Consider the following 115343-nt stretch of genomic DNA (forward strand, 5'->3'; position numbering starts at 1 on the left):
CGCGCGAGCTCTCCGGCGGCCAGCGCCAGCGTGTTGCCCTGGCACGGGCGCTGGTCATCAAGCCGCCGGTACTGCTGCTGGATGAGCCGTTGTCCAACCTGGACGCCAAGCTGCGTGAAGAGATGCAGTTCGAGCTGCGCGAAATCCAGCGCAAGGTGGGTACGACCACCATCATGGTCACGCACGATCAGGCCGAGGCCATGTCGATCAGCGACCGCGTGGTCGTCATGGAGGCCGGACGCATCACGCAAGTGGATACACCGCTCACGGTATATGAGCATCCGCGCAATGCGTTCATCTCCACCTTTGTCGGCAAGGCCAATCTGCTGCATGCCTCGGTGGTATCGGGCAACAATGGTGAGATGCACGCCGCCGTGGGGTCGGTACAGGTGGCGCTGCCGCCGGGCACCCTGACCGGCAATTCGGGCAACTCGGTCGTACTGGCGCTGCGCCCCGAAAAGATGACCTGTACCGCCGACGGCACCGGCCGATGCGAAGGCCGCGTGACCGAACGCTTCTTCCTCGGCAATCAGTGGATGTACACCGTCGACACGCCGCTGGGTGCGTTGCTGGTGTCGGCCGTCAACGATGGCGATGCGCCGTGCGATGTCGGCCAGACCGTGGGCGTGGATTGGCAGGACCGCTATGTTCGCGTGATTGGCGCGGAGGTCGCAGTATGACCCGTCGATTCAATTGGGTGCCATGGAGCATGACGGGCCCTGCGCTGGCGCTGTTCACCGTGATGCTGTTGGTACCGCTGGCGTTGAGCGCGGTGCTGTCCTTCAACGCCTTTGATGCCGATAAGGGGCCTATCGCGGGCACCTTCACGTTTGCGCATTACCTGCACGTGGTGCAGGACCCGTACTACTACGAAATCTTCTGGCGCACGCTGCGCATCTCCGCACTGGTGACGGTGGTGTGCATTCTGGTCGGCGCGCCAGAGGCCTACATCCTGAGCCGGATGGGCAAACCCTGGCGCTCGATCTTTCTGCTCGTCATCCTGGCGCCGCTGCTGATTTCGGTAGTAGTGCGTGCGTTCGGCTGGAGCATGCTGCTCGGCCCTGAAGGACTGATCAACAGCTTGCTCAAGGCTATCGGTATCGGCCCGGTCAAGCTGCTGTACAACGAGACAGCCATCGTGATTGCGCTGGTGCACGTGATGTTGCCCTTCATGGTGATCCCCGTGTGGACGTCGCTGCAGAAGCTCGACCCGTGGGTGGAGAACGCCGCGCTCTCGCTGTCCGCATCGCACTTCACCACCTTGCGCCGTGTGGTGCTGCCTCAGGTCATGCCGGGCATTCTCTCGGGCAGCCTGATCGTGTTTGGTCTGTCGGCCAGTTCATTCGCCATTCCGGGTCTGCTGGGTGGGCGCCGCGTGAAGATGGTGGCCACACTCATCTATGACGAGTACCTGAACGAGCTCAACTGGCCGCTGGGTGCGGCCATTGCGCTGATTCTGCTGGCGGCCAATCTGATCATCATGCTGGGGTGGAACCGCATGATCGAAAGCCGCTACAAGAAAACGCTGGGCTGAGGGGGCGCACATGCAAAAGAACGGACCCCTCGCGCTCGCTTTCAACGCGCTCGTCATCACCTTCATGCTGGCGCCGCTGGTGATCGTGTGCATCGTCGCCTTCACCCCGGAAGAAACGCTCACGCTGCCGACCAGCCATGTCTCGCTGCGCTGGTTTGACCAGGTGCTGCATCACCCAGATTTTGTGCAGTCGTTCTGGAACAGCCTGTGGCTGGGTGTGGCGGCTGCCACCCTCTCCACTGCGTTGGCGGTGCCGGCGGCCATGGCCATCGTCCGCTCGCGGGCGCCGGGGCTGCAGTTTCTGCAGGGGTTGTTTTTGTCGCCGCTGATCATTCCGCACCTCGTGCTGGGCGTGGCGCTGCTGCGGATGTTTTCGCTGGTGGGCGGGCAAGGCAGCTTCGGCTGGCTGATCTTCGCGCACGCACTCATCGTCACGCCTTACACAATGCGGCTGGTGATGGCCGCGCTCGTGGGCTTCGATCACTCGGTGGAACATGCGGCCTACTCACTGGGCGCCAGCGGCTTTACGGTGTTCCGCCGCATGACGCTGCCGATGATCCTGCCGGGCATCACCGGTGGGTGGCTGCTGGCGTTCATCAACAGCTTTGATGAACTGACGATGTCCATCTTTGTGGTGTCGCCCGCCACCGTCACGCTGCCGGTACGCATGTACATGTACGCCACCGAATCGCTCGACCCGATGATGGCCGCCGTCTCGGCGCTGATCGTCTTCCTCACGCTGGCGCTGATGTTGCTGCTGGATAGGGTCTACGGCCTGGACCGCATCCTGATCGGCAAGCATTGAGACAGAGACCGCAATGAATGCTCCTGCAAGCCCGATAGCAGTTGCGCAACTCCAGCGCCTCAAGGAACGCAACCGCCCCACGGTGGCTTTCGTGCTGGATGGTCAGCCCGCTGAAGCACTGGCCGGCGACACCGTACTGACGGCGGTGCTCACGCAAACACGCCAATTGCGCATCAACGAATTCAGCCAGCAACCGCGTGCCGGCTTCTGTCTGATGGGCGCCTGCCAGGACTGCTGGGTGCGCCTGGCCGATGGCCGATCACTGCGCGCCTGCCAGACCATGATCGAGCCGGGCATGCATATCTGCACGCAGTTGGCCGCCAGCGAGGGAACTGCGCAATGGTGACGATGACTGTGCCCGTTGCGCCCACGTTGCAGCGTCAGAGCCAGCACGATTTGCCGCCCGTCATCATCGGTGCCGGGCCCGCAGGCGTGCGCGCGGCCGAAACCTTGCTGGCGCACGGCCTCAAACCCATCGTGCTGGACGAAGCGCCACGCGCGGGCGGCCAGATCTACCGTCGCCAACCCGATGGCTTTGGCCGCTCTGCTGCGGAGCTGTACGGCACCGAGGCCGCGCGGGCGCAGGCCGTGCATGCAACCTTCGACCGACTCCGCACGCAGATCGACTATCGCCCGCAGACCTTGGTGTGGAATGCACAGCCCGATCTGCTCGACCTGCTGCACGTACCCACGCGCGGCATCAGCAGCCTCGCCTGGCGCGACGTGATCGTGGCCACCGGCGCCACCGATCGCGTACTGCCCATCCCGGGTTGGACGCTGCCGGGGGTCTACACGCTGGGCGGCGCACAGGTCGCGCTCAAGTATCAAGGCTGCGCGATTGGCGATGCCGTGGTGTTTGCCGGCACCGGCCCCCTGCTGTACCTGGTGGCCAGCCAATACGCCAAGGCAGGGGCGAACGTGGTGGCGGTGCTCGACACGGCACCGGCTGCCGCGCGCTACAAGGCCGCGCCGGCCATGCTGGGCCAGCCTGCCGTCATGGCCAAGGGCATGGCGCTGGTCGCCTGGCTCAAGCTGCACGGCATTCCCATGCGCCACGGGGTGCGGTTGCTGCGTGCCGAGGGCGATGCGGCGGTTGAACATTTGGTGTGGCAAGACAGCGCCGGCCGCGAACAGCGCACCGCGTGTTCCGCCGTGGGCATGGGTTACGCCTTGCGCCCCGAAACCCAACTGGCTGATCTGCTGGGCTGCGCGTTCGAGTTCTCCACGCTGCACCGCTGTCATGTGCCCCGCATCGATGCGATGCGGCGCAGCTCGGTGACGGGCGTGTACCTGGCGGGCGATGGCGCCGGCATCATGGGCGCCGATGCCGCCGAGTCCTCAGGCGAGCTGGCGGCGCTCGCGCTACTGCAGGATCGACAGATCTCGATCGATACCGACCGCGTACGCCGCCTGCGTGCGCACCTGCAGAAAATCGAGCGATTCCGCCACGCGCTGGAAACGGCGTTTCCGTTTCCAGACGCGTGGGCTGCGCACGCCAGCGACGATCTGGTCGTATGCCGCTGCGAGAACGTCACCGCTGGCACGCTGCGCCAGACGGCCACCGAGTGTGGAGCACACGAACTGAACCGCCTCAAGGCGCTATGCCGCGTGGGCATGGGCCGTTGCCAAGGCCGTATGTGTGGTGCTGCGGCAGCAGAGATTCTGGCGCACGTACGCTCCGTACCGCTGGCACAGGTGGGCCGCCTGCGCGGTCAGGCGCCAATCAAACCGCTACCGCTGGATGTCACCGCCGGGGAGGACGAGCATGCATGAGCAACTGGCATGCGACGTAGCCATCATCGGTGGCGGCATCATGGGCAGCGCCACTGCCCTGTTCCTGCGCCAGCGTGGGCTGACGGTCGCACTGCTGGAGCGTGACCTGTGCGGCTCGCGCTCCAGCGGCGTCAACTTCGGCGGCGTGCGGCGCCAGGGCCGCGCCGTCGAGCAGTTGCCGCTCGCGCAGCGCTCACACCAGATCTGGGGGCGTCTCACCGAGCTGATCGGCACCGAGGCGGAGTACGAGCGCAGCGGGCACTTCAAGATCGCCCGCTGCGTCGCTGATATGGAATCGCTGGCCGGCTATGCCGAGCGCAGCGCGGGTTTCGGCCTAGGCCTGCAGTTGATCGAGGGCCGCGCCGCGCTGCAAAAATACTTCCCGATGGGGGGCGATCAGATTGTCGGCGGCTCGCTGTGCCCGGAGGACGGGCAGGCCAATCCGCGCCTGCTGTCTCCCGCATTTGCCCGCGCCGCGCAGGCTGCCGGCGCCGATGTGCGCGAGCATGCGCCGGTGCTGTCGGTCGAGCACAACGGCACACGCTTCGTCGTACATGCGCGGCAGCATGATCGGGACCTGGAGATCAAGGCCCCCGTTCTGGTCAACTGTGCCGGCGCCTGGGCAGCACAGTTTGCTGCGCAGTGGGGCGAGCCGGTACCCATGTTCACCATCCCGCCCACGATGGGCGTGACCGAGCCCTTACCCTTCTTCCTACCGTGGAGCCTCGGCGTGGAAGGCGGTGGCATCTACTGCCGCCAGGTGCGGCGCGGCAACGTGGTGTTCGGTGGCGGGCGCGGCTACCTGCTGGACGATCAACGCGCACGGTCATCGCACGTGGCGATCCTGCGCCAGTTGCCGCAACTGGCCACGCTGCTGCCACAGCTCAAGGACGCGCACATCATCCGCACCTGGAGTGGCACGGAAGGCAACCTACCGGATGACCAACCCGTGATCGGCGCCAGCGCCCGTCGCCCTGGTCTGTTCCATGCCTTTGGCTTTGCCGGTGCCGGCTTCCAGCTCGGCCCCGGTGTGGGCGATGTCATGGCCGAGTTGATTGCCGAAGGCCACACCACCACGCCGATCGAGCCCTTTTCCATCCACCGTTTTCTGCCACCCGCCGCTTGATGAAGTTGAAGCACTTGATGCCCCTGGAGACCACCATGCTTGTGAAACACGCACACACGTCAATCACGTCCATCATTGCCGCGGCGGCCGGTGCTGCCCTGCTCGCCGCCGGCGCTGCCCATGCCGAAACCAAGACGCTGTACATCGGCATGAATGGCGGCAACATGGAGCGCACCTACACGCAGTTCGTGTTCCCGCCGTTCGAGAAGGCCAACAACGTCAAGGTGGTCGTCGTGCCCGGCACCTCGACCGACATCCTCGCCAAGGCCCAGGCCACCAAGGGCAAAGCGCAGATGCACGTGATGACGCTGGATGACGGCGTCATGTTCCGCGCGATCGGCATGGGGCTGTGCGAGAAGCTCAAGCCCTCGGCCAACCTGTCAGCCGTGCCCGCCATTGCCCACCTCAAGGGCGATTACGCAGTGGGCCTATCGATGGGCCTGACGGGTCTCGCCTACAGCACCAAGATCTTTGCCGACAAGGGCTGGACCCCGCCCACCTCGTGGGGCGACCTGGCTGACCCGAAATACAAGGGCAAGGTGGTCGTGCAGTCCATGCCGGCATCGTCGTTTGGGCTGGACGCTTTCCTGATGTTCAACCGGCTCAAGGGCGGCACGGAAAAGAACGTCGACCCGGCATTCAAGGCATGGCCCACCACCATCGGCCCGAACGTGATCGAGTACATCCCCAACTCGTCGAAAGTGGTGGAGATGATGCAGGCAGGCGATGCGGCGCTGTTCCCCTACACGCTCACGCAGGTTGAGCTGATGAAGTCCAAGGGCATTCCGATGGAGTTCGTCGCGCCCAAGGAAGGCGCCGTCGTTCTGCTGACTGCGCAGTGCGTGCTGGCCAACAACCCGGATGCCGATCTCGCACAGAAGCTGGCGGACTACCTGATCAGCCCCGAGGCGCAGGCCCTCGCCATGGAAAACGGTTCCTACAACCCAGTCAATCCGAAGGCACCGCTCAAGGGCAAGGCTGCGGAAGAGCAAAACAAGATGAACGGCATTCTCAAGACCGCCGTGGCCTTGGACTGGGACGTCATCAACGCTGAGCGCCCAGAGTGGAGCAAGCGCTGGAACCGCGTGGTCGAGCGTTGATCGCCCGGCAAGCGCACACTGATCAGTTGAACACGAAAGAACAGTAAGGATGGATGTATGGCAGATTCCCGCACACGATTGCAAACAGTACTGAACGCCCTGGGCCTGGACTTGAAGACCTACGAAGGCACGGACTGGACGAGCCGCGCCCCACGTGACGGTTCCGTATTGGCCGGCGTCAAGTCGCACACCGCCGAGCAGGCGCAGACCGCCATCCAGAGCGCACACACGGCGTATCTGACGTGGCGTGCCGTACCCGCTCCGGTGCGCGGTGAGCTGGTGCGCCGCCTGGGCGAGGCGCTTCGCACGCACAAGGCAGCCCTGGGCGAACTCGTATCACTGGAGGCAGGCAAGATCGCCTCCGAAGGCCTGGGCGAAGTACAGGAGATGATCGACATCTGCGATTTCGCGGTCGGCCTGTCGCGGCAACTGCACGGCTTGACCATCGCCAGCGAGCGGCCCGGGCACCGCATGATGGAGACCTGGCACCCGATGGGCGTGGTGGGCATCATCTCGGCGTTCAACTTCCCGGTGGCGGTGTGGTCGTGGAACGCGGCGCTCGCCCTGGTATGCGGCAATGCCATCGTCTGGAAACCGTCAGAGAAGACACCGCTGACCGCCATTGCGTGCCAGCACCTGATGCAACAGGTGGTGGATGCGTTCAATCAGGAGAAACCAGACGCCATTCCTGCAGGGCTGAGCCAGTTGCTGATCGGCGGGCGCGACGTGGGCGAGGCGCTGGTGGCCAGCCACCTTGTGCCGGTGGTCAGCGCCACGGGCTCGACCCGCATGGGCCGTCAAGTTGGCGTGAAGGTGGCGGAGCGCTTTGGTCGTTCGATTCTGGAGCTGGGCGGCAACAACGCGATGATCGTCACGCCCTCGGCCGATCTGGAACTGGCGGCCCGCGCGATCACCTTTGCCGCCGTGGGCACGGCAGGCCAGCGCTGCACCTCATTGCGCCGCCTGATCGTGCACCGCTCGGTGGCCGACACGCTGCTGGCACGCCTGGAAAAGATCTACCAGAGCATTGCCATTGGCGACCCGCTGGCCAACGGCACGCTGGTTGGCCCGCTGATCGACCAGGCCGCTTTCGATGGCATGCAACAGGCATTGGCACAGGCACGCACCGAAGGTGGCACAGTGCTCGGCGGCGAACGCGTGCGTGAAGAACTCGGTGCCGATGCCTGGTACGTGCGCCCCGCGCTGGTCAAAATGCCCAAGCCGACCAACGTGATGCAAAGCGAGACCTTCGCGCCCATCCTGTACGTGGTGGTGTACGACGGCGACACCGACGAGGCCATCGCGATCCAGAACGGTGTGCCGCAAGGCCTGTCGTCGGCCATCTTCACGGGCAGCCTGACCGATGCCGAGCGCTTCATGTCGTCGGCAGGCAGCGACTGCGGCATAGCCAACGTCAACATTGGCACTTCGGGCGCCGAGATCGGCAGCGCGTTTGGCGGCGAGAAGGAAACCGGCGGCGGCCGTGAGTCCGGCTCGGACGCGTGGAAGGGCTACATGCGCCGCGCCACCAACACCATCAACTACAGCGGCGCGCTGCCGCTGGCGCAGGGCGTCCGGTTCGACGTGTGACGACCAGGCGGCGACGAGGTCGGCTGTCGAACCTCGTCGTCTTCTTGCCGCTCAGCGCAGGGGGACGTGTCTGGAAGCGTTCCATGAAACCGCTGGCATGCTCTCCAGGTGTGGGCGCAAGATCGCGTCTTCAGCCCCATGACGGTGTGGATGGCACCGACAGCGCAGGCAATGCGCCCCCCCACTCCGGTGACAAGCCGGTCGCAATCGCTTTCCTGTGCTTCAATGCAGTTCGACTGCAACACTGCACCCACATGAAGCGCTTCGACGACCTGTACCTCTTCACGCGCGTGGTGGAGGCCGGTGGCTTTTCCGCCGCCGAGCGCGCCACGGGCATCCCCAAGTCACGCCTGAGCCGGCGCATTGCCGAACTGGAAACGCAGCTGGGCACGCGGCTGCTGCAGCGTTCCAGCCATCGCGTATCGGTCACGCCGGTGGGCGAGGCGGTGTATCGGCATGCACGCGACATGGCTGATGCATCTGCTGCCATCGAAGCACTGGCGGGCGCAGCGCGCAGCGAACCTGCCGGGGTGTTGCGCGTGGGCACGTCGCCGCTGCTGGCCGAGACCTTGCTCGCCGGCTGGCTGGCCGAGTTTGCCGATGCCCACCCAAAGCTGCGCATCGAACTGGACCTCTCCAACACCTATGTCGACCTGATCGAACAACGCATCGACGTTGCCATTCGCGCGGCCACCGGGCCACTGCCGTCGCGCGACGTGGTGGCACGCCATCTGGCGGCCTCGCCGCGTGTGCTGGTGGGCAGTCCCACGTTGCTTGCCCGCGTGGAAGCGCCAAGCACGCCAGCGGATCTCGACAACCTGCCGTGCCTTGGTCAGGGCACACTTGCGCGCAGCCGTGACTGGGTTCTGCAGGATACGCGCGGCCATCGGCTGGCACTGCCCATCCGGCCGCGCTTTGCCGCCGACAACATCATCACGTTGCGCGAAGCGGCCATCGCCGGACTGGGCCTTGCCATCTTGCCTCAGCACTGCTGCTATGAGGCGCTTGTTGATGGCCGCTTGCAGACTGTGCTGCCGAGCTGGACGCCTGAGCCGGCCGACCTGCATGCGCTGTACCCATCGCGCGCGGGTGTGCCGCCTTCGGTGAAGGCGCTGGTGGCATTCCTGCGGGAGCGCTTTGCCAAGGAAGCCACCATGCAACCGATCAACTGAGGCCGGCCACTTACCTCACCACCCTGCCGAAAAAGTCGAGCATGCGCGCACCGATTTCCTCGTAGTGCGTCTCCAGCGCAAAGTGGCCGCTGTCGACAAAGTGCACTTCCGCATCCGGCAGGTCGCGCTTGAACGCCTCCGCGCCGGGCGGAATGAAGATGGCGTCATTGCGGCCCCATACCGCCAGCAACGGCGGACGATGCGAGCGGAAGTACGCGTGCAGCGCTGGATACAACGCCACGTTACTTGCGTAGTCCAGGAACAAGTCCATCTGGATGTCGCGCTGGCCCGCGCGGCCCAGGAAGTACTGATCCAGCAGATAGCCATCCGGTGCTAAGCGCGTCGGATCGGGCACGCCGTTCAGGTATTGCCATTGCGTCATCTCATCGGAGACCAGCGCGTGCAGCTCCCGGCGATGCGCTTCGTCCGGATTGGCCCAGTAGGCCTTGATTGGCGCCCATGGGCCCTCACCCAGGCCTTCTTCGTAGCCGTTGCCGTTTTGCGTGACGATGGCCGTGATGCGTTCCGGATGTGCCATCGCCAGGCGCCAGCCAGTCGGCGCACCGTAGTCGAACACGTAGATCGCATAGCGCGACAAGCCAAGCGCTTGCGTGAAGCCATCCACCACGTGCGCAAGGTTGTCGAAGGTATAGCGGAAACCCTCCGGCACCTGCGTCAAACCAAAGCCCGGCAGATCCGGTGCAACCACGTGATAGCGCTCGGCCAATTGCGGAATCAGGTCTCGGAACATGTGCGAGGCACTCGGGAAGCCGTGCAACAACAGCACGGTGGGCGCATCGGCCGGGCCGGCCTCGCGATAGAACACGTGCACACCCGCAACGTCTGCCGTGCGATGGCGGACGGCGGTGGGGGCATAGGCATCAGCAACGAGATCGGCCGGGTGGACTGGGGCGTTCATGACAGGGCTCCTGGTGAGATTTTGAGGAACAGCACCGAAGCCAATGTAACCAGTGAAATTATATTTTTCAAGTTACATGAAATTTTCCCATTGGTCGCATTCCGATCTGTGATGCAAAACAAAACGGGCACGCCGTATGGCGTGCCCGCGTGGGGAGTCCTGCAGCAGGAAAACTCAGGTGAGCCGCTCAAGTGCCTGGGTGGCGATGCGGCGTGTGATGACCTCGGCGGAGTCTTCCGTGGCCAGTTGAGCGCCCTGGCCCGACCACAGGTTGATGAAGTCGCCCGAGCCGATCGGCTCGGTTTTGGCGCGCAGCGGTGCCAACGAGCCACCGGCCGTCGGGAAGGCCGGCGCAAACGCACTCATCGGACCAATCTCACGCATCAACCGGTTAACGATGCCGCGCGCCGGGCGACCAGTGAACAGGTTGGTGAGTGCAGTATCCGCATCCGTCGCTCGCTTGAGTGCGGCGCGATGGATGGCCGACGTCTTCGCCTCGGGCGAGAGCATGTAAGCCGTGCCGATCTGTGCCGCCGACGCCCCCAGGGCAAACGCCGCCACCACGCCCCGCGCATCGCCAATGCCGCCCGCCGCGATCACCGGCACGCGCACCGCATCAACCACCTGTGGCACCAGCGCAAACGTGCCAACCTGCGATTCGATGGCCGTCGTGAGAAACATGCCGCGGTGCCCACCGGCCTCGTTGCCCATGGCGATAATGGCGTCCACACCGCGGGCTTCCAGCCAGCGTGCTTCTTCCACCGTCGTGGCGGCAGCCATGACCTTCGCGCCGGTGGCCTTCACGCGCGCCTGCAGTTCGGGCGCCGGCAGGCCGAAGTGGAAACTCACGACTTCGGGCTGGATCTCTTCAACCAGCGCACAGGTCGCTTCGTCAAACGGTGCACGGTTCACGGCCGGCGCCTGCGTGTTCAGGTCGATGCCGAACTCCGCGTAGTACGGCGCCAGATGCGCACGCCACTTGGCCTCACGCTCCGGGTCAGGCTGCGGCGGCGTGTGGCAAAAGAAATTCAGGTTGATCGGGCCGCGCACGGCCGCACGAAACTGCTCGACCTGCTGACGGATCTGGTCTGCGCTCAGCATCGCGCAGGCGATTGAACCGAGCCCTCCCGCGCGCGACACGGCAATCGCCAGCTCGGCGCCCCCCACGCCAGCCATCGGTCCAAGCACGATCGGCACATCGATGTTGAACAACGCCAGCACGCGGGCATCAGGCCATGCGCTCATGATCTTCTCCAGCAAGGGTCTTGGATGGAGACATGGTAATGCGGCTGCCTTTGTGCGCGATTCCGGTCGCGGAGGCCCATTCCACGATGTAACTGGAATAATTTACATATACGGTTACAATTGCGACATTGAAGCCGAAGCTCATTCCATGCCCCAGCCCGCCGCCGCATCGCCTGACTCACCCATGCTGATCGCCGACCACCCGGTGCTCGACATGCTCAACACCGTCGCCAACGTCGATGGGCAGCGGCGCGACTTCTGGCAAACCGATGAGGATGTCTCTGACTGGCTTGTGCGTGCCGGCTGGTTGACGGAACCACTGGCCGGCGGCTACCCGCCCGGCGTGCTGCTTGCCGTGGCGCGGCATCTGCGTGAGGTGATCCGTACGCTGGTGGAGGCGCGCAAGGCCGGTCAGCCTGCCAGCGCGGATGCGCTCAACGTCTTCCTGCGACAGGCACCCAGCCACCCTGTGCTGGTATGGGATGGCGACATCCCACGGGTAGACCGTCTGCGCCCAACCGATTCCGTCGAACAGCGCCTCGCCCCGCTGGCCGAAGCCGCCGCCCACCTGCTGGCGGAAGGCGACTTCCAGCTCGTGCGCATGTGCGAACACCCGGAATGCACGCTGTGGTTCTACGACCGCACCAAGTCGCACAAGCGCCGCTGGTGCAGCATGGCGGTCTGCGGCAACCGGCACAAAGTGGCGGAGTACCGCAAGCGCCAGCAAGGCTGACTCACGCCACCCGGTCGTTCCAACGCTGGAACGCCGCGTCGCCGCCACGCTGGCTGCGCGCGGGTCGGCAGCTTCGTAATCTGTTCTCCCGAAACATTGCCCTCTTTCAGGAGAACACCATGTCGCAAACCCAATCCCCCTCCGCACCGCGCCTGGCCGGCCGCACGGCCATCGTCACCGGCGGTTCGCGCGGTATCGGCGCAGCCGTTGCACGTCGACTGGCCGCCGATGGCGCACGCGTGGCCGTGGTCTATCGCAGCAACAGCAACGAAGCCAATGCGGTCGTCGAGTCCATCCGCAAGACGGGCGCAGAAGCCATCGCAGTACAGGCCGATGTAGCCGATGCAGCCTCCGTCAACACGATGGTCACCACAGTGCGCGAAGCCTTTGGCGCCATCGACATCCTCATCAACAATGCAGGCATCCTGGAGGGCCAGCCGGTGGGCGAGATCGATCAGACGTCGTTCGACGCGCAGTTCCGCACCAACGCCTTCTCGGTCATCCTTGTCACCCAGGCGGTGCTTCCACACGTGCCGGCACGCGGTGGGCACATCGTGAACGTGTCGTCGAGCCTGGTGTATCGACCGCGGGCGGGGCTGGCGGTGTATGCCGCAAGCAAGGCGGCTGTCGACGGACTCACGCATGCCTTTGCCGTCGAGCTGGGGCCGCGCAACATCACCGTCAACGCGGTGGCACCGGCGCTCACACGCACCGACATGACCGCGCCAATTCCCGACGAAGTGAAAGACCGCATGCGCGAATCGACCCCGCTGGGCCGCCTGGCCGAGCCCGAGGACATTGCAGACGCCATCGCCTTCCTCGCCTCAGACGACGCACGCTGGGTCACCGGCCGCACACTCAAGACGGACGGCGGCTTCATCTAAGAAGCCCACTGAAACGGCCATGCCTCTGGCACGTGCACCCAGACGGTTTGGCCGTACCCTGCCCTATGCGGCGCCTTGAATTTTTGTGAGCGGGCGGAAAAAAGAAGGAGGCTGTCTGAGCGCAGCGAGTTTGCCTCCTTCTCCGCCCGGTCACGGAAATTCAAGGAGTGGGTCGCCGCATCGGGCGCGCCTTTCTTTGCTTACTTTCTTTGGCAAGACAAAGAAAGTGAGTCGGCCCCGGCAGGGGACGAAACCGCTGCGCACCACCACCGCCAGTAAGCCTCAATCCGCGCCCACAAAACGCAGGCGCGGCACCCGCATTTACTCAGCCAGTTGCTTAACCAGGCGGTAGAGGAACTCCCGCCCGTCATACAACCGCGCGATCTCAATACGCTCATCCAGACCGTGCGTACGCAGGTCAGCCGGCTCAGTGAACAAACCCGACACGCCATACATCGGAATACCAGCATTGCGCATGAAGCGGCTATCGGTAGCGCCCGTGCTCATCGCCGGGATGACCGGCACATTCCACATCTGCTGCGTAAGCGTATCGACCGTCTTCACCAGATCGCCGTTGAGCGGCGACGCCGGGCTCGCGAGCGGCTTGTTGATGTAGCGCACGGCAATCTTGTCGTTACCGATCACCTGTTTGAGCTGACGATCAATGTCGGCCGGATCATCATGCGGCAGGATGCGGCAATTGACGGTTGCCTTGGCCGACTGCGGCAGCGCATTCTCGGCATGCCCGGCGTTGACCATGGTGGCAACACACGTGGTGCGCAACTGCGCGTTGTAGAACGGGATAGCCGACAAGCGATCAATCGCCGCCTGATCCGGCTTGCCCGTACCGACCGAGCGCATGTCGTCCGCCAGTTGCCCCGTGGCCAACGGCGCGCTGCGCGCGAAGTAAGTCTGCGTCACGTCCGCCAGCTTGACGGGAAACTGATACGCCCCCAGCCGGTCCAGCGCCGCCGACAGCGCGTACACCGGATTCGTCTTGGTCGGCACCGAGCTGTGGCCGCCCACGTCACGCACCTCCAGTTCGTAGGTGGTGTACATCTTTTCTGCCACCTGAATGCGGTGGAGCACCGGTTTGCCGCCGCGCAACTCGCCACCGCCGCCTTCGTTGATGCCGAATTCGGCCTTCACCAGCTCGGGCTTGTTATTGACGATCCAGTACGCGCCGTTGCTCGGCACATCGCCACGTTCTTCGTCGGTGGTCAGCGCGAGGATGATGTCGCGCGAGGGCTTGAAGCCCTCCTGCTTGAGCTGCCCCAGCACAGAGACAAACGCAGACGCCATCGCCTTGTCGTCAATCGAACCGCGCGCAGTGAAGTAGCCGTCGGTCTCCTGCAGCTTGAACGGATCGGTCTTCCAATCCTCACGCTTGGCTTCCACCACGTCGATATGGGCCAGCAGCAGAATCGGCTGCTTCGCACCGGTGCCCTTGTAGCGCAGCACCAGGTTGCCCTTCTTCGGGAAGGGCTCGATCACTTGCATGTCAGAAGCAGCAAAGCCCGCGTCGGCCAGGCGCTTTTCCATGGCACGTGCGGCCTTGGTGGTGTCACCCACCGAATGCGTCGTGTTGATCTCGACCAGCTCTTTGTAGATGTCGTGATAGCGCTGCTGCTCGGGCGTGAGCGTGGTGGGCGCAGGCTTGCTGGCGGGGATGGTCTGGGCGATCGCCCCGGCGCTGCATGCCAGTACGGCGGCAGACACAAGGGCACGAACAGAAACACGACGACACTGGAAACGCATGACACCTCCGAATAATCGTTATGAGTGCACCGCATAAAAAAAGCGGGGCCGACCCGAAGGTCGACCCCGCAGTGTAGCGCCGCAGCAGCCAGATTGCTGCCGGGGCAAACCATCGGGAAATGGTGTGTTACATCGCCACGCGGAACACCGCCACCGCACGGCGCAGCTCGTCAGCCTGCTCTTCCAGAGCCTGTGCGGCAGCGGCAGCTTGCTCGACCAATGCAGCGTTCTGCTGCGTCACGTCGTCCATCTGCGTGACGGCTTCGTTGATCTGCTCAATGCCACTGCTCTGCTCGGCCGAGCCCGCACTGATCTCACCCATGATGTCGGTCACGCGCTTCACCGCCACGACGATCTCTTCCATCGTCTTGCCAGCACGTGCCACCAGGTTCGAACCCGAATCCACACGCGTGGCGGAATCCTCGATCAGCGATTTGATTTCCTTGGCAGCACCCGCACTGCGCTGTGCCAGCGTGCGAACTTCACCAGCCACCACGGCAAAGCCGCGGCCTTGTTCACCCGCACGTGCAGCTTCCACTGCGGCATTCAGCGCCAGGATGTTGGTCTGGAAGGCGATGCCTTCAATCACCGCGATGATGTCGGTGATCTTGCGCGACGATTCGCTGATCTCGCCCATCGTTGCCACCACGTCCTGCACCACGGCACCGCCCTGCACAGCGATCTCGGAGGCACTCACCGCCAGCGCGCTGGCCTGACGGGCGTTGTCGGCGTTCTGCTTTACGATGCTGGTCAGCTCTTCCATGCTGGAAGCGGTTTCTTCCAGCGAGCTGGCCTGCTCTTCCGTACGTTGCGACAGGTTGGTGTTGCCGGCGGCAATCTGCTGCGTGGCCGAAGCAATCGACTCGCTGCCACGGCGCACCGTGACCACGGTCTCCTTCAGCTTGCCCTGCATCTGCTGCAGACCTTCCATCAGCACGCCCATCTCGTCACGCGAGTGAATGCGCACCTCGGTCGTCAAATTGCCGGCGGCAATCTCGCGGAAGTGCACCAGCATCTCTTCCAGCGGGCGCGAGATGGCTCGCGAGAGCACGACATAGCAGCCGATTGCCAGCGCCACACCCAGCCCGATCACGATCAGGAATTCCCACACCAACTGGGTGAAGAAGGACTGCGCATCCTTGTACGCCGCAGCCGAGACCTCGGTCTGGATGGCATCGAGGCGTTCCAGCTTGGTCAGGTACGGTGTGGAGAGTTCAAAGAGCTTGTCCAGCACGAGCGGCTTGGCGGCCTCCAGGTCATGACGCTTGAAGGCCTCGAACGTCGGCTCCATGCCTTGCTTCATGAACGCCTCGAGCGCAACCTTCGCCTCGCCGGCGGTGCGCTCTTCTTCAGCCGTGGCGAACGGCAGATCGTTGTAGGCCTTCCAGGCTGCCAAGCCTTCCTTGTAACGATCCTGGGCGGCACTCACCAGCGGTGCAATCTTGGCGTCGTCCGTTTCATAGATGGCACGATCGAGTGCGGTGCGTGCCTGCCCCACTCGCGCAATGGCCTGGCTCACCGCCCGCGCCGATGCGAGCTGATTGCCATAGGTTTCCTTGAGCGCCGCATTGGAGCGCAGATTGCCGTACAAACCGAGCGCACCGACGCCCGCCAGGAATACAGCCAGAACAAACAGCACCAGCGCCAGCCGGGCTTTGATGGAGAGCGTCTTCATATCTGCGGTCGATTGCTTGGGGAGAATGCTTTTGTGGGGTGCCTCGGGCTGCACCGACTTCAACCAAGCTAACGACAGATACTCAGCGATCTTTAATCACTGTAAGACGCGGTCACAACATCAGCGCGACGCAAAGCTTTGCACGCGTTCAATGTAATGAAAGCGCAAATCAGAACTGCATCCGGATCATCAATGCATTGGCCAGCGGCACACCGCGCACCATGACGGTCTGGCGTGCCATCACCGCAAACCCGTTGCGGGCAAAGAAGGCTTCGGCGCACAAACTCACGTGGGCCTGCACGCGCGGCTGGCGACGCTGCGCGGCCAGATTAAGAATGTGATTCATCAGGCGCTGCCCCACACCTTGCCGTGCGTGCGCCGCCGCCACGAAGAAGTGGTCGATGTAGCCGTTCACCTGTAGATCGGCGTAGCCCACGGGTTGCCCATCGATCTCGGCCACGAAGGGCTCGATACGGCGGATGCGTTCGGCCCACTGCGCGGTGTCGTAGTCAACGGGGGCCCAGGCTTCGATTTGCTCCGGGCTGTAGCGCCCGGCGGCGATTTCATGCACGGCAGAGTGGAAGATGGCGTGCAGGGCGAGCTCGTCGCCGGGTTCAAAGGCGCGGATCAGCGTGGGGCGATGCTGCAACGGTGTGTTCATGCTCATTGACCTGCATACGGCAAATCCATCGACGCTAACACGTCCTTGATGTGCTGCGCCGCCTGCTGAGCATTCTGGGCAGCCGGCACGGGTGGTTGCTGATCGGTCGACAGATTGCGCACGTGATCATCAATGCTGATGCCCGTGCCCAGCGGCGCCAACATCGCTGCCGATTCGTGCATGGCCCACTGGAAATCGTTGAGTGGTGCATTGCGCGCAGCCTGCAGGCCGACCGGGTCAGCAACCATGGTGCGGGCGACGATCGGGTCCCGGTTGTCATCCGGTGCGGTCAACTCCAGCACTTGAGCGAGGTCCGGCGCGCTCGCATCGCGGGCGGTGAGCGGTGTCTGGATGTTGTAGCGGTTGCGCAGCGTCTTGATGATGGCGGTGTGGTCGTACGGCTGCGCCACAGTCGAGCGAAAGACGGTGCCCCTGGGAATCCACGGCGACACCACCACCGCCGGCACGCGCACACCCAGCCGGTCAAACGCGAAGAGCTGCCCCGGCTGCGGCGGGCTGGGCGGCACGGCAGACGGCGGCGGCACGTGGTCATAGCAGCCGCCATGTTCGTCAAAGGTGACGACAAGCAGGGTCTGGTGCCACTGTGGCGAGTTGCGCAGCGCGTTATACACCTGGGCGACCAGCGCGTCGCCATAGCCGACATCGTGCGGCGGGTGCATGTCATTCGGCCAATCGAGATCGGCAAAGTAGCGCGGCTCGATAAAGCTGTAAGAGGGCAGCCTGCCGTTGGAGGCATCGTCCAGAAAATCGTCGAACAGGTGGAAGTGGTCTAGATGCATCCACAAGCGCGTGAGCGTGAGCGACTGCGCAAAGTCGTGGTAATAGACGCCCCAATCGTCCGGCACCACGCCGTCAAGCGCGTTGAACAGCGTCGGCATCAGATACGGAAAGTGCACCGGCGAGTTGTTCGGATAACCGTGCGCCGTGCCGGTGTGCACGAAGAAGCGGTTGGGCCACGTCTGGCACGGCGCGGCGGCAAACCACGCGTCACTCACGGCGTAGTTGCGTGCCAGCGTGGACAGTGCCGGCACCTGGTCCGACGTGAAGAAATGCATGATGTCGCGCGGGTCACCGCCGTTCTTGGCGTAGTTGGTGGTGAAACCCTGCATGGTGGGCGTCTGCCCCAGCGGAGTCTGCGCGCCAAAGAGTTGCTGGTTGATGTCGGTGAACAGCTCGCCCGGGTCGGGGCTGGGCAGCGTCATCACGTTGGGTGGCGCCGGCGTGGTCCACACGCGGATGGGTTCACCGCTGCCGTCGGGGTTGGTCTCGGTGCCGGAGAGCCCGTCAAACTCGGCGCTCTTGGGGTAGAGCGTGCCGAACAGGTTGTCGAATGACCGGTTCTCCAGCATCAGCACGACCACGTGCTGAATGACGCTCAAGCCTGGCATGATGGCCCCCTCGTCTCGTTGTGCAGTGGCCGCCATATCAAGGCCAGGGCGACCTGCGGCTCACTATAGGAAGAAACGAAGGGGACTGGCGCCGCGCTAGAGCCTACTTCTGTACCGCTGGCAGCACGCGCAACGCAATCAGCGCACTGCCCGCCGTCACCAGCCACACCACTGGCCACGACGACCACGCCAGGACATGCGGCAGGCACAGCGACGTCACCCCGAGCGCGGTAAAGGCGCCAGTATTGCCCAGGCCCAATGCCGTGCCGGCGCGCTGCACGCCAGCCATCGTCGCCATCTCGGTAAAACCCACCCCATGCCATGCCGACACGCTGATGCCGGCAACGACGATGGCCGCCACCAGTGCCGCACGCATGATCGACAGATCGATCGGCAGCGCAGCCGTCGCCCAGGCGACGCCAGCCAACACGACAAACAACACCACACTCAGCCGGGCACAGGCCAGCAGGTAAGCGCGGCGATTGCCGTGGCGATCCGTCCAGCGGCCGCTCCACACGCGCATGACTGCTGCACCGCCCTGCACCGCAGCCATCGTCAGGCTGAGCGTCAGCACGTTAGCGTGCGCAAAGTCACGCAGGAAAACGGTCGCGAAGGCAACAACCGCACCTTGCGGCACGCAGAGCAGGCCGATGGCCAGCGCCATGCGCCAGAGCATTGGATCGCGGAGTGGGCCACGTCCGGCGTCGGCGGCGGTCTTGGCGATGGTGGTCACGACGTCCGGCGCCTCATGCACCCACAACCACGTCAGCACCGCCGTCAACATGCAGGCCGCCGCCAGCACGCCATACACCACGGCAAACCCGGCGTGTGCAGCCAGGCTCGGCAACACCAGCGCCCCAATGCCGCCGCCCAGCGGCACAGCGGTCTGACGGATGCTCATGGCAAGGCCGCGCTCGCCCTCACGGAACCAGCCCATGACCGCGCGGCCGCTGGACCCATTCACGCTGCCACCCAGCAGACCCACGCTCAGCATGCCGGCCGCCAGCCACGTCAGCGGCGGCACACTGCCATGCATGGGCGCCACGAAGCACGCCATCACCAGCAACGCCAGCGCCGTCGCCCCAAGGCCCGCCAGCAGGACGGCACGGTCGCCCCAGCGGTCGGTCAGCAGGCCCCACGGCAGCTCACTGATGGCGATGCCCAACCCCAGCAGCCCAAGCGCGATGCCCAGCTCGGCATTGCCCAGGTGGTAAGCCGAGCGGATGAACACCGCCGTGGTCGGGATGCCCGAAAACGCGGCAGAAAAACTGGCATTGGCGGCCACGCCCACTCCCAGCACCTTCCAGCGGTGATGGCGTGAAGCGTGGGCGAAACCAGCGTGCGAAAGTGCGACGGCAGTCATGATCGACTCTCCAGCAGTGCATTTGACAGGTGCAGTCTGGCGGAGGAAGATCAGGCCTAAATGACGTTATTCCCTCATTTCAAGACATCATGCGCAGAATCGGCTTTCTGGTATTTCCGGGCTGCAGCCTGCTCGATTTCACAGGCCCGCTGACGGCCTTTGACGTGGCCAACCGCCTGGCGCCCCAGCCGGCCTACCGGATTGACGTGCTATCCGAAAACGGCGCACAGGTGCAGAGCGCGCCAGGCCTGGTCATGCAGACGCAGAAGCTGGACGACCCGGCCTTCGACACGCTCGTCATTTCGGGCGGCAACGGCCCGCGTGAGGACACGTTTTCCGCCGCGCTGATCGCCTTCGTGCAGGAAGCCGCGCAGCATTCGCGGCGTATGACGAGTGTGTGCTCCGGCGCGTTTGCGCTGGCTGCCGCAGGGTTGCTGGACGGCCGCCGCGCCACCACGCACTGGCGCATGGCCGCGCAGTTGCAGCGGCGCTATCCGCACGTTCAGGTGCAAAGCGATCACATCTTCATCCACGACGGCCCGGTGTGGACATCTGCCGGCATCTCGTCGGGCATTGACCTGGCGCTCGCGCTCATCGAAGAAGACCTGGGCGTTGATGTTTCCCGCGCGGTGGCTCGTGAACTGGTGGTGTATCACCGGCGGCCGGGTGGGCAGTCCCAGTTTTCAGCGCTGCTGGAGCTGGACCCGGCATCGAGCCGCATCGCACGTGCGTTGAGCTATGCGCGCGAGCACCTGCACGAAGCGCTCGATGTGGATCGCCTGGCGGAAGTGGCGCACCTGAGCCGCCGGCAGTTCGATCGCGCCTTCGCGGCCGAGACCGGCCAGACGCCCGCCAAAGCTGTCGAGAGACTGCGTGCGGAAGCCGCCCGCCCTCGCGTGGAATCTGGTGATGAATCCTTGGAGCAAGTGGCCCGCGCCGTTGGCTTTGCCGATCCGGAGCGCATGCGGCGTGCGTTCATCCGTGTGTTCGGGCAACCTCCGCAATCCGTGCGGCGTGGTGGCCGCTCGGACCGGTCACGACTGGCCGCGTAAAACGTGTCGACCACGACAAACCCGTTACCCTAGCGCGCTCAGCATCAACGCCTCTTGCTTGCCCCTATGTCCACCGACCACGCCCTGCCCTTGCTCTACAGCTACCGCCGCTGCCCGTACGCCATGCGTGCGCGCCTGGCGATGCTGCAGGCCAACCGGCGCTTCCAGACGTTTGAAATCGTGATGCGCGACAAGCCCGCCGCGCTGCTCGCGCTGTCGCCCAAGGGGACGGTGCCGGTGCTGCATCTGCCCGATGGCGGCGTGCTGGAAGAGAGCCTGGACATCATGCGCTGGGCGCTCGAATCGCCCGACCCCCAAGGCTGGTGGAGCCGCGCCCAGACTGACGACAACCTGAACCTGCTGCGCACCAACGATGGCGACTTCAAACGCCTGCTCGACCGCTACAAATACCCCGACCGCTATCCGGAAGATGGGCAATCGCGCGAGGCCGTGCGCGCGCAGGCGGTGACCACACTGCTGACCCCACTCGAAACAAGGCTACAGGCACAGCGGTATCTTGGCGGCGCAACGCCGTGCGCGACGGATCTGGCGATCTTTCCGTTCGTGCGGCAATTTGCGGCGGTGGAGCCGGACTGGTTTGCAGCGCAGCCCATGCCCGCGCTGCAGGCATGGCTGGCGGGTTGGTTGAGCAGCCGCCTGTTCGAGGTCTGCATGACCAAACAGCCTGTGCAAGCCGTTGCCGTGTTTCCCGAGTTTCAACCGGTCACCTGATACACCAACGCGGAGGCATTCATGAGCACGCACAACATGCAGGATCTGGCACCTGACAGCACCGCAGCACGCGTCGCCTTGTGGCGTGCCCTGCATGTTGAAGTCGACGCGCCACCGCATGTGCTGGAAGACAACGTCGGCTTGAAGCTGCTCGCGCCCGAGCCCGGCTGGCAGCAGCGCGGCGACATGCATCCGCAGTTCACGCGCCCCTTTCGCGCCTCCATCGTGGCGCGTGCACGCTTCATTGAAGACCTGGTCGTGGAGCAGGCGGCGCGGGGGCTGAGCCAGTACGTCATCCTCGGGGCGGGGCTCGACAGCTTTGCGCAACGCAGGCCGGACGTTGCGTCGCACCTCAAGGTGTTCGAGGTTGACCAGCCCAACCCGCAGGCATGGAAACGCCAGCGCCTGATCGAACTTGGCTTTGGCGTGCCCGATTGGCTGCGCTTTGTGCCGGTTGATTTCGAAGCGGGCGGGTCCTGGCAGGCGGGTCTTGCGGCAGCGGGCTTTGATGCGAACAAGCCAGCCGTCGTGGTGTCCACGGGTGTGAGCATGTATCTCACCAAAGAGGCGAATGCGGCCACGCTGCGCGAAGTGGCGACGCTGGCGCCGGGGTCGATGTTGGCGATGACGTTCCTGCTCCCGCTCGAAATGGCAGACCCCGACGTGCGCCCCGGGCTGGAAATGGCCGAGAAAGGCGCACGCGCCAGCGGCACGCCCTTCATCAGCTTCTTCACGCCAGCGCAGATCCTTGCGCTGGCCCGAGAAGCCGGTTTCAGCAAGGCGCAACACATCTCCGCCGCCGAACTGACTGAGCGCTACTTTGCCAACCGAACCGACGGCTTTCGCCCACCGAACAATGCCGAGGAACTGCTGGTCGCTACGGTCTAACGAGTCATACAGTCATCGCTCTCGAACAGGCCCAGGCAACGCTTTCAGCCCGATCCACAGCACACCAATGACGACATTGATGGGCACGCTAAGCACGCTTGGCACATAGAACAGCGCAGACAAGCCGGGCGTCTTGAGCCCCAGTTCAATCAGCCCGCCCATGGCATAGCAGAGCAGCCCGCACCAGATCCATCGTCGCATGTAGGCGAGCAACCAGTGCGCGTGCGCCTTGTTGAAACGCCACGCTGCGGAGCGTTCGAACAGGTTGCCGTGGCTGGCATCCTTGAACAGCCAGCCGAAGAAGAAGTAGCGATACAGCAGGGTGCAAAAAGCCAGCTCTTGCATGATGACTCCTTCACCTCCTCCAACTGCACGGAACCGATTCAATCCAGCGTATCAAGGAATCAGCGTATTTGAAGCCGATTCAACATCCTGCTCCATTACGGTGCAGCAAGGCGCTGCCGTATCAACTGCTCGACTATCGGGCGCAGCGCTTGCGCCACAACGCCATACCCCTTGGGCGTCAGGTGCTGGCCGTCGACCTGGTATTCCTCTAGCGGGGCAAGGTGGCTGAGTTCATCCACGGTCGGTACACCTAGCGGCGCGACCGCCTGCTGCTTGGCAGCATTGCCGCTCACGATCACACCGATCTTGCGTGCCTGCAGCCGTTGAACAACGGCAACGATGTTGTCTTCCGTATTGCCGCGGCTGGCCAGCGGACGCCGCGCGTTGTAGCGCGTGTCATTGCCGCCCGGTTGAAAGATCACGATGTCGGTGCCCTCCGGCACGGCAGCATCCACGCGTGACAGCGCTTCGGCCGTGGTCTGGCCGTTGGTGCCCTCGTTCCTGACTTCCACATCAAAGCCATCGCTGCGGAGCAATCTTTCCAGCTGCGCCGGATACGCGTCGCCGCGCGGCAGGTTCTTGCCATACGTGTTGCTGCCGCCAAAGGCCACGATATGGATGACACGCCCCACCTGGGCGTCACACGGTTTCGCATCCGCCCCAGCCTGACAAGGAGAAGGCGTTGTCTGCGCCCAACCCTCGCTCGCACACAGCAGGGCCACCACCAGCATCCAGCCACGCATCAGGTTCATCACGCCTCCAGCCTCTACGTATGCCACCACGATCTGCGGAGCATACGGATCGTATACCCGGCGTCGACCAGATTGCCTGCTTCGAAATGACGAAGTGCCGGCTCGCACCACGGCGGTGCGAACGCTCTCCATGCCGCTTCCCTGCCACTTCGCACGGTTTTTGTATGCGTTTGTATCTGTCACCCACCTCGATACGTGCCCTGACAGAAAGGGGGCCCGGGCGCTACGTGCGTGATACGTCCGCCGTCTTAAATGCGTCTCGTGGCCCGGCGCCGAACGCAAGCAAAGCGATCTCCGGCCGCGCAATCCCAACGCAAACCCTCTCTCCAAGGAACACGATCATGACCCGCATCGAGAACGTGCTGTACACCGCCAACGTCCACGTCACGGGTGGCCGCGACGGCCAAGCCCAGAGCAATGACGACCGCCTGAACCTGAAGCTCTCGCCCCCGGGCAGCAGCGGCCGCGGCACAAACCCCGAACAGTTGTTTGCTGCAGGGTGGTCAGCCTGCTTCATCGGCGCGATGGGCCGTGCTGCCAGCCAGATGAAGATCAGGCTGCCGGCAGACCTGGCACTGGATACCGAAGTGGACCTGGGCACCACCGACGATGCGTACTTCTTGCAGGCCCGCCTGAACGTCAGCCTGCCGGGTCTGGACCGCGAGGTCGCGCAAGCCGTGGTGGAAGCTGCCCACCAGCTCTGCCCGTACTCGAAGGCCATGCGCGGCAACATCCATGTCGAACTGAATCTGGTCTGACGCCACTCACAGCCAGCCTGGTTTGATTGGGCTGGCGCCCCCCTCAACTTTCTACAGGCTAGAGATCATGCGCATCGACTTACGCGCCGTCCTGGTGGCGATTGCCATTGGTGCGGCCTACTTTGCCACCACCGGCGCACGCGCCTACAGCCCATTCAGCGCACCTGCGGCCAGCGGAAGTGCTGCCCCAGAGTTCACCGGCATCGGCCAATGGCTGAATTCCCCACCGCTCACCATGAGCAGCCTGCGCGGCAAGGTGGTGCTGGTCGATTTCTGGACGTACTCGTGCATCAACTGCATCAACACGCTGCCGTACGTGAAGCAGTTGCACGAGAAGCACAAGGATCAAGGGCTCGTTGTGGTGGGCGTACACACGCCCGAGTACCCGTTCGAGAAGTCGACCGCGAATGTACAGGCCGCGCTCAAGCGCTTCGACATCCGCTATCCGGTGGCGCAGGACAACAGCTACGCCACGTGGACGGCCTTCCACAACCAGTACTGGCCCGCCCAGTACCTGATCGACGCCGATGGCCGCATCGTCTATCAGCACTTTGGCGAAGGGCGCTATGCAGAAACGGAAGCCGCCATCCAGAAGCTGCTGGCAGAACGCAAGCCGGCACAACCCACGCGTTGACGCCATCACCCCAAGGGGGATGACGCCTTGGGGTGTGGCGGAACGCGCCACCACGTGAGCACCACTGCCAGCAGAAACACGGCATAGCTCACGGCAAACACCCACAGCGGCAAGTCGTAGTAGAGCAGCGCGCTCACCCAGCGCTGGATGAAGCCGCTTGAACCGGCCGAACCGGTGCGCAGCCAATCCTCCAGCACCGTCAGCGGGCACGGCACATCAAGCACCGCCAGCCCGGCAACGATGCTGATGGCCGCGAGATGGACAAAGCGGAAAACGCGATCGCGCGCCCAACTGCGCCTGAGCGCGGCGCCTACCCAAACTGCGACCAGCCCGCCCACGATAAACAGGACGAGCACCGCATGCAGCACGAGCACGGCATCGGCCAAAGCAGCCATGGCGTCTGGGTACGCTCGATATTCGAAGATGCCTAGTTTCGCCCCAAAACCAGTATGGCGCTACGGTGCGGGGCTCAACTCGCCAGCTTCTTGAACGTCTCCAGCACAGCCTCCCCCTTGAAGGGTTTGACGATCCAGCCCTTCACACCAGCCGCCTTGCCGCGGTCCTTCATGGCCGGGCTGCTTTCCGTGGTGAGCATGATGACGTTGACTGTCTTGTTGCCCAGCTCGCCGCGCACCTTCTCAACCATCGTCAGGCCGTCCATGTTGGGCATGTTCACGTCGCTGATGACCAGTTTGAGGCCCGGGTTGGCCTTGATCTTTGCCAGGCCGTCCTTGCCATCCACGGCGGTATCCACCGCCAGGCCGTTCTTCTTCAGGAAGCCGGCCACCTCGTCGCGTACCGTGCTCGAATCGTCGACCACCAGAATCTTGCTCATGGGGTTTTCCTCTTTCTCAATCTGAATCAAAACAATTCCAGTTCACCGCTGGACTCGACTTCGTCACGCACGTCGGCCACGAAGTTCAGCGGTGCATGGGTGCACACACACACCGTGGCGGCCGCCCGCACGGCGTCATTGATCGTGACCGTATAGGCGGCCATGTACCCCGGCTTGAGCGCATCCAGGTACGCCAGGCAGCGCGCGCTCACCATATAGGGCGTCGACATGCCCAGGTCCGGAAACACTTGCAGCAGTTCCTGATTCACCGCCCCGCAGCACAGGTTGCCGATCTCCAGCAGCGCTTCCTCAAACGAACGGCCCGCGCCTTCTCCGGTGAAGTACGCACGCGTCGCCTCGTCTTCATCAAAGCGCAGCACCAGCAACAGACGGAATGCGATGGACGAGATGGTCAGGATCATGGCCTGCTCACCGCCAACGGCATCGCCCTGCGCTGCGGTGGCCACATCGCAGGTATCTTCCGCATGCAGTGCGAGCCTGGAGCGCGCGGCCTTGCGGAAGATGCGGTCGAAGCTGTCTTGCGCGTTACTGCTGATCACGTCGTATCTGCCTAGTGAAGCTGGGTTTGAAACTGGTTGGCCAGCGCCTCAACGCTCGACAACGACGCCGTGATCATCTTCCCGCCTGCCTGAATGTCCTGGAACGTGGCGGTGGTGGTCAGATCATTGAGGTGCAGGCTGTTGCGATAGCTCTTGGACAACTCTTCCGACCGCGCTGCAAGCGAACGCACCTCGCTGGCGACCACGGCAAAGCCACGCCCCGCGGTACCTGCACGCGCTGCCTCAATGGATGCATTGAGCGAAACGATCACCACATGGCGCACGATCGACTGCAACTCCTGGTTCTTGGCGTGCATGTCGTGGTTCTGTTCCATGAGCGAGATCATCTGCTCGTGCCAGCGCTCAAAAGTCAGTGCCAGGCCACGCAGGCGTGCAGCCTCGTCAGTAATCTGCCGGGCGCGGCTGGCCCATTGTTCCTTGGCCTCCGCAGCCGACTGCAGCTCGGTGCGCAACTGCTCGACAAGTTCTGCCTGGTCGGATGCAGCGCTCTGCATCTGCGCGACGGTGGCTTCCAGCCTCTGCACATCACGCGTGCCGGCCTCCACTTGCCCGGCTTGTTTCGCCAAGTCACTCGACAGTGCGGCGATGCGGTGTTCGGCGTCCCCCAGCATGCGGGCAACCGCGTTCACGCGGCGCTGCTGCGCCAGCCATACCATCACACCCAGCACCAAGCCGCCGGCCAGCGCGGCCAGAACAATCGATCCCATCACGACGCTTCCTTGTCCATATCCAGATGCATATCCGGCTGGCCACCGAGTGCCGCATTCACGCTGTCCACCGCAAAGCGCTCGGGCAGGCAGACCACGGTCTGGAACTGGCGAAACGCGGCGCCCTTGTGGTCATCGGTAAAACGCAGCTCGATGCGCCCCTGCTCGCGCTTGAGGAACTCCAGCACGGCATCCATGCCAACGCCCCGGCCAGACACTTCCGTCACGGTCTCGGCGGTTGAAAAACCCGGTCGGAAGATGAACTGCGCGATGTCCTCATCGCTCGGGCGCTCTTGCGCGCCAATCCAGCCGCGCTCCACAGCGATGTTGCGGATACGGTCGAGCGCCAGGCCGCGTCCGTCATCGCACAGCGTGATCTGCAACATGCCTTGGTCGACACCAACCTCAAGGTCGATCGTGCCGGCAGCCGATTTGCCCTGCGCCGTGCGCACATCAGCTGTTTCGATGCCGTGGTCGATGGAGTTGCGCAGCAGATGCGTGAATACGTTCTGCAGGATGCCGCCGGCCTCCGTGCGCACGCGGTAGCCGTTGTCGTCGATGCGCACTGCGGCCGGCTCCTTGCCCAGCTCGCGCGCCAGCGACGGCAGCGATTGCAGCACGCCCGACAACATCTCATCCACCGTTTCGCTGCCCAGCAGGCGCAGCAGGTGATAAACGGAATCGCGCATCGAGACCAGCTCGTACAGGCTGCCGGGGTTGGCCGACTCCAGCAGGCGCAGGCTTTCCTGAATACGCGCCATGGCGTCCGGCACCACCTGCACCGCACTGCCCTGGGCTGCACCACCCTTGCGGCCCAGCTTGTTTTCGTTGATGCGCGCGTAGTTCTCGATGGCCTCGCGCACGCGGGTCAGCTCTTGCATCAGCCAGTCCTGGTCCCACGTGTGCTCGCTGCCGGGCTCGCGCAGGGCATGGTAGGTCTGCTCGGTCTCATGCACCACGTTGGTCAAGTGCTGCAGGTTGTATGTACGCGCATTGCCTTTGATGGTGTGCATGTTGCGGAACAATGCCGCAATGGCCGCACTGTCGGCCTGCGAGTACTGGCGGATGATGCGTTCGTTCTCGTGCACGAAGCTGGTGGAGCTGTCGATGAAGTGCTGGAATTTCTCCTGGCTCACTGCCAGGATCTCGCCAATCATCTCCAGGTTGCGACGCTGCTCGCTGGCTTCAGCCGCCAGCTTGCGCAGCTCGGTCACATCACGCACACACAGCATCAGGCGCAGGATGGTGTCGCTCTCATCCGTAATGGCCGACCACGACAGGTCCAGCGTCTTCACGCGGCCATCCGGCATGCGCTTTTCCACTTCGCTCGCCAGCAAGTGCTGGTTGAAGGCGAAATTGATGACGTCCTGCCCCAGGCATGCATCCACCGCTGCGTCCACCTGCGACAGCGCATCGGCGCCCAGGCTGGTATCGGCAAAGATCAGGTCCATCAGCTTGCGGCCTGCAATCTCCTGCGTCTCGAAAATCGACTCCAGGTAGATCGAGTACTCCTCGTGCACCACCCCGCCATCGACCACCGTCAGAATGCCCTGCTGCATGTTCTGCAGCATCGCCTGAATGTCGGCCGTCTTCTGTTTGAGTAGCGCCTGGTTCTCCTGGATTTTCTCGATCATCTGGTTGAACGCCACTACCGAATGACCGATCTCGTCCATGCGGCCGACCGGCACGCGGCGCGTGAAATCCTGGCTGGTGGCGATTTCGCTCATTTCGCCCTGCATGCGCGTCAGCGGCCGGGTGATCTGGCGATACAACAGCATGCCGATGGCGGTCAGCAGCACGATGGCCACACCGCTCACCACACCAATGGTGGTGGCCGTGCTGGCGAGCTTGCCGTTGAGGCCGGCGATGGCGTCGTCCTTCTCGCGGTTCTTCTCAATGCGCAGCGTCTCAACAATCTTCTCCAGCACATCGCGATAGCTGGCCACATTGGCAAACAGGAAGGCCTGCGCAAGCTCGTTCTTGCCTTGCACCTTCATGTCGGTGGTCTGCTGGATGGCCTCAAAATAGCTGTCGACGGTTTCCTTGGCCTGCGTAACCAGCCCCTCCTGCGCGTGACTGTTGGCGCGCTTGGCCTGCACGTCCAGCGCGGCACGCAGCGCGGCTTCCTTGGTCTTCAGGTCTTCCTTGGCCTGGCTGACGATGTTGTCGTCGGGCGCATACACCAACACCATTGTCGCCAGTTGCACATCCTTGACGAGCGACACCAGGTCGGCCGACGCCAGCGCGCTCGGCACTACGCCCTCTGTCACCTGCTTGACCTCGGACGCACTGCTGCGAGTCTGGTAGACCGCATAACCGCCAATGGCCGCCAAGGCGACAAACATCAGCACGATCAGCAAAGTAATACGATGACGAATAGTCATTTGAAATTCTCTCGGTCCAATCGACACCCCCTTCAAAAGTGGGGGGCATCCTTATGCGTTACCGAACTTCGGAGGCGCAATTATTGGAGTCGAAAGATGACCAATCGATGACTGCCACAGCAGAAATCAGGGCATTGCAACATCGCGCCGCTGCGTGCGAGCATCGGACTGCACACCCGCATCCCGCTTGGGTTCTGGCTGAAATGGCCGCGCACCCTACTCAAGTGGGGAATTAACGGAAAAGGCTCAAGTTCTGAGTAATCTCGCCGTTAAATGAACGCCGCTTTATTATCTTTTTATTTTCAGATTCATTTTTCCAAAATCAACCCGGATTTCGGAAAAAAGGCGTTTCTAAGCTTTCCACTGAATATCTGCGGCCATACCCGCACAGCGTTGCCGATTGGCGACCGCCCCGCGTTCCTGCCAGAATGATCTGCTGATCCCACCAGGAGGCAGACCCCATGAAGAAAAGCGCACCGGAGAACGCGGCACCTGCATCTGAACTGATCGACGCGAAGATCGCTGAGCTGGATGATTGGCGCGGCGAGATGCTCGCCAAGCTGCGCGCGCTGATCCTGGCCGCCGACCCTGAGGTGGTTGAAGAATGGAAGTGGAGCGTGCCTGTCTGGTCGCACGACGGCATCCTCTGCACTGGCGAGACCTACAAGCAGACGGTAAAGATGACGTTTGCCAGGGGCGCTGCCGTACCGGACCCTGCAGGCCTCTTCAACTCAAGCCTGGATGGCAACACCCGGCGCGCGATTGATTTTCGCGAAGGCGACAAAGTAAACGAGAAAGCGCTGAAGGCACTCATCCGGGCCGCTGCTGCGCTGAACACGTCCACCGCACGGCGCTGAGGTTCGCGGTTCACGTTGGCTGTGCCAGAGCAGTTAACATACGGCCCCATCCAGGGCCGAACCCTGGCCAACCAACGGAGCATTCCCTGTGATTCAGCCAAGCAACGTATTCAAGGACAACCTCACCCAACTGCCCGCCATTGACGGCATTGAGCGCATCGACCTAGTCGATGGCAAGGGCGCCGTGGTGGCCGACATCGAGAACAAGCCCGGCAAGCAAGGCTCGCTGGCGGTGTATCACTATCTGCAGCAGGCCTTCGGCCAGCTCGACGCCAAGGCTGCCGAGCATGGCCTGGCCGTGTTTGCCGAGCACACGGTGGATGCACGCAACCGCCCCGGCGCCCACCCAAATGTTGATCGCCTGCTCGCCATCGCCGCCGGCGGTGAGGCGCTGCAGATCAACATCATCGCCCGCGCCTGACGGCTTCTCTCGCGCTGCGTGCTCAGGCTTGCAGCGCGAGCGACAGCATAGGATCGGTCAACTGATCGATCCCCTGGTGTGCGACGCGCTCAAGGCGATAGCCCACGTTGTAGACCGCGCGCAGCCGCACACCATTCTCTTCATGCAACCCGAGCTTGAGCCGCAAGCGTGAGATATGCGTATCGATCGTGCGCGTCATCTGCAGCGTCGTGCGCCCCCAAACCAGCGCGAAGATGTGGTTGCGCGACAGCGTGCGGTCCATGTTGGTGAACAGCAGCAGCACCAGGCGGGTTTCCGTATCCGTCAGGTCAGCCTGCTCGCCACAAACCTCGACGACGCGCCGGAACGGGCTGATCTCAAAGTTGCCGATGGTGAAGCTGGTCTGCTGAAAGCTCGCCGGATACACGCGCCGCAGAAGCGCGGTCACGCGCGCTGCAAACACCGCCGCCCCGGTGGGAATATCCACGTAGTCATCCGCGCCGCCGTTGAGCAGCTTGGCAATCTCGCCGGAGTCGAGCGTGCTGCCATACACCAGCAAAGGCACGCTGTGCTGCTGCCGGGCGCGCAACACTGCAAGCGCGTCCAGGCTATGTGCGCGGCTCAAACCGTTGTGCAGCACGACCAGATCGTATGAGGTCTGGTGAACGGTGCGCAGCAGCGCATCCAGGCTGAAAAAACGAACCACGTCGTGCCTGAGCTGCCCCAACGCGCATTCCACCCAGTCCCCTTCGATCGTGCCGGAATGAACAAGTGCGACATGCATGGCGATCCCTCTATCGTCTGAACTTAAGGCGCCCTCGGGGGGCGTCATCGTTACAGACTTTAAAGACCCGAAACCCAGCCGGATATTGGACGCGTACGAAATTGAGTCTGCCGCCGCCTCAGTTCGTGAGGTCAACCGGTGCACGCTGCTCGAACATATGCTCAGCATGCTCGGCCAACGCATCCAACTGCCGCAGGATTTCGTTGCCGGCCCCGCCTCGCAGCAGCAGGCCTTCCAGCTGTTGTGATGCCTCCACCAGTGCCACCTCACGCACCACAGCAAAACCGCCCTTGATGAAGTGCATGGACTTGGCCGCCTTGTGGAAGTCGGATTCCACCACGGCGGTACGCGCCTCGTGCATTGATGTGCGGAACGATGTGGTCAGCGCTGACCAGATCTCGTGCGACAGCGGGCCGCCGTTCTCCAGGCTGCTCACATTGGCCTGCGCCTTGTTCAGATGCTGCGCGACTTGGCTCTTGCGCTCGGCAATGGGCTGCAGCGCCTGCACCAGGGCGTCAATCGAAAGCGGCTTGACCAACATGTCCGTCATGCCGGCGGCCTCACACGCGGCACGCTCTTCCACGCTGGCATGCGCGGTCACGGCCAGAACAGGTAACGTCGCCCCCTGGTTGCGCAGGGCGCGGCACAGCGCAAAACCATCCATGCCAGGCATGCTCAGATCAGTCAGCACCACGTCGTACTGGCTTGCATTGAAGTGCTCCAGTGCTTCGCTGCCGCCCGCGGCGAGCGTGACATCGTGGCCAAGCAGCGTCAGCTGATCACGCAGCAGCAAGCGGTTCACCGGGTTGTCTTCTGCCACCAGCACACGCAGCACAGCCCCGTGCGCCTGCGCTGGACCCGGCACATCGTTCTGTGTGGGTACAGCAAACTCGCGGGCGCCGCCCAGCAACTGCATCAAGCTGCGCAAGCTGTAGCTGGAGATGACCATGCGTCCGGCATGGCGGGTTGGCTTGCGCGGCCCGTCGTCGATCACGTCGATGACACGTCGGGCGCGTGCCACCAATGCGTCCTCCTCCGCCAGCGGCCAGTTGCGTGAGCTGCCATGCACCAGCAGCACATCGCACCCGGTGGGCAACGCCGCCGGGGATGCACTCACCTGCACACGTGCACCGCGCGACTGCAGATGTGGCACCAGCGCCTGCGCCCAGACCTCGTCGCCGCACAGGAACGCGATGGCGACGCTCTGCAACGGCTGGGATGGCTGGGACACAGCATCAGCCCCGCTCGCCACTCCCAGCACCAGCTCAACAGTAAACGTCGAACCACGCCCCGGTGTGCTTTGCACCCGCACAGCCCCATGCATCAATTCGGCCAACCGACGGCACAGCGCGAGGCCCAGTCCGGTACCACCAAACTTGCGCGTGATGGAAGTGTCGGCCTGCGTGAAGGCTTGGAACAACGCGCTCTGCTTGTCTTCGGCAATACCGATGCCCGTGTCCGCCACCTTGAACGCCAGCCGCGCCTGCTCGCCGTGCCCGCTGAGCGGCTCTACCGCAATGCATACGCTACCCGCCTGTGTGAACTTGATGGCGTTGCTCAGCAGGTTGTTGAGAATCTGCCGCAAGCGTGTCGGATCGCCCAGGTAGCGTTGCGCGAGGGTGGGCGCAATTCGGTAATGCAGCGTCAGGTCCTTGGCCTCAGCCACTGGCAGGAAGACGGCGATGACCGACTCCACCACCTCCACCACATCAAACGGGATCGACTCCAGGTGCATCTGGCCGGCTTCGATCTTGGAGAAATCGAGAATATCGTCGATCAGTGCAACCAGCGTATGCGACGAGGTAGAGACCACTTCCAGCCGATCGCGCTCCACACCGTGCAGCGTTTGCGCGTGCTGGATGAGCTCGAGATTACCGAGAATGGCATTCAACGGCGTGCGAATCTCATGACTCATCGTGGCGAGAAACGAGGACTTGGCGCGGTTGGCCTCTTCCGCAGCAGTGCGGGCGTCGTTGAGCGCGCGCTCGGTCTGCTTGCGTGATGTGATGTCGATAAAGCTGCAGAGCAGCGCGTCTTCGCCCTGATACTTGGTGGGGACAAGATCGACATGCAGTTCGGCGATTCGCCCGCCCGGCCCATCGACTTCGATCTCGCGGCTGACTGCGGCGCCTGGTGCGTGGTGGTCTTCACGATACGCGCCCAGCAGCCTCCGGTGCAGTGGGTGGCCCTGGGTGTGGTAGTGGCCAGCCACCTCGTTCTGCAGCAGTAGTTCGCCCGACCCAAACGCAATCAGGCTCAGACCCACAGGCGCCGTCCCGATAATGGTGCGGCTCAGGTTCTCGCTTTCGTACACTCGCAGCGACTGAAGGTATGCAGGCCGGAACACGCGATAGTGGAACAGCAGTACAAAGGTCCAGATCAGGACCAACATGACCAGTACTGCGGCCACATACGCCCACAGAGAATCCTGCAGTGCGCTCAGGATCGTTCGCCACGAATAGGTGTAGACCAGCACCCAACCGGTTTCGGAAAGGGGCTCGCTGATCGTGAACACGCCGTCGTGATAGCTGCTGTCGGTTTGCGTGAGCCCGCGCTTCCACATGCCGTCCTGCACCACCTTCATCGTCAGCGCGTGAGCACGCTCTGGCGACGTCTCCTGACTGCCGAAACCTTCGAGCAGCACATCACCGCTCTTGGACAGCAGCAGCATGTTGCCGTCATACGGCGCCTGATCGAGCCGATTGGAAAGCACCCGGACCGGCAGATCGCTCACAAACACGATGAACGGCTTGTCACCGTCAAACGCCGGCTGCACGAGCTTGAACACGTTGTCGCCCGTAAACGGATCGGTATGCGGCGGTATCCACATGACCTTGCGGCTCTCCAGCAGCTTGCGGTCAACCTCAGGGTCATTCAGATCTCCAATATCCTTGGCCAACGCATGGATGAGCTCGGCCAGTGAATGCGCTTTCACGGCCTGCAGCGGATCGCCCGTTCTTGGCGGCGGCATGATCGATACGAACTTCTCGTCGGGCGAGTAGTAATAGCCGGTCAGCAGTTGACCCCGTTGGCGGGCACTGGCACTGGCGGTAAAGGCCTGTTCCTCGCTGAATGCAAGGTAATTGGAATAGGCCTCCGGCGCTTTGGCTCCCAGGTCTCCCAATGCAAGCTGGGGTTCAAGGCTGGGGTTGGCCCGAAGGTAAGCACGCCCCCCCTGCATCTTGAAATCACGCAGCAGGGCAGCGCGGGCGGGGCGATGTTCACCCCAGAGGAATTCCGCATTGATGACTCCGCGCTGAAGCGCGGCCTGCTTGGTCTCTACATCAATCAGCAGCAACGCCTTGTGGGTAATGAAGGTTTCTCGCCCGTCGGCAATGTAGTTCGAGATCTTTACGTAGGCCCCGATTCCAGCCACAACGAGAACCACCAGCGACAGCACGGCCGCACCGCCAAACAGCATGCCGCGTTGCATCTTGCCGAAGGCGCCCAGCTCCTTGAATCCGGGCACACGGCGCAGCCAATGCGGGGGTTGGGTCAACATGGTGTTCTTGGTGAATTTGACAAAGCGCTACTGTATTGCGCCGTTGCGGCCCTGTGCGTCTGCGCCGTGCTTTTTCGTACTTGTACGACGCATCTTGAGCCTTTCGATCTTGTCCTATTATGCGAACGGGCCGGGAGACCGACAATGCACTGCGCAATATTGTGCGTTCACTGTCCGAATATGCCAGTCAGATCGGTTACGCCTACGTCGTTGATTGGGCGATCACACCCCTGTCAACACAGACCCTTCTGGAGCCCGGGCGCCTTTCAGCGGCAAAGAAAAGCGCTCTATACTGCATTTGAATATGGTCTTACGTGTCCCCCTCCAGGATCGACGGGAATCCATCCTGTAAGGACGAAACGGGCTGGCAGAGCACCAGTAAGTACATCGCTGCGCGACAACAACAATCGCACCATCGCGTCAAACCGGGGAATCACATCACCATGAAGGATCCTGTTCGGCTGCTGCTGGCGGACGATCATCCAGCCATCATTGCAGGGGTGAAATTTGCTGTCGGCAATGCAGAAGGCATCGAGATCATCGGGACGTCACCAAGCTCGACCGAGATGGTCGCGTTCCTGGATCGAAACCCGTGCGACGTGCTGGTGACCGACTACGCCATGCCTGGCGGCAACTATGGCGACGGTATCCCGCTGCTTTCCTTCATCCTGCGCCGCTACCCCGGGGTGCGCGTGCTCGTGCTAACCATGATGGACAACCCCGCCGTGCTCTCGGCGATTGCCGCGACGGGTGTGCAGGGTGTTCTGAGCAAATCCGACGACCTCACGCACATCGTGCCGGCCGTGCATGCCGCCATGCTGGGGCAGTCGTACTTCTCGCCAACGGCACGGACCATTCTGGATACGTCCAAAGAGACACAAGGCCCGGGCACACAAACCCTGACGCGCCGCGAAAGCGAGGTGGTGCGACTGTTCGTGTCGGGGCTGTCGGTTGGGGAGATTGCCGAGCGGCTGCACCGCAGCAAGCAGACCGTCAGCACACAGAAGAACTCCGCCATGCGCAAGCTGGGCCTGGAACGTGAAGCCGACCTGTTCCGCTATGCGATTGAGACCGGCCTGGTTTCTGCCGCAACAACCACGCAGCCCGACGCCAAGATTTGAAGTTCACGTGGCTTTGCCGGCGCCCGCAACAAGCGGCTCCAGGCTGGCGCATTCTGCATGCTCCCATTCGTGCATTTGCGATCGCCGTTGATGCGGCGACGCAAGCATGAACTGATTCAGTTGAGTAAGAAATGCCCTCTGCTCCGCAGCAGAAAGCCGGGCAAAGCCAAGAAGAAGGTGTGCGAGAGGCAGGGAAGTCAGGGGCATCGTCTAAGCATCTTGAGGGCCGATCAAACATCGTTGCCTGATGGGATCGATTGTCGGATGAACCCCGCCCGCCCGTAATCGGACGACAACGAAATGCATTGCGCATCTCTACACACAGAGTTCGGCCCTGGTGAATACCGCTCGCCGCTGCAGCGCCTGTACTGAGGCACGATCCTCCTCGGCTGCGCCCAACCCCTCCCCCCGCTTCGTACGAGTACGAAATCAAGACGACTCAGTACGAGGTGCAGTCGTTTTAGTACTCGTCAGATAGTTTAAGAATCGTCTGAAAAATACAGTGACTCCCGTCAGATCAATCCATCTCAGGAGTCACCATGAACAAGACCTATCGCAGCATCTTCAACACGGCCACCGGCACCTGGGTGGCCGCCTCGGAAACCGCCAAGAGCCGCAGGAAGTCCGGTGGTCAGCGCACGCTGGCACGCGTTTCGGTTGTACTCGCCGCCGTAACGCTGAGCCTTGGCGCTACGCAGTCCTTCGCTTACGTTGCCGGTACGGGCGCGCAACAGGGCAATGCCAACAACACCGTCATTGGCGATAACGCCAACGGTAGCGCAGCAGGCTGCAACAGCACCTACCTGCCCGGCTCTGCATGCAGCACGATCATCGGTAACAGCGCCTCTTCAACGGCTGGAGCGACCACGGTCATCGGTGACCACGCCTCCGCAACGGGTTCCAACTCCACCGCGATCGGCGCGTACGCCAGTGCTGCACAATGGTCCCAAGCCATTGGAGCTGGCGCGGCAGCCACGGGTGGCTGGGCCACGGCCATTGGCCAAAGCGCTCAGGCGACCGCCACCAACACAACCGCAATCGGCACCAACTCCACGGCGCTCGGCAACGGCGCGACGGCGCTTGGCAGCGGCGCGCACGCCACGCAGCAAGATAGCTTTGCGATGGGTTGGAATGCCAATGCCACCGCGCAGGGTTCCATGGCTTTTGGCACAAGCGTAACGTCCGCTGGCGTCAACGCCGTGGCGCTGGGGATGGGAGCAAAAACAACTGCCAATGACTCCGTCGCCTTGGGCTCCGCCAGCGTGGCCGACCGTGCCAATACCATCTCGGTCGGCGCGCAAGGCAGCGAACGCCAAGTGGTGAACATGGCCGCCGGTGTTGCCGATACCGACGCGGTGAACGTCTCCCAGCTCAAGCCGGTGCTTACCGGACTGGGTGGCGGCGCATCCATTGACCCGGCCACCGGCGTGGTGACGGGCCCAACCTACAAGGTGCAGGGCGGTACGCAAGACAACGTTGGGGCAGCGCTCGACGCATTGAATGACGGTGTCAACGACCGCGTTGCTTACGACAAGAATGGCGACGGCAGTACCAACTACAACAGTGTGACGCTGGGCAATGGCCTTGCGTCTGGCCCGGTGGCACTACACAACGTGGCGCCAGGTGTCGCTGATCTGGACGCGGTGAACATGTCGCAGCTCAACGCGACCAACGCGCAGGTCGCACAAAACACCACGGCCATCGAGAACATGGCGAACGGCAGCCGATTCATTGCCGCGTTCCAGAACACGGGTACGGCGGCATCTGCGCCTGTAGGACCGAACTCGCTCGCCGTGGGACAAAGCGCAGTGGCCAGTGGAAACGCCGCCAACGCGTTCGGTTCCAGCGCCAGAGCAACCAACAACGGTGCCACCGCTGTTGGCAATAGCGCATCAGCAGGCGGAAACAACGCAACAGCAATCGGCTATGGCTCCAACGCATCCGGCGGAAACGCCTTTGCCATCGGTACGAGCTCCGCCGCGGCAGCGCAGGGTAGCGTTGCAATGGGTGCCAATGCCAAAGTAAACGCGAGCGCAAGCAGTTCAACCGCGCTGGGCTACGGTGCCACCGTGGCAGCAAACGTGACATCTGCTGTTGCGCTGGGCGCGAGCAGCACCAATACGCGCAGCAACACCGTTTCAATGGGCTCGACCGGAAACGAGCGCCAAGTCACCAACGTCGCTGCAGGCACGGCTGATACCGACGCAGTCAACGTCAACCAGCTCAGCGCGGCAACCACCCAGCTTGGCGATCAAATCACGACGGTGAACAACAACCTGACCACGCTCGGGGATCAGATCACCGCCGGCCAAATCGGGCTGGTGCTGCAGGCAGCTGCCGGTGCGGACCTCACGGTAGGTGCCGGCACGGACGGCACACGCGTGAACTTCGCCGACAAGGATGGCAACACCCGCACACTGGCCAACGTCAGCGATGGTATTGCCGACACCGACGCCGTGAACGTTGGCCAACTCAACACGACGGCCACGCAGCTTGGCGACCAGATCACGACCGTGAACAACAATGTGACCAAGCTGGGCGACCAGATCTCGTCCGGTCAAGTAGGCCTGGTACAGCAAGCTGCAGCCGGCGCTGACCTGACCGTCGGCGCCGGCACCGACGGCGCACGCGTGAACTTTGCCGACAGGAGCGGCGCAACCCGAACGCTGGCGAACGTCAGCGCGGGCACTGCCGCCACCGATGCGGTGAACGTTCAGCAACTGCGTACTGAACTGGCCAACGCCAGCGCAAGCGACATGGCCTACTTCCAGGCAGACGGCTGGAGCAACAAGGCAGACGTTGCCAAGGTTGCCGCTGGCTCCCGGGGCGTGGCGATTGGCGCCAATGCCAATGCAACCGGCGAGAACTCCGTTGCCCTGGGTGCGGACTCCGTTGCCGATCGTGACAACGTGGTCTCGGTGGGCTGGGGCATGGGCGGCAACGGCACGCGCCAGATCATCAACGTGGCCAATGGCAACGAGAACACCGACGCAGTGAATGTGCAGCAACTCAAGCCGGTCATTGCAGGCCTTGGCGGCGGCGCCAAGATTGACGCGAACACGGGCGTCGTCACCGGCCCGACGTACAACGTGCAGGGTGGCACGCAGAACGACGTTGGCACGGCACTTGACGCACTCGACACCGGACTGACGACTGCGCAAGGAGACATCGTCAATCTGGATGGCCGTGTCACGAACAACGAAACCAATATCACCAACCTGCAGAAGCAGATTGGCGACGGTTCGGTGGGCCTGGTGCAACAAGACGCGACCACCCGCAACATCACGGTGGCGGCTGGCACCGATGGGGGCGTGGTGGACTTCACCGGCACGGCAGGTGCACGCCAACTGACCGGCGTGGCCGACGGCACGGTGACCGACGGCAGCACCGACGCGGTGAATGGCTCGCAGCTGTACGCAACCAACCAGCAAGTGGCCAAGAACACGGGAGACATCACCACGATCAACTCCAACGTAACCGCCCTTGATGGCCGCGTGACGACCAACGAAACCAACATCACCAACCTGCAGAAGCAGATTGGCGATGGTTCGGTGGGCCTGGTGCAACAAGACACGACCACCCGCAACATCACCGTGGCCGCTGGCACCGACGGAAGCGTGGTGGATTTGACCGGCACGGCGGGCGCACGCAAGCTGACGGGGGTGGCGAACGGCTCGGACGATCACGATGCAGTGAATGTGAGCCAGCTCAAGCAGAGCGGTTTGATCGACAACAACGGCAATGCGCTGGCAGCCGTGACGTATGACGTGAACACAGACGGTTCGGTCAACTACAGCAGCGTGACGCTTGGCGGCCAGAATGCAGCAGGCCCGGTGCAGCTCCATAACGTCGCAGATGGCACGGCAGAAACCGACGCCGTGAACCTGCGCCAACTCAAGCAAGCCGGCCTGGTCGACAACAACGGCAACACGCTGGACGCCGTGACCTACGACGCAGGTTCAAACCGCACGCAGGTCACCTTCGGCAATGCGGGGGCACCGGTGCTGCTGTCGAACGTGCAAGCCGGCATGGCGGATACGGACGCGGCCAATGTCGGCCAGTTGCGTGGCCTGGCCAGCGGGCTGGGCGGCGGAGCCGGGATCGGTGCAGACGGTGCATACATCGCGCCGAGCTATACCTTCAACGACGTGACCTACAACAACGTGGGTGATGCCTTGAGCGGGTTGGCAACGCAGATTGGCCAGACCGGCGACCGCATCACCACGGTTGAGAAAGTGATCTCCACGGGTGAGTCCAACGCACACGTTGCCACCAGCGGCGATCAAGCCAACGCGGCCTCGGCAACCGGCGGCGACGCGGTGGCAATTGGTGCCGGCGCCTCGGCATCGAACACGAACAGCGTGGCGCTGGGCGCGGGCTCGACCACAGATCGTGACAACACGGTCTCGGTCGGCTCGGCCGGCAGCGAGCGCGCCATCACCAACGTGGCAGATGCCGTGATGAGCACCGATGCCGTCAACAAGCGCACGATGGATACAGCAGTGGCAGGCGCCAAGAGCTACACCGACCAGCAGATCGGCATGGTGCAGCAAGCACTGGGAGATGTCTCGCGCAAGGCCTACTCCGGCATTGCCGGTGCCACGGCGCTCACCATGATCCCGGATGTGGATCAGGGCAAGACGATTGCGGTGGGCGTAGGCGTGGGCTCGTATCAGGGCTATGCAGCATCTGCCATCGGGGTGAGCGCGCGCCTGAACGATCGCATCAAGGTCAAGATGGGCGCGAGTGTGAGCGGTGCAGGCACCACCTACGGCGCAGGCGCGTCGTATCAGTGGTAACGCAGTCAATCAATCGATCGATCGGCACAGAACGGCCCCCGTCTTTGGGGGCCGTTTTCTCGCCACCGATCCGGACGTGTGTTGAATCCAATGAAAACTCCCATTCGACTGTTGCTGGCTGACGATCACCCCGCCGTCATCGCCGGCGTGCGCGCGGCGATCGAGCCAATCAGCGACATCAGCATCATCGATACGGCCTGTAGCTCCACCGAGGTGGTCGCACTCCTGGATCGCCAGCCGTGCGACGTGCTGCTGACCGACTACGCCATGCCCGGCGGGGATTACGGCGACGGTGTTCCGTTGCTCTCATTCCTCATGCGTCGCTACCCGGCCTTGCCCATTGTCGTGCTGACGATGCTGGACAACCCGGCAATCCTGTCGGGAATCATCGCCACAGGTGTACAGGGCGTGCTGAGCAAATCCGACGATGTCGAACACATCGTGCTTGGGGTGCGCTCCGCGATGGGGGGGAAGACGTACTTCTCGCCAACCATGCAAGCGATCTTCAACACAACGCGCGAGTTGCAAGGCCCCGGCATGCGCCCCCTGAGCCGCCGAGAGACCGAGGTTGTCCGCCTGTTCGTGTCGGGCTTGTCGATTGGTGAGATCGCGCAGCGCCTGCAAAGAGGCAAGCAGACCGTCAGCACGCAGAAGATGATGGCCATGCGAAAGCTCGGCATTGAGCGCGAAGCAGACCTGTTCCGCTATGCCATCGAGGTGGGATTGGTCTCTTCATCGGCAGCACTGCCGGATGCCCATCCGCGGTCCTGACACGCACGTCCTCCCGGTTTCGTTGTCAGCGTGCACCTCGCAGTGCATTTCGAACGCGTCCGATTTCGGACTGACGGCGTACTGCCAATAATCGCATCGCGTGCACAAACACCGCATCGCATCTAACAACTTCTTTGAACTGAAATCCCATGAAAAAAGCTCTCGCAGCCGCTGCACTTGCAGCCCTGTCCGCATCCGCCCTTGCTGCCGGCACCGGCAACCCGGGCACCATCACGTTCAACGGTGAAATCGTTGCAGGCGCCTGCGGCATCAGCGGCGACACGCTGGACCAGACCGTCTCGCTGGGCCAGGTTCCGGCCAACACGTTCGCCAAGCTGGGGGACCGTTCGCAAGCCACGCCGTTCAACATCCAGCTGACCGACTGCGACACGACCACCGCCAAGAACGCGTTCTTCACGTTCACCGGCACGGCCGACACGGTCACCCCGGGCCTGTTCGCCACCACCGGCAGCGCCAGCAACGTGGGTGTGCGCCTGCAAAGTGCCGCCGGCGAATACCTGGACAACGGCACCGAACAGAAGGCCCCGGTTGTGCTGTCCAACGGCAACAACACCGTTCAGTTCGCTGCCATGTACGAAGCGACCGCCGCAACGGTCACGCCGGGCCTGGCCAACTCGGTGGCCAACTTCACCGTGCGTTACCAGTAAAGACAGTGCTACGTGCGCCCGACACATCGGGTGCACTTTTGGGGGGCGCGAGCCCCCTTTTTTCTTCCTTTTCTCCGCCTCGCCTGCCGGAAGTGCCCCCCCGGCCTCATCGACGTGAACCTCAAGCTACGCGTGCTCTGCGCCAGCCTTGCCGCCCTCGGTCTAGCAGCACATGCTCGGGCGACCGAATTCAATTCATCGTTCCTCAGCATCGATGGGGCAAACGACGTGGACCTCTCGCAGTTCGCGCGCGCAGACTACACACCACCGGGCACCTACCTGCTGGACGTGGTACTCAACGGTCAGCTGCTGCAACGCGAGAGCATCGTGTTCGTGCCGTCATCGTCAGATCCCGGCATCAGCCAAGCCTGCCTGCCGGCAGCCCTGGTGGATCAGTTTGGCTTGAAAGCAGCCATTCGAAACGCATTGCCCACTACGCAGGAGAGCAACTGTGTCGACCTCGGCACCATTGAAGGCGCCTCTGTCCGGCACAACAAGGGCAAGGGGCAGCTCCAGATCACAGTGCCGCAGGTGGCACTGGAATATGCAGACCCGAACTACATTCCGCCGCAGCGTTGGAGTGATGGCATTCCGGGCGCGATGCTCGACTATCGCGTCATCGGCACCACACAGAATGCACCCGGCGGAACCACCAATACGCTGCAAGCCTACGGCACAGTCGGCGCAAATGCGGGCGGCTGGCGCCTGCGGGGCGACTATCAAGCGCAGACATCCTCTGGCTCGGCGGCCAACTTTGGCGGCTCAAGCAGCGCGTTCCAGTTCAATCGCCTGTACGCCTATCGCGCGCTGCCCAGCATTCAGTCGACGATCTCGCTCGGGCAGACGTACCTGAGCTCCGACATCTTTGACACGTTCGCACTGGACGGTGCAGCCATCCAGAGCGACGACCGCATGTTGCCGCCCGGCATGCGCGGATACGCCGCGCCAATCACCGGCGTGGCACGCACATACGCCATGGTGACGGTATCGCAGCAGGGGCGCGTGCTGTATGCCACGCGCGTGCCCCCCGGTGCGTTTGCGTTGCAGGATTTTTCCGCCAACGTGCAAGGCACGCTGGACGTCACCGTGCAGGAAGAAGATGGGTCGGAGCAGCACTTCACCGTCACCACCGCTGCGGTGCCTTTCCTCGCACGCGAGGGAGAATTGCGCTACAAGGCCGCCGCGGGCCAGCCGCGCTTGTTTGGTGGGAATGGCATCTCGCCCACCTTCGGTTTTGTTGAAGCCGCTTATGGCCTTCCTCACGAGCTGACGGTCTACGGCGGTGCCATCGGGGCAGACGGCTATGCATCGGTAGCGTCTGGCATGGGTAAGAACCTGGGCAAACTGGGCGCTATCTCTGCAGACGTGACCTTCGCCCGTGCCCGCCTATGGTGGAACGGCGATACGCAAACGGGCCGCTCGTATCGCTTCAACTACGCCAAGCATTTCGACACGCTCGATTCGGACCTGCGCTTTTTCGGTTACCGCTTTTCTGATCGCACCTACACCAGCTTCCCGCAATTCTTTGGCGACCCGACCGCTGCCGGCCTGGCTGGCAGCCGCCAACGGGTTTCCTTGTCATTGGCCAAACGACTGGGCGATGTCTCAGCCTTCTTGTCGTTGGACCACACCAGCTATTGGAACCGCTCGCCGGATGATCGCCTTGGGTTGACGCTGACGCGCACGGTGTCGATCGGCTCGGTACGCAACATCTCGCTCAACGTGTCGGCGTACCGCACGCGCGGCGTGACGGGCAACGGCAATCAGGTCTTCCTGGCGATGACGATTCCGCTGGGCAACCGCCAAGTGGTGTCGACCAGCGTCACATCCTCCAGCACGGGCGGCACCAACATCAGCACGGGCTACTCCGGCGGTGACGACCATGGACTGAGCTATGCCGCCTACGCCGGCACCAACGACGGTCGTGCATCGTTCAGCGCCAACGTGCGCAAGCAGACCAGCGCGGTGCAAGTCAATGCGCAGGCCTCGGCCACCGGCAATGCCTACAGCGCAGCCTCGCTTGAGTTGGATGGCTCCTTGGTGGCAACGCAATACGGGATCGAGCCGCACGCGGTCGGCACCAATGGTGATACGCGTCTCCTTGTTTCGTCTGACGGCGTGCCGGATGTGGCCTTCTCCGGCTCGCAGGCCAGGACGGACGCCCGCGGCTATGCCGTGATCGGCTCGGTGGCGCCGTTCAACCCGTATGACGCTCGCGTCAATACCAACGCCATGTCACTGGAGACCACGGTGGCCAATCCTGTACAGCGCGTCGTCCTGACGGATGGCGCCATCGGCTTCCTGCGCTTTGACGCCACGCACGGAAGCAACGCCTTGGTGGCACTGACACTGCCATCGGGCAAAGAAGTGCCGTTTGGGGCTTCCGTCATCGACCTGACCAGCGGCAAGGAGTTGGGCATCGTTGGCGAACATGGCGTCGTGTATCTCGCAGGCGTTCGAGCGGACACCGTGCTGTCCGTCCGGCAGGCGGACCATGCCGTCTGTGAAGTCGGCCCCGTCAAGCAAACGCTCCACCTGACGCCAGACCCCATCCCGATGTCCTGCGTGGCGTCGGCCCCCCCCACTCCGACACCCTCATCATGAAGCGACGCTTTCCTACCCATTTCTACCGGCTAGCCGGTATTGCCCTCACGCTGCAACTGTGTGCCGCAGCCGCTCAGGCTGCCGTGGTGCCGGATCGCACCCGAGTCATCTATAACGCCGATGCGCAATCGGAAAGCCTGACCATCGCCAACAAGAGCACGACCTACCCCTACGTCGTGCAGTCATGGATTGAAGACAGCGCTGGCAAACGCATCACATCGCCATTCATGGTGCTGCCGCCACTGCAGCGCATCGAGCCAAACGAGCGCAACGTCCTGCGTATCGTGAAACTGCCGGGCGATGCGCTGCCCACCGACCGCGAATCGGTGTTCTACCTGAACGTACGCGAGATCCCACCCAAGACCGACGCGCAGAACGCGATCCAGATCGCCCTGCACTCCAAGATCAAGCTGTTCTATCGGCCCAAGGGTGTACAGCCCAAGCAGGATGAAGATGTGTCTCTGGCGATGACGCTGCGGCTGGATGCTGCACATCACAAGCTGGTGTTCGATAACCCGACGCCTTATCACGTCACCGTGGTTGAGTTGGCCGCCGGTGAAGAGAAGAAGACGCTCAAGTTCGACGCTGTGATGATCGAGCCCAAGGCCAATGCCGAAGTGGACTTCACCGGCACGTTGCCCAGCACGCTCTATGTGTCGCACATGAACGATTGGGGCGGGCAGAACGCTGTCAAGTATGCGTGTGACGCCACCCTTTGCCGGAGCGTGCAGCCATGACAACGCATTGCGGCTTCTTGCGGCGGGCGGTACTGCAAGCACTGCTTGGCCTGGCTTTTCTCTTGGGCTCGCATTCGGCACTGGCAGTGCGCTGCCTCACCTCGGGCGGTGCTGATCAATTCATCGAACCCATCGGCTCGGTCCAAACCTATCCGGTCAACGCTCCCGATGGTTACGTCATCTGGATCTCGCCCACCCGCACTACCACGGGTGTCTGCTACAAGGATCTGGGCGGCGGGTCCTTGACCTACGACGATCCGATCTCCTTCTATGCCAACCCGGCCAAGATGGACCCAGCTGCATGGGGGCTGGAAATCGGTATCCGTTACAACGGCGTCGACTACTTTGGTGCGGGCAATCTGCCCGGCACGGGCGTGCCAACAGGCTATGTGGTGCCGCCCTGCTCAAGCAGCGACTATTCTGCGGGCCTCTGCCCGAAGGTTCCGGTCAGCATCAGCTATCAGGTGGTGGTACGCAAGCGTGGTACCTGGGTGGGTGTGCCGCAAGACACCTATCCAGCATTCCAGTTCGATGGTCTGAATGGCATCAACTGCTGCAACACGAGTTTCCGGTACATCCTGAGCGGGCTGGACAACCTGAAACCCACGCCGTGCATCGTTGATGTAACCGTCACACCTGAGCCCGGCATTGTCGACTTCGGGCAAGTGCAGGCCACACCCACGGGGTTCTCACCGACCGCCCCCGCCAAGCCGTTCAGTCTGGCGCTGAACAAGACGCAGTGCACAACAGGGGTCAACATCAACGGCTACTTTGAAACCGCCAATCCGGTGCAGAACAACCTGATCCTGCCCACGGCCGACAGCAACTTCGGCATCAGCATCCAGGATCAGCACGGACAGCAGTTGCCGATCGGCGAGCCGTTTCCGCTGGCGAATTTTGGTGCCACCGACACTCACATCGACGTGCCCATGAGCGCCACGCTCAAACCGCTCGGCGCGCCGAAGATCGGGCCATTCACAGCCGTGGTGACAGTGCAGATCCTGTACGACTGACAGGGCGGCGGCACCGCTCAGGCAGCGCGGATACCTGATAATGTTCGCCACCGCCTACCTCTCGACCGCCAACTCATGAAGCCCACCCGGATCCTGCTGGCCGCCAGTGCCGCCCTGTTGGTCGCACTGCCCGCTGTGGCGCTTGCCTTCGTCAAGCCGCTGCGGGTTGTTGCTCCATCGCTCATGCCGGGGGTGTCCTGCCCGTTGCCCAACATCTGCACCGACAACGTTGCCAGCCTGAGCGAAGCACAACAGCTGTACCAGGATGGCTACACCCACGCCGCGAACGCTGTCGGGCCGTTTCAGCGGGCGCCGCGCATGGTGTTCTGCACGACATCGACTTGCGCCGATACGTTCGGCATTGGGCGCCGTGCGGCAGAAGCCGTGGGCAACCTGGGCCTGGTCATTGCGCCACGCGGGTGGAAAACCTATTACGTGACACACGAGTTGATCCATTTCCGGCAAGCAGAAGTGCTGGGCAACTATGCGGTGGCCACCCGCCCCGGATGGCTGATCGAGGGCATGGCCTATGCGTTGAGCGACGACCCCAGGCACCCGCTGGGCGAGCCCTTTGAGCAATGGCGATCCCGCTTTGAAGCCTGGCATGCAACCCTCGGCACACGCGACCTGTGGGACGCGGCAAAAGACATCCGTTAACCCTCACGCAGCGCGCCATGGATACCAACATGGATGCATCACGGCCCGCACAGGCAACCAATGCGCTGGGCGTGCTTGCCGTCTTCCTCAAGCTGGGGCTGACGTCGTTTGGCGGCCCGGTGGCACACATCGGGTACTTCCGCCGTGAGTTTGTCGAGCGGCGGCGCTGGCTTGACGACGCAACGTTCACCGATCTGGTTGGTTTGTGTCAGTTCCTGCCGGGGCCGGCCAGCAGTCAGGTAGGCTTTTCGATCGGTTTGCTGCGCGCCGGGTGGCTTGGCGGCCTGGCAGCGTGGTGCGGGTTCACGCTGCCGTCCGTCGTGCTGCTGATTGCCTTTGCCATGCTGGCGCCAACGCTCGGCGGCCCCTTTGGCGACGGATTGATCCACGGGTTGAAGCTGGTGGCCGTTGCCGTGGTTGCGCAAGCCGTGTGGGACATGGCGCGGCGCTTGTGCCCCGATTTGCGTCGGGCCGGCATCGCGCTGGCAGCCATCGTGCTACTAAGCCTGACGGCTTCCGTCTATGCGCAGCTCATCGCCATTGCGCTCGGCGCAGTACTTGGCCTTGCGCTGTGCAGAGGCACATCCGCGACCGGCGTCATCGCTGCGCCCGGGCAACACACGGGGTTCCGCATTTCCCGCAGCGCTGGCGCCATTGCGCTGGCGCTCTTTGGTGTGTTGTTGCTCGGGTTGCCGGCGCTATCGCAAGCCGGCGCAGGCGATGCTGTGCGTGTGTTCGACGCGTTCTACCGCTCGGGCGCGCTGGTGTTTGGCGGCGGCCACGTCGTGCTTCCGTTGCTGCAAGAGCAGACGGTCGCCACGGGGTGGGTGACGTCCAGCGATTTTCTTGCCGGATACGGTGCCGCGCAGGCCGTACCGGGGCCACTGTTTACGTTCGCCGCGTTTCTCGGCTGGATGATGCGCGGCGTGCCCAATCACCTGGGCGGTGCCGTGCTCGCCACGGTGGGCATCTTCCTGCCAGGGCTGCTGCTGGTTGTTGCCGCGTTGCCGTACTGGCAGGCATTGCGTGCGCGCGAGTCCATGGCGGCGCTGTTGGCAGGGGTGAATGCCGCCGTGGTTGGCGTGCTGGCCGCCGCGCTGTACTCGCCGGTTTGGACCAGCGCGGTGCATGCCCCGCTGGATTTTGCGATTGCCGCCGTCGGGTTCTGCCTGCTGACGCGGTGGAAGCTGCCGCCGCTTGCCGTGGTGGCCCTCTGCGCAGTTGCGGGCATTGCCCAAGCCACCCTCCTGCACTAGCGCCCACGTCAACGGTCAATGTAAGGCGCGCTGCGCCGTCCAGCGCTTGTACCGCCGTGTCTGGCAGGCATTAGCCAGCTGCTGCACCACCAGTGCCCTGAACGGCGAAACACGCGGGTTCGTCCCGCGCCCCTGGCTCAGCCGTTGCAGCTGGAATTTGACCACGGCCATGTTGGCCAGTGAGCCGAGCACCTTGTTCTTCCAGGTAATCGGGCGCAGCACCGGTGCAGTGTTCTTGCCCGCCCGCCAATCGCGCGGCAGGTTCGGATCAATCGACAGCGCGGTCGCAATGCCAACCATGGCGATACCGCTGTTGACCACCTGTTCTGCCACCGCACGGCGGCGGATACCGCCCGTGACCATCAACGGCATCTGCGCAATGCCAACGATGTCGCGCGCGAATTCCAGAAAGTAGGCCTCGCGGGCAAGCGTGCGGCCGTCGCGGGCTTGCCCTTGCATGGCCGGTGCTTCGTAGCTGCCGCCGGACAGCTCCACCAGATCAACGCCCAGCGGGTTGAGCAGTTCGACCACACGCTTGGCATCGTCCGGGCTGAAGCCGCCGCGCTGGAAGTCCGCCGAGTTCAGCTTGACCGCCACCACAAACTGCGGCGACACCGCGCCGCGCACCGAACGCACGATGTCGAGGAGCAGGCGCGCGCGGTTCTCGATCGGGCCGCCCCATTGGTCCTGCCGTTTGTTCGTGATCGGGGAAAGAAACTGGCTCAGCAGATAGCCATGCGCCGCGTGAATCTGCACGCCTGTAAAGCCACTCTGCTCGGCCAGCACCGCTGCGTGCGTGAAGCGTTGCTGCACGTCCGCAATGTCGGCGGCGTTCATCTCCCGAGGCACCGGAAACTGCTTGGACAGCGCACCCAGGTCCATCGCCACGGCAGACGGCGCCAGCGTGGTCTGGCCAAGTGCAGCAGGCATCTGGCGGCCCGGGTGGTTGATCTGCATCCAGACATGCGCGCCGTGGGCGCGTGCGGTTTGCGCCCAGCGCCGGAAGCGGTCGAGGTGGGCATCGTCTTCCAGCACCACGCCGTTGGGCCCGGTCATGGCGCGGTGGTCCACCATGACGTTGCCCGTGAGCATCAGGCCAACGTTGCCTTCGGCCCAGGCTTTATACAGGCGTACCAATGCATCGGATGGCGCGTGGTCCGCATCAGCCATGTTCTCTTCCATGGCGGCCTTGGCAAGGCGGTTGGTAATCACCGCGCCATTGGGCAACGTGAGGGGCGTGAACAGCTTCATGAGGGGCATCCCGGTTTGACGACGCCCTAACCTTAAGCTTAAAGTTGACTTTAATGTCAAGCCCCGGAGCATGCGTATGAAAATCGGCGAACTGGCGGAGCAGAGTGGCGTAGCCGCCTCGCGCATCCGCTTTTACGAAGCCAGCGGCCTGCTGCAGCCCGCACAGCGGCAGGCCAACGGTTACCGCGAGTACACGCCCGACACGCTGACCCGGCTGGAGATCATCCTGTGTGCGCAGGGGGCGGGGTTCTCGCTGGAGGAAATCCGCGCCATCCTGCCGCCCGATCTCGACAAGTGGCCGCATCAGGAACTGCTGGAAGCGCTGCACCGCAAAATCAGCGAGATCGAATTGCTGGAGCAGCGCCTGGCACAGAGCAAGCACCACCTGCTCGCGCTCGTGAGCGACATCAACAACCGCACTGAAAACGAGAGCTGCGCAGGGCGGACCAAGCGCGTGCTGGACAAGATCACGCAAGGCGCCGCAAAGGCACCGTCGGCCGATCTACAGACGCGCCGCACAAAAAGGCGCGCCTGACCCACGCCCCCTTTTCAGTTGACACGGGTTGCACGTTGCGGCCCAAGGGCACGCGGCGTAGCATGGAAAAGCTGTTTTTCCGCGCTTTTCGGGAGATCGCCCATGTCTGCCCAGCACGAAGAAAAAGTCCGTCAGCACATGGCGGATGCAGTGGCCCTTGCACGCGGACGAGCGCCAGAGATCGCCGCACTGTTCGAGCCATTCATGCGGCACTACTACGGACTGGCCGACCCCGAAGACGTCGTCTTGCGCAGCGTGGCCGATCTCTACGGAGCGGCAATGGCCCATTGGCAGCTTGGCCAGAAGTTCGTGTCAGGGCAGCCACGCGTACGGGTCTACAACCCAAGCCTTGAGCAGCACGGCTGGTACAGCGGCCATACGGTGGTCGAGATCGTCAACGACGACATGCCGTTCCTGTTCGACTCCGTGACGATGGAGATCAACCGGCAGGGTCTCGCGCTGCATTCTGCTTGCCACCCGGTCTATCGCATGCGGCGCGATGCGGCCGGCACCCGTCTGGCAGTGGAAGCTGGCGGCGTGCTGCGGCCGGCGGCACTCGCGGGCGACACCCCCGCCGATGCCGATGACGAGACCCCCGGCGAAAGCGACAAGAACGGCGAAAGCGCCCGCTACGAGTCCTACATCCACATCGAGGTCGATCGTTTCTCAGAGCCACAGCGGATACAGGCACTGCATGACGGCCTGGTGCGCGTGCTGCGTGACGTGCGCGCAGCCGTGGAAGACTGGAAGCCGATGCAGGCCGCAGCCCAATCCGCCATCGACGCGTTGAGCGCCCGCGCCGCGCAACCCTCTGCCGATGAGACAGAGCGCGCGGAAATTGCCGAGGCACAGGCCTTCCTCGACTGGATGCTGGCGCGGCACTTCACCTTCCTTGGGTATCGAGACTACGAGCTCGTCGTCAAGGAAGACGGCCATTACCTGCAAGGTTTGCCGGGAACGGGCCTTGGCGTGCTGCGCGAGGCGTTGCGCGATGCCGGCCGCTCGGATCTGTCGCGGCTCGCTCCCGGCGCGGTGAAGATCATCAATGCGCCCGCGCCCATTTTCATCACGAAAGCCAACTCGCGCGCCACCGTGCACCGGCCTGGCTATCTCGACTACGTGGGCGTCAAGCGCTTCGATGCCAACGGGCACGCATGCGGCGAGCGACGTTTCCTGGGGCTCTACACCTCCACCGTCTACATGGTGCCGGCGGAGAGCATTCCGCTGGCGCGGCGCAAGGTTGCCAGCGTCATTGCGCGCACCGGTTTCCTGCCGAACGGGCATCTTGCCAAGACCCTCATCACGATTCTTGAGCAGTATCCGCGCGATGAGCTCTTTCAGATCGAGGGGGAAGAGCTGCACGACATCGCGCTCGGCATCCTGCGACTGCAAGAGCGGCAACGCACACGGCTGTTCGTACGGCGTGACCGCTTTGATCGCTTCGTGTCGTGCCTTGTATTCGTGCCGCGCGAGAAGTTCAACACAGACTTGCGCGTGCGCATTCAAAAGCTGCTGCAAGACGCCTATCACGGTACGGGGGTTGAGTTCACACCGCTGCTGTCGGAATCGATGCTCGCGCGCATCCACATCACTGTGCGCACACAGCCGGGCAACGTGCCCGAGGTGGATGTGGCTGAACTGGAAGAGCGCATCGTGCAGGCCGCACGGCGCTGGCAAGACGACCTGGCCGATGCCTTGCTCGAACGCGGTGGTGAGGAGCGCGGCAACCGCCTGCTGCGCCGCTATGGGGATGCCTTCCCCGCCGGCTTTCGGGAGGACTACCCCGCCCGGCTTGCCGTGCGCGACATCGAGCTGATGGAGCCATTGCTGGCGGGCGCACCATCGGCACCGCAAGCCGCTGCCGCCGGCACGCTCACGATGCAGCTCTACCGGCCACTGGAAGCCCCCACCGGCGCACTGCGCTTCAAGATCTACCGTGCAGGCGAGCCGACCTCGCTGTCGCGCAGCCTGCCGATGCTTGAGCACCTTGGCGTGCGCGTCAACGAAGAGCGCCCCTACTGTGTCGAACCCGCCGATACTGCCCCCATCTGGATGCACGACTTCGGCATGGAGACCATCGACGGCAGCGAGGTCGACCTGGACGAAGCACGTGGGCGCTTTGAAGACACTTTCGCACGCATCTGGACGGGCGAGGTCGAGAACGACGATCTGAACCGTCTCGTGCTGCAGGCTGGCCTGACCTGGCGCGAGGTACGCATCCTGCGAGCGTATGCACGCTACATCCGTCAGATCGGCTCGACCTTCAGCAACGCCTACATGGAAAGCGCGCTGACGGGCAATCCGTCCATTGCCCGGGCATTGGTCCGCCTGTTCCTGGTGCGCTTTGATCCGTCACTCAACGAGGCCGAACGCACCCGCGATGCCGACAAGCTGCGCGCACAGATTGCCGAAGCGTTGGAGGAGGTGCCGAACCTGGATGAAGACCGCATCCTGCGTCAATTCCTGGGCGTGCTGGAGGCCACGCTGCGCACCAATTACTTCCAGCGTGCGGCAGACGATGGGCAGGCTGCGCAATCCAAACCCTACCTGTCGTTCAAGTTCGACCCCGCACGCGTGCCGGGCCTGCCCGAGCCCAAACCGATGTTCGAGATCTGGGTGTATTCGCCGCGTGTCGAGGGCGTGCACCTGCGTGGCGGCAAGGTTGCGCGCGGTGGGCTGCGCTGGTCTGACCGGCGCGAAGATTTCCGCACCGAGGTGCTGGGGCTGGTCAAGGCGCAGATGGTCAAGAACACCGTCATCGTGCCGGTGGGCTCCAAAGGCGGCTTCATCGTCAAGCAACCGCCACCGGCCAGTGATCGTGACGCATATCTGGCAGAAGGCGTGGCGTGCTATCAGACCTTCCTGCGCGGCCTGCTCGACCTGACTGACAACTACGTCGACGGCCACCTCGTGCCACCGCGTGACGTGGTGCGCTACGACGAGGACGACCCCTACCTGGTGGTGGCCGCCGACAAGGGCACGGCCACCTTCTCGGACTACGCCAACGCCATCTCTGCCGAATACGGCTTCTGGCTGGGCGACGCGTTTGCCTCAGGCGGCTCGGTGGGTTATGACCACAAAAAGATGGCCATCACCGCACGCGGCGCGTGGGAATCGGTCAAGCGGCACTTCAGCGAGATGGGTGTCGATACGCAATCGCAGGACTTCACCGTGGTGGGTGTGGGCGACATGTCAGGCGACGTGTTTGGCAATGGCATGCTGCTCTCGCGCCATATCCGTTTGCTGGCGGCGTTCGATCATCGCCATGTCTTTCTCGATCCGTCACCCGATGCGGCCGCCAGCTTTGCCGAGCGCGAACGCATGTTCAACCTGCCGCGCTCAAGCTGGGCTGACTATGACAAGACGCTGATCAGCCCGGGGGGCGGCATCTTCCCGCGCACGGCCAAGGCAATTCCGCTATCGCCCGAAGTGCGCGCCATGCTGGATGTCACTGCAACCGAGATGACGCCAAATGATCTGCTGCACGCCATCCTCAAGGCGCCAGTGGACCTGCTCTACAACGGGGGCATCGGCACCTACGTCAAGGCCAGCAGCGAAACGCATGCCCAGGTGGGTGACCGCGCCAACGACGGGCTGCGCGTGAATGGGGCGGAGCTACGCTGCAAGGTCGTGGCCGAGGGCGGCAACCTGGGCTGCACGCAACTCGGCCGCATCGAATATGCATTACACGGCGGGCGCATCAATACCGATGCCATCGACAATTCAGCCGGTGTCGATTGCTCCGACCACGAGGTCAACATCAAGATCCTGCTCGGCTTGGTAGTGGCCGAAGGCGAGATGACGCTCAAGCAGCGCAACACGCTGCTCGCCGAGATGACCGACGAGGTGGGCGAGCTGGTGCTGCGCGACAACTACTTCCAGACGCAAGCGCTCTCTCTAGCACGCACGCGCACGGCACAGTGGCTGGATGCCGAAGCACGGCTGATGCGTTATCTGGAACGCACCGGGCGCTTGAACCGGGTCATTGAATTTCTGCCGCCGGATGAGGAAATCGATGCCCGGCGGGCTGCCGGCGGTGGCCTCACGACACCGGAACGCGCGGTGCTGATGGCCTACAGCAAGATGTGGCTGTACGACGCGCTGCTGGCCAGTGACTTGCCCGACCAGCCCTTCGTGGCCGATGGCCTGCCCGGCTACTTTCCGCACCCGCTGCAGGCACGTTGCGGCCCGACCATGCCGCGGCACCCGCTGCGGCGCGAGATCCTGGCGACCATGCACGCCAATGCACTCATCAACCGCGCGGGTGTGACGTTCGTGCACCGCCTTGCCGAAGAAACTGGCGCAGAACCGCGGGCCGTCGTGTGGGCCAGCCTGGTGGCGCGCGCGGTCTATCGGATGGACCCGCTCTGGGCGCAAGTCGACGGGCTCGATGCGCAGGTGCCGCACGAAACGCAGACGGCGCTGTTCACCGCATTTGCACAGCTGCACGAGCGCGCCGCGCTGTGGTTCCTGCGGCGGCGCATGTCGGATGTGCCTGCCACGGTGGAGCGCTTTCGTGATGCGGTGGATGTGCTGGCGCCACAAGTGGATGGCTTGCAGACGGAAGACTCCGCGCGCGCGTCGGCACAACAGCAGCAGGCGTTGGCTGACGAGGGCGTACCCGAAGCGCTGGCACGCATTGCGGCAGGTGTGCCGGCACGGGTGTCGCTGCTCGATATTGCCGAAGTGGCCACCGCCAGCGGTTGCGACGCCAAGCTCGCCGCGCGGGTGTACTTTGCACTCGACCAGCCGCTTGGTTATGGCTGGCTGCAAAGCGGCATCCTCAACCTGCCCACGCAAACCCACTGGCAGATGTTGGCACGTGCAACGCTGCTCGAAGAGCTGGGGCAACTGCGCCGCAGGCTGACCGGCTCGGTGCTGCGTGATGCGCCCGCCGGTGCGGGAGCAGAAGCGCTGGTCGATGCATGGAAAGCCGCCCGGCAGGAAGCACTGGCACGCTACAACCGCGTGATTGCCGATCAGGTGGCCGCGGGGCAGGCCGATCTGGCCATGTTGTCGGTGGGGCTCAAGGCGCTGGCGGAAGTGGAGGCTTAAGACCGCCTCCGCGCGATGGACACCGACTGCTGCATTGTTGCACCGATACGGTCGCCATCCCAACCCACATTCGCCCACCTCAGCACAGCAAAAAGGCCCATGCAGATGCATCGCATGGGCCGCTTGGGGTTGTCATCGCGTTAGTGGATTTATGCTCCATGTGCTCATGCATTTCTCGTTCACGCGCCTCACGTTCACGGCGCTCGCGCAGTTCGCGTACGTGGCCTATGAACGATGGTGATCCGCGCACCGCGCATGAGAGAAGCTGAAAACGTCAACCGTCACGAGCGGACGCAGCGATGTCTGCACATCAGGAATGAGGAAACGTTCGTGCGCGGAGCTCTACCCTCAATGCGCAGTTGCGGTGGCCAACCTTCGTCCGCTGGCGCGAACATGGCCTGAGGCCTTGAGAAAGACATAGCCCTGGAGAGTCACCCGAGCGTAGCAACGGTCGGGGCCACGATGCTCCAGCGTGACGAGTTGCCGCTCGATCAGCGCTTCGACATCGGCGCGATCCAGTTCATTGGACTCGGCGCCATCGTTGACGAGAAGCAGAACGGCAAATTCATGGGGACTCAGCACAGTCGACTCCATCGTGGTTGTCGGTCACGGACGGGCCGCCGTGACGATATTGATCTACGGACACCATGAGCACTGCAAGCGCCGATGACAATGAGAGAGTGTGCTGGCCGGCCTGCAGGAGAACCAAGCATAGGCGTGCGCGATTGACCAAGCAAGGCGCCTGCTCGCCACGTCTGCGTGATGCGCTGCACGATCGTTCACACGTTTACGCGCCTTGCTGGGCGACATACGTTTGCCCTCAAAATTCGCGACCGGGTGACAACGATTGCGCTGGCTTGATGTGTGCGCCCTAGTCTTTTTGCGCTAGGGCATCTGAAGGTGGATCTGTGCCTTGTTGCTGCTGCAGCAATCAACCGTCGACCGGTTGCTCAGGCATTTGCAGATTCAGTTGATAGAACGCGGCATCCAGCCAGCGGCCGAACTTGAAGCCGGCCTCTTTGACGGTGCCCGCGTGCACGAACCCCAGGCGGGTGTGCAGGCCGATGCTCGCCCCGTTGGCCGCATCAATGCAGCCCACCAGCACGTGCACCTGCTTCTCTTTTGCGCGGCGAATTAGCTCGCGCAGCAACTGCTCGCCAAGCTTGCGGCCACGGTATGCGTGGTGCACGTACACGCTGTGCTCCACCGTGTACTTGTAGGCGGGAAATGCGCGGAACGTGCCCCAGCTCGCAAAGCCCAGCAGCTTGCCCGAGGCATCGACCGCACCCACCACCGGAAAGCCGCCGGCGCGCTTGGCGGCAAACCAGGTCTCCATGGCCTGCGGCGGGCGCGGCACGTAGTCGTACAGCGCTGTGGAATTGACGATGGCCTCGTTCAGGATTTCAAGAATGGCAGACGCATGCTCGGCCTCGGTGCAGTCGATCAGGCGGATATCGTCATGGAGTGCGGGGGAAGACATTCAAGCTCCGGTGCAGCGGTTCGATGATTTCCATCATACTGGATTTTCATTCCATTAAACTGGAATACCCGAAGTAGGCGACGCAATAGGCCACGCCCTGTTTTCGTGCCCGATCACGCGTTCTATGCTGAAACAACAACGGGAGAGAACGCCCATGCCGCAGTCCACCTTTACCTACGTCATCTATATCCGCACCACGCCTGAGAAGCTGTGGCATGCCCTGACCAATGCCGACGCCATGAAGCAGTACTGGTTCGGCATGCGCTGCGAAAGCCAATGGACGGCGGGCGCTTCGTGGGCGCTGGTATCCGGCGATGGTGTGGTCTTCGACGACGGTGAGATCGTCGAGGCCGTGCCGCCCCGTCGTCTGGTGATCCGCTGGCAGCACCAGACCAAACCGGAACTCAAGGCCGAGGGCCCGTCGCTCTGCACGATGGAACTGGAACCCAGCAGCACAGCGGTCAAGCTCACACTCACGCACACCATTGAGCGTACGCCGTCGAAGCTGATCGACGCCGTGTCGGGCGGCTGGCCGAAGATTCTCTCCAACCTGAAGTCATTGCTGGAGACGGGCGCCATTGCGCTGGAAGAGGCGTATCCACCTCAGAGCACCCAGCCCCAACAGGCGTGACTGACACGTGATAAAAAAAGCGCGCCTTCCAAGGGAGGGCGCGCTCATGGCGGATGACCTGTTCCCAGTTCAGGCGATCAGCCTTCGTCCGCAATGATGTTGCCGCGTCGCCCGAAGCCATGCAGCACGTCGACACGCTCAACGCGGTCCAGTGCCGCATACGGGTCTTCCAGTTGCGCATGTGCGCCGAAGGCGTGCAGGCTCCGGTAGTGCTCCAATGCGCGCTCCGAAATACGGTCTGACGCATGCGCGGCCGGGCGCGCACGGCCATGCACCACCGCCGTCACGCCGCCGTAGTGGTGTGCCATGCCCGGACGCATCGCAAACGATGCCGGCTCGGGCGGCTCCACCCAATCGTTGCGACCCAGTTTTCCGCGATATCCGAAGCGATGAAAACCAGCGGCTTCCGCGGTGACGATGTCGGCGGCCCTCACCACGTCGCGCTGCTGCGGTGCTGGCGCATGCGATGCGACTTCGGCAACGCCGGCCAGGGAGGGCTCGGCACGATCGGCGCGGTCCGTGACGATCACCGGGCCGGCCGGGAGCACCGGCTCGTCCGGGTCGTATTCGGGGCTGCGCGTGAACAGCACGGCTGGCGTGGCCGTACCTGCAGGTGCCGGGCGGCCAGTCCACTCCTGCCATGAGCGCACGTGGGTGATGTCGCCGTCGTCGTCATGGTCAACCACCAGCAGACGCGTGTTGCGCGGGCGCTGCCAGGCGGTCTGCTTGGCGTGCAATGCAGCCGCACGAGAGGCGCTGACAGCCGCGGCGGACGCTGGCGTTGCAGCTTGCGTACGCGCCATCTTGCGGCGGATGGCGCGGTCCAGCCGCGAGAGGACCATCCACACCACCAGCACCGCGCCCATGCCGGCAATGATGTGGCCATACATGCGCAGTTGCTCGAACGGCAGGCCGCTTGGCCCCACGCTGCTGATGGAGTAGCCCACATACAGCCCCAGCAGTGCCCAGATCGAGATCACAAGAATCGGCCGCAAGATGCGGAACCACAGCACGTGGTGCAACGTGCCGACGATCCCCCTGTCCGAGAATGACTGCCGGATCGAATTGCGAGAGACGTCGATGACGAGTGCGGTCATGGCGAATTCCCCTGTTGTTGTACGCCCCGGTCGGGGCTGGTCCAGCGTGCGCGAGCACGTGTGCGCTGGAAGGCGACGGCCGGAAAGCCGACCACCGTGGTGATGAGGTTGAGAATCCAGAACGCCACCGGATACCACACGGTATCGATGAAGTAGCGCAGGATGCCGTCGTCGTAGCGGCGGTCGATAAAGCAGCCGACCAGCAACTGCAGCACGCACGTGATGAACAGCAGCGTGCCGTGCCAGCGGGGGAAGGCTTCCATGCGCCATTCGGGCGGCATGTCGACAAAGAAGCCCAGCACCGACCACGAGATGACAATCAGCATGTTGTACGCCCACACGACCGACAGCGCGTATTCAACGAAGATCGGCCACATCATCGATTGCCGCAGGCTCAGCATGGCCGGCGCGTACTTGATGAGCGCCTGGATGCCGCCCTTGGCCCAGCGCAGCCGCTGCTTGTATAGGCCGCGAAAGGTCTCGGGCATCAGAATCCACGACAGCGCGCGCGGCTCGTAGCGGATGATCCATCCACCCACCTGCAGCTTCCAGCTGATGTCGATGTCTTCCGTGAGCATGTCGTTGCTCCAGTAGCCGACCTCTTCCAGCGCGTGCTTGCGGAACATCACGACCACGCCCGACACCGTCAGCAAGCGCCCATAGATCTGCTGCGTGCGCTTGATGAGCCCCACGATCGACGAGAACTCGCCCACCTGCATGCGCCCCAGCAGCGTGGAGCGCGTGCGGATGCGCGGGTTGCCCGTCACCGCCCCGATGGTCGGGTTCTCCAGCAGGTGGCGGATCATCCAGGCAATGGCGTCCACGTCGAGGATGGAGTCGCCGTCGATGCACATCAGGTACTCGGCATCTGTCACCTGCGTGGCGGTGGTGAGGCCAATCGCCTTGCCCTGGTTGGATGCCTGGTGAATCACCAACAACTGCGGGTACTGCGCGGCGAGTTCGTTCAGGCGCTCGCCGGTGCGGTCGGAGCTGCCATCGTTGACGGCGATGATGTCGAAATTCGGATACCGCATGCGGGCGAGGTGGCTGATCACCTCGCGCACGTTGGCCTCCTCGTTGTAGCAGGGCACGATGATCGACACCTTGGGGTAGCGCTTCACGCCCAGCAGCGCCAGTGGATGCTGCACGCGCGCGGTGCCGCGTTCCAGCAGGAAGTAATGCAGCAGCCCCCCGATCATCCAGAAGTACGACATGAAGAACGGGTAGTAGAAGACGAAGCCGGATACCCAGCGCTTGGCGATCAGCAAGTCCACCATGTCAGCCTCCCGCCTTGTTGCTGGCTGCGCGATTGACCGATGCCGCGCCTTCTGCCACCGCTTCGGTCGCGACCGGGTTCTTGGGCGCCGGCGCGGCCGGTGTGGCCTGGGCACGCGGTGGCTGCGTCTTCGGCAACGCACCGTTGATCTTCTCGACGCTGGGCGGCGCGCTGCGCGTTTCGATATAGCTCTTGAGCGACATCACATCACGCAGCACCTCGGTGTCGGGCCGCCCGGCAATGAAGTCGTCCGGGTAGTAACCGTAGTTGAGGGCGCCGGCAGCGCGCAGACGGCTCATCTGGTCGCGCAGCTCGGCAGCCGGAATCGGCTTGTCCTTGTTGCGCCAGTCCACGGCCTGCAGCTCGAAGATGGTCTTGCGCAAGCCATCCTTGTGCTTGGCCACGGCCGCCGTCAGCCGCTTCATCCAGTCCTTCGGGTCGCGGACCTCCTCCATGTAGGGCATGGCTTCCAGCGCAACGTAGTCGTAGGCCTGCAGGAAGTCGTCATAGTTCTGTGCCGTCCAGGCCTCGGCCTTCGGATCAAGCACGGGGCCGGCGAAGATATTGCGCGCGGTCAGCATGTCGCGGCCGTTCTGATAGCCCTGCACCGTGGAGATCAACTCGTGCGAGAAGGCAATGAGCGCAGCGGTCTTGCCGCGCGTCCACTTCTGCATCAGCTCCGGCGACTGGCGGATCTGGTTGATGTCCCCCGGCAGCCCCATGGCCTGGTAGGCCTTGAGTGCAGCCGGGCTGGCGTCTTCGTAGTCGTCGAGCACACCATCATCGTGGAAGAGGATGCCGTCGATGATGGCGTTCTTGGCCAGGTCCTCGTAGATGTCGCTGATCATCTTGCGTGCTTCCGGATCAAACGGCGACAGGCGCGGGGGCTTGACCGTTCCCGGCTTCTGCGGTGCGCCGGGCAAGGACTGCACGAGGTGCGTGGCGGCCGGGTTATTGGCCGGCAGCTTGAACGACAGCATCGGCAGCCAGGCATACACCTCCACCTTGGCACGCGTCTTCAACTGCCACGACACGCGCGAGAAGAGGTCGGCACGCATCGGCATGTGGCGGTTCGGGAAGTACACGGACTCCACCGCACCGTTGCCCTTCGGATCTGCATAGGCCTGCAGATAGACCACGCGCGGCGCCAGATCCTTGATGCGGTCGATCAGCTTGCCGAGGTTGGCTTCCTGCTGCTTCGGGTCGGGGTCGTAGATGTAGTCCATGTCGACCTGCACGACGCGCTGCACGGGGTTGATCTCGCCGTGGTGGGTCACCGGCTCGCGCAGCGAGCGCTCCAGGTTGCCGGTCTCGGTGTCGTAGCCCATCAGGCTGCGGCGGATGGCGGTGAGCGGCACGTCCGGCGTGTTGGGGCCGGGCTCCAGCGTGAGCATGTATTTCAGGCCCACGTTGGCAGCTTCCTGGTCAAGGATCACGTTGTGCGCGCCGTACGGCCACACCACGGTCTGCACCCTGGCGCCGACGTTCTTCTGGATGATGTCGACGCTGCGCTGCAGATCATCACGGACGCGCTTGCGATACTCGTCGTCTGTCTCATACCGGCCCATCTTCGGCAGATATTCGTGCGTGCTGGCGGCCGGCAATTCGTTGCCCTGCGGGTTGCCCAGAATGCCGTGGTGCATGTCGTGCGTGTGGGTGGCGAATTCCGCCAGGCCTGAGGCCTGCATCTCTCGGATCTGGTTCCAGTTCATGAAGAAATCGCGGTCGACGATCTGCTTGTCCGACAGTTTGATCTTGGCGCCCGGGGGCGCGTTGGTCCACTCCGTCACCAGCCCGAACACGGCCGGAAAGCGGAACTGCTTGAGCAGCGGGAAGACCTTCGCGTAGTGGCTTTCGTAGCCATCATCAAAGGTCAGCAGCACCGGCCGCTTGGGCAACGGCTTGCCGCCCTTGCGTGCCTCGTCAATCTGCGCCAGCGTCACCGGGTGATAGCCGTTGGCCTGCAGCCAGCTGAACATGTTGGTGAGCGCCTTGGTGTCGATGGCAAACGCATCGGGCAGCGTCTCGAAGCTGGCGCGCAGGTTGTCGCGAATGTCGTGGAAGCACAGCACGCGGAACGTCTTGCCGTCGTCCGGGTCGGGCTTGGGCAGGAAGTCCACCTGCAGGGCGGCGGCCGGACGGACGGCAGCGACCAGCGTCATCGCCGCAACCAAGACCATCCAGCCGAAGAATCGTCGCAATGACGTTTGTCGGAGAGCTTGCATGGGCATCAAAGAGGAATGTTGAGGTTCAGGTACAGGAACTTGCGGTTCTCGGGTTGGCCGTCATAGCGATGGCGCCCGTAACCGATGCCGTACGAGATCTGCGTCTTGCGGTTGATCTGCCAGACGTGCTCCAGCCGCGCTTCATACATGGGGCTGGTGCCGAACGACTGCTCGTTGTACATGCCGCCGGTCAGGTACACACGCTGTGTGAAGGACTTGTCGGCATACCGCCATGGCGTCCATGACCAGATGGCGGTGGCCGTGCCGCTGTAGTCGCGCGATGGGCTGAAGTAGTTCAGGTTCGTCATCGTGCTGCTGCTCGTGTCGGCCCCAAACAGCACGCCCACGGTATGGCGCGGCGAGGTGAACACCTGCTGATAGAAGTTGGCCGCCCAGCGCTGGCGCAAGTTGTCGTCGGAATAGCGCGACACGCCGTACGTCAACGATGCGTAGCGCGTTTCATCCCAGGTGTAGCGCACGTTGCCGCTCACGGTCTTGCCGGTCACGCCCACCTGGTACGCCTTGTACGGCACCTCCAGGTCATCGGTGGTGACCAGGCCCGATACCTTCCAGTGGTCGCTGGGCATCCAGGTGGCGTCAAGGGTGCCGCCCGTCTTGCCGGCCGCACCCACCGACTGGTGCACCTCGCCGTTCACCTCGACGCCGGTGTCGAACCACTGCACGCCCGCACCATTGCGCACGCGGCTTTGCGATGCACCATCAAACTGCGCCTTGCCCACAAAGCTGTCGAAGAACAGGCGGTAGTGGTCGGCAAACGGGCTGCTGTAAATCTTGGTATCGACCCCGTACTCGTTGTTGGCAAAGACGGAATTACCCTTGTCGGCCGTGGACTGGATGATGAGCTGCGGGCTCTGGTAGACATCCAGGTCCTTGTTCAGCGCATTGATCGAGCCGTTCTCCGGAAAGCGCTCGCCCAGCCCGTTGGCGACATCCTTGGCGGTCTTGAGGTCATCCACCGCAAGCGATGCGCGCCCATAACCGGAGACCACGCTCAGGTCGTCCGGGTGCTCCGCCAGCGCAGTCTTGTACATCTCGCGCGAGCGGTAGGGCTCGGCCTGCACCATCGCACCATCGGCACGGGCACTCACCAGCGAAGCGGAGAACGGTGCCTCGTGCCGCCACTTGTCCATCTCGGCAATGCCCTGGTGCGTGCGGCCGGTCAGCACCAGGTATTGCGCTTCCAGGCGCTTGACGCGCGAGTAGTCCGGGTTGGGTGTACCGGCTTCCGGTGCCAGGCGCACGTACTCGGGGTTGTCGGCCTTCATCTTGTCGAGCAGTGCACGGGCCTCTTCAAAGCGCCCCGTATCCAGCAGCGCATAGAACAGGCCTTCCTGCACGTCACCGGTCTCGATCTCACCGGGGCCGGCGTCTTTCAACGCCTGCGCGTAGGCGGCAGCTGCCTTGTCCGGCGTATCGAGATAGGCATAGGCATCGCCCGCCGCCACGCGCGTGTAGGCGGGCACCTTGCCAGCCTGCGACATCGCTTCGTAGCGCTTGACGGCATCCTTCATGCGCCCGCGCGAAGCCAGCGCAACCACTTCGTCAGCGACGATCTCCTGGCGGAACTCGGCGTTCTCCTTCGTATCGGGCACCTTCTTGATCAGCGCCTCGATCTCGGCCACCGCCTGGTCGATGATGACGAAGCGCTCGGGCCCCTGGATGGACTTCAACTGCTGCCGGCCCCACCGGATGCGCTGCGCGGCGGCCGCATGATCGACATGCCAGGACTCGGCTTCCGTGAACCAGTCCGGGTGCTCACGCAAATGTTCCTGCGCCAGCGTGGCCGCACCTTCGCGCGACTCGCGCTGGACTTCGTTGCGGAATGCCTCGCGGTCGGTCGGCATCGGGCCTGCGGGAGCATTCTCAGGCTGGTTGGCGGTGGCGTGGGTGGCCGCAGCGTTGGCCGCTTCAGGAGACACCTGCAGCGGCTCCAGCGCACCCGGGCCCTGGGCGCTGGGGCCTGCAGGCATGGCCGGCGTGGGCGGTGCAGCGTCGGGCGACGGTGTACCCGGCGGCAGGATGACCGTGGGCGACGGCGGTGGCGCAAACGACGGTGCCTGCGCAGGCACCGCCGGCATCGCGGAGGTGGCATCAGCCGGAGCAGGCTGCTGCGCCTGCGCCACCAGCCTTGCGTTGGCGGGCGAAGCCGGCAGGCCGCTCGATCCGGTCGGCGCCGTAGCTGCCGTGGTACTGCCGTTCAACTCAGCGAGTTCCGCATCGATCAGATTGCGCGTCGCGGTGCTCGATGCCTCGCTGGTGGTGGCTGCAGCCTGCGCGACCATCGGCGCACTGCCGACCAGCACGACCGTGGCTGCAGCAATCGCGCACCGGCGCGGGTGCCAGGCCGAGGCCGTACTGGCGCACGGCTGGCCGCAGAGCGTTGGCTCGTAGGTGTTCATGTTGTTTTGGTGTCCGTTAGGCGGCGCGCACGTGCGTGCATGCGTCGGCCGCGTGATGTGGGGATCGGACCCAGCAGACCAGAGCGCCTCAGCCCAGTCGGGCTGCGCCGTTGGCGGTACGCATGGGCGTGCGTGGTGGCTTGGCGGGTGTCCCGCCGCCAAAGGCGCGTGTCATGGCAGCCCACCGCGATTCCGCACCGTGGTCGGCCGCCGCAACGCGGGGCGACGTCATCACGGCATCCGTGGCAGAGATCGAGGTGGACGCAGACGCGCGCGACGGGCCGGCGGCAGTCTGGACAAACACGGCGGCGGCGTCCTGCACGGCGGCAGTGGCTTCACCCAGCGCCATGGCACTGCCTTGCAGCTCCAGCGGAATGCCCAGGCGCATGGCGGCGTACACGGCCTCGCTCTTGTTGCGCACGTTCAGGCGGCGATACAGCGTGCATGCGTGCGTTTTGACCGTGGCTTCCGAAATGCCGAGCAGCCGGCCAACCCCCTTGACCGAGTGCCCGCGCGACAGCAGCACCAGCACTTCGTACTGGCGCAGCGATACGTTCAACCGCTGCGCGGCTTCCGACGCATCGAGCGCGAGCATGGTCACGGCCGTGGCAGCCGGGCGCGGTATCAGTGCCGGATACGACTGCCCACCTGCCAGCACCAACTGCAACGTGGCCAGCAGCACTTCGGGCGGCTGTGATTTGGCAACATAGGCATCGACCCCACATGTCATGGCAACGTGTGCTTCTTCAGCCGACAGGCACGCGGCGAGCAGCACGACGCGGCTGGCCCCACTGCGGGCGATGGCCTCGCGCAGTTGAGCGGCGTCGACAGGTGCTTCAGCTTCATCCAGGCCAACGACAAGCAGGTCGGCATTCATATCAACGGCATGCACGACACGCGGCTCGCCAACAGGCAGGGCGGGAGCAAGGACTTCCAGGCCCAGGGGGGGATGCGCGAGCAATTGCGCAAGTCCGGCTCGCAGCAACGGATGGTTCTCCAGCAGGACTGCTTTCATGGTTTCCTCGTTTTCTGATGAAGCGATTCCGGTCGAGCGCGTACCGAGCCTGCCGCGGCAGGTATGCACGCGCGCGTCATCGACCGTTGAAACCCCGGGATCGTCCGAGAGGCGCCCTGCCACCAGCAAATGCAAGAGAGCCTGCAGTGGAGAAGCGAAGTGCGAATGCCGTTGCTACTGATCCGGATTCGCTTATGGGAAGAGCGTTGTGTGCGTCAAGCGCCAAGCGCCTGCTCACGCAGAGTGACCGCACGACATTGAGCAAGCATCGGGCCAGAGCAGTGCAACGCAACATCTGCTTACACTCTTGGCACAGGACCGACCGGTTGGAGAACGATCGAGACCCGCTGTGGCAAAGGCTCGTGGGCCCACAGCATGGTTTGCTGCACCGCCGCGTACGCACACTGTTTCTGTAACCAACTGGTTACGACTGCAGGACACGTGGCAAATGCACGCGCGTGCCGTTGGCCGGCACCTGAACGTTTTTACAACCTGTTTTAAAACTTACCAAGCGTGAGAGGTGCGCGCCGCTTGCCACAGGGTCATGGGGCATGCGTTGCCGGCAGCGCGGAGATGACCGATGCGTAACCGCTTAGGGTTTGCGGCGCATGGCAAAGAGGAAGAGGCTATCGATGGCGCCCACCATGAAGATGAGGCCTGCAGCCGCGTGCAGCATCCAGGCGCCATCTGCAAACGGCAATGAAATCGACGTGTGTGGAATCGCACCCACCACTGCCGCCGCCACGGACATGCGCGCCACCGGCACCCACCATGTGCGCTGCTCGCGCGGCGGGTCGTCATGATGGCGCGGCGTCGGACAGGGCATGCGGCGGGGGCAGGAAGTGGCGGGCATGCTGCATTGTTGGACACAACTTGTCCGACCGATACCGGGAGCAGCCTTGCACATCGGCCCTATTTCCGCCGACTGCCAGGCATGTGCTCAATGCGCCAGGTGCGCGAGATTCTTCAGCATGTCGGCCGTCATCTCCGCCACGCCAAACTCGGGTTTCCAGCCCCAGTCGCGCCGGGCCACAGAATCGTCAATCGAATTGGGCCAGCTTGCGGCAATCGCCTGACGAAAATCCGGCGCGTACGCCACGTCAAACGAGGGGTGATGCCGGCGAATTTCCGCCGCCAGTTCTGCCGGCGTAAAGCTCACACCCGCCAGGTTGTAGCTGCCGCGCTCGGTAATGTGCTCGGCCGGTGCCTCCATCAGCTCGATGGTGGCGCGCACGGCATCGGGCATGTACATCATGGGCAGCGCCTCGTCGCGCTCCAGAAAGCACGTGTAGCGCTCGCCCTTCACGGCGGAGTGGAAGATGTCGATGGCGTAATCGGTCGTGCCGCCGCCCGGCGCGGTCTTGTACGAGATCAGCCCCGGGTAGCGCAGGCTGCGCACGTCGATACCGTGGTGCTCGAAATACCAACGGCACCAGCCCTCCCCGGCAAGCTTGGAGATGCCGTAGACGGTCTTGGGCTCCATGATCGTGCTCTGCGGCGTGTTGTCGGGCGGCGTGGTGGGCCCGAATGCCGCAATCGAACTCGGCCAAAAGATGCGCTCGATGTTGTGCTGGCGCGCGGCCTCCAGTACGTTCAGCAGGCCGTTCATGTTGAGCTGCCAGCCCCACGTGGGCGATTGCTCGGCGGCAGCCGAAAGCGCCGCCGCCAGGTGATAGATCTGTGTGATGCCGTGGCGCTCGATGATCTCGCGCAACTGGCCGCGATCGGTCACGTCGAGCATTTCGTGGCGGATCTGCGGATGGCGGCCCTTGGGCACCATATCGCTGGTCACCACGTTGCCGGTGCCGTAACGCTCGGCCAGCGCCGCCGCCAGCTCCGTACCCAATTGCCCATTGGCGCCGATGATGAGAATGCGCGGCACAGTACTGGTGTTGCTCATCAGATGATCCCCAGTTCCTTGCCGGCGGTCTCGAACGCCTTGAGTGCCGCATCCAGCTGTGCGCGCTCATGCACCGCGCTGATCTGCACGCGAATGCGCGCCTGCCCCTTGGGCACCACCGGGTAGAAGAAGCCGATCACATACACGCCCAGCTCCAGCAAGCGCTTGGACAACGCCTGTGCCTTGGGCGCGTCGTACACCATGATCGGCACGATGGGGTGGTCGCCCGGTTTGATGTCAAAACCCAGCTCGACGATTTTGCGGCGGAAATACAGCGCGCTGTCTTCCAGCTTGTCGCGCAGCGCGGTGTCGGCTTCCAGCAAGTCGAGCACCTTGATGCTGGCCCCGACAATGGCCGGTGCCACGGTGTTCGAGAACAGATACGGCCGCGAGCGCTGGCGCAGCAGCGCCACCACTTCCTTGCGCGCGCTGGTGAAACCACCCGATGCACCGCCCAGGCCCTTGCCCAGCGTGCCGGTAATGATGTCGACCTTGCCGAACACGCCGCGATGCTCGTGCGAGCCGCGCCCGCGCTTGCCCAGGAAACCCGTGGCATGGCATTCATCAATGCCCAGCAGCGCACCAAACGCATCGCAGATGGCGCGAATTTCATCGAGCCGCGCAATGGTGCCGTCCATCGAGAACACGCCATCGGTAAAGACCAGCTTGAAGCGCGCGCCTGCTGCATCCGCGGCTTTCAGTTGTTCGCCCAGGTCATCCAGATCGTTGTGCTTGTAGCGATAGCGCTGTGCCTTGCACAGGCGGATGCCGTCGATGATGGACGCGTGGTTCAGCTCGTCGCTGATCACGGCATCCTCCGGCCCAAGCAGCGTTTCGAACAAGCCGCCGTTGGCATCGAATGCCGAGCCGTAGAGGATGGTGTCTTCCGTGCCGAGAAACTTCGCCAGCCGCGCTTCCAGCGTCTTGTGCAGATCCTGCGTGCCGCAGATGAAGCGCACGGAGCTGAGCCCAAAGCCGTGCGAATCCAGTGCCTCGTGCGCGGCCTTCAGCACCTCGGGGTGCGACGACAAACCCAGGTAGTTGTTGGCGCAGAGGTTGATGACCTCCTTGCCATCCGCCGTGTGGATCACGCTGCCCTGCGGCGAGGTGATGATGCGCTCGGTCTTGTACAGACCGGCCGCTTCAATGGCTTCCAGCTCGTGGCGGATATTGGCGTAGAAGGCATCGATCGAAGCCCCCGTCGAAGCATTGCCTGCCGTTGTCCCCATGGTGCGCCTCCTGTAGACTGCGTTGATCGATAAATCGAACAAGTTCGATATATCGAATAATTTGTTCAATTTACAAGATACCATCCGATGGCACAAGCCCCTGCCACCCGTCCGTTTGATGAAGGGCTTGCCGAAGGCCCACCGGCCGTTGGCGCCAAGCTGCAAGTGCTGCGTCAGGCACGCAAGCTGTCGCTGGACGAACTCTCGCGCCGTGCAGGCGTGTCCAAGTCGATGCTCTCGCAAGTCGAGCGCAACCTCGCCAACCCGACCGTGGCCGTGCTGTGGCGCTTGGCAACCGCGCTGGGCGTGGGGCTGGCGGATTTCCTCTCACCCGAAGGTGCGGCAGATGCGGCGCCAGCCGTGACCGTCATTCCGGCTCACTCCATCCCAGTCATCAAAAGCCCGGATGGCAAGTGCGAATTGAAGATTCTTGGGCCGGTGGACTTGGCGGCGCGCTTCGAGTGGTATGAACTGGCGATCCAGCCGGGCGGTGTGCTGGCGTCAGAACCGCATGAGGTGGGGACGAAGGAGCACCTATCGGTGCTCAGCGGCACGCTGACGGTGCAGTCCGGTTCAAGCGAGAAAAAGGTACGGCACGGAGAATCCGCGCGCTACCCGGCGGACGTGCAGCACGCGATTTCCAATGCGGGGAAGACCGTGGCGACAGCGTTACTGGTGGTGGAGTGCGCGCAGTCACTGTAGCGCGCCAGGTTGCCTAGGCCGCCGGCACCTGCGGCGCCCGCCACACGCGCGGCAGCAACGCACCCAGCATCAACCCGCGCAGCGCCATAAAGCCCAGCATTGACACCCATAGCCCGTGGTTGCCCCACAGCGGCTGCAGCGTGACCGACAGCCCCCAGAACGCAGCCGCCGCCACGGCCATCGTCACCAGCAGTTCACGCGTGCGCGTGGCGCCGATGAACACGCCGTCAAACTGAAAGCCCCACACCGACACGATGGGCAGCAGCGCCGCCCACACCAGATAGTGGCGCGCAGCTTCGCGCACGGCCGGCTGATCGGTCAGCACGCCGATGATGGCTGAGCCCGCCAGCGCATAGACGGCTGCAAACAACCCCGCCCCCAGCACTGACCAGAGTGTCGACACGCGAATCGCCATACGCAGTGCGTGGCGATCACGCCCGCCCAGTGCAGCACCCACCAGTGCTTCGGCTGCATGTGCAAAGCCGTCCAGCCCGTAGGCCATGAAGGTCAGGAAGTTGAGCAGCAGCGCGTTGGCGGCCAGCACCACATCGCCCTGCTTGGCGCCCGCGTGGGCAAACCAGCCGAAAGTGGCCAACAAACACAGCGTGCGCAGGAAGATGTCAGTGTTCAAACCCATCAGCCGGCGCCAGGCATCGCGCGCGAGCAGTTCAGCACGCGTGAGCGGCGGCAAACCCAGCGGCCGCTGCAGCCACAGCAGCAGCATGCCCAGCGCAAAACCAGCGATGTCTGCCAGCGCTGTCGCCGCGCCGATGCCACCGACGCCCATGCCCGCCCCCAGCACCAGGCCCAGCACCGCCACCATGTTGACCGCATTGATGAACACCTGCAGCAGCAACGCGCGCCGCACTTGCTGGCGCCCGAGCAAGGTGCCGAGCACCACATAGTTGGCCAGCGCAAACGGCGCCGACCAGATGCGCGCATGGCAATACACCTCGGCCATGCGGGTGACGGTGTCACTTGCCCCCAGCAGCGCCAGCGTGATGCGGATGGCCGGCCCTTGCAGCATCAGCAACGCCGCCCCGATGGCCAACGCCAGCAGCAACGCACGCACCACGCTCGCCCGCAACGCCTGTGCATCCCCCGCGCCATGCGCCTGCGACACCAGCCCCGTGGTGCCCATGCGCAAAAAGCCGAAGCCCCAGAACACGAAGTTGAAGAACACCCCGCCCAGCGCCACCCCGCCGATGTATTCCGGCCCCGGCAAATGCCCCGCCACGGCCGTATCCACCGCCGACAGGATCGGCTGCGTCAGGTTGGCCAGCACAATGGGAAACGCCAGGGTCAGCACGCGCCGGTGCCACTGCACGGGTGATGCAGGTGCAACCGATGTGACCGATGAGGACTCCATGGGGCAAAAAATTGGGGAGGGACAGTGAAAATCGGATGAAAAAGAGGTGCAACCGCCAGCGATTTCGCTATGATTGCGCCCCATTGCGAGTACCGGCAATCGGGCGACAAGTGCGGCACCCCGCACAACGTCGCCGATGACTATACGCGAATCCCCCCGGAAGGCAGGCACCATGCCCAGCCTTTCATCGCGACCGGGCAGGTGCGATTGATGCTGCGCGTCATCCCGCACACGCATGTCCTGCGTTGGTGACACCCACCATACAGGACGGTGGGCGACGCCAAAACAGCGTCGCCTCGGTAGAACTAAGCGGACTGGTAAGCAAACCGCGATGCCCTGTCGAGCGTCCGAACTCGCCGGGGCGGAGACTCCCTTGGAAAAAAACGTACAACGCAACCTTGGCGCCTGGCCCCTGATGTTGACTGGCCTGGGCTCGATCATCGGTTCGGGCTGGCTGTTCGGTGCGGGTCACGCCGCACAGGTGGCAGGCCCTGCCGCTATCTTTACCTGGGTCATCGGCGCAATCGTTATCCTGGCCATCGCCCTGACATATGCGGAGCTGGGCGCGATGTTCCCCGAGTCCGGTGGCATGGTGCGCTACGCGCGCTACTCGCACGGCTCGCTGGTGGGGTTCGTGGCTGCATGGGCCAACTGGATCGCCATCGTCACTGTCATCCCCATTGAGGCCGAGGCCTCCATCCAGTACATGAGCTCATGGCCGTGGCCGTGGGCGCAGGGGCTATTCCAGCATGGCGAGCTGACGCCGATGGGGCTGGTGCTCTCCGCCGTGCTGGTCATCGTGTACTTCCTGCTGAACTACTGGGGCGTGAAGGTGTTTGCCAAGGCCAACAACGCCATCACCATCTTCAAGTTCATCATTCCGGCGGCGACGGCCGTGGCGCTGATCGGCGCGGGCTTCCACCCGAGCAACTTCGGCATGGCCGAAGGCGCGAATGGCGCAGCACAGGGCTTCGCACCCTACGGCTGGTCTGCCGTGCTCACCGCCATTGCCACCAGCGGCATCGTGTTCGCTTTCAACGGGTTCCAGAGCCCGATCAACCTGGCGGGCGAGGCACGCAACCCGGGCCGCAACGTGCCCATTGCGGTGATCGGCTCGATCCTGCTGGCGGCCGTCATTTACGTGGCGCTGCAGATCGCCTTCCTGGGCGCGGTGCCGCCGGAATCGCTGGTCAACGGCTGGCATGGCATTGATTTCCACTCACCGTTTGCCCAGCTGGCGATTGCGCTCAACCTGAACTGGCTGGCCATCGTGCTGTACATCGATGCGTTCGTCAGCCCGTCAGGCACCGGCAGCACGTACATGGCCACCACCACGCGCATGATCTATGCGATGGAACGCAACAACACCATGCCGGCCATCTTCGGGCGCGTGCATCCGGTGTTTGGCGTGTCGCGTCCGGCCATGTGGCTGAACCTGGGCGTGTCGTTCATCTTCCTGTTCTTCTTCCGCGGCTGGGGTGCGCTGGCGGCCGTCATTTCGGTGGCCACTGTCATCTCGTACCTGACGGGGCCGATCAGCGTGATGTCGCTGCGCAAGACCTCGCCGGGGCTGCACCGCCCGCTGCGTCTGCCCGGCCTGTCGCTGGTGGCACCGTTTGCGTTCGTGTGCGCATCGCTGATCCTGTACTGGGCCAAGTGGCCGCTCACCGGCGAGATCATCGTGCTGATGCTGGTGGCCCTGCCCGTGTATTTCTACTACCAGGCCAAGGCCGGCTGGCCCGACTTCAAAACCGAGCTCAAGGGCGCGTGGTGGATGATCGCCTACCTGCCCACCATCGCTGCGCTGTCGTACTGCGGCAGCAAGGAGTTCGGCGGCCATGGCTACATCCCGTACGGCTGGGACATGGGCATCGTGGCTGCGATCTCGCTGTGCTTCTACCACTGGGGTGTGAGCAGCGGCTGGCATACGCGCTACCTGGAAGAAGTGGACAGCGTGCATGAAGACGGTGAGGCTCGCGACGACAAGCGCGCACCGCGCGGCGTCCCGCAGGGCATCTAAGCTTCATTGCCGCTACAAAAGAAAAACGCCCGACCGGTTTTGCCGGCGGGCGTTTTTTTATGTCTGCAAACAGCCCGGGAAATTGCTCAGAAACGTGCGCTAGACTTCACGCGCAGTTTCTCCGATCTCTCCCGAACCGACATAACTCATGACAAGACTCCTCGGCGTTCTCCTGATCGCGCTAGCGCTTGGCGCGTGCGGCAAAAAAGAAGAAGCACCCAATGCAGCCGGCGGAGCCGGGCCCGCCGCCATGATGGCCGCTGCCCCCGAAGCCAGCGCCAAGCAGGCCGAGGGTGCCGAGCGCCGATTCCTGGCCTATGAACATCGCGTCTCATTGGAAGTCGACGCCCCGCAGTTGGAGCGCCTGTACCGCGAGCTGCAGGATGCCTGCGTGAATGAGACCACCTGGCACTGCACGGTCATGGATGCCAGCATCCAGCTTGAACGTGACGAGCGCGGCGGCACGGCCCACCTGAACCTGCGCGCCAGCCCCGAGGGCGTGCGCACCATGCGCAAGCGCTTGGCCGACAGCGGTGGCGTGGTCAGCCAAGGCACCCACGTGGATGACCTGGGCCAGCCAATTGCCGAAGTCAGCAAGCGCCTGGACATGTTGAAGACCTATCGCGCAAGCCTGCTTGATTTGCAGCGCAAGGCGACCAAGGTGGAAGACCTGATCCTGATCGCAGAAAAGCTGTCGGAAACGCAGTCCGAACTGGAAGCGGCCACCGGCCAGAGCGCGCAACTGATGGACCGGGTGAACCGTGAGGTGCTGTCGATCGACCTGAGCACCCGGCAGACCACGGCACGCAGCCTTTGGGCACCCATCGGCAATGCGCTGCGTGAGTTCCCGCCCTCGCTGGTGCATGCCAGCGCCAGCGTGATCTCGGCCGTAGCCTACCTGCTGCCATGGGTGATCGTGCTGTCGATCGTGAGTGTGCTGATTGCACGCGTGCGGCGCAAGCGGCGGCAGCAGAAGTCGGCTGACTGACCGATCAATCGATTGATCGCCCAACAGCAAAAGCGCCCGCCGGAAACAGCGGGCGCTTTTGCTTTGGTCTTACGCTGCCTTCAAGCCTTCCATCGCCTCGCGCACGTAGGCGATCAGGTCAGGTCCCATCCACGGGCTGGCCGAGAGCTCCGGCTCACGCTCCATCGCCAGACGCACCTTGGCCTGTGTTTGCGGATCATCACCGGCATACGAGCGGAACAGCTCGATCCAGTGCCGGGCAAGCTGCTGCATCTCCGGTGCATGCGGGGCGGTGCCCTTGGCCAAGTGTTGCCGCACCTCGGCAATGAGGGTCGGCCACTCATTGGCGCGCTTGCCGAAGTTGGCACGCATGTGCTGCAGCTCTTGCGCCGAGAGATACTTTCCGTAGACCGCCAGCTTGGTCTCGTTGGCCGCTTCCATGATGAAGTTGAGCATCTCCAGGCTGATGCCGGTGCGCTCCTGCTGCGCCGGCTCGTTCACATGCATCTTGTGCAGCTTGGCCGAGAGGATCGGGTCCAGCGCATCCTGCGCGAGCAGAGCCATCCAGCGCTTGGAGAGCGCCTGCGCCTCGCTGCTGCGTGATGGCACATTACGCGCCATCGCTTCGCGCACGGCTGCCACCAGCGCCGCCCATTTCTCGTTGCGCGCCACATCCGCATCCAGCCGTTCTGCGCGCTCGCGCTCTTCCTGCGAAAGGTATTTGTCGTACATGGTCATCCATTCCAAGGTTGTGAGCCATTCAGCAAGCTCGGGCTCTTCCTGGCGCATGAGCTGGTCGTGCAGACGGGTCAGCCGGTCACGCAGCACGCTGGCCTGCGTGATCTGCTGATCCAGCATCGCAATCTGCCGTTCCATGATCGTGGTCAGGGGAACGTCCGGACTTGCCAGAAAAGCCCCGATGTCAGCCAGCGACATGCCGAAACGCCGCAACGCCTGGATCTGGTGCAGCCGGGCAATGTCGGCCTTGTCGTACAGCCGGTAGCCGCTATCGGAGCGGGCCGAAGGCGTGAGCAGGCCAATGCTGTCGTAGTGATGCAGCATGCGGACGGTCAGACCGCAGCGTTTGGCGAGATCGCCCACTTTCAGCAACATGGCCAGCTCCTGTCTTTTGGCTTGAACCCAGGCTAGGACCTCACGCAGTGTGAGGGTCAAGCGCGGCGTGAATGGATGACGCGCCATGAAGACGCAGGCGCACCCGGCATTCTGAACCATGCCCCCTCTGTGGTGGGGACACGAACCCGCCAGCCCGCGCCACGCCGTGCGTCACAAAAAGTTCATTTAACTCTGTGTTCAGGGGGCCGTTAGGCGGAATGTCCGAGCTTCCGTCCAACGCCATGACTTCCTCACCGCTCTCCCTGCCGGCGGGCATCGCGCCTGAAATGCTGCGTACGGTGTTCCAACCGATCTTCCGTCTGTCCACCACCGAGGTGCTTGGCTACGAAGCGCTGCTGCGTGGGCCGGCGGGCACGGCCATGGAATCGCCCGCGGCATTGTTTTCCGCGGCGTCGGACACAGCGGGCGCGATTGCCCTGGAGACGACCGCCGCGCGCCTGGCCATCGCCAACTTCTCGGCCATGCGCCTGCCGGGCAAGCTGTTCCTGAACTTCAGCGCGTTTGGCGTGCGCCAGTTGCTGCAAGACCATGCCCGCCTGCTGCATGCGATTGCCGACCACGACCTGCATCCCTCGCGCATCGTCATCGAGCTGACCGAACAGACGCCCATCGACGACCTCACCAGCTTTGCCCAGGCGTTGTCCGTTGCGCGTGACTTTGGCATGCAATGCGCGCTGGACGATTTCGGCACCGGCAACGCCAACCTGAACCTGCTGATTGAACTGACACCCGACTTCATCAAGCTCGACAAGTATTTCCTGCGTGACATTGCCAAGCACCCAGCCAAGCTGGACATCGCGCGCTCATTGCAGCAAACCCTGAAGGGCAGCGCGACCAGCATCATTGCCGAAGGGCTGGAAACGGAAGACGAACTGGGCGTGGTGCGCGATCTGGGCATCCGCTTCGGTCAAGGCTTCTTCCTGGGGCGCCCGCAAGACACGCCGGCAGGTGACATGTCGAGCCAGGCGGCGCGCGTGCTGCAGTCATCGCAGATTGCGGTGTTTCCGCAAGCGGTGCGCGTGGGCTGGCGCGCCATCACAGCCAGCAAGCTGCTGCGCGTGGCACCCACCCTGCCCCTGCGCTGCAGCAACGACGACGTACTGCACCTGTTCAACCGCCACCCCGATCTGCACGCCGTGGCGCTGCTCGATGAAGATGAACGACCGCTGGCGCTCATCGCCCGCCGCGCCTTTATCGATCGCTATGCGATGCCGTATCACCGTGAGCTGTACGGCAAGAAATCTGCGCTGACGTTTGCCAACCGGCAACCCGTGCTGGTGGAAAAATCTGCCTCGCTGGAAGACATGTCTGCGCTGCTGATGAGCGAAGACCAGCGCTACCTGACCGACGGTTTCATCATCACCGAACATGGCCGCTACCTGGGCCTGGGCACCGGCGAAGAACTGGTGCGCACCGTGACCGAGATCCGCATCGAAGCAGCGCGCTACGCCAACCCGCTCACGTTCCTGCCCGGCAACATTCCGCTGAACCTGCACATTGAACGTTTGCTGGAAGCACGCGCGGAGTTCTACGCCTGCTATGTGGACTTGAACCACTTCAAGCCCTTCAACGACCAATACGGCTACTGGCAAGGCGACGAGATGCTGAAGATGGCCGCCGCCGTGCTGGCCACGGCATGTGAGCCGACGCGCGACTTTCTCGGCCACGTGGGTGGGGATGATTTCCTGATCCTGTTCCAGAGCGCCGACTGGCGCGCTCGCATCGAGCACGCCATCGCCGCGTTCAACATCAACGCGCTGGCCATGTACACACCGGCAGACCGTGCCGCCGGGGGCATCCACGCCGAAGACCGCAAAGGCCTGCCAGCCTTCTTCCGCTTTGTGACGATGGCGGTGGGTGCCCTGCACGTGCTCCCAGGCGCCGCGCGCAACAGCGACGACATCGGCACCGCCGCCGCGCTGGCGAAACGCCGCGCCAAGCAGAGCGACAGCGGCTTCTATCTGGAGGCGATGCGGCCCGCGCAAACGCTATCGGTCACCGCCTGAGCGTGGTCGGCTAGAGCGCCTCTGCCGGGTCGCGCCGGCGGCGGGTCGGGCGGTTGGCCAGCGGCGTGAGGTCCGCTGCAAGGTGCGCATGCAGCGCCTCCAGCCCTTCCTGCTCAAAAAAGTGATGACCGGGCAGCGTACGCAGTACGCTCGGGCCACGCGTGATGTCGGCCCAGGCGCCAAAGTCTGCCTCGTTCAGCAGCGGATCTTCCTTGCCGCGAAAGCCGAACAACGGCAACAACAGCGGCGGCTCGTCACGGTGGTCGTAGATCTCTGACAGCCGCAGGTCGGCGCGCAACGTGGGCAGGATGTACGACAGCGTGCGCGTGTCGGTCAGCACGGATTCGGGCATACCGCCCAGCCCGCGCAGGCGGTCGATGAAGGCGGTCTGCTCCAGCTCGCAGATCGGCGGGCGCCCCAACCGCCGATGCGGTGCGCGATGCCCGGAAATGGCCAGCGCCACCGGCTGCGGCCCGCCACGCGCACGCAGGGTGCGGGTCAACTCGAACGCCACCAGCGCACCCAGGCTGTGCCCATAGAACGCAAACGGCAACGCGTCGGCCTGCGCACCGGCCACTTCATCGGCCATGCCGGGCAGCAATTCGTCGAGATGGCTGGCGCGCGCCACCCCCGCTGGCAGAAAGCGATGCGGCAACTGGATGGCCCGCACCTCGAAGCTCGGCAGTCCGGCCGGCCACTTGGCGAAGTTGCCTGCACTGCCGCCCGCATGGTGAAAGCAGTACAACCGCAGGCGTGGCGCAATCACGGGCGTGCGCCCGACGGGAACGATATAGCGTTGCTGGGACATGGCAGTGGCGCTCCTTACCAAGAAACCTCGCGCGGCAGGCCGTAGGCATCTGCGCCAGGGAAAGCCGGCCACGCAGGCGCCTGCGCTTCCTGCGCGGGGCTGTGGCCGGTCAATTGCGCCAGCAGTGCGTGCTGGCGGGTGCGGGCAGACGCGATGCTGGCAGCCTTCACGTGGCCATAGCCGCGAATCTGCTTGGGCAGGTTGGCCAGTTGCAGCACCGTGTCGTACGTGAGTGCGTTGAGTTTGCCCAGCGCGATGTCGATGGCGTGCTCATATTCGACGATCAGCGCGCGCTCCTGCCGGCGCTCATGCGTGTAGCCGAACGGGTCGAAGCGCGTACCGCGCAGCCACTTGAACCGCGCCAGCATGGCAAACAGACGCTGCGTGCCGGGCCCGAATGTACGCTTGCGCGGTGCGCCGCCTTCCAGCGCGGAGAGGATGGGCGGCGCCAGATGAAAGCGCAGCGTGACGTCGCCCTCAAAGGTCTCGGCCAGCGCGCGGCGAAAGTCCTCGCCACTGAACAGGCGCGCCACTTCGTACTCATCCTTGTAGGCCATCAGCTTGAACAGGTTGTGCGCCACGGCGGTGGCCAACGTCTGCTTGCCGGTGGCGGTGCGCTCGGCCTGCCGCACATGCTCGACAAAGTTCACGTAGCGGCGCGCATAGGCTTCGTTCTGGTAAGCCGTCAGGAAGCCGCGGCGATGCGCGAGCACGGCATCCAGGCTGGCGGGTTTCTGCAATTTGATGATGGATTCCGCCAGCGGCCTGCTGGCGCCAATACCCGCATCGAACGCGGCGTAGCGCCCCCACTGGAACGCACGCTGATTGGCCGCCACGGCCACGCCATTGACTTCGATGGCGCGCAGGATGGCTGCCTCCGACAGCGGCAACAGCCCGCGCTGAAACGCATAACCGAGCATCAGCAGGTTGGTGTACAGCGCATCGCCCAGGTGATGCTGCGCAAGCGCACCCGCGTCGACAAACTCCAGCCTGGCCTCGGCCGTCTCCCCCAGCAGGCGGCGCAGCTGCTCGGTTGGGAACTGCCAGTCCACTTGTCGGATGGCGTGCCCGGGGGGGGTCTCCTCCGTGTTCAACACGATCTGCGTATGGCCGGGCTTGATCTTGTCCACCGCATCCCGCGCAGCGGCAGTGAGGATGTCATAGCCGAGCACCACATCTGCCTGGCACGCAGGAATACGCTGCGAGTGCAGCGCATCCTGCCGCTGCGCAATGCGCACGTGCGACATCACCGCGCCGTTCTTCTGCGACATACCGGTCATGTCCAGCACCGAGGCACCCTTGCCTTCCAGATGCGCGGCCATGCCGAGAATGGTGCCGACCGTGATCACGCCCGTGCCCCCAATGCCGCAGATGAGCACGTTGAACGGCGTGTCGAGCGCGGCGCGTTGCGGTGTCGGCAAGGCCGGCAGGTTGTCGGGCAACGCAGCCTTCTGCTGCTTGCGTCCGCTGCCGCGCAGGCGGCCTCCCTCCACGGTCACGAAGCTTGGGCAGAACCCCTTGACGCAAGAGGTGTCCTGATTGCACGACCCCTGGTGCACGGCGCGCTTGCGGCCGAACTCGGTTTCCAGTGGCACGATCGACGAGCAGTTCGATTGTGTGGCGCAGTCTCCGCACCCCTCGCACACCAGCGGGTTGATGAAGAGATGCCGGGCCGGCGCCTGCACGGCATGCTTCTTCTTGCGCCGGCGTTTCTCCGCCGCGCACACCTGCTCATAGATCAGCACGCTGGTGCCCGGCACGTCGCGCAACTCGCGCTGCACGGCATCGAGCGCCTCGCGCGGGTGGAGGGTCACCCCATCGGGCAAGCCGGCGCGACCGTCATGGCGCGACGGGTCTTCCGACACCAGCGCAATGCGCGTCACGCCCTCCGATGCCAGTTGCCGCGCAATCGCCGGCACGGTGACGCTGCCGTCCACCGGCTGGCCGCCGGTCATGGCCACGGCGTCGTTGTAGAGCAGCTTGTAGGTGATGTTCACCTTGGCGGCAATGGCCGCGCGAATGGCGAGATAGCCCGAATGGAAGTAGGTGCCGTCGCCCAGGTTGGCAAACACGTGCGGCACCTGCGAAAACGGCGCCTGCCCGATCCACGTTGCTCCCTCGCCCCCCATCTGCGTGAAGGTCTTGTTGTGCTCGGGGTAGATGGCGGTGGCCATGATGTGGCACCCGATACCGCCCAGCGCCAGGCTGCCCTCGGGCACCTTGGTGGATGTGCTGTGCGGGCACCCCGAGCAGTAGTAGGCCGAGCGCGCGGGCGTTGCCACCTCTCGGTCGAGAAAGGCTTGCCGGTCACGCAGCCATGCCGCCGTCTTGGCGATGCGGCCCTGCGGATGAAACTGTGCGAGCCGATCCGCAATCACCATGGCGATCTGCGCGACGGACAGATCCGTCTTGGCCGAGAACACACCGTTGCCGGCAGGGCCAGCCAGCTCACCCACCCCATCGGACTTGCCGACGATACGCGGGCGCGCGTTGTCCGGCAGGTCGTACAGGAACTGACGTAGTTGCGATTCCACCACCGGGCGCTTCTCTTCAATGACGAGAATCTCGTCCAGCCCCGTGGCGAAATCGCAGATGCCCTGTGGCTCCAGCGGCCACGGCATGGCCACCTTGTGCAGGCGCAGGCTGGCCATCTCGGGCGCATCGGTATCGATCTCCAGCAGCGCGAGCGCTTCGCGTACATCGCGGTAGCTCTTGCCGGAGGCGATGATGCCAAGGCGTGCGGTGTGCGCATCGTGCGTGGTGCGGTTGAGCCGGTTGGCGCGCGCATAGGCCAGCACTGCGGGCAGCTTGTGGTCCTGCATCAGCGCTTCCTGCTTGCGCGCAGTCAGGCCCAGCGGGTCTGACGAGAGGCGACAATTCAGTCCGCCTTCGGGCAGCACGTGGTCCGTGGGCAAATGAATCTGCAGCGCAAACGGATCGGCGTCGATGCCGGCGGACGATTCCACCGTATCGGCCAGCGCCTTGAAGCCCACCGCGCAGCCCGAATAGCGCGACATGGCCCAGCCATGCAGGCCCAGCTCGATGTACTCCTGCACATCGGCCGGATACAGCACGGGAATCATGGCCGAGCAGAACAGGTGATCGCTCTGATGCGGCAAGGTGGACGAATACGCACCGTGGTCATCGCCCGCCACCAGCAGCACGCCGCCGTGCGCGCTGGTGCCGGCATGGTTCAGGTGCTTGAGCACATCGGCCGAGCGGTCTACGCCCGGGCCCTTGGCATACCAGAGTGCAAACACACCGTCGTGCTTCGATTCACCCAGCAGGTGCACCTGCTGCGTGCCCCACACGGCGGTGGCGGCCAGGTCTTCATTCACACCGGGTTGGAAGCGGATGTCGTGCGCGGCCAGCGCGTCGCTGGCCTTCCAGAACGCCTGGTCCAGCCCACCCAGCGGCGAGCCGCGGTAGCCCGACACAAAGCCCGCCGTGTTGAGCCCCGCGGCACGATCACGCAAGCGCTGCACCACCATCAGGCGGACCAGCGCATCGATGCCGCTCAGGAACACGCGCCCCGTGTGCGCCGTGTATTTGTCTTGTGCCGTGATGAGTTGCACGCGAACCTCGCGAAGGTGGGGCGGTAGCAAAACGCAGCGCGAACGGAGCCTGCCCCGCCGCGCAGCGGGCATCGGAACAGCGTTGATTGAAAAGCGAAGCGTCGCTTGGCGGCCTACCAGTCGATCAGGCAGGCGCTCCACGACAGCCCGGCGCCAAAGCCGATCAGGACGACCTTGTCACCGCGCATCACGCGGCCTTGCCGCACGGCATCGCCCAGCGCCAGCGGAATGCTGGAGGCCCCCGTGTTGCCGGTATCCGCCAGGCTGACGAAGAAGCGTTCCGGCGCAATGCCCATCTTGATGCGAACCGACTCCAGCATGTGCGCATTGGCCTGATGGAAGACAAACAGGTCGATGTCTTCCTGCTCAAGGCCGTTTTTCTCCAGCAGTGCGTCGATCACCTCCGGCACCTTGGTCAGCACGAAGTTGAAGACACCCGGCCCGTTCATGCGGAAATCCGGCTGATACGCGCCGCCGCTGGTCAAACCATGCAGCCCCGAGGTGTACGCGGTGATGGCCTCGGCGCCGGTGCCGTCGGTGCCGAATTCGAAATCGCGCACACCGATGCCGTGGTCCGCCCGGCGGATGAACGACGCCGTGGCCGCATCCCCCATGATGGTCTTGAGGCTGCGGTCTTCCGGTGCCACCAGCTTGGTGTACGTGTCGGCCGTGATGAGCAGCACGCCCTTGGCGCGGCCGCTGTCGACCAACCCTTCGGCCAGCATCAGGCACGACACGTAACCCGAGCAACCCTGATTCACGTCGAGCGCCCCACTGCGCGTGGGCAGACCCAGCGCATGCTGCACCAGGCAGGCGCTCGTCGGGATCAGGAACTTGGGCGTCTGGCTGCAGAACAGGATGAAGTCCACGTCTTCCGGCGCGATGTCGTGCTCGTCCAGAAGACGGCGTCCGGCGGCGATGGCCAGCTCAAGGCTGTATTCGTCGTCGCCGGAGATATGCCGAAGGTGGATGCCGGTTTTGCCCGCGATTTTGTCGACAGGCCAATCCGGGTTCAGCTCAGCAATGGATTGATTGCTGAGCGTCGCATCCGGCAGCGCATAGCTGATCGATTGAATCTGTACCGCCATGAGAGGGCTCCGCGTGAGTGCGTGGTTGCGCGACTGCGTTATTGACGGTGATACACAAGAGGCACCATGACCGGGTCGGCCTGCCGCAGCAGCGCCCCACCCCATGAAAAACCCACGCCAAAGCCGACCATGCCGAGCGTCTCACGGGCTGGGCGCGAGGCGTCCGCGTCGTGCTCGGTCACCATCATCAGCGGGATGGACGGTGGGCTGGTGTTGCCGAAGCGGTCGATGTTGCTTGGCATCTTCTCGGGCGCAATGCCGATCTTTTTCGAGAAGTAATCGAGCATGAACTTGTTGGCCTGATGGAAGAGCCAGCGGTCCACGCTCTGCACCGGCCAGCCGGAGATGGTGGAGAGCTGCTGCACCAGTTCCGGCACATGGTTGAGCGTGAGACCGAACACGGCCGAGCCATCCATGTACAGCTCTTCCTGCGAGCGCAGCACCTTGTCCTGCGGGTGCGGGCGGCGTTCGGCCGATTCCACCGTGCGCGGCTGCCGAAAGCCACCGGCTTCGATGATGAGCGAATCGCTGCCCGCGCCGTTCGTACCGGCAAAGAAAAAGCTCTCGGCCGCGTCTTCCGAATACTCGATCGCCGTGGCCGTGCCTGCATCGCCAAACAGGATGTTGGCCGGAATGTCGTGCGGCGAGATCAGCTTGCTGGGTGTATCGCCCACCAGCAGCAGCACGCGCCGCATGCCCTCCTTGGCCAGCAGCCCGAAGGCCACCATCAGCCCATACACATAACCCGAGCAGCCCAGCGTGATGTCAAACGCCGCGCACTGGAACGACAGCCCCAGCCGGCGCTGCAGCACGCAGCTCGTGGCGGGCACCACGTAGTCAGGCGTTTGCGAGAGGAAGATCAGCGCGTCGACGGAATCCTTCTCCCAACCGACGGACTCCAGCAGGCGCTCGGCCGCTACGTAGCAGAGGTCGGACGCGCACATGCCATCGGGCGCCACATGCCGGGCCTGGATGCCGCACAGCTTGGCCGTCCGGCCGATCTCCACCGGATCACCGGCGATGTCTTCGTTGCGCCGCACATGCTCCGGCACCGCGGCAGACACCCCGGCAATGCGCGCGTTGTGAAAGCGCCGGTAGCCCATTCAAGCCTCGACGCTCTGACCGTGGACCAGCGCACGCAACTCGCGGAACGTAGTCAGCTCCTGCAGCGCCATCGGGTCGACCACCTTTTGGTAGTGCGTGTCGATCAGCGCAATGGTGCTCAGAAACGCCAGCGAATCCCACACCGCCTCCTCCACCATGTTGAAGTCGTCGGTGATCCGCTCCGGCGACACTTCGAGCAGGGCCGCGAAGTCTTCAATGAATTTTTGATCGTCCATCGGTTCACCTCAATCATCAGGAAACAGCGGGGGAAATACGCCAGTCGTGCCGGCGGGCATGGTCCAGCAGTGCTGCGTTGGAGCCGACCGCCACCGGGTGGTCAGCCAGGGAAAGCATGGGGATGTCGCTGTCGTGGTCGCCATAGGCAAAGCCACCGTGCATGGAGAGGCCGTGCACCTGCAGGAACTGGCGCAGCGCAATGGCCTTGCCCTCGCCAATGGTCGGCTCACCCAGCATGGCGCCGGTGTAGCGGCCGTCGCGCTGCTCCAGGCGCGCGCACACCACGTGCTCGATCGACAGGTCGGCCGCGATGGGCGCAACGGCCTCGGCAAACGAACCGCTCACCACAATGACAACGGCACCGGCCTGCTGATGCGCGTTGAGCCGTGTGACCACCGTGTCGTGGTACAGCGCCGCACGATTGGCCTCAAACCACTGCTGCGCGGCACGTGCCATGTCGTCCACCGGAATGCCCGCAAGTTGTCGGTAGAAGTAGCGGTTCTGCGCGGCGCGGTTGGCATTGCGCTCGACGTACCACGTCAGGTTGGCGCGCACGTCACGGATGCGGCGCTCGGCTTGGTCGGGCGAGTCGGCCGTGCTGCGGTGGTACTGCTCCAGCACGGCGAGCATGCTTTTCGGGCGGATCAGCGTTTCGTCCAAGTCGAACACCGCACAGATACGCGCAGCGTCAACCTCAGGTGCAGCACAGTCGGGAGCGATGGCGGCAGTCATGGCAGCGCCTTCCTTCAGTTGTGCAGCGACTTGAGCGCCGTGCTTTCCAGCGCCGAGACGAACTTGCGATCCAGCACGGTAAAGGTGAGCGAGAGTTGCGCGATCACCTTGCCTTGCTGGTGAAAGTCCATCCGCACGGCCATCTTGCCGTCGCCGGTTGCGCGCAGGTTGCGCTCCAGCACGCGGTACTCCAGATCCACCCGGAACGGATAGGCAAACGCCTTGAAGTCCACGTTGATGTTTTCGGCCAGGTACATCTTGGCTGCCGTGGAGTGGAATTTCTGCGTGACGGCATTTCCCATCTGTCGCGCCGCTTCCAGCAACACCATGAACTGCACGTGCTTGCCGGTTACGTGGTCACTCAGGTCGGCACATTCATCGTCGATCAGCAGCACGCTGGTGTAGGTGTCTTCGCCGGTTTCCTGCGGGTCGGAGATCAGCGTATTGGAGCGTTTGACCTTGTGCGTGAGCGTGCCGTCACAGCGCTGGTGGCTGTCGAAATAGCTGCGCAGTGAAATCTGCCCGGCATGGTGGCTCTGCGCCACCAGGTCACGCAGCACATCCACCTGCGATTCAGAGATGCCCTGCTCCAGCGAGATGGCGGCCGGTTCAAGCTGCCCGTCACGCACACGCGCAACAAGCTCATCGAACGTGAGGATGCTTTGCGCGTTGGACAACTCCCGAAACTTGTTGCCAACCACACGAATGAGGGTATCGGTCATAGGGCGCCTGTCGTATGCGTGCTGGGTAATTGGATTGCCAATTGCGATTCACTCGACATTCATTCGAGTACGCGTCGCATTTGTCATCGTTTTTATATCGACCCGCCTTTTCCGCATGTGCGCTATTGCATTTACCGATGCGGCCAACCTGATGAATTCGCGCTTTGGTGCCCTGCCGCAAATCCACAGCTGAAAGCGGTTCGTTGCCTCTGCCGGACGCATCCTACCGTTTGCTGCAATGCGGTCAACTGCAAAAAAATACAGTAGACGGGTTGCCACTTTTCACACAGCATCCGCGCTTAATCACGGCGCCTTTGTGCTTTGAACCAAACCGGGGCACGAGGGGCGCTGCCGCACCTTTTTGATCTGCAAACCGGTGCACGCACGTGATTTAAAAGGCCGCCATTGGATTGCCAATCAATTCAATGCGACGGATTGGTGAAACCGCGCGTTGGTGTGCGGCATCCAGCCCAACCCGGATGCCTGCCGATGCGCCCCACACTCCAACAGAGGCAACAAGATGGCTCAACACGACTCCAAGGCCCTGGCCAACCAGTTCATCCACGCGCTGGAAACGCGCGACCTCGACGCCGTATCCGACCTGCTGGCCGACGACGTTGTCTTTGAAGACGTGCCGCTGGCCGACACCGTGCACCGCGGCAAGCCCCGTGCCGTCGAGAAGGTGGCCGAGTTCTTCGGCAAATCGTCTTCGTACGTCTGGAAGAAGCACCGCGTGGTGTCGGAAAACGGCACGGTGTTTGTCGAGCGCACCAGCGACATCGTCTTTGGCGACAAGAAGGTCACGCTGCCCATGGTCGTCATTCTTGAATTCAACGACGCCGGCAAGCTGACGCTGTTCAAGGACTACTTCGACCTGCAGACGCTGCAAAACCAGCTCGCCTGATTCGCCGGGCGCATTCCATGCAGGCACGTCGCCACCCTGGGCGGTGGCGGCGCCTTCCCATCGCCCTACCTACCGATCCACCGTTTGAGGAGATGACCGATGAGCACGTCGTATCGCTCCGAAATCCACCGCTTCGGCGCTCCCGCCGAAATCCGTGACCTGCACATCGATGAAGCCGTGGCGCTCGTGCGCGACGGTGATGCGATTGCCGTCTTGCTGGACGTGGTCCAGCCCGAGCAACTCGATACGTGGTGGGCTGACCCGGCCTACCCCGAGGTGATTCCGCACCGCTCGCTCTCGGGCGTGGCCAACACCGGCGTGGCTGTCGGCCCGATGCAATTTCTGGAGAACGAAAAGCTCGTGGTCGGGCTGGCGGACTACTTTGCCTATGCCGGCCGCTTCAACGGGCAATTGCGCAACACCGCTTTTGCACGGCTGATTCACGATGCGCTGCACGTCGACACGGTGCAGGTGGGCACGTGGGCGGAGTTTCCGCTCACCTCCAAGCGCGAGTTCCAGCCCAAGAAGGAAGGCATCTACAGCGTGCCGCCGCATTGCGACGCCATCCACTTCTCGCGCGACCCGGCCAACTGGCCAATTGGCGAGAACTACTCCGAGCTGAAGAACCAGATCTCGGTGTTCCTCTCGGTGGCGGATTCCAATGAGGGGACGGGCCTCGTTTTCTGGGACTACCGCCCGCAGGACTTCACCCAGCTGCACACGCTGATGCGCGAGTTCTTCGCCAATCAAGCCATCCCTCAGCTCGAAGGTGTGCCCAAGCTGGTGGTGCACGGCAAGCCCGGCCAGTTGCACGTGCTCAACACACGCGTCATGCATGCCGTGGAGCAATGCCAAGCCGTGCGACGCACGATCGGCGCCTTTCTGGTGCGCCATGAAGACAGTTGGCGCATGTTCCACTGAACCCGCCCAGCCACACGTTGACCGGCAGATACCCGTGCGGTGTCTGCCGGTACAAGAGGCCCAGCCATGAAGAAATGGATCGTGCTGTTCTCGATCGGCATCTACCTGCTGCTGATCAACCTGGACCTGACCATCGTCAACCTGGCGTTGGCGGAGTTCTCCAAGGATTTCAACGCCAGCATCGAGCAGATTCAGCTTGTGATCGTCAGTTACCTGGCAGCCGCAGCGGCGTTCTTCTGCCTGTCGGGCGTGCTTGCGGATCGCTACGGCAAGAAGCGTGTGTTCATGGCCGGCGGGCTGCTGTTCGTGCTGTCTTCGCTCTATATCGGGGCGTTTGCGCACAGCATCGAGGCCATCATCGCCGCGCGCTTCATTCAGGGCATCGGCTTCTCGGCCACGCTGGGGCTGGCGCTCATCCTGATCGGCAAGGCGTTTCCGCCCGAGCAGAAGGGTCTGGCAACGGGCGTGGCCGTCACCATCACCGGTATCGGGCTGGCGGCGGGGCCACCGTTGGGCGGCTTCATCCTGCAGGCGTTCGGGTGGGAGATGATCTTCCTCATCAACGTGCCGCTGGGGTTGCTGTCGCTGCTGCTCACTGCGGTGTTTGTCGATCAGGATGATCCGCACGAACTGAGTGCCCGCGCGCTCGACATGGTAGGTGTGCCGCTCTACCTACTCGGGCTCGGCTGCCTGATCGTGCTGTCCAACGCGCTGGCCACGCTCTCTTGGGGGCAGATCGGCGCGTTGACTGCCGTGGGCGCCATCTCGACTGTACTGTTCGTGCGTCGCAGCCTGCGCGTGGAGGCACCGCTCATCAACCTGTCGCTGCTGAAGAACGGCACTTACCTGACGGTGGTGGGCATCCGCATCATCTTCAACTTCGTGATGGCGAGCTTCCTGTTCGTGCTGCCACTGTTCATGCAGAACATCCTGAACTACTCGAAGGTACGCGCGGGGCTGTGGGTACTGTGCATGACGGCGTGCATCTTTGTGGTGGGGCCCGTCACCGGCAAGGTCATCGACCGCCACGGCTACAAGCTGCCGGTACTCGCCGGCATGACGCTGTTGCTGGTGAGTTGCGCCGCGTTCCTCACGCTGCGTGTGGACCTGTCCATCGTGCTGTTCGTGATCGGGCTGGTGAGCTTCGGCCTGTCAAACGGGGCGCTCACCACGGCCACCATCAACGGCGCCACATCGCAGGTTTCACCCAAGCACACGGGCACGGCCATCGGCCTGTTCTTCACGCTGTCGATGGTGGGGGCGATGTTCGGGGTGGCGGTGTCGGGGTTGATTCTCAGCAAGGTGGGGGAACTCGAACTCGCACGGCATATCGCCAGCGCCGCTACCTCGTTCACACCCGACCAGCTGCACACGCTGCACGGGCTCGTCAACGCCAGCCAGAACCTGGTCAACGTCGCAGGCATGTTTGCCGACCACCCGATCGATGCGGTGCGTGATCTCGTCAACATGAGCTACGTGCCCGCCATGCGTGCGCTGATGGCGTTCAACGCCCTGCTGGCGGCCATCGGCATCGGCCTGTCGGTTGCGCTGTTCAAGCGCAAGGAAACGCGCCCGGCTGAATCCACTGACCCCGTCACACCCCGCAACGAACACCTCGAAGGAGCCGTGTAATGCAATCCAGATTCCTGAATTTCGATTTCGGCAAACTGCACTACCTGCAGGGCGGCAAGGCCAACGGACCCACCATCGTGTTCCTGCATGGCACAGCGTCCACCGCCGCCTCTTTCGCCGATCTGGAACCGATCCTGGGCGACCAATTCAACCTGATCGCGCTGGATTTTCCGGGCCATGGCCAGTCGGACCACATCGACGTGGCACGCTTCGGTTTTCAGTACAGCATGATCGGCCTGCGCACGCTGTTCGAAGAATTCCGCCACCGCCTGTCGCTGCACGAGATCATTGCCGTGGGCAATAGCGTGGGCGCCAACATCGCCACGCAATCGCTGTTCAAGGATCCGAACCTGCTCGGCCTGGTTTCGATTGCCGGTGTGCACGCTGTCAGCCGCGAAGATGCGTTCTCCAACTTCCGCCCTGAGGCACCGAAGGAACTCGCCTTCAAGAACCACCTCGTCGGCGATGAAGCCGACGCGCTCACGCGTGCTTACCTCGATGTCTCGCAAGCCGGCACCGACGTGTACAAGCGCATGCTCACGGACATCAAGGAATCCGACGGCAACTTCCGCGAGCAATTCGCCATCCACCTGAAGACGCAAGGCTGGCTGGATGAGCTTGCCATCCTGTCGGGCAGCAAGGTGCCCTTCCTGTACATCGGCGGCAAGAACGACGCCTTTATCGACAACGCCTACTACGACAAGCTGCAGACCCGCGTGCCGCGCATCCAGCCGGCCAACGTGCACATCCTGGAAGACGTGGGCCATGTGCCGCACCTGGAAGCGCCCGAGGTGTGCGGCAAGCTGATTCTTGAGTTTTCCAAGACGCTGTGAGGAGCCGGCCATGAGCGTATTGATCGTCGGTTGTGGCCCTGTTGGGATGACGCTGGCCGGGCTGCTCGCCCAGCAGAGCGAGGCGGTGCAGGTCATCGACAAGCGGCTGGAGCTGTCGACCCTGCCGCGTGGCATTGCTGTGAACCAGGCGAGTCTGGCGGTGTTCGACCAGCTTGGCATTGGCGCGCAGCTCGATGCGTTGGGCCTGCGCGTGCCGCGCATGAACCTGTACCGGCACCGCGCGTACTTTGCCGACATCAACTTCCACCAGCTCGACATCGCGCGCCCGCACTTCTTCCACCTCACGCAAGACGTGATCGAGCGCGCGCTGTATCGGCGCATTTCCGAGCTGGGTGTGTCGATCCGTCAGGGGTTGGAGTTGCAGGCGCTGCAGGAAACGCCCACCGGCGTGATCGCCACCTGCACTCACCCGGACGGCACCGAAGAGCGCATCTTCGCAGACCACGTCATCGCTTGCGATGGCGGCAACAGCACGGCACGGCGCCTGCTCGACATCCCCGTCGACCAGGTCATGTATGCCGGCTACTTTGTGGTGGCAGACGTGAGCTTTGACACGCTGCCGCTGGCCAACGACGAGATGCACTGCTTCTGCGGTGTGGACGGCTACCTGATGATCGTGCCGATCCCGGGCGGCAGCTACCGCGTGATCGCGTCCTTCCCGGGCGAAGACCCGGGCAGCGGTTTCGATGCCGCGTTCATTGAACGCATCATCCGCGACATGACACCCATCACCACCAAAGTGCGGCAGTTGCACTGGATCACGCACAGCGCGTTCGGCCACCGCATTGCCAGCCGCGCACGCGTGGGGCGCGTGTTCTTTGCCGGTGACGCGTGGCACCAGTTCAGCCCCATCGGCGGCACCAACATGAACCTTGGCATCGAAGACGCGGCGGTGCTGGCGCGCGCCATCCTCGCGCGCGATCTGGATGCGTATGAGCTACCGCGCCTGGAAGCCGTCGCACGCAATCTGGCGGTCACGCGCTACCTCAGCCGTCTACTGGTGCGTTCACCCGACTTGGCGACGACCAAACGTCCGTTTGGCTCACCGTCGCTTGAGCGCTTGCTGCACGACGAGCTGCCGCGCTTCCTGACCGGACTGCGCACGCGCGTCTTGACGGCAGACACCCACCGGGAAACCGAAGCCGCCACCGCCTGACCTGCACAGGAGACCTTCATGGTACTCACGCTCCGCACGCCTGCAGCCAGTCGGCTGCCGTCGCTTACCGGGCTGCGCTTTCTGGCGGCCATGCTGGTCTTCCTGTACCACGGGTCACTCACGAAGATCGTAGTGTTCAACCCGTTTGCCAATGCGCAGTGGGCCACGGCCTACAACCACCTGTTCAACGTGGGCGGGCGCGTTGGCGTGTCGTTCTTCTTCGTGCTGAGCGGGTTCGTGCTGACGTGGTCTGCGCGCAGTACCGATACCACGCCAGCGTTTCTCAAGCGGCGCCTGCTCAAGATCTACCCCAACCACATCGTCACGTGGGCTGTGGCCATGATGCTGCTGGTGGCGCCCGGCACGCGGGCGGCGGTGTGGCTGCCCAATCTGTTCCTGCTGCATGCGTGGGTGCCGAAAGACGACATCCTGCGCGGGGTGAACGCGGTGTCGTGGTCGCTCTGCAGTGAACTGCTGTTCTACATGCTGTTTCCGCTGATCCTGCCGGCGGTGCAGCGCATACGTGCCGCGCGGTTGTGGTGGTGGGCGGCAGGCACCGTGGCGGCGCTGCTGGCGGCGCAGGGGCTCATCACGCTGCTCACACCGGACGCGCCCGTCGCACCGGGTTGGCCGTTGCCCGAGCTGCGTTTCTGGGTGGCGTACTTCTTCCCACCGCTGCGGCTGTTCGAGTTCGTGCTCGGCATGCTGATGGCGCGCATCCTCATGACCGGGCAGTGGATCAGGCTAGGCCTGCTGCCGGCGGTGCTCTTCATGGCGCTGGGGTATGCGGCCGCGCGCGTGGTGCCGTTCCAGTACAGCCTGAACGCAGTCCTCATCGTACCGATTGCGCTGCTCATCACCGCCGTGGCGGCAACCGACGTGGCTGACGCGCCCACGCTGCTCGCCTCACGGCCGATGGTGTGGCTGGGCGAGGTGTCGTTCGCGTTCTACATGGTTCACCTGGAAGTGCTGTACGGCGCGCGGGCGCTGCTGCGCGGGCAGGCGTTTGCCACGCCCGTGGCACTGGGTGTGATTGCGGCGGAGTTCAGCACGGCGCTGCTGCTTGCTTGGGCGTTGTATGCGCTGGTCGAGCGCCCCATCATGCGCCGCTGGGCCGGCAGCGCGCGGCCCCGCACAGCACGCGCATTGGTCAGCCGAGCAGACGACGGCAGCCGTGCCTGAGCTTCAGGCCGCTGTGGCCGGAATCAACCCCAGCATCGCCGCTTTCACAACGGCATGCGTCTTGTTGGCCGCGTTGAGCTTGGTGATGGCGTTCTGGATATGGAAGCTCACGTTGCGCTCGGTCATCTCCAGGATGGCCGCAACCTCGGCCACGGTCTTGCCTTCGGCCGTCCAGTGCAGTGTCTGGCGCTCAACGTCCTTGAGGCGCGCGGCAGCATCGGGCAGCACCTTGCTTGCCATCAGGTTGCTGATGGTGGCGTGGGCAAGCTGGCCCAGCCAGATCATCTCTGGCTCGATGGCGGCCAGCTCGTCTGCGGTGATGGGCTCAGCGCTGCGCGCCAGGCTGAAGGTGCCAAATATGCCGCGATGGTCTCGCATGGTTTGCGACCAGCCGTGGTTCAGCCCATGCTGGCGTGCCTCCACCCAGAACGGCTCGTTCGGATCGCTAATGCCGGGCCACAGCATGGGCTTCACGCAGCGCTGGCCGAACTGCAGCACCGGGTCGATGGCGGCGTAGCCGCGCGCCAGATAGGTCTCTCGCCAGCGCTCGGGGTAGTTGCTCCATGCCACGGTGTTGAAGCGCGTGATCGGGATCGCCGCGCGCAAGGCATAGGCGTAATAGTCGAAGCCCAATAGGGTGACCGCCGTGTGCAGGCTGCGAAACGCGGCGTCTGCATCATCCAGGGTATTCAACTCGCGCAACAATTCTGCGCGCCACGACGTAATCCGGTTTTCCGTCAATTCAATGCGAGCGCCCATGCAAGCGTTCTCCCAAATAGGTTCAGTACGACTGCAATCGCGCGGGATCATCCCGCACACATCACGGCCGCCACCGACAGACGTTTTGAACATGGCCGCGTGCCGGCACAGCATGCGGCATTCCCCCGGTTCAGGCTTGTGGCTGTCAATCCGCGTTGGTGTGAGGTTTCAGCCTTGATCTGGTCGTCGCCTTACGCTTCGCTGACTGCGCGAAACGGCGTGCTGGAACTATACAAAATTTGAAGCGGTTTGCGCGCCGCAACATACTAATGAGGGGTAGTACATTTTCTCGAATGCTGATTTGACTGAAGACAGGAATAAATCCGCTGATAATCGACCGCTCTTGCGCAAAGATGATTCCCTGATATAACCACCTGCTTTTTATTGCTGCTGTGCGGTTGCTTATTGTTCAAATTTTCCTGGCGTTCATGTTACATGAACACTGAATTTTCTTGAACAAGACAGTCTTGCCGTTCATACTTACCATGTGTTCACGCATCATGAACATGTGACAAATATGAACAAACACACATGGCGACCCGATACGATCCCCAGCATCACGAGCGTGAAGTGCTCGATACTGCGCTGAAAGCCCTGGGCGAACTCACCGGCATAGACGGCACGGTTGTTGCGACCGAGGCCCGCACCAGTCCCCGCGCAAAGTCCGACGCCGTTGTCGACCTGAAGGTCGCCGGCCAGACACATCGTTACCTTGTGGAATGCAAGCGCACGATGGACCGACCCTCCGCACTGGCCCTAGTTCGTACGCAACTGGCCCCCCACCTCGACTCTGGTTTGCTGGTTGCACCGTACCTCAGCCCACAACTGGCAGAGCACAGCCGGCAGCTCGACTTGCAGTTCATTGATACCGCAGGCAATGCTTACCTTAAGGCCGATGGTTTGTACGTATTTGTGAGTGGACGCAAGCCGCTCGCCCTTCCGACACAGACCTCCACGCGCAGCGCGGGCAACGCCACAGCATGGCGCATGGCCTTCGCCCTGCTCTGCGAACCTGCACTCGTACAGGCGCCATATCGGGAGATCGCAGAGGCCGCCGGCATTGCACTCGGCTCAGTCGGTACAGTGTTTCAGGACTTGGCCACGCGCGGTCTACTGGTTAAGTCAGCAAGAGGCCGTCGCCTCGCTGCGCCTGCGCAAATGCTCGACGAATGGGTTGCCGGCTACCCCTCGATACTGCGCCCCAAGCTGCATCCCCGCCGCTTCCAAGCGACCAACCCAAATTGGTGGCAAGACGCCAGCCTGGCCGACCCGACACAGCTGAGCGCGCAATGGGGCGGCGAAGTCGCGGCCGCCCGCATGACCGGCTATCTCAAACCCGCCACGCAGACGCTCTATATTGATCCGCCTGCCATGCGAGACACGCTGCGCCACCTAGTCACCAAGTATCGCCTTCAGCCTAGCGCGGATGGACCCATCGAACTGCTGGAGACCTTCTGGAGACCGCCGACTAGCCCAACCGCCCGGGAAAGTCTTGTACCACCGATCCTGGTTTATGCGGATCTCATCGCCACCATGGACTCGCGCAATCTGGAAACCGCCAACCTCATCCGAGAAAAAAGCATCGCTCGTGTACTCGATCCGCTCTGACCGCCCACTCGACCGCTCAACCCAGGACATTCTCAGTGCCATCCACGACGTGGCTGCCCCGCTGGCACTGCCCATCTTCGTGGTGGGCGCCACAGCGCGCGACATTCTGCTGACACACGTGTTTGGCATCGAGACCGGGCGTGCCACGCTCGACGTGGATTTTGCCGTTGCCGTAGAACATTGGCCGCAGTTCGAAAACCTCAAGCAGCACCTGCTAGCCAACGACCATTTCAACTCTGCCGCCAGCATCACCCACCGGCTGCTCTATCGCACGAGCGACAGCACGATCGCCCGGCCAATCGATCTCATCCCATTCGGCGGCATCGAACAGCCGCCAGCCACCATCAAATGGCCGCCCGATATGGCTGTCATGATGAATGTTGCGGGCTATGCAGATGCCTGGCGGGCCGCGGTCGAAGTAGAGTTTGCGCCCGGACGCAGCATACGCGTGGCATCGTTGGCTGGGCTTGCCGTGCTCAAGCTAATCGCCTGGAAGGATCGCGGCCGGGAGGACCCAAAGGATGCGGAAGACCTGCATTTCCTACTGCAAAACTATGCCGGCGCCGGCAACTTGGATCGTCTGTATGACGCAGAATCCGCTCTATTGGAATCGGCCAACTACGACCCGGACCTCGCAGGCATGGCCTTGCTTGGCAGAGATGCCGCCACGCTAGCCGGCCCGCAAACCTGTGAGCAATGCATCGCCCTGCTCGACGACACAGCAATGCGCGATCGCCTGGCCCTGCATATGGCCCGAACGCGTGCTGGCGCAACGGATGCGCTGGACGCGGCCTATACCCGCTTGACCTGGTTCCGGCAAGGGTTCGAACTGCATGCGACCGGCTCCCCCTCCGGCTGATTACAAGGCGGCGCCAACTCGAACCCGCCGCCACTGGACGCTCACTTACGCAAATATCTGCCGGAACGCACGCCACGCTTCAGCATGCGTCTCGAAACCAATGCCGGGAACCTGCGGCAAACCTGCGTAGCCCGCCTCAATACGCGCCCCATCCGCCAGCCCGCGAAACGGCGCAAACGCAAACGGGCTGACCTCCGCACCGCCCAGGCCAAGTGCCGCCACCAGATGCAGCGCAAAGAGATGCCCACCGTGCGGCCAGAACGCATGGCGCGGCCACCCGCGCGCGGTCATGGTTTCAAGGATGCGCAGGTAACCCGGCACGCCATAGCAATGCACGGGATCGAACACCAGCACATCGCGCGCGCTGCGCAAGCCCCCGTATTGATCGAGCAACCGTGCCTCCGCCTGCGAGAACAACGCCTCGCCCGCCGCGATGGGCGGCGCATATACCCCGGCCACCTTGGCATGCGTGGCGAAGTCCAGCGGGTCACAAAGGTCTTCAAACCACCAGAGCGCATAGGGCTCCAGCACGATTGCTGCCTGCAGCGCAGCAGTCTGGTCGTACAGGTTCATGGCATCCACAGCGAGGTGGCTGGCACCAGACAACTGCGCGGCTGCCACTTCGATGCGTTGGCAATCCACATCCAGCGGCGCACCACCGATCTTGATCTTGGCATGCGTGAAGCCGAGATCCACGCAGCGGCGCATCTCATCAGACAGGCGAGCAAGATCATCCTGCGGATAGCGATAGCCGCCGCCGGCGTATACGCGCACTCGCGGCTGCGCCACCACGCCAAGCCGCTGCGCAAGGAAGACGGACAACGGCATGCCGGCAATCTTTGCAGCCGCATCCCAGATCGCCATATCGAGCGTGCCCACGGCCACGCAGCGCTCGCCGTGGCCGCCGGGTTTCTCGCCCGCCATCATCGTGTGCCATGCCCGGAACGGGTCGAGATTGGTGCCCGCCTCATCCACCAGGCTGCCGGGCGATGCAGATAGCAGGCGCGGTGCAAAGCGCTCACGAATCAGCCCGCCCTGCGCGAAGCGGCCGACCGATGCGTAGCCGTAACCGATCACCGGTTTGCCGTCGCGCATCACATCAGTGGTGACGGCCACCAGGCTGGTGGTCAGTCCACCCGATGGAATGGACGGATCGTCATAGCGGGAAACCGGAATAGCGTGCTCGCGAATCTCGGTGATGTGCATGTCAGCCCTCGCTGCGCCGCCGATGTGGCGGCATGTTCGCATGCATTGTCGCAAGGTCTCGCACCATGCGTGCGCCCGCGGCAACATGCTTGCGCGGTCGCCAGCAAGCCGTGCGCCTCAACCACGCGACAAATCGTCGCGGTAAAAATGACAAGATTGCAGGGCCTGCGTGCAGCGCCGACAACGTTGCCGAAGTTGCGCGTGTCACTTTTACACGCGCATGTGGCGGCGGCCGCCCGTGCAAAAAATTGCGCGCAGATTTGATGCGGAAAGCACACGTTTATCGCCCTATCGAATTGCGCGCAAAGCCCTTACAGTCTCGCCCGCGACTCGCCTTTCCGATGCAGTCGAGACCCCGACAACAAGCACGACGGTACGAAGCAACAGGGTCACTTTTCGGCGCGTCTTCGTCGCCTCGTCACTCCCCCGGTTTGTGGCGCTTTTTCAACTTGGGCCCGCCCCGAGATGGCGGGGCTTTGTCTGCAATCTGGCGATGAGACGAGGACGTGGTTTTGACCTACCACGGCGCTCTTCGCCGTGACCCCCTTGCACAGGAAGTACCCGTCTCATGCGTACCCAACTGCTCTCTCTTGGCGTTGCCATCGGCGCAACGTTTGCCCTTTTTGGCGCACCGAGCCAGGCCAACTGCGTGGCCAATCCACCCACGCAATCCAACACCACCTTTCCGGCCAGCCTGACCGGCAAGCTTGCGTATCACAGCTATGTGAACTACGGCGACGGCACCAGCCAACTCTTCATCTACGACTTTGCCGCGCGCACGCTGCAGCAGGTGTCGCAACCCACCTGGGGCATTCAGGACCCGATGAACGCGGTGTTCAGCCCAGACGGCAAGTGGCTTGCCTTCATGGGCATCACCAACAACGCGTGGAACGTGTTCTTCTGGCAGGTCGGCTCCAGCAACATGCCGATCAACCTGACCAACAGCACGGGCCAGACGCGCAATGAAGACCCGAAGTTCAGCACCGACGGCAAGTCGCTGCTGTTCAAACAGAACGGCGACGTGATGCAAGCCGCGCTGTCGTACACGAGCTCGGGCCCGGTGTTCACCTCCATCGTCAATCTGACGCGCACGGCGCCGGCGGTGGAAAACTCGATGCCCTTCCCCACGCCCGACGGTACGGCCGTCTACTACGCCGATGGCACGGGCGCCAACATGGGCCTGTACAAGCAGACCATCGGCAGCACCAGCAAGGTGGCGTTCGACACGCCGACAGGGCTGGCAACGTACTACCCGATCGTGCGTGCAGACGGCACCGTGTTCTATGCCCGCTGGCATGACGCCACGAGCCAGGCTGACCAGATCTACACCAAGCTCAACCCGGGCGATACGCCCAACCAGCTCTCGCTCAACGACTGCAACAGCAACAACTCCGACCCGTCGCCCGTGAACGGCACAAACTACGTGTTCTTCTCGTCCACCACGGCCGGCGGCTATCAGCTCTACCTGGGCGATGCGAGCACGGGCCAGCGCTGGAGCCTGTCGCAGTTTGGCGTGAACAGCGACACGACCAGGGCCAAGCTCGGCTCGAACTACTACGCGGGCGGAGCAACGCCTGCTGCGCAGCAGATCGGGCTGCTGTCGCAAGGCAAGCCAGCCAGCGCGTCGTCCAGCTACAGCAGCAGCCTGGGCCCGGCCTACGCGTTTGACGGCAACACCACCAGCACGCGCTGGGATTCGGTTGAAGGCGTGGCCGGTACACAGTGGCTGATGGTGGACCTCGGCTCGACGCGCACCATCACCGGTGTCGACCTGTATTGGGATGCCGGCGCCAAGGTGTATTCCATCCAGACCTCCAACGACGGCGTGAACTGGACCAACATCTACTCGACCACCAATGGCGTGTCGTACGGCCACGTGGCACTGGCCAACCTCAAGGGCAGCGGTCGCTATGTGCGTATGGTCGGCACGCAACGCGCCACGCAGTGGGGCTACTCGCTGGACGAAATGCAGGTGTGGGGCTACTGATCGGTTGATCGATCCGTCTGCCTGACATGACAACGCCCCGGTGACTGCGGCCATCGGGGCGTTTGTCTTTGCAGCGCGCTAGCGCATCAGCCCGCCTGGAACGCGCCAGGCACCCAGGCAAACGGCTTGGCGATGCGGTTCCACGTGTTCATCTGCGCAACCACCAGCGTGAGGCTGGAAAGCTCGGCCTTGCTGAAGTGACGCAGCATCTCGTCGATCAGGTCATCGCCGATGGCGTTGTTAGCGAGCAGTGTCACTGCATCGGCCCACCGCAGCGCAGCGCGTTCGCGCTCGGTATAGAACGGCGTCTCTTCCCATACAGGCAGCGAGTACAGGCGCATGGCAGTCTCGCCAGCGTGGATGCCTTCCTTGTAGTGGCGGTCCAGACAATACGCGCAGCCGTTGAGTTGCGAGATGCGATAGCGCAGCAGCTCAAGCAGGCGCGTATCGAAACCGCAGTTGTTGACATACGACTCGACCGCCAGCACAGCTTCAACCATCTTGGGCGGCAGTTCAGCAAAAGAGATGCGTTCGTTCATGCAAGGGCTCCGTTGAAAGACCGCGGCCATGGTAGGCAGAGCTGACCGCTGCAGCGTGCGTGCATGCCGTATGGCAAAGATCAGCCCGCCGGTATAGGCCGCGCCGTTGCCTCTGGTTGAGGACTAACCCCTAGATTGTCAAAAGCTGAACATTCAGCATGGACATGGCTCGGCACGATGGCACTTCCGCACCACGCCACAGGATGGAAAATGCCCGCCCCGATCAAACCGCGTACCCCACCGCACGGCATGAGCCGGCGGGATTTCCTGACCCTCGGCACTGCCGCTGCCGGCCTGGGTACGTTGAGCCTGACCTTGCCCGACACCGCCCTCGCAACCACGCCGGCAGCGGATACCAACTGGCATGCCGGGCAGCTCGCGCACCTGATCCCCGCCGCCAGCCACGACCGTTTTCTTATCAAGGCATCGTTTCAGGCACCGCTGGCGCACGCACCGTGGCTGATCGTGAACGGCAGGCGTGTTGCCGGCGAGCCCACCGATACAGCAGGCCGCTTCTGGCGCTTTGATGTGCGCGGCCTGCAACCGGCCACACAGTACACGCTGCGCATCGTCGATGCTGGTGGCAAGCCGCTGGCCGATGCCTGGCCGCTCAAGACCTTTCCTGCATCCAACGCCACACCCGCACGCCTGCGCATCCTGGCCTACACGTGCGCGGGGGGCTACGACGGCCCGTCCATCGCCGGTAAGACCGCCTGGCTCGACATGAACGCGCGCCGCCGCCTGCTGGCACGCGGCATGGCCTTCGCACCCGATGCCGTCATCGCCAACGGCGACCACATCTACTGGGACTTGCAAACCTCGCAGAACAAGCCCTTCGCTCGCCACGTCCGCGAGTTGATGTGGGCGAAATTTGGCGGTGCGCTCGACATGTCGGTGCCGATGTCGCACCCAAAGAACGAGCCGATCTTCACGCGCGTATGCGACTACCAGATCGGCGGGTTGTATGGCACCACGCTGCGCTCCACGCCCGCGTATTTCCTGACGGACGACCACGACACCTTCGAGAACGACGAGTTCGACGACAAGGTCGCCACGTTGCCACCGGAGCCATACGGGCTGATTGGTGCGGAGTTGACACAGCACCGCTACTACCCCGAGTTCCTGCCCGATGCCAACCGCCCCGTATGGCTGCCCGGCGGAGACAAGGCGGGCATGCCCACCGACACCAACAGTGCGTTCGGCACCCTGCGCTACGGCACCCTGCTTGAAGCCGTGCTGTACGACTGCCGGCGTTTTCTGGACAACAAGGGCATGCACGCACGCGTGGTGCCGCAGTGGGTGGAAGACTGGCTCGTGGCGCGCACGCGTGCGGAAGACACGGCGCATTTCTTTCACGTGCCGTCGCTGCCGTTTGCGTATTCTTCCGGCAAGCTGGGCGACTGGTATCCGGACCTGCTCGACAAGAAGACCGGGCGGCTGGTCGGCAATCAACCCAAGCCCGGTTGGCAGACTGGCTGGCACGCACAGCACCAGCGTCTGGTGGCAGCGCTCGGACAACAGAAGCAGCGCGCCGCCGTCATCGTGCAGGGGGACTTTCATGCGTCGGCCGTCGGGTCGATGTCGCGCTCGGCCGAGCTGGGGTTCGCGCAGCCGGTGCATGCCGTCATGACCGGCACGCTGGGCACCGGCGACATGGGCTTCCCCTCCGCTTTCCGCAGCATCGAGACCACACCCGCGCTGTCCGTCGCCATGCAGGAAGCCTTGCGCCCAACCGAGAAAAACGGCTTTACCATCATCGACGTGACGCCGGAGAAGATGACCTTCTCGCTGTTCCTGTGGCGCCCGCCTGAGCCGGTGGACGCCATCGACACCCTCCAGCCGGCCCTGGTGTACGAGGTGCCGCGCCTGGCATGAGGCGTCTATACAACAACAAGGAGACGCATGGCGAAGATCTGCATCGTGGGGGCCGGTTCGATCGGCTGCTATCTGGGGGGCCGTCTGCTGGCCGCGGGCGCTGACGCAACACTGGTCGGGCGTGCACGCATTGGTGATGAACTGCGCGCGCATGGCCTGACGCTGACGGACTACCGCGGTGGCCGCTGGCAGGTGCACGCCGCCAATGTGCCTTACGCGACCGAGCCTGACGCCGCTGCCGCAGCAGATCTGGTGCTGGTCACCGTCAAGTCGGCCGCAACCGCTTCCGTGGCTGATGAGCTGAAGCCCCTGCTACGCCCTGGCGCGGTGGTCATCAGCTTCCAGAACGGTTTAGGCAATGCCGACGTGCTCCGCGCCGCGCTGCCGCAGCAGACGGTGCTGGCGGGCATGGTGCCCTTCAACGTGATGCAGCCGGGGCCGGGCGCCTTTCATCAGGGCACGGCGGGCGAGCTGGAGGTTGCCACGTCGCCCGCGTTAGACGCCTTCCTTGATGATTTCCAGCGTGCGGGTCTGCCGCTGGTGCAGCGCACGGACATGGCATCGGTGCAATGGGCCAAGCTACTGCTCAACCTGAACAACGCCATCAATGCACTGGCCAATCGGCCATTGAAGGAAGAACTGTCGCAACGCGCTTACCGGCGCTGCCTGGCACTGGCGCAAATCGAGGCGATGCGGCTGCTGGCACGCGCTGGCATCCAGCCTGCCAAGCTCACCCCGATACCCCCCGCGTGGATCCCGCGCCTGCTGGCGACACCCGATGCCGTGTTTGCCCGGCTGGGCGGCAAGATGCTCGCCATCGATCCGCTCGCGCGCTCGTCCATGTCCGATGACCTGGCCGCTGGGCGCGCCACCGAGGTCGACTGGATCAACGGCGAGGTCGTACGTCTGGCCGATCGGCTCGGGCAACGTGCGCCCGTCAACGCGCAGCTGTGTGCGCTGGTGCATGCCGCAGAAGCCGCCGCCGCGCGCCCGAGCTGGTCGGGCAACGATCTACTGGCGGCGCTGCGCTCGGCCGCCTGAACGCGGTTCAACTCACGCCCAGCAGCTGCGACATGTCCTGAATCTCGATGTGCCCATAGCGCAGGCGGATGGCGCCCAGCTTCACCAGCGCCTGTAGCTCCTTGCTGAGCGTCTGTCGGCTGATGCCCAACATCATGGCCAGCGCGTCCTGCGAGGTGTTGATGGTTGCGCGCCCTTGCGCCGATTGCGATACATCGCCGTGCGCCAGCATGGCAATCCGCCGCGCCACGCGCACGCGCGTGCCCTGTAACGCGGCGCTCGCCAGCGAGCCATAGGCTAGGCGCAAACGCATCGCCACCAAGCGCGCGATGGCTGCCGCAAACGCCGCGTCACGCATCAACGCTTCGAAGCGCGCTGCACTGACAGCGAGCACCTCGGCATCTTCCAGCGCAACCGCGCAGTGACCGCGCGGTTGCTGATCCAACGTCGACACCCCGCCGAACCAGTTGCCGGGCTCAACCAGCGTGAGGATCACCTCGTCGCCCTCTGCGTTGAAGATCGACAGCTTGAGTGCGCCGCTGGCGACGCCAAAGAAAGCGTTGGCACCGGGGTCTACCGGATCGCCCTGGCGGAAAAGGAACGCACCGGCGGCAACAGGCACGGTCGTGGTGGCCTCCAGCAAGGCCTCGGCTGCTTGCTGCGAAAGGCTCTGGAACCAGGGGTTGGTGGAAAAAACTTGCATGGACGGCGGCGTTGAATGCGCTGCCACGAGACTACATGCAATGGCTGCCTATTGGCAAAACGGTTGTGCGTTGCGGTCCACCGACATACCCCACTTCCCGGCGCACCGGCAGCCGGCACGTTCTGCTAACGTCGCTCGACATTTCAACGGGAGGGGGCCATGCCGTATCCGCGTGTTCTGGTTGCCGTTGCCGCGCTGCTCGCGAGCGTGTCCGTCTGGGCGCAGAGCGCGCCCGCCGCCAACGCCGACGACACCCGCAACGCTCAACTGCTGCAGGAAGGCGCGCAGCTTGCCAAGGCCATCGACGATTTCGACAAGGTAGCTGCCTTCTACGAAAACGCGTATCGCGACGAAACGGCCCGGCTCTACAGCGCACGCAGCCAGGTTGAATCGCTGCTCTACCTGATGGAAGCGGCCAACGCCAAAACGAGCGCAAAGGTCGTCTCGTCCAACTGGGCGTATGCGTACTACCTCAAGGCCTACGCCCTGATCGAGCTGAACCGTACCGACGAAGCCAAGACCATCCTGCAGCGCGCCATCGACATGGCACCGCACAACGCGCAGTTCCATGCGGAACTGGGCAACCTCTACCAGCGCGAAAAGAACTGGCCGCTGGCACTCGCCAGCTTCAACGCCGCCGCACGCGATGCGCGCGAATTCTCGCCGCCGCAGATCAAGAACAACGAACTTGGTCGCGCCTGGCGTGGCACGGCGTACGTGTATGTTGAGCAAAACCGGCTGGACGAGGCCGAAGCGCTATACCGCAAATGCTTGGAGCTGGACCCCAAAGACGGCCGCGCGGCAGCGGAACTGCGTTACGTGCAGGCGCAACGCGCCAAGGCAGGCAACCCGTAAGCGGATTACCCCGGCCGGCGCCCCAGCACCCACCCCACGGAAAGCACATACCGGCTGCCACCCACCACGCGCGTCACGCTGTGCTCACACGCATCGGGGCGGAACAGTTTGACGCGCCGTGTCTGGAAGATCGGGTTGGCGCAGATGAACTCACCGCCCGCACGCGGCGACTTCAACACGATGTTCAGCCGATAGTGCCGCCCGTTGGATACGGGGTCGGTATGCGGTGGGATTTCCGACCCTTCCGGGTAGCGAATCAGATAGCTGTCAAACGGAATTGGCCACATTGCCGTGGCCAGCAGCATCTTGTCGTAGCCCGTACCCTGGCGGCCGCGTTGCCAACGAAAAACGGTTTGAAGAAACTGGCGCAAGGAAGACATGAGCGTCGCGGGTAGCTGAACCCGCGCATGTTAGCCGGGAACTACCGCCGCTTGCCAATCTTCGACCAGTACGTGAAGGGCTCCTCGTGGCACTCGTAGTCGAGTTCAGCCACGCGCGTCTGCAGGCGTTCCTGCACATCCCGCACGGCAAGGTTGTAGACCACCGGGCCGATCTCTTCGATAAAGAAGCTCAGCAATGCCCCGGCCTGGATGTTGCCGATGCGTTCTTCCAGGTGGTCAGTGAAGTAGCGCTGGATGGATTGAATCGCCTCTTCGCGGGTATCGCGGTCAAGCTCGATCGGCATGGGGGCTCCTGTGAATGGGCTGGCTTCAGAGCGTCAGCTTGTAGCCCTCGTGGCTCGCCACGAAGCCCAGGCTTTCGTAAAAACGATGTGCATCGCGGCGGGTCTTGTCGGTGGTGAGCTGCATGAGCTGGCACCCACGGGCACGACAGGTATCGATCGCCCATTCAAACATGCGGCGCCCAAGGCCGCTACCTCGCAGGGGCGCCGCAATGCGCACCGCCTCGATCTGCCCGCGCCACGCACCGCGTCGCGCCATGCCCGGGATGAACGACAACTGCAACGTACCGACCACCGTATCGCCCTGCACGGCCACCACCAACTGTTGATTGGTATCGGCTGCAATGGCTTCGAACGCAGCCACATAGCATGCGTCGAGCGTCGGCCCGAGAGACTCGCGCTGGGCACCCAACGCGTCGTCAGCCAGCAGGGCCACAATGGCCGGAACATCGTCTAGGCACGCGGTACGGAAGAGGATGGATTCCATGGGCAATGCGAAAGTGATCGACAGCGGCAGTGCGCTTTGGTCGCCAGTCTAAGCCTTTCTGTGCGCTGGCCGGCATGAGCGCTGCACGGCCAAAAGCATCGATCCATCGACTATCGTTAACGCAGGACCACGGCGGGCCGCCAGCGAGAGCATGGACCGCCTCACCGCACGGGAGACACAGCATGCGCGTCGAGCTGAACCACACCATCGTCTGGTGCCGCGACAAGCAACAGTCCACACGCTTCCTGCGCGACATTCTCGACCTGCCCGAACCCATCCCATTCGGGCAGATGCTGGTCGTACCGCTGTCCAACGGCGTCTCGCTCGACTTCTTTGATAGCAACGAGCCGATCGCCGCGCAGCACTACGCCTTCCTCATCAGCGACGCCGAGTTCGACCGTGCCTTCGCGCGCATCCAGGCAAAGGGGCTTGCGTACTGGGCGGACCCCGCCAAGAAACAGCTTGGCGAGACCTACGTCCACAACGGCGGCCGCGGCCTGTACTTTGATGATCCGGACGGGCACTTTCTGGAAATCATGACGCGGCCATATGACCTGGGGTCGTAAGCTCGCCTACCATGCAAGGCCTGATGGCATTCCTCTGCACAACACAATCCCCATGCACAACGCTCTATTTGCGCAACGCCCGCTAGGGCCGATGCTGCGGCGCTGGCGCACCCTGCATCGCGTCAAGCAGACGCACGCCGCCGAGCTGTTTGGCGTTGCACAATCGACCATCTCCCGCTGGGAGGCTGGCGTGCAGGACATGCAGCCGGATGAGCGCCTTCGTGCAGAAGCGCTGTTGCATGCACGACTCAACTCCGCCGCCGACTACGCACTGGCCCGATTGATCGAAACGCATCCGCGTGCAGTGCATCTCGTCTGCGACCTGACCCATCGGCTGCTCGCATGCTCACCCGCACGCGCCGCCGAGTTTGGCCTGCCGATGGCGCAACTGATGGGGCAATCGCTATGGCGTTATGCCACGGAGGCCATCGCCCAGCGGGAAGCAGCGCTTGACGCGCTGGGCTGGCATGACAACCTCGCCCCGCCCGGTTTGGAGTTCAGCACGGGCACCAACGATTCGATCGTCGTACCCATTCGACCAAGCCTGTGTCGCTGGACGCGCATGACACTGTCCGACGGCACGGCGGTGCGGCTCGTCGAAACGCTGTCGGCAATCTGATTTGGGCCGTCCGCATTTTTTATGCGTGGACGGCGCGCGGCCGAACGTCGTAGGCTCAGCCAACGAACGACGGACCCGCCCCATGACGACCGATACCCTGATTGCCCGGCTCGACTTCCTGCGCGAGGCCGAGCGCCTCAAAAACGTACTGCGTAGCGGCCACACCTCAACAGGCCGCCCCGAAAGCACAGCGGAACATAGCTGGCGCCTGAGCCTGATGGCCATCGTGTTTGCCGATGCGCTGAAGGAACTCGACCTGTTGAAGGTGCTGCAACTGTGCGTAGTGCACGATCTTGGCGAGGCCATCCACGGTGATGTGCCGGCCATTCATCAACACGCACATCTCAACAAGAGCGCGCGGGAGCGCCTTGACCTGCTGCAGATCACGCACATGCTGGATACCCCGGCACGCAACGCCATCCTCGCACTGTGGGATGAATACGAATCAGCAGCCACGCCAGAAGCACGTGCGGTGAAGGCGCTGGACAAACTAGAGACCATCATGCAGCACAACCAGGGCGCCAACCCGGACGACTTCGACTACGCGTTCAACCTGGGATACGGGCAGCGCTACATGCAAGCGGCGCCGCTATTTGCCACGCTGCGCGGGCTGCTGGATGCGCAGACGCGGCAGCGGATGGCGGATTCAACGCGGGCCGGAGAATCAGACTACCCACGCACCACCTCGTAGCACATCTCCACGAACGTTTCCTTGTACGGTGTGACCGATGTCAGCTTCAATGCCGGTGTCACAACCGCACGCGGCAAGAGCGGCAACCCGCTGCCCAGCACCACGGGCATGATCTGCACGATCAACTCGTCGAGCAGATCGCGATCGAGAAACTGTCCGGCCAGCTCTCCGCCACCGACGATCCACACGTTCTTGCCGTTGGCCGCTGCGCGCATCTGTTGATGCACGGGCACCACGTCACCCTGCGCGAAGCGGACATCCGCGCCCTCCACCACCGGCAGCTTGCGCGAAGTGAACACCCACGTGGGCTGCATATACGGCCAAGGCGCGGCCTGCGCAGTGCCAGGTTTGACCAGCTCGCGCAGCAGCCATTCATAGGTGGATGCGCCCATCGCCAATGCACCCACATCGCGAATGAAACCGTCGTAGCTCGTGCCGTCCAGCGAGCCGAACTGCATCAACCAATCCAGCGAGTGATCCGTCGTCGCGATGAAACCATCGAGACTGGTGGCAGCTTAGTACTGGGTCTTGGACATGGCATGCGCTCTTGTTGGCTTTGGGAACGAGATGCTATGTCATCTCGATTGCCGATACCTTGCGCACGACTGCGCAAGCCGGCAGCCTAGACCACAGCAGCAGCGCTGCTGACATCGGCAGCGCAGATCCTGTTGCGCCCCTGGTGCTTGGCTTCGTAGAGCGCGCGGTCTGCGCGCACGCTCAGGCGGTCAAAAGACTCACCGGCTTGCCAGCTGGCCACGCCGCCGCTCAGGCTGTAGTGATATGCCTGTGCGCCGATCGCCACCATCTGTACGGCTGCGGCCTTGCGCAACCGCTCTGCCAGCAGCATGGCATTGTCGAGATTGGTTTCAGGCAGCAGCAGCGCGAACTCCTCACCGCCAATGCGCCCCAGCACGTCGGTCGGCCGCAACTGCGCCTGCACCATCTGCACGAAGGCACGCAGCACAGTATCGCCAGCTGCATGGCCGAACGTGTCGTTGATGCGTTTGAAATGATCCAGATCCAGGATCAGCAACGAGAGTGGCCGGGCCTGCAACTGCAGGCGATCTACGTAGCGACGCGCCAAGGTTTCGAAGCCCTTGCGCGATAGCGCGCCGGTCAGGAAATCGCGGTTGGCGGCTTCGCGCGCGTCGGCCAGCAGCGCATCGTGCATCATCAGCATGGCCGACATCGACAGGATCGGCATGATGGCCGCCGCAATCACCAGCAGCAACACGCTGCCCGCCGTGGAAAACATGGAGGGACTGGAGGCGGTATCCAGCGTCAGAAAGTAGATGCCACGCGCGAGCTGGCACGCACCGAAGATGACGGCGATGGCGGCCGTCACCCGATACGGATACGTCGGGCGGCCCGCCGGTGGATGCCGTATGAACATCCACGCCAGGGCGGTGCAGAAAGCAGCCGAGAACAGCGTGGTCGAAAACACGCGCATCGGGATGCTGTCGACGGCATAGCGCCAGTAGATGACGGCAATGCCCACCGCCACCACGCCCGTCAGCAGCATCGGCCAATGCGGTCTGCGCCCGAGAAAGCGTGCGCAGCCCGCGTAATAGGCCGCGCCACCCAGCGCAAGCAGCACGTTGGCCACAACAACGGACAGCGCGTCGGGGATCGTTCCGCGCAGCAGGAGCATCGGCAACGCCAGCACCACGGCAAGGTTTGCGCCAAACCATTCGGCCACACCAGGCTTGCCTGCGCGCAGCAGCGAGCCCAGCAGCACCAAGAGCACAAAGCTCATCAGCGCAGACGTGGCGATGGCGACACCTGGATCTAGCATGGGCACCCTCCCGCTGGGTCTTCTGTGGCGGTGGATTCTACGTGAGGGGGCGTTCTGCGGGCATCACCGGGTGGTGGGGCACGAACTCCCGCCAACTTGTCTACATCTTCTACTCAAGTTGAGCGAGCACGTGTGTGGGCCTATGGAGGATCAGCACGTGCCGCAGCTCAGAAGTCGACAGAGAGATAGCCTGCCGGCACCGCGTCAGTCAGCCACACACCGTTCTCTGAGCGAAAGAACGTGTGCCCCTCGGCATGCATGCGCGCGGCATCCACCGTCAGCACCACCACAACCCCGTAGCGCTGACCAACCGATCGGGCAACGGCAAGATCATCCGTCAGGTGCACATGGTGGCGCTGGCGCTTGCCCAGGCCAGTGGCAAGGATGGACTCCAGAAACCGCGTTGCCGTGCCGTGGTATAGCACCTCGGGTGGCGCTGCGGGCAGCAGTCCGAGGTCGACGTCGATCGAATGGCCTTGATTGGCGCGAATGCGCAGGCCATCTTCGCTGATCGCAAAGCGTTTCTTGTCGCTGGTTTCGACCACGGCTTCAAGCTGCTGACGCGTCATCGGGCGCCCCGATGCGGCGGCCCTCTCCAGCAAGGCGTCGATGCCCGCCCACCCGGCATCGTCAAGCGTCAGCCCGATGCGCTTGGGTTCGTGGCGCAGGATCAGGCTGAGAAATTTGCTGAGGGATTTGAGTTCGGATGGGTGCATCGGTCCGATGTTCTCATGCCTCAGGACAGTCGCCCATCAGGCGTGGCCAGAAAGCTGCGAAATGATCGCGCCCGGGTTCTTGGTGGCCGGCGCCACCGTGACACCCGTCACCCCGTGCCGCTGCAACGCCTGCGTAACAAACCCCGATGCTTTCATGTCCTCCACAAACCCCGCCACATACGCTGCGGCCCGCGCCCCGCGGCTGGTCGGCACGCCCATCGCCTGACGGATGACCATGAAGCGCTCGTCCAGCAGTCGTACGCCCTGCACATTGGCAGCATCGGCTTCGAGCTGCTGCTTGACGCCCGCCGCCACCTCCGCATGCGTGTCGAGAAAGGTCTGCACCACCGCAGGGGAGGTGGGCGCGCGAACGATCTCCGCATGCTGCAGTTCGCGCGTGAGGAACAGGTCGTACGCACTGCCTTTGCCAACGACCACGCGGTTGCCGGCGCGGTCCACATCGGCGTTGGTGCGGATGGGCGAGTCGTTGCGCACAAGGTAGTAGCCCTCGATCAGCACGTACGGCTCTGTGAAGGAAATGCTCGCCGCGCGGCGCGGGTCGATGGCAAAGAAGCCAATGTCCGCCTGCTCCTGCGACACCACATCAACCGACTTGCCGGCGGCATCCACCACGACCAGCTTTAACGCAACCCCAAGGCGTTCAGCCAGCGCCTGCGCCAGATCAACGGACACACCAACGGCCCGCCCCTGCGCATCCAGCCCCGCTAGGATCGGGTTGCCCGTGTTGATGGAAGCGCGCAGGGCGCCCGTTGGAGCCAGAGCGGCAAGCAGCGTCGAGTCGATGGACATGGTGCGTTGGCTAAGGGGGGAGGATGTTCGAGTTCTTGGAGACGACGTTGAGTGTGCGACCGAAGGTGCCGTCAACCAGACGCAGACCGGCAAACCCACCTTGGTAAGTCTACCGATGGCCTGGCTTGCGTGGACTAATCTGTACTAAAGCAGGCTGCGTCTACGCAACGATCACCAACAGACTTCGCCACGCTCACGCCACTTCAGTGCCCGCAATCATGGCGCGATGCGGGTGATAGAGCGCTTCCATGCTCAACGAAGCTGCGCACGGCCAGGCCGATCAGCCCGCCCTGTCAGCGCCACCACCCAGCCGGTTGGCGGGAGGAACCATGCACGCAATCCATCACACGATCTGCACCGCAATGCTCGCCATGGCGGTTTGCCTGCTTGCCGCATGCGGCGGTGGTGGAAGTGATGGGGGCTCAAGCAACGGCAGTGGCAACGCAGCCACTCCGCCGGGCGGCGTGCATCTGCAAGTGGTGTCGTTCGGTGACAGCCTCTCGGATGTCGGCACCTATGCCCCGATCGCGGCAGCGCTGGGCGGTGGGCGCTTCACAACCAATCCGGGGCAGGTATGGACGCAAGACGTCGCGCAGTACTACGGCGATACGCTCAGCGCGGCGTTCACGATCAACCTCACACATGCGCTGACTGCACAGAGCGGGCTCGGCTATGCAGAAGGCGGCGCGACAGTTGCGACGCCGGCAAACCTGTACGACTTCCTGACCGATGTGATCGGCAATGTGGAAATGCCAGTCAACCAGCAGGTGTCGAGCTATCTGGCAAGGTACGGCAGCTTCAACGCCAATCAACTGGTGCTGGTCTGGGCCGGCTCGAACGATGTGCTGCGCGCGGGGACCCTGCCGGCCTCCGCACCCGTCGTGCAGACGGCGGCCACCACGCTCGCGCAGGTGGTGGCGCAGATTCTCCTGGCCGGCGCCACGCATGTCGTGGTGATCAACGTACCCAATATCGGGCTCTCACCCACCGGCGTGGCATCACCCGATGGCGGGGCCAACCTGACCCAGCTGTCGCAGATCTTCAACAACACCCTGACCACGGCCCTGCAAGCCAATGGCCTGCAGGGGAAAGTCATCCTCGTCGATTCCTATACCTGGATGAACCAGACCATCGCGGCCTTCCAGGCCAATGGCTTTACCGTCTCCAACACCAGCTTTGCCTGCGACCCAACAAAGACGCCCCATGCAACAGCGTTGCTGTGCTCGCCGGCAACCTACGTCGCGCCCAACGCCGATCAGACCTACGTGTTTGCCGACAGCCTCCATCCGTCGACGCATTCGCATGCCCTGTTCGCCCAGTTTGTGGAGCAGCAGATCGCCAACACTGGCCTTGGGCATTGAACTCGCGGCACGGTGCAGCCGGCCAATCCTTCGCTCACGACCGCCACGCGCCCGCTGCCATCCGTTCCAGCCGTTCGACGTACGCCCACCCCGCCGCTCGCGTGACAATCGGCGATCAGCGCACGCACGGCGAGTGCATCGGTTTCTTCGGGCATGAGCGTTGCGGCGTTGGGCATCGGGTTACGCCGCCTCGTCGGTCGGGCCGTCCCATCCGTCCAGATATTTGGGCAAGGCATCCGCCACATCCACCACGCGGTGCCGGTAGAACAAATGCATGGTCGGGGCCAATGCTTCAGGCAATCCGTTTTGCGCGGCGCGCGCGAAAAGGCTGTTGGGGATCACCGCCATGCCCAAGCGATTGTTGCCGAACAGGGTCTCTCCGCAATGGCGGCAGAAGTGGCGCTTGAGTTGGCGTGTGGGGTGCTGGAAGGCGATGAGATCGCCGGCGCCACGTTCAACGGTGACGTGGGCCGGGTCCCACGCAGTGGCGGAGAGTACCGACGTGCCGTAGAAGTCGCGGCAGGCGTTGCAGTGGCAATTCGCGCGCGCAGCGGGCGCACCAGCAATGCGCAATTGCACACGGCCACAGATGCATTGCAGGGTGTCGTGGATTGCTGTCAAACCTGAACTCCTGGGCTGGAATGCTGGTGCGCATTCTACGAGCGCCCGCGCAGGTCTGCTGGTAACGCTGCGCCGCTCAGAACAGCGCCATCTGCCGCATCCCAAACCCGATCGCCTCTTCCACGCGCATGCGCGCATGCGAGAGCGATCCTTCAATGCCCGACAGCGTGCCAGCCAGCCAGCGGTAGACGAGCGGCGCATCGCCACGCGGGCTCAGGTGGATTTCACCGAGCTTCTTGCCGCGCTTGTCGCGATAGTAGTGAGAGCGGTAGCCGCGTTCCCAATGCGTGATCGGGCCGCGCCATTGGCGCGGGCGGCGAGGTTTGGCAGGAGGTGTTTCGGCGGGCGCTGCCGACACCGGATCCTCCCAGCCGAATGCGGGTTTGGCGAACAGCGGCAAACCTTCCAGATCGGGGTAAAAATCCATCGTCGTAGGCTCAGCTAACCGCGCCGCCGCTGGCTTTGCAGACACACACGGCGCGTAGTCCGCATGATACCTGGGTTTGTGGAGAACATCACGTGCAAACGCAGTACGGGCGCGCTACGGATGCCGGGCGGCATCGGTATCATGACGACTGCCAACCCTCCCAGACCTCAGGCAATCCGCCGACACCTGCCATGAACCTCGCCCTCAAGCCATTCGTCATGCCCAAGACCGCCCTGCTCGCCTGCGCCTTGTGCCTCGTGGCGGGTTGTGCAACCCCGGTGACCGCCCAGGAAAGCGCCTTCGCGCCGCTGCTGCACCATCTGGCCGACCGTCTTGTCACCGCCGATCAGGTAGCCCTGAGCAAATGGGACACCGGTCAATCTGTCTACGACCCGGAACGGGAAGCCAAGGTCATCGCCAACGTTTCGGGCATCGCGCCCACCTTCGGGTTGAACACGACGGACGTGGCCAATGTCTTTGCGGACCAGATCGAGGCCAACAAGGAAGTGCAATACGCCCTGCTCAACGACTGGCGCAGGGCCGGCGCCGCACCCACCACGCCGCGGCAAAGCCTGTCCGGCGACATCCGACCGCGCCTGGACAAGCTGCAGACGTCGATCCTGCAAAGCCTGCGCGACGCTGCACCGGCCCGCGGCCGGTCAGATTGCCTGACAGAGGTCGCGCGTGAAGTCGGCCGCGTCGCCAGCGAGAAATCGCTCGACACGCTGCACCGCATTGCGCTGGATCGCGCCACCGCACGGCTTTGTGCCAAATCTTGAGCAACGGATATGTCAGCGCGTTGACTGACCTACGCACAACCAGATGCGCGAAGAATGCCGAGGACGCTGGTTCATTCAATGAGAGCGGCGCGGTGCGCCTACAGCGTGCCGGCTCGGCGACAGACCGCTCTGATCAGCACATTGAGCAACATCGCTTGGTCACTGGCCGTCTCGACCAGCGGCACAGCCCAGGCACAGTCCGACAGGTCGAAATGATGCTGCCAGCCCCGCGAGCCCTGCAGCTCGGCAAGGCTGAACCCTGACGACCCGCCCGTATCGGCATGCCCGCCACCGATGGACTCGCCAAGCTCGAACGCACGCTCCCTGAACGGGCAGAGCCACACGCCGTAGACGTGATGTGACGAGTGCTGCGAAGTCGGTGCCTGGTTCTTGTAGCCAAGCCGAAGAACCTGGCGCTGCAGCGCCCAGCCTTCAATCGGCTTGGATTTCTCATAGAGATAGGCTGCATCGAGAACGCGACCGCCGGGCCAGCTCACCTGCTGCGCATCAAAGGTCAGGTTCTTGAGCTTGTGCGGATAGGCAAACTCGGGCCAATCCTTCTCCGCTCGGGCGATCGATGCGTCGAACAGGCGAATCTCCTGCCCTTCAAATTCCAGCGCCAGTTGCCAGGTTTCGTTCGGGATGACATTGGTCAGGGCGGGCATTTTGTCTTGGCTCAACGCTCCGGCAATAGGGCGAATACCGTTGCACATCGCGCATTTTTACGAGATTTTCATTTGACGCTCAATGGGGGCGGCGCGTAGTATTTATTCACGGTTGCGGGACAGACCCAACACCGCCAATCTCTTGAGGGAGCCTCATGAGCACCAATGCAAAGCGCTTCGATGCGCTTGTCTTCATCGGCCGTTTCCAGCCGATGCACCGTGGACACCTTGACGTACTGCGCCGGGCATTGAGCCTTGCCGATACGGTTTGCGTCCTGATCGGCTCGACCGATAAACCCCGCACCATCAAAGACCCGTTCTCGTTCGACGAGCGCCGGCAGATGATTGCCTCTGCGCTGGATGCGGCATCCCTCACCCGCGTGCGCTTTGCGCCGGTGCAGGATTCCACCTACAACGACGGTGACTGGGTCCGCTGGGTGCAGGAGGCCGTGGCCGCCGAGCTGGGCGACACCGCTGGCCGCAAGATCGGCATCATCGGCCACGAGAAGGACGGCACTTCGTACTACCTGCGCATGTTTGCGCAGTGGGAGCTGGTGGAAGTCGACAGCACCGAAGACATTTCCGCCACCGAGATCCGCGAGCAGTTCCTGGCTGAGCGCAGCAACAGCTTCGTGTCGTGGGCTGTGCCCGCACCGGTGTTCGAATGGATGGAGGGCTTCCGCAACCAGCCGGCCTTCGCGCAGCTGAAGGCGGAATCGGAGTTCATTGCCGGCTACAAGAAGGCCTGGTCGGCAGCGCCGTATCCGGTCACCTTCGTTACCGTCGATGCGGTGGTCGTGCATTCTGGCCACCTGCTGCTGGTACGCCGGCGCAGTGAGCCCGGGCGTGGCCTGTGGGCGTTGCCGGGTGGCTTCGTGAATCAGGAGGAACGGCTGGAGGCGGCGTGCCTTCGCGAGTTGCGCGAAGAGACCGGGCTCAAGCTGCCCGAGCCCGTGCTGCGCGGCTCGTTGAAAGACCGGCAGGTCTTCGATCACCCGCAGCGCTCGCTGCGCGGGCGAACCATCACGCACGCATTCCTGTTCAGCTTTCCGGTGGGTGAGCTGCCGCGCGTCAAGGGCGGCGACGATGCCGACAAGGCGCGCTGGGTGCCGCTGAACGATTTCGCGCGCATGCGTAGCGTCATGTTTGAGGACCACTTCGACATCGCCTACCACTTTCTCGGCAAGCTCTAACGCTACCGATACCCGCTTCATGCGCTGGGACAGACCCGGCGGCCACCCAACGGCATAGAGGAGCTCTAGCCATGCAAAACGACCTGCGTCGTCTGTCGTCCATCCTGTCCAATCCGATCCTCAACACGGATTCGTACAAGGCGTCTCACTACCTGCAGTACCCGCCGGGCACCTCGGCGATGTTCTCGTACATCGAGTCGCGCGGCGGACGTTATGACCGCACGCTGTTCTTCGGGCTGCAGATGCTGCTCAAGGAATATCTCAGCCAGCCCGTCACCACAGCGATAATCGACGAAGCCCGCAGCTTCTTCGCTGCGCACGGCGAACCGTTCAATGAAACCGGCTGGCGCTACATCGTCGAAACCTATGGTGGCTATCTGCCGGTGCGTATCCGTGCGGTGCCGGAAGGTTCGGTGGTGCCCACGCACAACGTGCTCGTGACCGTGGAATGCGACGACCCGCAGGCGTTCTGGCTGACCTCGTATATTGAGACGATGCTGCTGCGCGTCTGGTATCCGGTGACGGTGGCCACGCAGAGCTGGCAGTTGCGGCAGCTTGTACGCCGTTACCTGGAGCGCACCAGCGACGACATTGCGCAACTGCCGTTCAAGGTGCACGACTTTGGCGCGCGCGGCGTGTCGAGCGCTGAATCCTCGGCCATTGGCGGTGCTGCGCACTTGGTGAGCTTTATGGGCTCGGACACCGTGCT

104 protein-coding genes (2 of these 104 running past the window's edge) are annotated in these 115343 nt (G+C 63.6%); 54 read left to right on the forward strand and 50 right to left on the reverse strand.

Going from position 1 to position 115343, the window contains the following annotated elements:
• The 9 genes from R2N11_RS03125 to R2N11_RS03165 form a co-directional block, all read left to right on the forward strand.
• Positions 1–680, forward strand: the 3' portion of a protein-coding gene (locus tag R2N11_RS03125) for an ABC transporter ATP-binding protein (protein WP_316680101.1). It extends 391 nt beyond the left edge of the window; only the last 680 of its 1071 coding nucleotides appear in the window; the start codon falls outside the window, past its left edge; it ends in the stop codon at positions 678–680.
• The gene (locus R2N11_RS03130) at positions 677–1534 is read left to right on the forward strand and encodes an ABC transporter permease (RefSeq protein WP_199027278.1); all 858 of its coding nucleotides are present in this window, start codon (positions 677–679) and stop codon (positions 1532–1534) included. The genes R2N11_RS03125 and R2N11_RS03130 overlap by 4 nt, the downstream gene beginning before the upstream one ends.
• A 10-nt stretch (positions 1535–1544) precedes the next feature.
• Entirely contained in the window at positions 1545–2339 is a 795-nt protein-coding gene (locus R2N11_RS03135) for an ABC transporter permease (protein ID WP_199027276.1), read from the forward strand.
• Between the two features lie 13 nt (positions 2340–2352).
• Positions 2353–2685: a (2Fe-2S)-binding protein gene (locus R2N11_RS03140; protein WP_316680102.1), complete on the forward strand. Its 333-nt coding sequence runs from the start codon at positions 2353–2355 to the stop codon at positions 2683–2685.
• Between the two features lie 2 nt (positions 2686–2687).
• Positions 2688–4112, forward strand: a complete 1425-nt coding sequence (locus R2N11_RS03145) for an FAD/NAD(P)-dependent oxidoreductase (protein WP_316680333.1) — start codon at positions 2688–2690, stop codon at positions 4110–4112.
• A complete protein-coding gene (locus R2N11_RS03150) occupies positions 4105–5238 on the forward strand; it encodes an NAD(P)/FAD-dependent oxidoreductase (RefSeq protein ID WP_316680103.1) in 1134 nt (377 codons plus the stop codon). Before R2N11_RS03145 ends, R2N11_RS03150 begins: the two co-directional genes overlap by 8 nt.
• A 35-nt stretch (positions 5239–5273) precedes the next feature.
• On the forward strand, positions 5274–6338 hold the full coding sequence (locus tag R2N11_RS03155) for an ABC transporter substrate-binding protein (RefSeq protein ID WP_104656479.1): 1065 nt from the start codon (positions 5274–5276) through the stop codon (positions 6336–6338).
• A 57-nt stretch (positions 6339–6395) separates the two neighbouring features.
• The gene (gene amaB, locus R2N11_RS03160; protein ID WP_316680104.1) at positions 6396–7928 is read left to right on the forward strand and encodes an L-piperidine-6-carboxylate dehydrogenase; all 1533 of its coding nucleotides are present in this window, start codon (positions 6396–6398) and stop codon (positions 7926–7928) included.
• A 254-nt stretch (positions 7929–8182) separates the two neighbouring features.
• Complete coding sequence (locus tag R2N11_RS03165; protein WP_316680105.1) at positions 8183–9100, forward strand: LysR family transcriptional regulator; 918 nt, start codon at positions 8183–8185, stop codon at positions 9098–9100.
• A 10-nt stretch (positions 9101–9110) separates the two neighbouring features.
• Here the strand turns inward: R2N11_RS03165 and R2N11_RS03170 are convergent, their stop codons facing one another.
• Together R2N11_RS03170 and R2N11_RS03175 are read right to left on the reverse strand one after the other, a co-directional pair.
• Positions 9111–10019: an alpha/beta fold hydrolase gene (locus tag R2N11_RS03170; RefSeq protein ID WP_316680106.1), complete on the reverse strand. Its 909-nt coding sequence runs from the start codon at positions 10017–10019 to the stop codon at positions 9111–9113.
• A gap of 174 nt (positions 10020–10193) precedes the next feature.
• The gene (locus R2N11_RS03175; protein ID WP_316680107.1) at positions 10194–11264 is read right to left on the reverse strand and encodes an NAD(P)H-dependent flavin oxidoreductase; all 1071 of its coding nucleotides are present in this window, start codon (positions 11262–11264) and stop codon (positions 10194–10196) included.
• 148 nt (positions 11265–11412) lie between these two features.
• Between R2N11_RS03175 and R2N11_RS03180 the strand changes: the two genes are divergently transcribed.
• Complete coding sequence (locus R2N11_RS03180) at positions 11413–11997, forward strand: CGNR zinc finger domain-containing protein (protein WP_316680108.1); 585 nt, start codon at positions 11413–11415, stop codon at positions 11995–11997.
• 119 nt (positions 11998–12116) lie between these two features.
• Complete coding sequence (locus tag R2N11_RS03185; protein WP_316680109.1) at positions 12117–12881, forward strand: SDR family NAD(P)-dependent oxidoreductase; 765 nt, start codon at positions 12117–12119, stop codon at positions 12879–12881.
• A 321-nt stretch (positions 12882–13202) separates the two neighbouring features.
• On the opposite strand, the gene R2N11_RS03190 is transcribed toward R2N11_RS03185, so the two are convergent.
• The 5 genes from R2N11_RS03190 to R2N11_RS03210 all read right to left on the reverse strand — a co-directional run bounded on the left by R2N11_RS03190 (position 13203) and on the right by R2N11_RS03210 (position 19747).
• Positions 13203–14639, reverse strand: a complete 1437-nt coding sequence (locus tag R2N11_RS03190; RefSeq protein ID WP_316680110.1) for a M20/M25/M40 family metallo-hydrolase — start codon at positions 14637–14639, stop codon at positions 13203–13205.
• A 127-nt stretch (positions 14640–14766) separates the two neighbouring features.
• A complete protein-coding gene (locus tag R2N11_RS03195; RefSeq protein WP_199027249.1) occupies positions 14767–16314 on the reverse strand; it encodes a methyl-accepting chemotaxis protein in 1548 nt (515 codons plus the stop codon).
• A 169-nt stretch (positions 16315–16483) separates the two neighbouring features.
• On the reverse strand, positions 16484–16975 hold the full coding sequence (locus R2N11_RS03200) for a GNAT family N-acetyltransferase (RefSeq protein ID WP_316680111.1): 492 nt from the start codon (positions 16973–16975) through the stop codon (positions 16484–16486).
• A 2-nt stretch (positions 16976–16977) separates the two neighbouring features.
• On the reverse strand, positions 16978–18384 hold the full coding sequence (locus tag R2N11_RS03205) for an alkaline phosphatase family protein (protein WP_316680112.1): 1407 nt from the start codon (positions 18382–18384) through the stop codon (positions 16978–16980).
• Positions 18385–18487: 103 nt separating this feature from the next.
• Positions 18488–19747, reverse strand: a complete 1260-nt coding sequence (locus R2N11_RS03210; protein ID WP_199033120.1) for an MFS transporter — start codon at positions 19745–19747, stop codon at positions 18488–18490.
• An 89-nt stretch (positions 19748–19836) separates the two neighbouring features.
• On the opposite strand from R2N11_RS03210, the gene R2N11_RS03215 reads away from it, so the two are divergent.
• The 3 genes from R2N11_RS03215 (at position 19837) to R2N11_RS03225 (ending at position 22419) form a co-directional block, all read left to right on the forward strand.
• Positions 19837–20799 (forward strand): GlxA family transcriptional regulator, encoded by a 963-nt coding sequence (locus R2N11_RS03215; RefSeq protein ID WP_316680113.1) that lies wholly within the window; start codon positions 19837–19839, stop codon positions 20797–20799.
• A 66-nt stretch (positions 20800–20865) separates the two neighbouring features.
• A complete protein-coding gene (locus tag R2N11_RS03220) occupies positions 20866–21531 on the forward strand; it encodes a glutathione S-transferase (RefSeq protein ID WP_316680114.1) in 666 nt (221 codons plus the stop codon).
• Between the two features lie 21 nt (positions 21532–21552).
• Positions 21553–22419, forward strand: coding sequence for a class I SAM-dependent methyltransferase (locus R2N11_RS03225; protein ID WP_316680115.1), 867 nt, complete (start codon positions 21553–21555; stop codon positions 22417–22419).
• Positions 22420–22431: 12 nt separating this feature from the next.
• Here R2N11_RS03225 and R2N11_RS03230 read toward each other — a convergent pair whose 3' ends face one another.
• Together R2N11_RS03230 and R2N11_RS03235 are read right to left on the reverse strand one after the other, a co-directional pair.
• Positions 22432–22764 (reverse strand): hypothetical protein, encoded by a 333-nt coding sequence (locus tag R2N11_RS03230; RefSeq protein ID WP_316680116.1) that lies wholly within the window; start codon positions 22762–22764, stop codon positions 22432–22434.
• A gap of 95 nt (positions 22765–22859) precedes the next feature.
• Positions 22860–23516, reverse strand: coding sequence for an SGNH/GDSL hydrolase family protein (locus R2N11_RS03235; RefSeq protein WP_316680117.1), 657 nt, complete (start codon positions 23514–23516; stop codon positions 22860–22862).
• Positions 23517–23857: 341 nt separating this feature from the next.
• Here R2N11_RS03235 and R2N11_RS03240 point away from each other — a divergent pair, with 341 nt between their 5' ends.
• Both R2N11_RS03240 and R2N11_RS03245 read left to right on the forward strand, forming a co-directional pair.
• The gene (locus tag R2N11_RS03240) at positions 23858–24274 is read left to right on the forward strand and encodes an organic hydroperoxide resistance protein (protein ID WP_316680118.1); all 417 of its coding nucleotides are present in this window, start codon (positions 23858–23860) and stop codon (positions 24272–24274) included.
• Between the two features lie 67 nt (positions 24275–24341).
• The gene (locus R2N11_RS03245) at positions 24342–24908 is read left to right on the forward strand and encodes a thioredoxin family protein (protein WP_316680119.1); all 567 of its coding nucleotides are present in this window, start codon (positions 24342–24344) and stop codon (positions 24906–24908) included.
• 5 nt (positions 24909–24913) lie between these two features.
• Here the strand turns inward: R2N11_RS03245 and R2N11_RS03250 are convergent, their stop codons facing one another.
• The 5 genes from R2N11_RS03250 to R2N11_RS03270 form a co-directional block, all read right to left on the reverse strand.
• Positions 24914–25303: a DUF2784 domain-containing protein gene (locus tag R2N11_RS03250; RefSeq protein ID WP_316680120.1), complete on the reverse strand. Its 390-nt coding sequence runs from the start codon at positions 25301–25303 to the stop codon at positions 24914–24916.
• A 74-nt stretch (positions 25304–25377) separates the two neighbouring features.
• The gene (locus R2N11_RS03255) at positions 25378–25743 is read right to left on the reverse strand and encodes a response regulator (RefSeq protein ID WP_316680121.1); all 366 of its coding nucleotides are present in this window, start codon (positions 25741–25743) and stop codon (positions 25378–25380) included.
• A 26-nt stretch (positions 25744–25769) separates the two neighbouring features.
• Complete coding sequence (locus R2N11_RS03260) at positions 25770–26303, reverse strand: hypothetical protein (RefSeq protein WP_316680122.1); 534 nt, start codon at positions 26301–26303, stop codon at positions 25770–25772.
• A gap of 11 nt (positions 26304–26314) precedes the next feature.
• Entirely contained in the window at positions 26315–27031 is a 717-nt protein-coding gene (locus R2N11_RS03265; protein WP_199029188.1) for a methyl-accepting chemotaxis protein, read from the reverse strand.
• The gene (locus R2N11_RS03270; RefSeq protein ID WP_199029190.1) at positions 27031–29415 is read right to left on the reverse strand and encodes a HAMP domain-containing protein; all 2385 of its coding nucleotides are present in this window, start codon (positions 29413–29415) and stop codon (positions 27031–27033) included. The genes R2N11_RS03265 and R2N11_RS03270 overlap by 1 nt, the downstream gene beginning before the upstream one ends.
• A 273-nt stretch (positions 29416–29688) precedes the next feature.
• Here R2N11_RS03270 and R2N11_RS03275 point away from each other — a divergent pair, with 273 nt between their 5' ends.
• From R2N11_RS03275 to R2N11_RS03285, 3 genes are all read left to right on the forward strand, one after another.
• On the forward strand, positions 29689–29847 hold the full coding sequence (locus tag R2N11_RS03275; RefSeq protein ID WP_199029192.1) for a hypothetical protein: 159 nt from the start codon (positions 29689–29691) through the stop codon (positions 29845–29847).
• A 29-nt stretch (positions 29848–29876) separates the two neighbouring features.
• Entirely contained in the window at positions 29877–30272 is a 396-nt protein-coding gene (locus tag R2N11_RS03280; RefSeq protein ID WP_316680123.1) for a DUF1801 domain-containing protein, read from the forward strand.
• Positions 30273–30360: 88 nt separating this feature from the next.
• The gene (locus R2N11_RS03285) at positions 30361–30693 is read left to right on the forward strand and encodes a DUF2322 family protein (RefSeq protein ID WP_316680124.1); all 333 of its coding nucleotides are present in this window, start codon (positions 30361–30363) and stop codon (positions 30691–30693) included.
• A 22-nt stretch (positions 30694–30715) separates the two neighbouring features.
• Here the strand turns inward: R2N11_RS03285 and R2N11_RS03290 are convergent, their stop codons facing one another.
• Positions 30716–31600 carry a response regulator transcription factor gene (locus tag R2N11_RS03290; protein WP_316680125.1) on the reverse strand — a complete coding sequence of 295 codons (885 nt, stop codon included), beginning with the start codon at positions 31598–31600 and terminating at the stop codon, positions 30716–30718.
• Positions 31575–34958: a hybrid sensor histidine kinase/response regulator gene (locus tag R2N11_RS03295; protein ID WP_316680126.1), complete on the reverse strand. Its 3384-nt coding sequence runs from the start codon at positions 34956–34958 to the stop codon at positions 31575–31577. Before R2N11_RS03295 ends, R2N11_RS03290 begins: the two co-directional genes overlap by 26 nt.
• Positions 34959–35401: 443 nt before the next feature.
• On the opposite strand from R2N11_RS03295, the gene R2N11_RS03300 reads away from it, so the two are divergent.
• The 9 genes from R2N11_RS03300 (at position 35402) to chrA (ending at position 48584) form a co-directional block, all read left to right on the forward strand.
• On the forward strand, positions 35402–36079 hold the full coding sequence (locus R2N11_RS03300) for a response regulator (RefSeq protein ID WP_316680127.1): 678 nt from the start codon (positions 35402–35404) through the stop codon (positions 36077–36079).
• A gap of 539 nt (positions 36080–36618) precedes the next feature.
• Positions 36619–40878, forward strand: coding sequence for a YadA-like family protein (locus R2N11_RS03305; RefSeq protein WP_316680128.1), 4260 nt, complete (start codon positions 36619–36621; stop codon positions 40876–40878).
• A gap of 90 nt (positions 40879–40968) precedes the next feature.
• Complete coding sequence (locus R2N11_RS03310) at positions 40969–41649, forward strand: response regulator transcription factor (protein ID WP_316680129.1); 681 nt, start codon at positions 40969–40971, stop codon at positions 41647–41649.
• Between the two features lie 149 nt (positions 41650–41798).
• The gene (locus tag R2N11_RS03315) at positions 41799–42317 is read left to right on the forward strand and encodes a fimbrial protein (protein ID WP_199029208.1); all 519 of its coding nucleotides are present in this window, start codon (positions 41799–41801) and stop codon (positions 42315–42317) included.
• Between the two features lie 114 nt (positions 42318–42431).
• Positions 42432–44921 (forward strand): fimbria/pilus outer membrane usher protein, encoded by a 2490-nt coding sequence (locus tag R2N11_RS03320; protein ID WP_316680130.1) that lies wholly within the window; start codon positions 42432–42434, stop codon positions 44919–44921.
• Complete coding sequence (locus R2N11_RS03325) at positions 44918–45658, forward strand: fimbrial biogenesis chaperone (RefSeq protein WP_316680131.1); 741 nt, start codon at positions 44918–44920, stop codon at positions 45656–45658. Before R2N11_RS03320 ends, R2N11_RS03325 begins: the two co-directional genes overlap by 4 nt.
• The gene (locus R2N11_RS03330; RefSeq protein WP_199029214.1) at positions 45655–46671 is read left to right on the forward strand and encodes a fimbrial protein; all 1017 of its coding nucleotides are present in this window, start codon (positions 45655–45657) and stop codon (positions 46669–46671) included. The genes R2N11_RS03325 and R2N11_RS03330 overlap by 4 nt, the downstream gene beginning before the upstream one ends.
• Before the next feature lie 75 nt (positions 46672–46746).
• Positions 46747–47328: a hypothetical protein gene (locus tag R2N11_RS03335; protein WP_199029216.1), complete on the forward strand. Its 582-nt coding sequence runs from the start codon at positions 46747–46749 to the stop codon at positions 47326–47328.
• A 17-nt stretch (positions 47329–47345) separates the two neighbouring features.
• Entirely contained in the window at positions 47346–48584 is a 1239-nt protein-coding gene (gene chrA, locus R2N11_RS03340; RefSeq protein WP_316680132.1) for a chromate efflux transporter, read from the forward strand.
• Positions 48585–48599: 15 nt separating this feature from the next.
• Here the strand turns inward: chrA and R2N11_RS03345 are convergent, their stop codons facing one another.
• Positions 48600–49835: an NADH:flavin oxidoreductase/NADH oxidase family protein gene (locus tag R2N11_RS03345; protein WP_316680133.1), complete on the reverse strand. Its 1236-nt coding sequence runs from the start codon at positions 49833–49835 to the stop codon at positions 48600–48602.
• A gap of 76 nt (positions 49836–49911) precedes the next feature.
• Here R2N11_RS03345 and R2N11_RS03350 point away from each other — a divergent pair, with 76 nt between their 5' ends.
• Positions 49912–50370, forward strand: a complete 459-nt coding sequence (locus R2N11_RS03350; protein WP_316680134.1) for a MerR family transcriptional regulator — start codon at positions 49912–49914, stop codon at positions 50368–50370.
• A gap of 102 nt (positions 50371–50472) precedes the next feature.
• Positions 50473–55425 (forward strand): NAD-glutamate dehydrogenase, encoded by a 4953-nt coding sequence (locus R2N11_RS03355; protein WP_316680135.1) that lies wholly within the window; start codon positions 50473–50475, stop codon positions 55423–55425.
• 348 nt (positions 55426–55773) lie between these two features.
• On the opposite strand, the gene R2N11_RS03360 is transcribed toward R2N11_RS03355, so the two are convergent.
• Both R2N11_RS03360 and R2N11_RS03365 read right to left on the reverse strand, forming a co-directional pair.
• Positions 55774–56007: a hypothetical protein gene (locus R2N11_RS03360; protein ID WP_316680136.1), complete on the reverse strand. Its 234-nt coding sequence runs from the start codon at positions 56005–56007 to the stop codon at positions 55774–55776.
• Positions 56008–56356: 349 nt separating this feature from the next.
• Complete coding sequence (locus R2N11_RS03365; protein ID WP_316680137.1) at positions 56357–56905, reverse strand: GNAT family N-acetyltransferase; 549 nt, start codon at positions 56903–56905, stop codon at positions 56357–56359.
• A 154-nt stretch (positions 56906–57059) separates the two neighbouring features.
• Here R2N11_RS03365 and R2N11_RS03370 point away from each other — a divergent pair, with 154 nt between their 5' ends.
• On the forward strand, positions 57060–57536 hold the full coding sequence (locus tag R2N11_RS03370; RefSeq protein ID WP_316680138.1) for an SRPBCC family protein: 477 nt from the start codon (positions 57060–57062) through the stop codon (positions 57534–57536).
• 77 nt (positions 57537–57613) lie between these two features.
• Here the strand turns inward: R2N11_RS03370 and R2N11_RS03375 are convergent, their stop codons facing one another.
• The 8 genes from R2N11_RS03375 to kbl form a co-directional block, all read right to left on the reverse strand.
• Positions 57614–58633 carry a poly-beta-1,6-N-acetyl-D-glucosamine biosynthesis protein PgaD gene (locus R2N11_RS03375; RefSeq protein WP_316680139.1) on the reverse strand — a complete coding sequence of 340 codons (1020 nt, stop codon included), beginning with the start codon at positions 58631–58633 and terminating at the stop codon, positions 57614–57616.
• Complete coding sequence (pgaC, locus tag R2N11_RS03380; RefSeq protein ID WP_316680140.1) at positions 58630–59910, reverse strand: poly-beta-1,6-N-acetyl-D-glucosamine synthase; 1281 nt, start codon at positions 59908–59910, stop codon at positions 58630–58632. The genes R2N11_RS03375 and pgaC overlap by 4 nt, the downstream gene beginning before the upstream one ends.
• Position 59911: 1 nt before the next feature.
• Positions 59912–62134, reverse strand: coding sequence for a poly-beta-1,6-N-acetyl-D-glucosamine N-deacetylase PgaB (pgaB, locus tag R2N11_RS03385; protein ID WP_316680141.1), 2223 nt, complete (start codon positions 62132–62134; stop codon positions 59912–59914).
• A gap of 5 nt (positions 62135–62139) precedes the next feature.
• Entirely contained in the window at positions 62140–64554 is a 2415-nt protein-coding gene (gene pgaA, locus R2N11_RS03390) for a poly-beta-1,6 N-acetyl-D-glucosamine export porin PgaA (RefSeq protein WP_316680142.1), read from the reverse strand.
• Between the two features lie 88 nt (positions 64555–64642).
• On the reverse strand, positions 64643–65569 hold the full coding sequence (locus R2N11_RS03395; RefSeq protein WP_316680143.1) for a LuxR C-terminal-related transcriptional regulator: 927 nt from the start codon (positions 65567–65569) through the stop codon (positions 64643–64645).
• A gap of 592 nt (positions 65570–66161) precedes the next feature.
• Entirely contained in the window at positions 66162–66422 is a 261-nt protein-coding gene (locus R2N11_RS03400; RefSeq protein ID WP_199029251.1) for a hypothetical protein, read from the reverse strand.
• An 87-nt stretch (positions 66423–66509) separates the two neighbouring features.
• Positions 66510–67469, reverse strand: coding sequence for an NAD-dependent epimerase/dehydratase family protein (locus R2N11_RS03405; RefSeq protein WP_199029242.1), 960 nt, complete (start codon positions 67467–67469; stop codon positions 66510–66512).
• Positions 67469–68698: a glycine C-acetyltransferase gene (gene kbl / locus R2N11_RS03410; RefSeq protein ID WP_316680144.1), complete on the reverse strand. Its 1230-nt coding sequence runs from the start codon at positions 68696–68698 to the stop codon at positions 67469–67471. The genes R2N11_RS03405 and kbl overlap by 1 nt, the downstream gene beginning before the upstream one ends.
• Positions 68699–68785: 87 nt before the next feature.
• Between kbl and R2N11_RS03415 the strand changes: the two genes are divergently transcribed.
• Positions 68786–69400: a helix-turn-helix domain-containing protein gene (locus R2N11_RS03415; protein WP_199029247.1), complete on the forward strand. Its 615-nt coding sequence runs from the start codon at positions 68786–68788 to the stop codon at positions 69398–69400.
• A 13-nt stretch (positions 69401–69413) separates the two neighbouring features.
• Here R2N11_RS03415 and R2N11_RS03420 read toward each other — a convergent pair whose 3' ends face one another.
• Positions 69414–70769, reverse strand: coding sequence for an MATE family efflux transporter (locus tag R2N11_RS03420; RefSeq protein ID WP_316680145.1), 1356 nt, complete (start codon positions 70767–70769; stop codon positions 69414–69416).
• Between the two features lie 373 nt (positions 70770–71142).
• Here R2N11_RS03420 and R2N11_RS03425 point away from each other — a divergent pair, with 373 nt between their 5' ends.
• Positions 71143–72789, forward strand: a complete 1647-nt coding sequence (locus tag R2N11_RS03425) for an APC family permease (protein ID WP_316680146.1) — start codon at positions 71143–71145, stop codon at positions 72787–72789.
• Between the two features lie 148 nt (positions 72790–72937).
• Positions 72938–73777: a DUF4349 domain-containing protein gene (locus R2N11_RS03430; RefSeq protein ID WP_199032715.1), complete on the forward strand. Its 840-nt coding sequence runs from the start codon at positions 72938–72940 to the stop codon at positions 73775–73777.
• A gap of 69 nt (positions 73778–73846) precedes the next feature.
• Here R2N11_RS03430 and R2N11_RS03435 read toward each other — a convergent pair whose 3' ends face one another.
• On the reverse strand, positions 73847–74869 hold the full coding sequence (locus R2N11_RS03435; RefSeq protein ID WP_316680147.1) for a MerR family transcriptional regulator: 1023 nt from the start codon (positions 74867–74869) through the stop codon (positions 73847–73849).
• Between the two features lie 218 nt (positions 74870–75087).
• On the opposite strand from R2N11_RS03435, the gene R2N11_RS03440 reads away from it, so the two are divergent.
• Complete coding sequence (locus tag R2N11_RS03440; RefSeq protein WP_233177137.1) at positions 75088–76896, forward strand: phosphodiesterase; 1809 nt, start codon at positions 75088–75090, stop codon at positions 76894–76896.
• 10 nt (positions 76897–76906) lie between these two features.
• Here R2N11_RS03440 and R2N11_RS03445 read toward each other — a convergent pair whose 3' ends face one another.
• The 7 genes from R2N11_RS03445 to R2N11_RS03475 form a co-directional block, all read right to left on the reverse strand.
• Complete coding sequence (locus tag R2N11_RS03445) at positions 76907–77704, reverse strand: thioesterase II family protein (protein ID WP_316680148.1); 798 nt, start codon at positions 77702–77704, stop codon at positions 76907–76909.
• 14 nt (positions 77705–77718) lie between these two features.
• Positions 77719–81279, reverse strand: a complete 3561-nt coding sequence (locus R2N11_RS03450) for an indolepyruvate ferredoxin oxidoreductase family protein (protein ID WP_316680149.1) — start codon at positions 81277–81279, stop codon at positions 77719–77721.
• 113 nt (positions 81280–81392) lie between these two features.
• On the reverse strand, positions 81393–82367 hold the full coding sequence (locus R2N11_RS03455; RefSeq protein WP_199032900.1) for a 3-oxoacyl-ACP synthase III family protein: 975 nt from the start codon (positions 82365–82367) through the stop codon (positions 81393–81395).
• A 38-nt stretch (positions 82368–82405) separates the two neighbouring features.
• The gene (locus R2N11_RS03460) at positions 82406–83470 is read right to left on the reverse strand and encodes a 3-oxoacyl-ACP synthase III family protein (RefSeq protein WP_199032901.1); all 1065 of its coding nucleotides are present in this window, start codon (positions 83468–83470) and stop codon (positions 82406–82408) included.
• Complete coding sequence (locus R2N11_RS03465; RefSeq protein WP_104656191.1) at positions 83471–83707, reverse strand: acyl carrier protein; 237 nt, start codon at positions 83705–83707, stop codon at positions 83471–83473. It lies immediately after the preceding gene.
• 16 nt (positions 83708–83723) lie between these two features.
• Entirely contained in the window at positions 83724–84440 is a 717-nt protein-coding gene (locus tag R2N11_RS03470) for an HAD family hydrolase (protein ID WP_316680150.1), read from the reverse strand.
• A 14-nt stretch (positions 84441–84454) separates the two neighbouring features.
• Positions 84455–85162 carry an AfsA-related hotdog domain-containing protein gene (locus R2N11_RS03475; RefSeq protein ID WP_316680151.1) on the reverse strand — a complete coding sequence of 236 codons (708 nt, stop codon included), beginning with the start codon at positions 85160–85162 and terminating at the stop codon, positions 84455–84457.
• A gap of 520 nt (positions 85163–85682) precedes the next feature.
• Here R2N11_RS03475 and R2N11_RS03480 point away from each other — a divergent pair.
• From R2N11_RS03480 to R2N11_RS03505, 6 genes are all read left to right on the forward strand, one after another.
• Complete coding sequence (locus tag R2N11_RS03480; RefSeq protein ID WP_199032904.1) at positions 85683–86066, forward strand: limonene-1,2-epoxide hydrolase family protein; 384 nt, start codon at positions 85683–85685, stop codon at positions 86064–86066.
• A 99-nt stretch (positions 86067–86165) separates the two neighbouring features.
• Positions 86166–86987, forward strand: a complete 822-nt coding sequence (locus R2N11_RS03485) for a hypothetical protein (RefSeq protein WP_316680152.1) — start codon at positions 86166–86168, stop codon at positions 86985–86987.
• Between the two features lie 66 nt (positions 86988–87053).
• Entirely contained in the window at positions 87054–88619 is a 1566-nt protein-coding gene (locus R2N11_RS03490) for an MFS transporter (protein ID WP_316680153.1), read from the forward strand.
• Positions 88619–89452, forward strand: coding sequence for an alpha/beta fold hydrolase (locus tag R2N11_RS03495; protein WP_199033270.1), 834 nt, complete (start codon positions 88619–88621; stop codon positions 89450–89452). Before R2N11_RS03490 ends, R2N11_RS03495 begins: the two co-directional genes overlap by 1 nt.
• 10 nt (positions 89453–89462) lie before the next feature.
• Positions 89463–90629: an FAD-dependent oxidoreductase gene (locus R2N11_RS03500; RefSeq protein ID WP_316680154.1), complete on the forward strand. Its 1167-nt coding sequence runs from the start codon at positions 89463–89465 to the stop codon at positions 90627–90629.
• An 18-nt stretch (positions 90630–90647) separates the two neighbouring features.
• Complete coding sequence (locus tag R2N11_RS03505; protein WP_316680155.1) at positions 90648–91811, forward strand: acyltransferase family protein; 1164 nt, start codon at positions 90648–90650, stop codon at positions 91809–91811.
• 3 nt (positions 91812–91814) lie between these two features.
• On the opposite strand, the gene R2N11_RS03510 is transcribed toward R2N11_RS03505, so the two are convergent.
• Entirely contained in the window at positions 91815–92570 is a 756-nt protein-coding gene (locus R2N11_RS03510) for an autoinducer binding domain-containing protein (protein WP_199031338.1), read from the reverse strand.
• Positions 92571–93101: 531 nt separating this feature from the next.
• Here R2N11_RS03510 and R2N11_RS03515 point away from each other — a divergent pair.
• Positions 93102–94178, forward strand: coding sequence for a type IV toxin-antitoxin system AbiEi family antitoxin (locus R2N11_RS03515; protein WP_199031339.1), 1077 nt, complete (start codon positions 93102–93104; stop codon positions 94176–94178).
• Positions 94159–95037: a nucleotidyl transferase AbiEii/AbiGii toxin family protein gene (locus R2N11_RS03520; RefSeq protein ID WP_316680156.1), complete on the forward strand. Its 879-nt coding sequence runs from the start codon at positions 94159–94161 to the stop codon at positions 95035–95037. Before R2N11_RS03515 ends, R2N11_RS03520 begins: the two co-directional genes overlap by 20 nt.
• Before the next feature lie 45 nt (positions 95038–95082).
• Here the strand turns inward: R2N11_RS03520 and R2N11_RS03525 are convergent, their stop codons facing one another.
• Positions 95083–96243, reverse strand: a complete 1161-nt coding sequence (locus R2N11_RS03525) for an enolase C-terminal domain-like protein (RefSeq protein WP_316680157.1) — start codon at positions 96241–96243, stop codon at positions 95083–95085.
• 568 nt (positions 96244–96811) lie between these two features.
• Here R2N11_RS03525 and R2N11_RS03530 point away from each other — a divergent pair.
• On the forward strand, positions 96812–98230 hold the full coding sequence (locus tag R2N11_RS03530; protein WP_316680158.1) for a discoidin domain-containing protein: 1419 nt from the start codon (positions 96812–96814) through the stop codon (positions 98228–98230).
• A gap of 86 nt (positions 98231–98316) precedes the next feature.
• Here the strand turns inward: R2N11_RS03530 and R2N11_RS03535 are convergent, their stop codons facing one another.
• Positions 98317–98769, reverse strand: a complete 453-nt coding sequence (locus R2N11_RS03535; RefSeq protein WP_316680159.1) for a carboxymuconolactone decarboxylase family protein — start codon at positions 98767–98769, stop codon at positions 98317–98319.
• Between the two features lie 210 nt (positions 98770–98979).
• Between R2N11_RS03535 and R2N11_RS03540 the strand changes: the two genes are divergently transcribed.
• Positions 98980–100644, forward strand: a complete 1665-nt coding sequence (locus R2N11_RS03540) for a twin-arginine translocation signal domain-containing protein (protein ID WP_316680160.1) — start codon at positions 98980–98982, stop codon at positions 100642–100644.
• Between the two features lie 27 nt (positions 100645–100671).
• Entirely contained in the window at positions 100672–101685 is a 1014-nt protein-coding gene (locus R2N11_RS03545; RefSeq protein WP_199031345.1) for a 2-dehydropantoate 2-reductase, read from the forward strand.
• 7 nt (positions 101686–101692) lie between these two features.
• Here R2N11_RS03545 and R2N11_RS03550 read toward each other — a convergent pair whose 3' ends face one another.
• The gene (locus R2N11_RS03550; RefSeq protein WP_316680161.1) at positions 101693–102367 is read right to left on the reverse strand and encodes a Crp/Fnr family transcriptional regulator; all 675 of its coding nucleotides are present in this window, start codon (positions 102365–102367) and stop codon (positions 101693–101695) included.
• A gap of 159 nt (positions 102368–102526) precedes the next feature.
• Here R2N11_RS03550 and R2N11_RS03555 point away from each other — a divergent pair, with 159 nt between their 5' ends.
• Complete coding sequence (locus tag R2N11_RS03555; RefSeq protein WP_316680162.1) at positions 102527–103222, forward strand: tetratricopeptide repeat protein; 696 nt, start codon at positions 102527–102529, stop codon at positions 103220–103222.
• A gap of 5 nt (positions 103223–103227) precedes the next feature.
• On the opposite strand, the gene R2N11_RS03560 is transcribed toward R2N11_RS03555, so the two are convergent.
• From R2N11_RS03560 to R2N11_RS03570, 3 genes are read right to left on the reverse strand one after another with little or no spacing between them, the layout of a single operon-like run.
• On the reverse strand, positions 103228–103602 hold the full coding sequence (locus R2N11_RS03560; RefSeq protein WP_316680163.1) for a 2OG-Fe(II) oxygenase family protein: 375 nt from the start codon (positions 103600–103602) through the stop codon (positions 103228–103230).
• Between the two features lie 41 nt (positions 103603–103643).
• Complete coding sequence (locus tag R2N11_RS03565) at positions 103644–103907, reverse strand: DUF2164 domain-containing protein (protein ID WP_199031349.1); 264 nt, start codon at positions 103905–103907, stop codon at positions 103644–103646.
• Between the two features lie 25 nt (positions 103908–103932).
• On the reverse strand, positions 103933–104391 hold the full coding sequence (locus R2N11_RS03570) for a GNAT family N-acetyltransferase (protein ID WP_316680164.1): 459 nt from the start codon (positions 104389–104391) through the stop codon (positions 103933–103935).
• 182 nt (positions 104392–104573) lie between these two features.
• Here R2N11_RS03570 and R2N11_RS03575 point away from each other — a divergent pair, with 182 nt between their 5' ends.
• The 3 genes from R2N11_RS03575 (at position 104574) to R2N11_RS03585 (ending at position 106267) form a co-directional block, all read left to right on the forward strand.
• Positions 104574–104957, forward strand: coding sequence for a VOC family protein (locus R2N11_RS03575; RefSeq protein ID WP_316680165.1), 384 nt, complete (start codon positions 104574–104576; stop codon positions 104955–104957).
• A gap of 52 nt (positions 104958–105009) precedes the next feature.
• Complete coding sequence (locus R2N11_RS03580) at positions 105010–105576, forward strand: helix-turn-helix domain-containing protein (protein ID WP_316680166.1); 567 nt, start codon at positions 105010–105012, stop codon at positions 105574–105576.
• 82 nt (positions 105577–105658) lie between these two features.
• Positions 105659–106267, forward strand: coding sequence for an HD domain-containing protein (locus R2N11_RS03585; RefSeq protein WP_316680167.1), 609 nt, complete (start codon positions 105659–105661; stop codon positions 106265–106267).
• Here R2N11_RS03585 and R2N11_RS03590 read toward each other — a convergent pair.
• From R2N11_RS03590 to R2N11_RS03605, 4 genes are all read right to left on the reverse strand, one after another.
• Positions 106246–106758, reverse strand: a complete 513-nt coding sequence (locus tag R2N11_RS03590) for a dihydrofolate reductase family protein (protein WP_316680334.1) — start codon at positions 106756–106758, stop codon at positions 106246–106248. The genes R2N11_RS03585 and R2N11_RS03590 overlap by 22 nt on opposite strands.
• Before the next feature lie 131 nt (positions 106759–106889).
• Positions 106890–108062 (reverse strand): GGDEF domain-containing protein, encoded by a 1173-nt coding sequence (locus tag R2N11_RS03595; protein WP_316680168.1) that lies wholly within the window; start codon positions 108060–108062, stop codon positions 106890–106892.
• Between the two features lie 167 nt (positions 108063–108229).
• Positions 108230–108778 carry an RNA 2'-phosphotransferase gene (locus tag R2N11_RS03600; RefSeq protein WP_316680169.1) on the reverse strand — a complete coding sequence of 183 codons (549 nt, stop codon included), beginning with the start codon at positions 108776–108778 and terminating at the stop codon, positions 108230–108232.
• A gap of 36 nt (positions 108779–108814) precedes the next feature.
• Positions 108815–109588 (reverse strand): ABC transporter substrate-binding protein, encoded by a 774-nt coding sequence (locus R2N11_RS03605; protein ID WP_199031357.1) that lies wholly within the window; start codon positions 109586–109588, stop codon positions 108815–108817.
• Positions 109589–109959: 371 nt separating this feature from the next.
• Here R2N11_RS03605 and R2N11_RS03610 point away from each other — a divergent pair, with 371 nt between their 5' ends.
• A complete protein-coding gene (locus R2N11_RS03610; protein WP_430715413.1) occupies positions 109960–110949 on the forward strand; it encodes an SGNH/GDSL hydrolase family protein in 990 nt (329 codons plus the stop codon).
• A gap of 180 nt (positions 110950–111129) precedes the next feature.
• Here the strand turns inward: R2N11_RS03610 and R2N11_RS03615 are convergent, their stop codons facing one another.
• Both R2N11_RS03615 and R2N11_RS03620 read right to left on the reverse strand, forming a co-directional pair.
• Positions 111130–111570 carry a GFA family protein gene (locus tag R2N11_RS03615; RefSeq protein ID WP_430715408.1) on the reverse strand — a complete coding sequence of 147 codons (441 nt, stop codon included), beginning with the start codon at positions 111568–111570 and terminating at the stop codon, positions 111130–111132.
• Positions 111571–111646: 76 nt separating this feature from the next.
• Positions 111647–111997, reverse strand: coding sequence for a hypothetical protein (locus R2N11_RS03620; protein WP_199031359.1), 351 nt, complete (start codon positions 111995–111997; stop codon positions 111647–111649).
• Between the two features lie 191 nt (positions 111998–112188).
• Between R2N11_RS03620 and R2N11_RS03625 the strand changes: the two genes are divergently transcribed.
• Entirely contained in the window at positions 112189–112776 is a 588-nt protein-coding gene (locus tag R2N11_RS03625) for a chorismate mutase (RefSeq protein WP_316680170.1), read from the forward strand.
• A gap of 98 nt (positions 112777–112874) precedes the next feature.
• On the opposite strand, the gene R2N11_RS03630 is transcribed toward R2N11_RS03625, so the two are convergent.
• Positions 112875–113441, reverse strand: coding sequence for a hypothetical protein (locus R2N11_RS03630; protein ID WP_316680171.1), 567 nt, complete (start codon positions 113439–113441; stop codon positions 112875–112877).
• A gap of 155 nt (positions 113442–113596) precedes the next feature.
• Between R2N11_RS03630 and R2N11_RS03635 the strand changes: the two genes are divergently transcribed.
• Positions 113597–114634, forward strand: a complete 1038-nt coding sequence (locus R2N11_RS03635; RefSeq protein ID WP_199031362.1) for a bifunctional nicotinamide-nucleotide adenylyltransferase/Nudix hydroxylase — start codon at positions 113597–113599, stop codon at positions 114632–114634.
• A 71-nt stretch (positions 114635–114705) separates the two neighbouring features.
• On the forward strand, positions 114706–115343 hold the start of the coding sequence (locus tag R2N11_RS03640; RefSeq protein WP_316680172.1) for a nicotinate phosphoribosyltransferase. The gene runs 796 nt beyond the window's last position; only the first 638 of its 1434 coding nucleotides appear in the window; its start codon is at positions 114706–114708; its stop codon lies beyond the right edge, outside the window.

Origin of the sequence: Ralstonia flaminis, assembly GCF_958415495.1 — a bacterium.
In the GTDB taxonomy this organism is placed as follows: Bacteria; Pseudomonadota; Gammaproteobacteria; order Burkholderiales; family Burkholderiaceae; genus Ralstonia; species Ralstonia flaminis.

Coding starts and splice junctions, on each gene's coding strand:
- R2N11_RS03130 (WP_199027278.1), top strand. CDS start 677: ATGACCCGTCGATTCAATTGGGTGCCATGGAGCATGACGGGCCCTGCG.
- R2N11_RS03135 (WP_199027276.1), top strand. CDS start 1,545: ATGCAAAAGAACGGACCCCTCGCGCTCGCTTTCAACGCGCTCGTCATC.
- R2N11_RS03140 (WP_316680102.1), top strand. CDS start 2,353: ATGAATGCTCCTGCAAGCCCGATAGCAGTTGCGCAACTCCAGCGCCTC.
- R2N11_RS03145 (WP_316680333.1), top strand. CDS start 2,688: ATGACTGTGCCCGTTGCGCCCACGTTGCAGCGTCAGAGCCAGCACGAT.
- R2N11_RS03150 (WP_316680103.1), top strand. CDS start 4,105: ATGCATGAGCAACTGGCATGCGACGTAGCCATCATCGGTGGCGGCATC.
- R2N11_RS03155 (WP_104656479.1), top strand. CDS start 5,274: ATGCTTGTGAAACACGCACACACGTCAATCACGTCCATCATTGCCGCG.
- amaB (WP_316680104.1), top strand. CDS start 6,396: ATGGCAGATTCCCGCACACGATTGCAAACAGTACTGAACGCCCTGGGC.
- R2N11_RS03165 (WP_316680105.1), top strand. CDS start 8,183: ATGAAGCGCTTCGACGACCTGTACCTCTTCACGCGCGTGGTGGAGGCC.
- R2N11_RS03170 (WP_316680106.1), bottom strand. CDS start 10,019: ATGAACGCCCCAGTCCACCCGGCCGATCTCGTTGCTGATGCCTATGCC.
- R2N11_RS03175 (WP_316680107.1), bottom strand. CDS start 11,264: ATGAGCGCATGGCCTGATGCCCGCGTGCTGGCGTTGTTCAACATCGAT.
- R2N11_RS03180 (WP_316680108.1), top strand. CDS start 11,413: ATGCCCCAGCCCGCCGCCGCATCGCCTGACTCACCCATGCTGATCGCC.
- R2N11_RS03185 (WP_316680109.1), top strand. CDS start 12,117: ATGTCGCAAACCCAATCCCCCTCCGCACCGCGCCTGGCCGGCCGCACG.
- R2N11_RS03190 (WP_316680110.1), bottom strand. CDS start 14,639: ATGCGTTTCCAGTGTCGTCGTGTTTCTGTTCGTGCCCTTGTGTCTGCC.
- R2N11_RS03195 (WP_199027249.1), bottom strand. CDS start 16,314: ATGAAGACGCTCTCCATCAAAGCCCGGCTGGCGCTGGTGCTGTTTGTT.
- R2N11_RS03200 (WP_316680111.1), bottom strand. CDS start 16,975: ATGAACACACCGTTGCAGCATCGCCCCACGCTGATCCGCGCCTTTGAA.
- R2N11_RS03205 (WP_316680112.1), bottom strand. CDS start 18,384: ATGCCAGGCTTGAGCGTCATTCAGCACGTGGTCGTGCTGATGCTGGAG.
- R2N11_RS03210 (WP_199033120.1), bottom strand. CDS start 19,747: ATGACTGCCGTCGCACTTTCGCACGCTGGTTTCGCCCACGCTTCACGC.
- R2N11_RS03215 (WP_316680113.1), top strand. CDS start 19,837: ATGCGCAGAATCGGCTTTCTGGTATTTCCGGGCTGCAGCCTGCTCGAT.
- R2N11_RS03220 (WP_316680114.1), top strand. CDS start 20,866: ATGTCCACCGACCACGCCCTGCCCTTGCTCTACAGCTACCGCCGCTGC.
- R2N11_RS03225 (WP_316680115.1), top strand. CDS start 21,553: ATGAGCACGCACAACATGCAGGATCTGGCACCTGACAGCACCGCAGCA.
- R2N11_RS03230 (WP_316680116.1), bottom strand. CDS start 22,764: ATGCAAGAGCTGGCTTTTTGCACCCTGCTGTATCGCTACTTCTTCTTC.
- R2N11_RS03235 (WP_316680117.1), bottom strand. CDS start 23,516: ATGAACCTGATGCGTGGCTGGATGCTGGTGGTGGCCCTGCTGTGTGCG.
- R2N11_RS03240 (WP_316680118.1), top strand. CDS start 23,858: ATGACCCGCATCGAGAACGTGCTGTACACCGCCAACGTCCACGTCACG.
- R2N11_RS03245 (WP_316680119.1), top strand. CDS start 24,342: ATGCGCATCGACTTACGCGCCGTCCTGGTGGCGATTGCCATTGGTGCG.
- R2N11_RS03250 (WP_316680120.1), bottom strand. CDS start 25,303: ATGGCTGCTTTGGCCGATGCCGTGCTCGTGCTGCATGCGGTGCTCGTC.
- R2N11_RS03255 (WP_316680121.1), bottom strand. CDS start 25,743: ATGAGCAAGATTCTGGTGGTCGACGATTCGAGCACGGTACGCGACGAG.
- R2N11_RS03265 (WP_199029188.1), bottom strand. CDS start 27,031: ATGGGATCGATTGTTCTGGCCGCGCTGGCCGGCGGCTTGGTGCTGGGT.
- R2N11_RS03270 (WP_199029190.1), bottom strand. CDS start 29,415: ATGACTATTCGTCATCGTATTACTTTGCTGATCGTGCTGATGTTTGTC.
- R2N11_RS03275 (WP_199029192.1), top strand. CDS start 29,689: ATGAACGCCGCTTTATTATCTTTTTATTTTCAGATTCATTTTTCCAAA.
- R2N11_RS03280 (WP_316680123.1), top strand. CDS start 29,877: ATGAAGAAAAGCGCACCGGAGAACGCGGCACCTGCATCTGAACTGATC.
- R2N11_RS03295 (WP_316680126.1), bottom strand. CDS start 34,958: ATGTTGACCCAACCCCCGCATTGGCTGCGCCGTGTGCCCGGATTCAAG.
- R2N11_RS03300 (WP_316680127.1), top strand. CDS start 35,402: ATGAAGGATCCTGTTCGGCTGCTGCTGGCGGACGATCATCCAGCCATC.
- R2N11_RS03305 (WP_316680128.1), top strand. CDS start 36,619: ATGAACAAGACCTATCGCAGCATCTTCAACACGGCCACCGGCACCTGG.
- R2N11_RS03310 (WP_316680129.1), top strand. CDS start 40,969: ATGAAAACTCCCATTCGACTGTTGCTGGCTGACGATCACCCCGCCGTC.
- R2N11_RS03315 (WP_199029208.1), top strand. CDS start 41,799: ATGAAAAAAGCTCTCGCAGCCGCTGCACTTGCAGCCCTGTCCGCATCC.
- R2N11_RS03325 (WP_316680131.1), top strand. CDS start 44,918: ATGAAGCGACGCTTTCCTACCCATTTCTACCGGCTAGCCGGTATTGCC.
- R2N11_RS03330 (WP_199029214.1), top strand. CDS start 45,655: ATGACAACGCATTGCGGCTTCTTGCGGCGGGCGGTACTGCAAGCACTG.
- R2N11_RS03335 (WP_199029216.1), top strand. CDS start 46,747: ATGAAGCCCACCCGGATCCTGCTGGCCGCCAGTGCCGCCCTGTTGGTC.
- chrA (WP_316680132.1), top strand. CDS start 47,346: ATGGATACCAACATGGATGCATCACGGCCCGCACAGGCAACCAATGCG.
- R2N11_RS03345 (WP_316680133.1), bottom strand. CDS start 49,835: ATGAAGCTGTTCACGCCCCTCACGTTGCCCAATGGCGCGGTGATTACC.
- R2N11_RS03350 (WP_316680134.1), top strand. CDS start 49,912: ATGAAAATCGGCGAACTGGCGGAGCAGAGTGGCGTAGCCGCCTCGCGC.
- R2N11_RS03355 (WP_316680135.1), top strand. CDS start 50,473: ATGTCTGCCCAGCACGAAGAAAAAGTCCGTCAGCACATGGCGGATGCA.
- R2N11_RS03365 (WP_316680137.1), bottom strand. CDS start 56,905: ATGTCTTCCCCCGCACTCCATGACGATATCCGCCTGATCGACTGCACC.
- R2N11_RS03370 (WP_316680138.1), top strand. CDS start 57,060: ATGCCGCAGTCCACCTTTACCTACGTCATCTATATCCGCACCACGCCT.
- R2N11_RS03375 (WP_316680139.1), bottom strand. CDS start 58,633: ATGACCGCACTCGTCATCGACGTCTCTCGCAATTCGATCCGGCAGTCA.
- pgaC (WP_316680140.1), bottom strand. CDS start 59,910: ATGGTGGACTTGCTGATCGCCAAGCGCTGGGTATCCGGCTTCGTCTTC.
- pgaB (WP_316680141.1), bottom strand. CDS start 62,134: ATGCAAGCTCTCCGACAAACGTCATTGCGACGATTCTTCGGCTGGATG.
- pgaA (WP_316680142.1), bottom strand. CDS start 64,554: ATGAACACCTACGAGCCAACGCTCTGCGGCCAGCCGTGCGCCAGTACG.
- R2N11_RS03395 (WP_316680143.1), bottom strand. CDS start 65,569: ATGAAAGCAGTCCTGCTGGAGAACCATCCGTTGCTGCGAGCCGGACTT.
- R2N11_RS03400 (WP_199029251.1), bottom strand. CDS start 66,422: ATGCCCGCCACTTCCTGCCCCCGCCGCATGCCCTGTCCGACGCCGCGC.
- R2N11_RS03405 (WP_199029242.1), bottom strand. CDS start 67,469: ATGAGCAACACCAGTACTGTGCCGCGCATTCTCATCATCGGCGCCAAT.
- kbl (WP_316680144.1), bottom strand. CDS start 68,698: ATGGGGACAACGGCAGGCAATGCTTCGACGGGGGCTTCGATCGATGCC.
- R2N11_RS03415 (WP_199029247.1), top strand. CDS start 68,786: ATGGCACAAGCCCCTGCCACCCGTCCGTTTGATGAAGGGCTTGCCGAA.
- R2N11_RS03420 (WP_316680145.1), bottom strand. CDS start 70,769: ATGGAGTCCTCATCGGTCACATCGGTTGCACCTGCATCACCCGTGCAG.
- R2N11_RS03430 (WP_199032715.1), top strand. CDS start 72,938: ATGACAAGACTCCTCGGCGTTCTCCTGATCGCGCTAGCGCTTGGCGCG.
- R2N11_RS03435 (WP_316680147.1), bottom strand. CDS start 74,869: ATGTTGCTGAAAGTGGGCGATCTCGCCAAACGCTGCGGTCTGACCGTC.
- R2N11_RS03440 (WP_233177137.1), top strand. CDS start 75,088: ATGTCCGAGCTTCCGTCCAACGCCATGACTTCCTCACCGCTCTCCCTG.
- R2N11_RS03445 (WP_316680148.1), bottom strand. CDS start 77,704: ATGTCCCAGCAACGCTATATCGTTCCCGTCGGGCGCACGCCCGTGATT.
- R2N11_RS03455 (WP_199032900.1), bottom strand. CDS start 82,367: ATGGCGGTACAGATTCAATCGATCAGCTATGCGCTGCCGGATGCGACG.
- R2N11_RS03460 (WP_199032901.1), bottom strand. CDS start 83,470: ATGGGCTACCGGCGCTTTCACAACGCGCGCATTGCCGGGGTGTCTGCC.
- R2N11_RS03465 (WP_104656191.1), bottom strand. CDS start 83,707: ATGGACGATCAAAAATTCATTGAAGACTTCGCGGCCCTGCTCGAAGTG.
- R2N11_RS03470 (WP_316680150.1), bottom strand. CDS start 84,440: ATGACTGCCGCCATCGCTCCCGACTGTGCTGCACCTGAGGTTGACGCT.
- R2N11_RS03475 (WP_316680151.1), bottom strand. CDS start 85,162: ATGACCGATACCCTCATTCGTGTGGTTGGCAACAAGTTTCGGGAGTTG.
- R2N11_RS03480 (WP_199032904.1), top strand. CDS start 85,683: ATGGCTCAACACGACTCCAAGGCCCTGGCCAACCAGTTCATCCACGCG.
- R2N11_RS03485 (WP_316680152.1), top strand. CDS start 86,166: ATGAGCACGTCGTATCGCTCCGAAATCCACCGCTTCGGCGCTCCCGCC.
- R2N11_RS03490 (WP_316680153.1), top strand. CDS start 87,054: ATGAAGAAATGGATCGTGCTGTTCTCGATCGGCATCTACCTGCTGCTG.
- R2N11_RS03495 (WP_199033270.1), top strand. CDS start 88,619: ATGCAATCCAGATTCCTGAATTTCGATTTCGGCAAACTGCACTACCTG.
- R2N11_RS03500 (WP_316680154.1), top strand. CDS start 89,463: ATGAGCGTATTGATCGTCGGTTGTGGCCCTGTTGGGATGACGCTGGCC.
- R2N11_RS03505 (WP_316680155.1), top strand. CDS start 90,648: ATGGTACTCACGCTCCGCACGCCTGCAGCCAGTCGGCTGCCGTCGCTT.
- R2N11_RS03510 (WP_199031338.1), bottom strand. CDS start 92,570: ATGGGCGCTCGCATTGAATTGACGGAAAACCGGATTACGTCGTGGCGC.
- R2N11_RS03515 (WP_199031339.1), top strand. CDS start 93,102: ATGGCGACCCGATACGATCCCCAGCATCACGAGCGTGAAGTGCTCGAT.
- R2N11_RS03525 (WP_316680157.1), bottom strand. CDS start 96,243: ATGCACATCACCGAGATTCGCGAGCACGCTATTCCGGTTTCCCGCTAT.
- R2N11_RS03530 (WP_316680158.1), top strand. CDS start 96,812: ATGCGTACCCAACTGCTCTCTCTTGGCGTTGCCATCGGCGCAACGTTT.
- R2N11_RS03535 (WP_316680159.1), bottom strand. CDS start 98,769: ATGAACGAACGCATCTCTTTTGCTGAACTGCCGCCCAAGATGGTTGAA.
- R2N11_RS03540 (WP_316680160.1), top strand. CDS start 98,980: ATGCCCGCCCCGATCAAACCGCGTACCCCACCGCACGGCATGAGCCGG.
- R2N11_RS03545 (WP_199031345.1), top strand. CDS start 100,672: ATGGCGAAGATCTGCATCGTGGGGGCCGGTTCGATCGGCTGCTATCTG.
- R2N11_RS03550 (WP_316680161.1), bottom strand. CDS start 102,367: ATGCAAGTTTTTTCCACCAACCCCTGGTTCCAGAGCCTTTCGCAGCAA.
- R2N11_RS03555 (WP_316680162.1), top strand. CDS start 102,527: ATGCCGTATCCGCGTGTTCTGGTTGCCGTTGCCGCGCTGCTCGCGAGC.
- R2N11_RS03560 (WP_316680163.1), bottom strand. CDS start 103,602: ATGTCTTCCTTGCGCCAGTTTCTTCAAACCGTTTTTCGTTGGCAACGC.
- R2N11_RS03565 (WP_199031349.1), bottom strand. CDS start 103,907: ATGCCGATCGAGCTTGACCGCGATACCCGCGAAGAGGCGATTCAATCC.
- R2N11_RS03570 (WP_316680164.1), bottom strand. CDS start 104,391: ATGGAATCCATCCTCTTCCGTACCGCGTGCCTAGACGATGTTCCGGCC.
- R2N11_RS03575 (WP_316680165.1), top strand. CDS start 104,574: ATGCGCGTCGAGCTGAACCACACCATCGTCTGGTGCCGCGACAAGCAA.
- R2N11_RS03580 (WP_316680166.1), top strand. CDS start 105,010: ATGCACAACGCTCTATTTGCGCAACGCCCGCTAGGGCCGATGCTGCGG.
- R2N11_RS03585 (WP_316680167.1), top strand. CDS start 105,659: ATGACGACCGATACCCTGATTGCCCGGCTCGACTTCCTGCGCGAGGCC.
- R2N11_RS03595 (WP_316680168.1), bottom strand. CDS start 108,062: ATGCTAGATCCAGGTGTCGCCATCGCCACGTCTGCGCTGATGAGCTTT.
- R2N11_RS03600 (WP_316680169.1), bottom strand. CDS start 108,778: ATGCACCCATCCGAACTCAAATCCCTCAGCAAATTTCTCAGCCTGATC.
- R2N11_RS03605 (WP_199031357.1), bottom strand. CDS start 109,588: ATGTCCATCGACTCGACGCTGCTTGCCGCTCTGGCTCCAACGGGCGCC.
- R2N11_RS03610 (WP_430715413.1), top strand. CDS start 109,960: ATGGCGGTTTGCCTGCTTGCCGCATGCGGCGGTGGTGGAAGTGATGGG.
- R2N11_RS03620 (WP_199031359.1), bottom strand. CDS start 111,997: ATGGATTTTTACCCCGATCTGGAAGGTTTGCCGCTGTTCGCCAAACCC.
- R2N11_RS03625 (WP_316680170.1), top strand. CDS start 112,189: ATGAACCTCGCCCTCAAGCCATTCGTCATGCCCAAGACCGCCCTGCTC.
- R2N11_RS03630 (WP_316680171.1), bottom strand. CDS start 113,441: ATGCCCGCCCTGACCAATGTCATCCCGAACGAAACCTGGCAACTGGCG.
- R2N11_RS03635 (WP_199031362.1), top strand. CDS start 113,597: ATGAGCACCAATGCAAAGCGCTTCGATGCGCTTGTCTTCATCGGCCGT.